The following is a 109,891-nucleotide window of genomic DNA, read 5'->3' as shown; positions in this document are numbered from 1 at the left end:
CAAGTCGTTTAAGGTTAGGGGATATTTTTATTATCTTTTGACTAATGAATCGCGTGACAGTTCGGCAATGCTCTTTGCGCCAGTCAAGGTCATGGCAACCCGCATCTCTTTTTCATACAGTTCGAGCAGGTTTTCTACCCCAGCGCGCCCTTGCGCTGCTAGAGCGTAAATAAACGAGCGGCCGAGCATGGTGCAATCTGCGCCGAGTGCCAACATGCGTACCACGTCTAGACCAGTGCGGATACCTGAATCGACCAGAATTTTCAGGTCGCCTTTGACCGCATCGGCAATCGCGGGTAGCGCTTGCACGGTAGAAAGCACACCATCTAACTGACGGCCCCCGTGGTTAGACACCACAATGCCGTCTGCGCCAAAACGCACCGCATCTTTTGCATCTTCCGTATCCAAAATGCCCTTGATGATCATTGGGCCGTCCCAGAAATCACGGATCCACTCCAAGTCTTTCCATGAAATGGAAGGATCAAAGTTCGCGCCCAGCCAGCCGATGTAGTCTTCCAGTTTGGTCGGTGAGCCACGATATTTGGAGATGTTACCCAAATCGTGCGGCTTACCAAGCAAACCCACATCCCATGCCCAGCTTGGGTGTGTCATGGCTTGCAATACACGGCGCATCGCCGCGTTAGGGCCGCTCATGCCAGAATGCATATCGCGATAACGTGCACCCGGTACCGGCATATCTACGGTGAACACGAGATTTTTCACGCCTGCGGCTTTGGCACGCTCCAACACGTTTTTCATAAAGCCGCGATCTTTTAAAACGTAAAGCTGGAACCAGATTGGACGATGAATCGAAGGCGCCACTTCTTCAATGGGACAGACCGAAACCGTGGAAAGAGTAAAAGGAATGCCTTTCGCTTCCGCCGCTTGCGCGGCTTGCACTTCGCCACGGCGGGCGTACATACCGGTTAAACCCACAGGAGAAAGGGCGATCGGCAGTGCCATTTTTTCGCCAAACAGCTCGGTTTCTAAACTCAGCTCAGACATATCACTCAGTACACGTTGGCGCAGTGCAATGTCGGCCAGATCATCGGTATTGCGTCTGAGCGTGTGTTCTCCATACGAGCCGCCATCGATGTAGTGGAACAAAAAGGGCGGGAGTTTGGCTTTGGCTGCCGCGCGGTAATCGGTCGAAGCGGAAATGATCATAATGCAATCCTATTCTGGGAATGTTTCTTTTTTGCTCAAGCCCATACACGAGGTGCAAGGTGAGTTTGAGCAATGAGAGCGAGACGCTCGCTCTCGGTACTGATTAAAGTTTTAGCGGTTCATTAAAGCATCGGTCATGTTGAAGCCGTAAATCACGGTCATGCCGATGATGCCGGTCAAAACAAGATAGTAGAGGGTTGGCAATACGGTTTTGCGCAGTGTCGCACCTTCACGCCCCAGCAGGCCAACCGTAGCTGATGCTGCGACCACGTTGTGGATGGCAATCATGTTACCGGCGGCGGCCCCCACGGCTTGCAGAGCGATGATCACCACGCTAGAGATGGTCAGCGTTTGTGCCACTTCAAATTGGAATTGGCTGAACATCATGTTGGACACTGTGTTGGAACCAGCAATGAAAGCGCCCAGTGCACCAACGGTTGCACTCAGCATTGGGAAAGCGTCACCCACTAAACCTGCTGCAAAGTTAGCGGTCGTCACCGGCATACTGGCTAAATCTGCGCCGTTAACTCCAGAGTTAATGAAAATCCGCACCATCGGGATGGTAAATACCAGTACAAAGCCTGCGCCAATCAAGGTTTTGGTCGATTCACCAAACGCTTTGCCCATCGGCGCTAAGCTGCGAGCTTGAGTGAGAACCGCAATCAAGGCCACAAACACCAGAATGCCACCAGGTAGATAAAGCGGCTCAATGGCAGTGCTGATGCCGGTTTCACCTAAAATATTGCTAAAGGAAACCTTGATACCCAGTAGCAACGCTTTGAAATCCGCACTCACACGGCTAGCGACGAGAATCACTGCCAGCAACACATAGGGTGCCCACGCTAGAGCAAGGCTCATAGGCTTGGCTTTGACTTCATCCAGATCCATTTTCAGCGAGCCTAACCATTCCGCAGGCCATTCGTTTTCAGGACGAAAATCCCATTGGGTTTTGGGTACCAAGAAGCCTTTTTTCGCCGCTGTTACCACAATTGCAAGGCCAACGAGACCGCCCATGAGTGAGGGAAACTCAGGGCCGAGGAACACGCCGGTCAGCGCGTAAGGAACAGTAAAGGCAAGGCCTGAAAAAATCGCGAAAGGTAGAATGTCCAAACCTTCCGTCCAACTGCGATTTTTACCGAAGAAACGCGTCAACATCATCGCCATCAAAATGGGCATCAGTGTGCCGACTGAGGCATGGATCAGCGCCACACTGGTGGTGATTTGCTGCAGATACACATCCCAGTTTGAACCGTTGGCAATCAGCGCTTCCGTGATGTTGTGGGTGTCCAGACCTTTGTTGACGCCAACAATGATTGGCGTACCAACTGCGCCAAATGAAACGGGCGTCGATTGGATCATCATGCCCATTAACACCGCCGCAAGGGCGGGGAAACCAATCGCAACCAGCAGTGGGGCGGCAATCGCTGCAGGCGTTCCGAAGCCTGAAGCGCCCTCAATAAAGGAGCCAAAACACCAAGCGATGATGATGGCCTGCACGCGGCGATCCGGTGAAATGTTGGTAAAGCCGTTACGAATCGTGGTAATCGCACCTGTGTATTTGAGCGTGTTGAGCAGGAAAATCGCACCAAACACAATCCACAACACAGAGACCGTGATGCCCAAACCTTGCAATACGGAGGCGATCACGCGGTTAGCCGACATATCCCAAAATATCAGGGCAATCGCAACGGTAAGGGCGAAAGCCACAGGCATGGCTTTCTTGGCTGGCCAGTTGAGGCCGACCAGTAAAATAGCGGCCACCACTATGGGTGAAAAGGCCACCAGTGCGAGCAGTGTTTCATTCATGGAGTACTTCCTCGTCCTTGAACTCTCCATCAAGCGGGATGAGCTAACGCGCACAGAATGTAGGGTACGGCTAACCAGTAAGAGTTCGGTTGTTGATTTTTTATAGTTGTGATCGGGTTGTTAAGTTGACGTGAATTTACTGCTTTATTTTTTGTGGATATAGGGAAATAATGAAATTCATTATTTCCAAAAATAACAAAATCAGATGCGTGCCGATGACTTAATTTTGTTTTATCAAGTGATTGAATTGGGGAGTTTCAGTAAGGTTGCAGAGCAAAATGGCCTTACAAATTCGGTGGTTAGCAAAAGATTGGCGCGATTGGAAGAAGAGCTCGGCGTGCAGCTATTGTATCGAACAACGCGTAAATTGACCTTGACTGAGGCGGGTAAGGCGTTACTACACGGTGCCAAAAATGTGAAGCAAGCCACTCAGGAGGCGCTGGATGCAGTCGTGGGATTTGGTGAAAACGTCAGCGGCCACATCAAAATGTCGGTGCCAACCATCTCGGGCGACTTGATTTTGGCCGATGCGGTCGCCGAGTTTTGTAACCTGCATCCGGGGCTGACGGTAGATATGTCGCTGGATAATCGCTTTGTGGATTTGGTGGAAGGCGGCTATGACTTGGTGATCCGCACCGGTTATTTGGAAGATTCGAGCTTGATTGCGCGGCATATTTTGGACTCGCAGTGGGTGGTGTGCGCCTCTCCCGCTTACATTGCCCGTAATGGTAAGCCGCTCAAGCCAGAAGATTTAGCTAGACACAACTGCTTGCAATACGCCTATCAAACCACGGGGGCGACCGATTGGGAATTTAAAGGGGCAAAAGGCAACTACATAGTTAAAGTGTCCGGTACCTTTTCGACCGATAATGCCACCGCACTGCGTAAAGCCGCGCTTGGTGGGCATGGCATTGCTTATGTACCGCGCTGTTTGGTGTATCACGATTTTCGTAATGGCGAATTGGTGGACGTGTTTCCAGAACAAGTCGGTAAAAAGCTTGGTATCTACGCAGTTTATCCATTCACTCGCCAACCGCCCAACAAAGTGCGTTTGTTGATTGAGCATATCCGCGCCCGTTATTTAGCGATATCACATTATTTTTAAAAGATAAAAAACTCACTCATCAAGGCCACTTCCTATGAGGATTATCACTTCTTGGGCATTTCCCGTAAAAAGGCGTGGTAACAAATTGCGCATATTTTCAATCCTAAGTCTATCCTTTTGAATAACGTGTAAACGAATGAAGGATACCTCAAATGCGTCATGGACTAAGCAAATGGCTGTGGATTCCACTTTTGTCATTATCGGCGGCTTTTTCTGTTAAGGCTGACACCTTGCTACTGACTTCGCTAGATTGGCCGCCCTATTCAGGTGATGGGTTGGCTGAAAAAGGTGCCTCGATTGCGGTGGTTAAAGCGGCCGTTGAAGCGATGGGCCATGAGTTGGTGGTTGAGTTTTATCCTTGGTCACGAGCGGTGCATCTGGCGAAAGAGGACTCTAAATACTCGGGTTATTTTCCAGAATATTTTTTTGAAGATAACAGCTTACTCTTCTCCGATTCTATCGGCACCGGTCCATTAGGTTTTGCGGAAAATGTGGCAAACCCAGTTCAATGGTCGGTGCTGGATGATCTTAAGCCTTACACGATTGGTGTAGTACGTGATTACGTTAACACGCCTGAGCTCGATAACATGATTGCACAAGGTCAATTGCTCTCTTCTGCGGTGAACAGTGATGTGCAGAATTTACAAAAAATTGCTAAAGGCCGCGTTCCTTTAGCAGTGATTGATAGCAACGTATTTAATTACCTCAAAAATAATGATCCCAGCCTTACCGCAGATAAAGACAAGCTGCAAATGAACAAGCAGTTGTTGGTGGAGAAAGATCTGCACATCGCATTTCGCAATGATCCCCAAGGCCAGAAATGGCAAGCCATCGTGAATGAAGGCCTGAAAAAAATTGATATCAACCAGATCATGAACAGCTACATGTCGAAGTAGCGGGTGGCTAGCAATGTCAGATGGGAAGGTTTAACGAGAGGGGGGCCTCTCAGTTCCCGCTTTGTTGGTGAAGAGTGTTTTGCTCTTGAGCCTTCTGTATCAACGGAGGTCACATGTTTAGAAGTATAAAATTCGTAGCAATAGTACAAATTGTTTTGGCGGTTTGTGCAGTTTTGCTGGGGTTAACCGTCTTTGAATACAAAAAGGCGCTGAATAATATTACCGACGATCTCAATTTGACTGTGAATAACACGTTATCGCGTTTACAGGTTAATTTACCCAAACCCTTATGGGATTTTGATTTAGAGTCAGTCAAATCCGTTATTAGCGCGGAGTTAAAAACCCCAGAGATTTCTTCAATCAAAATTAGTGATACAGCGGGTAAACCGATTCTTTATTTGATGCCAGGTTCGGAAAAAGATGAGAACGGCCAGCCAATCATCGTGAATGTGGAAAATGACAGTTCGATCTCGTCGCTTCCTTTGGTGAGTGGGCCGCTTGAATTTGTCGAATATGGTAAGAAAAACCCGATCGGCTCAATTGATATCCATTATTCAGATGAGCTCATGCAACAGCAACTCACGGAGTCCATTTCGTTTAACCTATTCAAAGTGCTGATCTTGGCGATTCTGATCCCCTGCATGTTGTTTGTCATTTTGAATTTCGCGGTATTGAAGCCCCTGAATGAGTTAGGAGACAAAACTCAAGCGCTATCCAGTGGTGATGGTGATCTAACCCATCAATTGCCACCTGCCAAATACAAAGAATTTCAATCCGTTACACAAGGTATAAATCAGTTCACTGCAACACTGCGCACCGTAGTGTCTGAAATGAATGAAGCATCGGGTGAACTGGGGCAACAAGCTCAACAAAGTCGTGAAAAAGCAGAAGAGAACGTCGCTCAAATTAACAAGCAAAAACATCAACTTGAAACCATCGCTGCTGCTGCGACAGAGTTGAATCATTCGGTAGTGACGGTTGCCCAAACGGTGAACGATACCGCTCAGCAAGCCCTCACTGCGACCCATTTAACCGACACCGTTGTGAAAGAAATTGGTTCCGCGACTGCCGATATTTCCAACATGTGTAGTGAAATGACCCGCGTTAACCAAGAGATGAATAAACTGCTGGTGGAAGGTGAAAAAATCACCACGGTTTTGAATGTGATTAATGACATTTCGGAACAGACCAATTTATTGGCTCTGAATGCTGCAATTGAAGCGGCACGCGCTGGGGAACAAGGACGAGGGTTTGCGGTAGTCGCTGATGAAGTGAGAAACCTAGCAGTAAAAACCAGTCAATCTACAGAACAAATTAAAGCCAACATTACCAACCTAAATCGCGCAACGAATACGGTCGAAGAAGAGTTGACGCGTATGACAGGGTTACTCGAAAAAACAGCCGAAAAAGTGAGCCATTCACAAGCTTCTATTCGGGATGTTAAGTCGTCTGTCGAAATGATTTCTGAGCGAAGTGATCAGATCCATTTATCGGCGGAGGAACAAAGAACAGCGATCGAAGAAATCAGTCATGCCATCGTGGAGGCTTCGGAAGCTGCAAATAGTGTGTATGAACGGGCTGCCCAAAACGCAGAAGGAACCAAGCGGGTGAGTGCGATCAGTGCGTTAATTGCTGAACATATGGCGAAGTTCAGAACCTAAGTCAATAACAGGAGCGTTTATGATGAAATCCATTGTTACTCTAATCAGTTTAGTGTTGTGTAGTTTTTCCACTTGGGCGCAGACGATCACGGCCGCTCAAGACCCATGGCCGCCTTTTGTGATGGATAATCCACAGCAAAAAGGGCTTTCGGTGGATATTGTCACCGCAGCATTTGCGACACAAGGTTACACGGTGGAATTCACTATAATGCCTTGGTCACGAGCATTGAATGATGTGAAAGAGGGGAAAATTGATATTTTACCGGCGACGTGGTTTACCCAAGAAAGAACCTCATACCTCAATTACTCTGATCACTATCTGATCAACCAAGTGAAGTTTATTAAGAAAGCGGGTGACAGTTTTGAATTTGCAGGTCTTGCCAGTTTGAACGGTAAGAAAGTCGGGATTGTTCGTGGTTATGGCTATGGCGACGAGTTTATGAATGATCCCTCTTTTTTCCGGCCTGAATCGACAGACTTAAAACAAAACCTACAGAAACTGCAAGCGGGTCGTATCGATCTGGCGGTGGAAGATGAGCTAGTCTCGAAATCGATCATTACGGAGTCGGGAATGAACTTGGCCGATTTTGCTTTTACCAACCAAGCCATTTCTGAAAACCCGTTGCATGTGACTTCCGGTAAAGTGAACCCACGTTCGGAAGAGTTAGTGGCGGCCTTCAATAAAGGGTTAGCGGAAATTAAAGCCAACGGTACATTTGATAAATTACTGGCGACTTACGGTATAAAATAAGTGGTAACGCTGCCTGTTTCGGCTAGTGAACAATAAAAAACTCGCTCAACCTGAGCGAGTTTTTGTTGTCGGCGGCCAAACCGAAAAGGCAGCTATGCCATGGTGAAATGAACGGAATACGAGTTAAACCTCATTCACGATAAAATAAGTATAGACCGCATTCGTGAACTTGATATGAATGCTGCTGCATTTTCTTGTTTTTACCAAACCTCAGGCTGTGTACATGCAAAAGAGGGGCATATTGTATTTTGCTGTTCAATTCATGACGGGAGAAAGAGCAAACAGAGCCAGTGAACTGCGCAGCTGGTTGAAGTAGAAATGCGCTTTTTCAACGTGTTGGTATTCCAGTTGCCATTCGGCACTGCGTTGTGCATAACAAAAGGCGTTGAGGTGTAGGAGCAGATGATCGCTGATTTGGCACAACGTGGGATTTACACGCTGCATTAACTCCACTTCTTCAATCGAAAGAAATTGCAGTAACGCATAGGCTTGATTGAGGGCATCAAACGCGCGTTGATACTGGCCGATGTTGTTGAAAATTTCAGACTGCGCAATAGCGGCATCACGCAGACCAGTGATCAAACACGCCATCTGGCATGGTTTCGTCTGCTCATCATGTGCGGCACTGTGAATATGTTGCGGCATGTAGTGTAGAACATCTTCTAACAAGTAATGGGCTTGCGACCAGTGTCCTTGCTTGAGTAACTGTTCAGCCTGCAAAAAACTGTTCCAACACTGCTGTAATTCCATGGTCCATTCTCCCCACCAAGAAAGCGATATTTAAATGCAATTTGTTATCAAATGCAAATAATTGTCATTTTTAATGGGTGTTTTTGACTATTATTTGTACGCTTAGTCTTGAATTGGGAATAACTCACTAAAAATACAATGATTTATCTCTACACTTAGGCTACATATGAAATAAAGAACCTCGAAGGAAGGAGTGGAGCCATGGCGATTCAGCATCTGAGTTTTGAGCAGCTCTACCAAGTCGCGAAACTGGAAAAGCTAGAGTGCAAGTCAACCAAAGAGCTAGCACCTATTGATGAAATCGTAGGGCAAGAGCGGGCGCAAAAGGCGGTCGAGTTTGCGATGTCGATTAAAGAGAAGGGATACAACATTTACGCTATCGGCCGTAATGGGCTAGGTAAGCGAACCATGATTTTGCGCTATCTGAGCCGCCATCAACATGACGGTAATGAGTTATACGACTGGTGCTATGTAGCGAATTTTGAGGATGTTCGTGTCCCCAAAGTGTTGAAACTACCCTGCGGCATTGGGCAAAAATTCCGCCAAGATATCGAAAAGCTGATGACCAAGTTGGTCACGGCCATTCCATTGGCATTCGACAATGAAATCTACTTCAGCCGTGCTGAAAAGCTAAAAAATCAGCTTGCACAAAAGCAAGAAAGTGAACTGGAAAACATTACCCGTACCGCGAAAGAGCGTGGTGTAAGTTTAACCATCACCACGCAAGGAGAATATCAATTTGTCGCGCTCAACGGTGAAGAAATGCACACTGAAGAGACGTTTGATGCCTTATCTAAGCGTGAACAAGATCAGTTCAGCAGCACGATTGATGAGTTGGAAGTGATCCTACGCAACATGGTACGCCACTTAACCGAATGGGAAGAGTCGTACAGCGAGAAAATTAAAAAACTTAATGATGAAGTGACTTTGGATGTGATTGCCCACTTCATTAAGCAGCTAAAGTTAGATTATTCCAAGCATCCAGAAATCAAGGCTTATTTGACCGAGCTGCAAAAAGATATTGTTGAAAATGTCGAGATTTTCCTCGATGAAGGCGGCGATCAAGGTGAGCTCGCTAGTGCCTCGTTAGATAAAAAATTGCCGCGTCGCTACAAAGTGAATGTTTTGGTGAGCCGCAACGCGGATGAATTCCCGATCGTGGTTGAAGAGAGCCCAAACTACCATTCACTGTTTGGGTATATTGAAACGGCGACCTACAAAGGCACCGTGTTTACCGATTTTTCTTTAATTCGCCCCGGTAGCTTACATAAAGCCAATGGCGGAGTGTTGTTGATGGATGCGGTGAAAGTGCTTGAACAACCGTACGTGTGGGATGGTTTGAAGCGCGCATTGCGTTCGCGTCATCTCAGTTTCACGTCGTTGGAAAAAGAAGTCACACTCACCGGCACGGTTTCGCTCGATCCTGAGCCAATCCCGTTGGATGTGAAAATTATCCTGTTTGGTGATTACCGCACTTACGAACTGCTTGCTCACTATGATCCCGAGTTCAGTGAGCTGTTCCGAGTCACCGCTGATTTTGCGGATGAAATGCCCCGAGATGCAGACTCAGAGCTGCATTATGCGCGCTTTATTTCCAGCATCGTGCATGATGCCAATATGCTGCACTGCGACCGTAAAGCGATTGCGCGCATTATCGAACACAGTTCGCGCACCACGGGTGATCAAACCAAGCTTTCTTTGCATTCTGCGCATATTGCTAATTTGTTACGCGAATCTAACTACGTTGCGAAGCAAGCCAATGCAAACTTGATCCGTCAAAGCCATGTCGAAGAGGCATTGCGCAATCAAGAGTTGCGAGTCAACCGCTTGCAACAAAGTATGATGGAAACTTTTGTCAATGGTACTACCTTGATCAAAACCGAGGGAATGGCGATAGGGCAGGTCAATGCGCTGTCTGTGCTAGCAACCAGCGATCACGCATTTGGTATGCCAAATAGGATCACCGCAACCACTTCATATGGTGACGGTGAAATCATCGACATCGAGCGCAGTGTGGATTTGGGTGGCAGTATTCACTCTAAAGGCGTGATGATTTTGTCTGCTTACTTAAGTTCTGTTTTTGGTCGTACCGCGCGAGTACCATTGACCACTACGATTACGTTTGAGCAATCTTACGGTGGTGTCGATGGTGACAGCGCGAGCATGGCTGAATTCTGCGCGATTGTGTCAGCGTTTTCCAAACAGCCGAATCGACAAGATATTGCGATTACAGGGTCAATGAACCAGTTTGGCGAATCTCAACCGATTGGCGGCTTAAATGAGAAGATCGAAGGCTTCTTCGATGTGTGTAGCATTAAAGGACGCAAAGATACGCAAGGGGTGATCATTCCGCGTTCGAATACCCACAACCTGATGCTGCGTGCTGATATTGTGAAAGCCGTAGAAAAAGGCGAATTCCATATCTGGGCGATCGATCATGTTACCGAAGCCATTGAGATTTTCACGGGTAAGCCTGCGGGTATTGCGACTGATGATGGCAGCTATCCTGTCGATACTGTTTTTGGTTTAGCGCAGGCCAAGCTGAATGCTTTGCGCAAGTAAATTGAGTTTCTTGTAAAGTAAGGCCGCCACTGTGCGGCCTTATTCATATTTACTCATAATATTTAATATTTCTTGTTTTTTTGCTGGTTTAGTCAAATTTTTATCTGTAAAGTCGATTTTTTGACATTTTTAATGATTAACTTAATGAAAAATAAAAGTATATAAACTAGACATTTTCTTTTTTGGTATCTAAGATCATTGGCGTTTTTCTTGGGGATAATCCCATGTGCATGGATGCATTCATGATACTGATAGAGGTTATGCATGCCATTTTCACTGAAAAACTTGTCGATTCGAACACAAGTTTTATTACCCGTTTTATTTACTATGGTGGTTTTAGTTATTGCTCTTTGGCTAACTCAAACTAACTTAGTCCGCGAACAACAAGCCATTTCTGATAACACGCATGCGTTAGTGCGTTATAAAGATACTATTGCTCAAGTAGGCGATACCATTTACCCACTACGAATTAGTGCGGTATACGCGATCTATGACGCTGAACGCCGTAATAACTTCGTCACTGAACTGCGTGATGGCTTAAAAGAGGTGAATTCAGCACTAAGCGCGATGGAGCAAGATGCGCAATTTAGTAGCGATGTTCGTGTTGCGAAACAGTGCATTGAAAACTATGTAGCGGAATCACAAAAAATGGTGGCGTTGTTTAATCGCCTAGATCAAGGAATGGCTACAGCAGAAGAAGCGAATGCTTTCATTCAAAACTTCCGTGAAACGGGCAACCGTATGATCAATGCAATTAATGCGTTGTCTCAAAGAGTAAACCATTATGCGACCACATCGATGGAGCAGAGTGCAAAGAGCAATGCGGTAGTGATGCGTAATGCGATGATCACTGTGCTTTCCGTATTAGGTTTGTCTGTGGTGGCTGCATGGTTATTGTCTGGGCAAATTGTTGCTCCGATCAATAGCTTGCAATCGGTGATGCGTAAACTAGCGCATGGTGATCTGTCTGTGAAAGCGGATGATGATGGCGAAAACGAAATTGCTAAACTGAGCAAAGATGTGAACACCACGGTAAAACAACTTCACACTACGGTAGAGCAACTTACCCGTATCAGTGAAGAGGTTGCGTCTGCTTCTACCGAACTTGCTGCGGTCATGACTCAAGCTGAATCTAATGCTCAAATGGAGCTGATGGAGATTGAGCAAGTTGCTTCTGCTGTGAACGAGTTGGCAAGCACCGCAGATAATGTGAGTGACAACGCCTCTTCTGCTGATGCAACTGCGCGTGAAGCAGATGCCCTAGCGAAATCAGGTCTGACGATTTTTACTGAGAGTAACCAAGCCAGCGAACAGATGGCTTTAGCTCTGAATGATGCTGCTCAAGTCGTCCTGCGCTTAAAAGAGCAATCTGAGCAAATCAGCAATGTAATTGAAGTGATCCGTGGGGTTTCTGATCAAACCAACCTATTGGCGCTGAACGCGGCGATCGAAGCGGCGCGAGCGGGTGAATCTGGACGTGGCTTTGCTGTGGTGGCTGATGAAGTCCGTATGTTGGCAGCACGTACTCAGGAGTCAACCAAAGAAATTCAAGCCATTATTGAAGAGCTGCAAGCACAATCGAATACGGCAAATGACAGTATGCAATTGAGCTTGGACATGTTGGCACAAAATAAAGCACTGACCGCGAAAGCGAATGATGCCCTGGTTGGTATTACTGAATCGGTTTCTGATATTAACGATAGCAATGCCCAAGTTGCGACCGCGGCTGAGCAACAATCTCATGTAACACAAGATATCAACCGTAACGTTTCGAACATGTCTACACTGGTACATCAAAACGTAACAGGCATCAGCCAAAGTGCGAGTGCAAGTAATGAACTCTCGCATCTTGCTGAGAAACAAAAAGCTCAATTGGCGTTCTTCAAGCTATAAACATTAAGATTTAGCCGTAAACGTATACGAAAGTGATATAAACTGGCTAAGTGCTTAAAAAGCCACAGAATCATAATGATTTTGTGGCTTTTTTTATAGGTAATTAGGATAGATAACTACCTGTTTATCATGGGGTTAATTCTGTTATCTGATGCTTTCTTCTCTATTCTCTACGTGTTGGAAAATTAAGCTATCTTTCCCTATTTTTTCTCTTTATATTGATGAAATAACAAGCAAAGTGTGACACAAGTCGCCTAAGTGATGTCAGTGGACAAGGAAAGGAAAAGGTATGGAAAAGAATGAAAGTCTGTTTCAGTGGGAAAGAGTAAGGCGTTTTAACTTTCCGGTGTGGACGGTGTTAGTCGGCACTCTTTTTGCGCGCACGAGCTTTTTTATGGCTTGGCCTTTCTTAGTGGTGTTTCTCTATCAGGATTATCACGCGACCGCGACACAAGTGGGCGCTATGCTAGCTACATCGGCATTGGTCGGTTCTTTGACTGGGCTATATTCAGGCTACTTATCAGATAAGTTTGGTCGCAAATGGGTTATGGTCAGTGGTGCTTTAATCGCGACGGTTGCTTATACCGGGATTGGCTTATCAAACCAAATTTGGCAATTCTTCATCATGATTGTATTAACAGGCTTAATGCGACCGATGATTGAAGCACCAGGAAAAGCGGTAATTGGTGATAATCTGCCGAATGAAAAAGACAGAGAACTAGCGCTTAATGTACGTTATTTCTTGCTTAATCTCGGTGGGGCAATTGGTCCATTAATCGGTATTACTCTTGCTTTGGCACACCCTCAAGTGCTGTTTATGGTCACTGGTGTGGCTTATTTTCTGTTTGGTTTGTTTTTACTGGCGACTTTGGAACGTAAAGGTCGTTTTCAGAAACCAGATCGATCACTACTGCCCAATTTTTCTGCCACTTTGCGTGTGATCAGCAAAGACAGCGTGTTCGTCAAAATGATGTTGGCGAACTTCCTGATGATGTTTGTGTATGGGCAGGTGGAGTCGTCTTTACCACAAGTTATTGTTCGTTCAGGTATTGCGGATGCAGCGCAACTGGTGGCGGGGTTAGTTTTGGTCAACACGATGACCATCATCTTATTCCAATTCCCCACCTTGAAACTGTTGGAAAATGTACCGTTGTTTACACGGACCCAGTTGGGTATGGCATTGATGGGCGTTGCTCAAATTGGGTTTATGTTTACACCCGAAGCGTGGCCTTTAGGTTGGTATTTGGCGTGTTTTGTTTTGAGCATGGGGGAAGTGATCGCATTTCCAACGCTGAATGTACAGATAGATCGTCTAGCACCACCTCATTTAAGAGGCTCGTATTTTGGGGCTGCCGCACTGTATTCATTAGGCTTTGCGATTGCTCCTCTGGCCGGAGGCATGATGATTGAATATTTGAATGCTCAATGGCTATACGGATTTTGTTTTGTGTTGTGTTTAGGAATGATAGGGCTGTATTGGTTGGCACAACGGGAACAAGAGCATGGTGCGAAAGAGGTTTTGCCGAGAGCAACAGGGTGCTAGATAAGTGATTATTTCTCGTTGAAATGTTCGGACAACGCAGATCGTCTGATCTGCGTTGCGTTATTGCCTTGATCATTCACGGTGTATTCAAACCCTTCACGAATAAACCGTTGAGTGGGATTGGTCGGTTGGATGCGCTTGAGCTGTGGGGAGTTGAATGTTCCGGCTAGCTCATAAACAAACGTTCCATTTCCGGTTCGAATGGTGATAGCGACACCATCAAATTCGAAAGTCGTGCTGATCAACCGATCATTACGAAACACGCCTTGCTCATTAAAACGCAGCACTTCGGTTTGATAGCTTGGTGCACCAATCTCAATCCAAGACCCAAAAACGTGTTTAGGGTTGACATAGTCTTGGTAGCTCACATACAGCAGCATGGCAAATGCAACGCCTAAGATGGAGAGTGATGACCAGAATACGGATTTAAATACCAGTTCTTTTGACATGTGCTCACTTGGCCGAAAAATTCATGATGACAATGGATGTCTATTTAGGTCATAGGTAGCGAAAATCACACCTTACTGACGATCCTGATGGTTATAGGATAATAAAAAATCATTGAATAAAGCAGCATAATATACGCCAAAAGTCGTAATTTTATGCCAACGCTTAGCTTGTGCTAAGCCACATGTAACCGCAAAAGCCATACGGTAAAAGCGTGATCCTATGTCCAAATATACTTCGTGTTGACTGACGAGACTCTTAGATATTGTGAGTAACGTTGTGCAGCTCCGAAAGGGATTCTCGATCTTTTGTTATTGATTTTAGCTTAGTTCATCCACCGGTGACTCTTGTGCAAACTCAGGCGATGAGTTACAACTCTCGCTTGGATTTTGCAGTTCATACGCTGCAGTAATGAATACAACAGACAGGAAGAAAAAATGATTAAGGAAAATGTGTATTTTGATGGCAAAGTAAAGTCACTGGGGTTTAGCCAACAAGACGGTGAAAGCACCGTTGGTGTTATGGCGGCGGGTGAATACACTTTTGGTACCGGTGCACCAGAACGTATGACCGTCGTGAAAGGGGCATTGACCATTAAACGTGCCGGTGAAGAGAACTGGACAACGTTCACTGCGGGTGAAGCATTTGATGTTGCGGGTAACTCCTCTTTTGATCTGCAGGTGGAAGTTGCAACGGCGTATTTGTGTGAGTTTTTACCTGCCTAATAAAAAAATATCCTCCGGCATAGCCGGAGGTTTTTCATATGCGCCTATAAGGCTTTCTTACAAGCAGCACCCTAACAGGCGCATTACGATCTGACATTTGCATATGACGATTAATTACGGCCCGTAAACGGGCTTCCTGCATATGGGATCGACAATTGCTCTCCCATTTTATCCTGCTCCAACTGATGCTTTATGTAGTTCTGTATCTTGGTCGTATTTTTACCAACCGTATCTACATAATACCCTCGGCACCAAAATTCCCGATTCCGATATTTAAATTTCAAATCTCCGAATCGTTCATAAAGCATTAGGCTACTTTTACCTTTCAAGTACCCCATAAAAGCTGAAACGCTCATTTTCGGCGGAATTTCTAAAAGCATGTGGATATGATCCGAACAGCACTCTGCTTCAAGAATGTTCACATTTTTCCATTCACATAGTTTCCTCAATATTTCTCCCACTGCTCTACGTTTTTCTCCGTAGAACACCTGACGTCGATATTTCGGTGCAAAGACTATGTGGTATTTACAGTTCCAGCGCGTGTGCGCTAAGCTCTTTTCGTCCCCCATTGGGACCCCCTTTCAATTTCTGTTTAACTCTCGCAGTTGCCAGACCGCAAGAGTGTTTTAACAAATTGAAAGGGGCTTTATAACTGACTTATAGCTGAAAGCTTTACGGAACCCCCAGCCTAGCTGGGGGTTTTCTCTATACAAAAAAAGCCACACCGTAAAGGGTGTGGCAAACCATCGATGATCTCTCTTTCCATTTCAAAAGCACACAGCATGATCAAACAAGGTGCTACCTTAGGGGAGTTTAGTTGGCTAAAGTCCCATTGTTAGCGCCTGTTGTTTAGGCAACATTCTGTTCTTTAGAGTTGGAATTGGCAGTGGATTTCACATGGGTTCCCCAAACGAGGGAGCTATATGGCATACGCCCGATCATTTATTCCCATTGAGAGAGACAAAGGGCGTATGCCGAAATCGGATTTCAGTGTTTTCCAACCAACTCAATTGAGTACTGGCTAGTAGTTTTCAAAATGGCCTGCGTTGTAATCGCGAATCGCTTGCTCAATTTCTGCCATACTGTTCATTACAAACGGTCCGTAATGCACGACAGGTTCATTGATCGGTTCACCCATCAATATTAAACATCCGCTAGGTTGTTGAGCCTCGATCGTCAAACGTTCACCAACAGAAAGCATCGCCATGTTTCCCGCGCTGAGAGATTGCTGACCAATAGTGATATTGCCACGGTATACATACAACATCGCGTTAAAGTGCTTGGGAGTATCGAAGCGAATCTGCTGCCCTGCTTCTGCTCTCCAATCGGCAACACTGGTTGCAACTCCCGTATCCGTTAACGGTCCTGTGATAGCTTCTCCATCCACAGTGATAGAACCTGCGATGACACGCAGTAAACCTTGTTGTGGCTGCGAATATTCAACAATGCTCTCTGGTTGAAAATCATGGTATTTAGCCGGTGACATCTTGTCACGAGCAGGTTGATTAATCCAAATTTGAAAACCGTGTAACTGCCCTTCTTGCATAATGGGCATTTCACTATGGATGACACCGCGCCCTGCGGCCATCCATTGTGCGCCACCGGAGCGCAGCTCACCAATGTTGCCCATGTGATCGCGATGTTGGAAGTGGCCTTGCAACATGTACGTCAGCGTTTCAATGCCACGGTGTGGGTGTGGTGGAAATCCACCCACGTAATCAGCACGGCTGTCCGCTTTTAGCTCATCTAGCATCAAAAAAGGTGAAAAGTTTGAGCGTTGAAATCCAGCGATGCGTTGAATTTTCACTCCATCCCCATCGGATGTTGGCTGTGCGGGAACTGTCTGGCGAATTTCGCGGTCTTTAAGCATGAGGCTTCTCCATTGCAGATTGTGCGCCGATGGGAGTCATTGTAGAGAAGTGAGAGCAAGATGATCAGCAGGGGAAATTGAGGCTCATATTCGAGAAATTTGAATGATTGACTTTGATGACGTAAGCCAACGTGTAATAAGCCAGTAAACTTAATCGTAATGGACGCAACTCAAGAGGGAGGAAAAGCGATGGCGATTTTACCCAAACACACGGATCAGTATTCCAATTATGATCCTAGCCAAGATCTTACCAAAGAGCAGTTGCAACGCTTTACGCAGACGGCAAATTACGCGCAACATAAGCGAGAGGAGTTGCAAGAATCACAACCTTCTTTCATTCAGCACGCCAAACGCACGGCATTAAAACCCGTGGTTAAACCCAAACCAGATAAGCCTAACACGGTTCGATATGCAGTATGGATAACGCTCTTCGGCATCGTAGGGTTATGGACTATGTATATGATGGGCTCAAATTAATGGGCTTTTTTCAATGGTGTCACATTCGGGGCATCATTAGGGGTGAGGTTTAAGGTCGTATCGATAGGCGGAGGATAGGCGGCCTCATGGTAGTATCGATATTGATTCTTACCACCATGTTTTGCTGCATACATGGCTTTATCTGCACAACGGGTGAGCTCAGAAAGCGTAATCGCATCTTTAGGGTAGATCGCTACCCCAATACTCACGGTCAGGTGGTTGAGCATCTCGGTTTCGGGATAACGGTCAACAAACAAATAGCAAATGCGTTCAAGAATACTATCGAGGTCGCGTAAGCTACGCACGCCATAAAGCAGTAAGACAAATTCATCACCAGCAAAACGAGCGATCGAATAATCGTGCTGATTGGTGGTGCGGTCTTTATTACGCACATTATTGCGTAATCGGTGGGCAAAATGTTTCAACACTTCATCACCCACATCATGACCATAACTGTCATTAATACGTTTGAAATTGTCGATATCAAGAAACACCAAAGCAGTAATGCTGTTGGTACCATTTTCCTCTTTGAGTTTCTCGGTTGCCCAGTTTTCAAAGCTCCAACGATTCGCTAACCCTGTTAATGGGTCAAGATAAGCTAGCTCTTCAATTCCTTCCTGATACAAGGCGTGAATATAGTTGATCGCGCGAGAAAAAAAGAAAGAGGCGGTATTGCAGATAATGGTCAGTGCGTACAGGCTGATTAAAAAATAGCTGTGTCCAATGTGATTTTCGCCGGTTTTATAATGGAGAAACAGGACGGAAACCGTGATTGCTAAACAAATGGCCGCACTATAAACCACCCCCATTCTAAATGGGTTGATCATGACTAACGTTGTGATAAGAGGGTACAGCCATAAAAGATGCCATAACTCTCCTTGATTATTACTGACAAGAGCAACCGCATAAGTGAGCAGTATTAAAGAAAGAATTAAATCGGCTTGTGTATGGAGTTGACGGTGGCGATTAAGCGAAAGCATATTCAAAAGGGAAGCAATACCGCTTAATAAGAGTAGGGCACAAGATAACGATTGGTGATTAAGGTAGTAATAAAAAGCAAAAACCAGAAAAATAGCGGTAACAACGCCTGAGCTGATCAGAACAATATGCTGCTTACGAGCAAAGCGCATCTCCGTCATCTCTTTTAATTGGTTGCCAACGAAGCTATCCATGCCAAATCCGAACCATTTTGTGAAGTTAGCTAAAGTTTAGATGAAATTAGCTTATTTGAAGGGCAGAAATAACGAAATAGTGTGATTTTATTCATCTTTTTGATATGCAAATGGGATTAAATGCCTAGCGTTAGATGATCTAGATCCAGAAAGATAAATATTCAACTACTACTTTTGGTTGATTTTTTATCTTGTTGAAATTCGTTACTCAACCAATTTCTTAATTTCAGCACGGCTTCAGAACGTAATTTATCGGCATGACAGGCAAAGTAATAACCTTGGTCAGGGTGAATTACGCGCTGCCCAATTTCTTTCAAAATGCCGCTTTCAACTTCCTGTTTGACAAATAATCGGTGAGTAACAAACAAGCCTAACCCACTCAATGTGGCTTGTAAGGCTTGCGCTGAGGCGGCAAAAGAAAGATTGCGTTGCTGCGTGGGGGGCGTTACATGGTTGGCTTGACACCAAATGTCCCAATCTTGCTGACGCCGCGGGTTATTCACAAAAATAGCAGGAAACTGTGTTAATGCGTGTTCTGCGGTAAGTTCGGCCTTGAATGCGTTTTGGTTTATCACCATCACCAATTCATCCTCAGCTAATTTTTCGCAATAGTAACCTTGCCAGTCACGTAATTGACCATGAATCAATGCGACATCAACCCCTTGCTCTTCTAAGGAGAAGGTTCCGGTTAACGTGGAAATGCGGACATCGACTTCTGGAGCGAAAGCTTGAAAGCTGCTCACTCGTGGAATCCACCAATGCAGAGCTAAGGAGTTAATCATATTAAGGGTAATACGATTGCTGTATGTCGGTTTGAGTAGTGATTCCGTCGCTTGTACGATTTGTTCTAGGGCTGGGGCGACCTTTTGATAGTAACGTTTACCGGTACTGTTAAGTATAACTTGACGACCGACACGATGAAAAAGAGCCTGCCCCAGTTGTTGCTCTAAGGCTTTTATCGCTTGGCTAATCGCTGAATGGCTGACACTTAAGGCTTCTGCTGCAAGCGTCATGCTACCTGTTTCCGCCACGGCAACAAAGGAATAAAGGGATTTGAGTGGGATGAGTTTACGCATTATCAAACTTGTAAGTTTAACTAACATGTTTGGTTAATATTACTCGTTATTTTTTATGTCGTCATCTCCTTACACTAGAGACAATGTAAGGAGATTGGTATGCCTAATTATTTATTTCCAGTGTGGTTCATGTTGTTATCGACTTTCAGTTTGTCGTTGACCGGACTATTGAGTAAATACCTCGCACAGATGATGCCGATTGCCGTGCTAGGCTTTTTACGCTTTATTATTCCCGCCTTGTTCTTATTGATGGCGATGCAATTGACTCATTTTCGTTGGCCACAGAAAAACATGTTATTTTCTTTGATGATTCGCGCAGTCTGTATTGCGGGTAGCCAACTCTGCTTCATCTATTCATTACAAGCCCTTTCGCTAGTAGAAAGCGTGGTGCTATTCAGTACTGGTCCGTTGTTCATCCCAATATTTGAAAAACTACTCTGGGGGGGAAAATTGGCTTGGCGAACGGTAGTGAGCGTATGGGTAATATTGGTCGGTGTCATGATGTTGGCCGGAAATACGGGAAGTATTCTCTGGCGCCCAGAGTTGCTTATAGGATTAGGGGCTGGACTATTTAATGCGGGATCTCAACTGAGTTTGTTCCGCGCAGCAAAAAGTGATATGCGTTCAATTGAGATCCACGCTTGGACATTTTTGGTTGCTGCCTTATTACTGAGCCCACTCTTATTGCTGGTTTCTTGGGGCGGGGATTTAGCTTCAATAACCGGAATTGGTTTTGATAAGGAGGGGATGTTCACTCTTGGTGCTTTAATCTTGGCTTCGGTATTGGTCGTGAATACACAGGTTTTCCGTGCCAAAGCCTATCGTTTGGCCAAGTCAGGTTCCCAGCTTGCTCCACTGATTTTTACAAACTTACTGTTTAGTGCGTTATGGCAAATGCTGTTTTTTGATGTGGAATATGGGCTCACTCAGCAACTGGGTTTAGGGTTGATTATTGTGACAACGGTGATTAACGGGATAATTCCTCGCTTCACGGAGCGTAAAGCGAGGTTAAAAACGGTATAGGCGTGCAGGTTTTAGCGTTTCACTAGTCCGTAAGGAAGTTGGGTAAACACCTGTGGTTGTTGGTTGATCATCGGGGCGGGATTCACTGAGCGCCAATCGAGCAGCATGATCGCCAACACATTGCGGTGTTCGCCGAGGGAGAGATCAAAATCACCAGCCGTTGAGGGGATCATGCCTTTTTGTGTATCCACTTGTGCTTGGATAAATTGGCGGGTTTTCAGAACCACCGGATCGTTTTCAAGTCCAGCAAGCAAAAATGAAATACCCACTTCCGCCACAATATCAGGTTTAGCTCGCTGTAAAATCGTATCGAGGTTAGCGCGGAAATAATCATAGATCCATTGATGTTGTTGTTCACTGACGCGATGTTGGTAATATTCTGAATCTGCAAAAATAATGTGCGTCATACCGTACAACTTATTGCCGTATTGCTGATCATCGAGTGTGCTATCTCGCTGATCGGGATATGTGTTTCGAAAAGCTTGAATAAACGGGTCTACCACGTCTTGCTCACCTAATTGACGTAACCAATACACTTGATTGGCTAACTGAGCTGCCCAAGCTTCGATCATTCCAGTGTTGGTTGCATAAGGGGTAAAATCATAACGTCGTAAGACTTGGCGTAATTTGTCATCGTCTTTGTGTTTGAGCCCATACTCGTTAGCGCGAGCCATAGAGCCTAATAAATCGATGCCTAAATACAGGTATTCCGGCATTGTTTGGGTGGCAGAGAAACGGCGTAGAGTCCGTTCATCTTGGCTTTTTTGATAACTGTTGATGCGTTTTTGTGCATACCGCTGAATCTGTTCTGGGCTATGTACTTCTTCGGCAAAGTAATTTAAACGGCTCGCTACACGTGCTAAATCACTGCCAATCGCGGCTGCATATTTGTCGTCGAGGGTTTGTCGGTACATGCGCAGAGCGTAATGCCCCTCTTTGAAGCCGGGTAACGTAAACAGCTGTGCTTCATACGTATGGCGAATCAGATCTGCTGTGTCTTGAAAAGACAGCGAAGCAACAGAACCTAGCTCGGTTCCGTGAGGTTGGTCGGGAAGTGATCGTGTGCTATTTGCGTCTTGATAAGGTGTTAGCGACGCCTGTGTCTGTGCGTAAGTCGTGGTTGTGGTTAGTACCAGAGTGGTAATAAGGGCTGACCACATAACGATCATTTTTTTGTGCATTTTTGCTGTACTCAGTCGATATCGTTCACTTTTTAAACCAATGAACTTTAACGGAGATGTACAGCCGTGGTGTGAGTTTACCGTTAATGCTATGTCAGAAACGCAATCCGATCATAAGCGGATATTGCGAAAAGTGAGATTGATCCTCAGCTGTTTGGTTTGCCGAGTTTTAGGGATTGCGTGTTGCCAACAATGTTGCGTAGTTCCAGCCATGATCAGTAAATCGCCATGACTTAATTCACATTCGATTTTCAGGGCGGGATCCTGTTTATGGCGCAGCAAGAATCGACGACTTTCCCCTAGCGACAGGGAAGCGATTATCGGGTTTGTGCCTAATTCAGGTTCATTATCTTGATGCCACCCCATCGAATCTTGACCATCACGATAAAGATTTGCCAGCACCGAATTAAACCTCGGTTGAGCCGCCTCTTCACACTGCATTTTTAACTGCGTGAGTCGCTCAGGAAAAGGGTGAGCAGACAAAGTCAGCCCTGAATAGCGGTAATCCTCATCACCATACCAAGCGATAAGTCGAGGTTGAAGAACGCTTTTACCGAACAAACGGATACTTTTTTGCTGCCAGTTCAACTCTGTTTTTAATTGTGTCAAAGCCTCGTCTGCTTGTGGTAGTGCCAGAAATTGTGGAAACCACACGAGTTGCCCATCAAGCAGGGTAATATCTCCAGAGGGAAAATCTCGATTTAAAATAAGCGTTTTCATCATGGTTTATATTTACAATTCTGTAATCAATGGGTTTCTTTATTGTACATTTGAGTTAATCTTAGTAGACAGGCTGATCGTGAAATTTAAGATGTCAAATTGCCCTTCTACTGTAGAACAAGGCTTTTGGTTATCCTCCTAAGTTGTTTGGGTTTGCTTGCGAATGAATCGCGTGATTCACTCAGTAACTTATAAACAAAAATCAATAATAAAGCTGAGGGTTGAGGGATGGGGTTAACCTCACACAATAATCGATATATCACGGTTTTTTTCTTGTCATTACTTTTCTTCGGAATTGGCGTGGTTGAATCGCTTAACTTTAATCAACGGCTTATTTTACAAAATGATCTTCGTCAGCACGCTAAAGAAGAGTTATCCGCAGTGCGTTTCCAGTTGGAAGCCGAGGTTCTTGCCGATATTTATGCGGTAAAAAGTTTAACCCCGCTCTTAATGTTAGATCCTGAGCTAAAACTCTACCATTGGGAACAATTGTCTGCGGCGGTAATGAGAAGCAGCGACCATTTAAGAGCGCTAGGTATCGCACCTAATGATGTGGTGGTTTTTAGTTATCCTCTTTCTCAATCTCATGCCGTTCTTGGTTTAGATTACCGAACCGTGCCGTTGCAATGGGCATCGATAAAAAAAGCGCGTGAAATAAAACAAACTTTTGTCTCTGGACCTGTTGACCTTGTTCAAGGCGGGAAAGCACTGGTGATCCGAGAGCCGATATTCTATGACCCACCAACGAATAGTCGCTATTGGGGCGTTCTTAGCGTTGTGATGGACTGGGAGTCCTTGCTCTCTTCAACGAAGCTCCAAAGCTTTGGCGAGAATTTTCAGCTTTCAATCCGCGGTCGAGATAGTTTAGGCAGTGAAGGGGAAGTATTTTGGGGAGATCCACAAGTTTTCCAAGCTGCTTTTGCCAAAGAAACGGTTTATTTCCCTTATGGAAGTTGGCAAATCGCTGTAGCAGAGACACAAGGGCTATTACACCTTTTACCTTGGTATGAACAGCATATCGTACGCTTGATTGGCTATCCGATACTCATGCTTTTACTACTTGGGTTTGGTGTCATCGTGCGGCTATATCATGTGGCAGAAGAGCGTTCTTTACATGATCCTTTAACCCACCTACCCAATCGGCGGTATTTTATTTGTACCATTGATACCTATTTTGAAAATGCGAAACGTTCTGATAGCGAAGGTAATTTTGCCTTATTGAATATTGATATTGACCGTTTTAAAACCATCAATGATTCGTATGGGCATATTGCTGGCGATAAGGTTTTGGTTGCTTGTGCCGAACGCATTAAATCCTGTTTACGTGTTTCCGATTTAGTCGCCCGAATTGGAGGAGATGAGTTTTTGGTTTTAATACCACGAATTCACCGTGAACAAGATGTGTTGAAAGTGTGTGATACGATTTTGACGAATATTTCTGAAACCCCAATCGTGTATGAAAGCCAGCTGATTAACATTCGCGTCAGTATTGGTTATGCCTTGTATGATCGTGCTTTCGCAGATCCTAATGAGATGTTTAAGTTAGCCGATCAGCGCATGTATGCCGCAAAACGTAGACAAAATCCACACCACTGGCTCTAAAAGTGCATTTTGCGAAAACTTGATTTTGCAAAATGCAAAATATTCGCATGTTGTCAGTCTGCTATGAGTGTAGCTGCAATGAAACTGCTCATTATTTGTGCGTTTTTAATGCAAAAGTGTCGAATCAAAAGTTGGCACGTAACCTGCATTAATTAGATTGACCCTTCTAAGCCGAGGGTCACCTAGCCAACTGACGTTGTTAGTGAACACCCTTGTTCACACTTATAGACGGCCAATCACACTTCTTGTGGTTGGCCTTTTTTTTATCCGTCGCATTCACCATAACATTTGGGTTTTCTTGGGCATACGGCTCCTCGTGAGCAGATGAGTCTGGCGTCACCCTCAATGCCACGCTCAACCCAGTTGATATTGAGAATCTTGGCGATGGTGCGTAAATCACGCTTGATCGGCGCTGGTATAGCCGTTGTCCCTCCTTTTTGCACACAACTCATTTTCAACTCCTGAGCTATCGCAAGAGCATCGCCACCTTGGGCATTGATTGCAGGGTTAAGATCGATACCAGCACACAGCACTCGGTTATTCCCCGCAGGATCGATCACATTAATCGATTCACAACAATAAATCCGTGGTTCATCACCGACAGTCAGGATGGAGATCTGTGCTGAACTGCCATCTTGTGGCTGTGAAAGACGCCGAAATACGGCCCAATGTTGGCATGGGTCGTTCACCTTACGCATATTGCCCCAAGGGAGTGGAATTCCATTACCTCGATATACGGCTTTGAGTTTCCCCTCACCATAAGCATCAAAATAATGCCAATGCGGATAAGGAGAAACGACGGTCATTCGCCGCATTGCGACTGAAGGTGATACCCCAGCCTTTTGATGCACGCTGATTTCATAACCATTTCGATCCAGCAACTGCCTAAAAGGCACTTTAGGACAGAGTAGGGCTCCTGCAAAAAAACTGGATTCAAAATCCCGCCATGCTTGCAGAATATCTTGCGAGTTAAGCTCTGAGGATGGGGATGTTTCGACCATTTCATCCCAACCTTGAGTATGTCCGACCGATAGAACACTTTTTAAGCCATCTTTGTTGTGCAACACATTGTGGCCAATGTACACCGCAAGGTCATATTTAAGCCGTGTTGGGTATTCACGCAGTATTTCATTCAAATAAATGCGGCCGGGGGGCTCAAAGAAGGAAGTGACTAACTGCTTTGCGCTAACGCCAAGTTCATCGGTGACATCATGGGGAGTGCGCTTGACCCAGCGCACGTCCAATCCGAGACTTTTAGCAATATCCAGCAAATCCGTGACTGATAAATTAAGGCGTTTTAGTCCCACTTCTTCAGCGGCACGCTCCAGATCTGGGAAGTGATTCTGCAAGCTTTCTTGGTGAGCCCGAATTAAGAGATGGGCAAATTGACGTCCAGTGATCCCAGTTTGCGACAGCATCTCAGGGATGGCAATTTGTAAGATGTCATTAGAAAACAGAAAGCTAGGCTCAAGAGCCATGCCGCTGATCCCGCCTCGATTGCCTTTTTCTGGTGTGATGTCCACTTGTTCAGGTTCATCATCGAGAAACCAAATCGGATCTTTTTGAAACACTTCCGCGATCACTTCCAGCATTTCTACACTCGGTACCCGTTTTCCACGCTCAATCATTGAAAGGTAAGATACGGAAGGGGCGTATTCTGGGCTGACTCGAATGCAACGAGCAGAGAGATCCTCCATCGTTAAGTGGTTTCTTTTCCTTAGATTTCTGACTTTCGTTCCCAGAAAATGGGACTGTCGAACTAAACTTTTAGACACACTCATTTTGTAAAATTCACATTGTAAAATTTTTGTTGTGAAATTGTAGTCAAAAATCCGCTAGTCTACCAAGTAAGCGAAGTCACAAATCTGGCGAAAAGATCGCCAGTGCCTTTGCAGGAAAATCAATTTGCTCTGGACGAGGGAACAACGATGAACATGCTGACGTTTGATAAAACAGAAATCCAACACCAAAACAAACCCTTTATCGCTGAAGCTGTGTTCGCCGTAGAAACGGTCGCTGCCAATCAGCAACGTGAGAAACAAATCAAAGCTAAGCAGCTATTGGATAGACTTTTTCCGCTAGAAAATGGTACGCACCAAGATGTGACCGCATATGTTATCGATTACAATCACTTGTTGGCTTACTTCCAAGATGGTCGACATAGTGGTTTGAAATACCCTAAGCAATTTGTGGCGTTTAATGGTAGCAAAGAGAATCCGAGTCACATTGTGTTTCGTGATGGGCAAGGAAGCCATGTGGAGCTGACATTAGGTTGCCAACGAGGTACAGGGTGCATTGAATTGCGCGAAATTGCCGATATTCAATTAGAGACCTGTACTGTGTTGAATCATAGTGATGAACAGATGCAACCGAGTACGATTATTCGCCATTGGGTTAGTTTGATTAAAGGTGATGAGCAAGGCCGCCCACAGGCACGAATTGAAGAAAAAGAATATACCGCACGCAATGGTGATGAGTATTTCTTGGGTGATTGTTTCGCTCATTAATTGAACCCATAAAACGCAAAAAGCCAAGAGTGCAGGTTGTGCTCTTGGCTTTTTGTATGGGTATGACGCCGTGTATTCTCTGAACAGTTAAAGACTCTATATGGGGGCCGTTAAATCGGCATCACTCGGTTACGTCCTAGGTTCTTCGCGTCATACAGTAGTGCATCTGCTCTTTCGACTAAGGACTCTAAAGAATCGCCATCGACTTTCTCTACAACCCCAAAAGAGGCGGTGATGCTGCCGACAGACTGACCACTTCGTCTATCTTTCACCGTCAGTTTTTCAATTGAACGTCGCACGGACTCTGCAAATTGTCGTGCGATCCGCATCGATTTACGGGGGGCAATCAGTGCAAACTCTTCTCCGCCATAGCGATAAGCGGTCACACCATCACGACACAGACTTTGTAGGCGTTTAGCAATCGCACGAATGATTTGGTCACCAAACAAATGGCCGTAGGTATCGTTGAGGATTTTAAAATGGTCAATATCAAGCATGATCAAACTGACGGGGTGACCTGCATGGATCAACGTAAACATATCGCCATCGAAGGCTCGTCGATTGTAGAGCCCAGATAAACTGTCAAACAAAGCATCTTTTTGAACTTTTGCGAGCTGCTCTTTCAGCAGCGAAATTTCTTGCGTGGCCGCATTCAGTTGATTGTTCAAAAAATTGGTTGAGTGGCGAATATCTTTAGATTCGCTGACCAGCTGACGGATCACCGTCATCACCTCTTCAATCGAAAGATTATCTTGCTCAACTCGTTCTAACTCTTTGAAGCTTTTATCTATGATGTCGGCAAATGAACTAGTGTCGCTGAGAGTGTCTGTCATTGAGCTACTGATTTCGCCTAATAAAACTTCAACATTGGCACGCAATTGATTGATATTTATCTCAGCTTTTGTCGCAATGTATTGCTGATATAAATGCTCACCCGAGGCGGGGGGGCAAAGACCAAAATTGTTCAGTATGCTATCCATCTCAGTGTTGAGTTGTGGATTTGCTTGATCAACATAGGTATACCACAATGCATAATTCGCGGGTGTGGCTGCTACGTGATGCTTCATCATCAACGGAACCGCTTTTTTTAAGTTAGCAGTGGATTTTTTGAAATCTTCAGTCGTCATCACTTCATTCGAATATGCAAGATATCTTCATAAACTTAAGATTAGCGGATTTAAGGCAGAAACGCTGCAAAATTGTTTTGCCTGAACGTTAGGTCACGTTTTTTAAGATATTGATGTGTCGTTAGCCGCTGTAGCTCAATGGTGGTAAGCCTTGAAAGCGGCATGGCATCGAATATTAAGACAGGGAAAAGGGCGATGGATGTTGTGGATAAAGTGCAAAGAGAGTGGGCGAGTGAAAACCCTGAATTAAATACTTTACCGATGTCGGTGATAGATCGCCTACTACGAATTACGAAGCGTGTTGAACGGTTGATGAAGGTTTTTTATCAACAAGCGGGGTTAACGGCCGGAGAGTTTGAAGTATTAATGACTTTGCGTAGAGCGGGAGCCCCTTATTGTTTGACCCCTTCAGATTTGCAAGTCAGTTTATTGTTGAGTTCAGGTGCGATGACCAACCGCCTCAATCGTTTGGAACAAAAAGGCTTACTGACGAGGGGCATGAGCATCTATGACCGGCGTAACGTTGAAGTGAGTCTCACCGAAAAAGGGGTATGCCGTATTGAGGCATTGCTGTTGGAATACGTGGCATTGCAAGAACAGCTATTGTCAGGATTCTCTGCCGAGGAGCAAGAGAGTTTATCAAATCAGCTACGAGTGTGGTTGCGGCATTATGAGAAATCTTGGCAAGATATATGGCCATTCTAATGCCATCGGCAGCGATCTCTAGGTCGTTTCACGTATACGAGATGCTGCCAAAAGTATTGGGTAAGCAGGGCTTTAATGTACTTTTAAACGCTGACTTTCCAGTTTTTTAGCACCACGCAGCATGGCTTCTATCAACTCGGTAGCGTTGAATTTTTCCAGTGCTTCATGTGCACCAACTTGATGGGCACGGTCAACACAGATTTCACTGGAAAGAGAAGTGTGCAAAATACAGTAAGCATGGTTGAGCAGTGAGTCATTTTGAACTTCAAATGCCAACTCATAGCCATCTAATCCTGGCATCTCAATATCGCTAACGAGAATGTCAATCGCGCGATGCTGTTGAGCCATGTCCCGCATCAGATCAATGGCATCACTACCATTTTTGCAAATTTGGTAGGGAATATTGATGCTATCTAAAGCGTCAGAGAGCTGCTTACGCGCAATCGAGGAGTCATCCACCAATAAAATATGCAAGGGTTTTAGGCGCTCTCGCTCAATATCTGTCAGCATGGGCACTTTAGACGATTCATACTGCGGATAAATCTTAGAAAGCAGTAATTCAACGTCGAGCAACTGCACAATCTTATCTTGATAGCGAGTGATGCCAGTGACAAAAACATCATGCCCTGCGGTGGATGGTGAAGATTCGATGTGTCGCCAATCGCACTCGATTATTTTCTCAATCGTACGCACCATAAAGGCCACCACAGTGCGCAGGCAATCGGTGACAATCAGGTAGCATTTTTGATACTCACTCGGTTGTATCGGACGAAAACCAATCGCAGCCGCCATATCGATTACCGGAACCGTCAAATTACGTATCGTGACGGTTCCGATGACATGGTGATGCGAGTAAGGGATTTGAGTCATTGGTTGATAAGTGACAATCTCCCGGACTTTTAGTGTGCCAATAGCGAAAAGTTGCTGCTGGGCACTGAGTGTGAACATCAACATTCCTTGTGATTGGTTCGCTTTACTGACGACTTTAGCCATAATGTTTTCTTTATCTGATCTAACTCTTACTTATACTAACCGAAATTACCGTATCAGCAACGGAATGGCTTGAATTTAGCCGATAATCAGCAGATTTGTTTTGATCTCAGCCATGCGTTTACATTTATTGTTGTTCGGGTACACTACGCGGCTCGATAAAACAGGGGAAAAATATGGCACGTACCGCGGCAGCTTTACATATTCTGGTAAAACATAAAGAGCAAGCAGACGATATTTTAGTTCAATTGAAAAAAGGTGCTAAGTTTCACGTTTTAGCCAAAAAATACTCGCTTTGTCCTTCTGGTAAAAAAGGCGGAGACTTGGGCGAGTTTCGTCAGGGTCAGATGGTTCCTGCGTTTGATAAAGCCTGTTTTCAAGGCGAAGTTTTGACGCCCCAGTTAGTCAAAACCAAATTTGGTTGGCATGTCGTTAAGGTGTTGTACCGCACGTAAATCAAATGGTGCTATCCCCAACGTTTGGGGCTCCTCGAACGGTGTATTGTTTTGACCTTTCCGACATTGAAAATCCGGACTACCCAAGTAGACCGGATTATGAACCGCGCTATTAAGTTATCCCGTTAAAAAACGATCCGTCTATCCGCGGTTTGTGTCATCGCTTCAGGTTTGTCGTACAGATCGTGATGGTTCAGACTTTCGGGAATAAACCAATGCTTTGTCTTGAAAGCGGCTATTAATGGTTATGAGGCAGCTTATCTCTCAATATACAACCAGAGAGATTGGTCAAGCTGTCTGAATATTACCTCATAACTTATTCCAAATATTACCGTTATTATACCCGTCGATTACAGGCTTAAATTAAAGTCAGTAATATAACAAGAGGTTTAAAAATTCGTGAACGCTGAGTCCGCTATTCTATTTATTGAAAATAGGATGCATGGATGAAGATCTGAAAATGGATAACTTGAATAATAAATGAATGCTTGATTTAGGCGAATGCTTCTACAACACAGTCACAGATTAATGGCTCATAATTCAGGAGAAGGTATAAGTAAAAAGAACTAGATTATGCTCTCAAATTAACTTGAAACAAGATCGTCATTGTAAAGACATAGGACTATGTCTTTCATCTTATTGAGGCTAATTAAATCTTCTTTCGAAAGCGACTTGTAACATACCTGGTGCTTATAGAACGGAACAGAAACAGATAAATACGAATTTTGATGCACATATTTTTAACAATTCATTAGGAAACTAATTTTATATATCAATAAGATGTGTGTATTGCTGTCTGATATTCTTAATATTGAGATTTCATCTTAAGCTCATGAATTGCACAGATTAATTTTATGATTGAAACCGGTTCATCGGTTGTCTTAATTTCTGAACATTGACTTCCCTTTTCTTAACGTTAGTTTTAATCATGTTCGCTTGATGTGTTAGGAGGGGTGAAATGAAAGATGGGAACAAACTAAACGTTAGATTGCTTTCTGATGTTTGTATGCAATCCAGATTATTGAAAGAAGCGTTAGAGTCCAAACTTCCCGTGGTGCTGGAAATCACACCATTTTCTGAGTTGTGGCTAGAAGAAAATAAACCAGAAAGCCGTAATATCCAGATGTTGTTGATTGACTATTCCAGAATTTCGGATGATGTTTTGACGGATTACAGCTCGTTTAAACATATCAGTTGTCCAGAGGCGAAAGAGGTGATTATTAATTGTCCTTCGGAGATTGAACACAAACAGCTTTTCAAATGGAACAATCTTGCGGGTGTCTTTTATCTTGATGACGAGATGGATACGCTTATCAAAGGTATGAGTAAAATTTTGCAGGATGAAATGTGGCTCACACGGAAGTTAGCGCAAGAATATATCCTTCATTATCGTGCAGGTAACTCGGTCGTTACTTCGCAAATGTACGCAAAATTGACTAAAAGAGAACAGCAAATCATTAAATTGCTCGGTAGTGGAGCGTCAAATATTGAAATCGCGGACAAGCTTTTTGTAAGTGAAAATACAGTAAAAACGCATCTACATAATGTATTTAAGAAAATTAATGCCAAAAACCGTTTGCAGGCACTGATTTGGGCGAAAAACAACATCGGTATTGAGGAAGTTAATTCTTAATCTGTTTCGCCCTTTCCTATTTACAACGCTGAGAAAAACTATCAAGAAGGCCGCTATGCACGGCCTTCTTTGTTATTGTCTGAGTCTACGCTCTACTCAACAACGACAGCCGTGCCACTGATGGATACCATCAACATGCCATTGGTTTTACCGAAAGTTTCATAGTCTAAATCAATACCGACCACGGCATTGGCTCCTAATGCTGCGGCTTGCTGTTGCAACTCTTCTAGGGCTAGGCTACGGGCTTTTTCTAATTCGCGCTCATACGTTCCGGAGCGGCCACCCACGATATCTCGGATCCCTGCAAATAGGTCTTTAAAAATATTGGCTCCGAGGATGGCTTCACCCGCAATCACTCCGCAGTAACGGACAATGCGTTTACCTTCAACGTTTGGCGTGGTTGTGACAATCATGTTCTTTCCTTTATTCAGCGAGATGCTTGTTGGATTATCAGGCCGCAAAGAAGTTCCCAATCAGGTGTGGAGCCTCTCCATCAGGAATATTGATCTTGGAGATTAATAACTCGAATTGCTGAGTGCGATTAAGCCAGATATAACGCGCATCTTATTGTTCATGTAGTGAGAATCATGGCGTTAGACGCATTAATGGATGCAATTGCAGACCGAGGTTGGTATGTGTGGGACGATTTTTTGAACCCACAAGAAGTGCAAGCACTACGAGAGTGTGTTCCTGAGCATTGGAAACGGGCACGCATTGGAAGAAACGAGGAGACACAACGCGCAACGGAGATTCGCAGTGACAAGATTCAGTGGTTAGATCTTTCAATGGGGCAACCTATCCAAGACTACTTAGAACGGATGGAGCAGATCCGGCGTGAAGTGAATCGCCATTTCTTTTTGGGGCTTTTTGAGTACGAAGCGCACTTCGCGAAATATGAGGCGGGTGACTTCTATCTTAAGCATCTCGATTCTTTCCGAGGCAACGAAAACCGCAAATTAACCACGGTGTTTTACCTCAATGAACAGTGGACGCCCGCCGATGGCGGTGAGCTAAAAATCTATGATTTACAGGACAACTGGATTGAAACGTTAGCTCCGGTAGCGGGGCGTTTGGTGGTGTTTCTTTCTGAACGTTTTCCCCATGAAGTGCTGGAAGCACATGCAGATCGTGTGAGTATCGCGGGTTGGTTTCGTACCAATGGGGTGAGTGGTAATAAACTGGATATTGCTAGTTAACCATACTCGCAAGGCAACAAATTTAGTGTGTTGCCTTGCGTTAAGTTTGCTTACTCAAAAGCGAATCACTGAAAAATGGGGCTGTTCACTTAAGGCTTCCATTGAGCTTAACTGCCCTGTTTCGAGCAACCAAGTCTCTTCTTCTCCTCGTAGCTCAATGCATTCCTGCTTTTGGCTATTGCGTTGTGTGTCAGAGGCTACACCGTAATACACCTCACCACTTTTCATTGTTAGTTTGACTGGCAAATGGAACAAACAGGCCAGTTCAATGTAATCGTATTGACTGCAGCTAACCATGTGTTTACTCGCTTTTATTTAAGTACTTACTTTGCAGTATATACATGCGTTTAACATCTTGGTAACGACCATTGATGAAAAATTCTTCGACTAAGTGGCCTTCTTCCACAAATCCACATGCTTCATACAGATGAACGGCTTTAGGGTTCTCGACTGCAACATGCAAATAGATCTTGTGTAGGTTGAGAATGGTGAATGAGTAATCCAACGCACGATGAATCAATGTACGCGCAAAACCTTTACCTTGATGCTCGGGGGCAATGATGATTTGAAATTCAGCACTGCGGTGGATGTAGTTGATTTCAATCAGCTCGACTAAGCCTATCAAGTTTTTGTTGTCATCTTCGACCACAAAGCGCCGTTCAGCGTTGTCGTGAATGTGTTTGTTGTAGAGCTCTTCAAGCTCATCAAAGGACTCGTAGGGCTCTTCAAACCAATACGACATGATGTTGCGATTGTTATTCAGATTATGGATGAAGCGTAAGTCGCCACGTTCTAATGCTCTGAGCGTTAACTGACTGTTCATGTAATTACCTAACTGATGTTTGAGTCTCTCGACTTTTAGACCATAGAGGAAGAGAGGGTGTATTCACAAGAGGTAAAACATCAATTTATTGCAAAATTAGAGGGTTGAGCGAGCTTGGCAAACTTGAGGTAGGCAGAATGAAAAAGCCCTCTCAACGTGAGAGGGCATGGCAAGCAAAGGTGGAATGGTTATGCGGGAAGTTCAACGCCTTTTTCTTTATGTAGACGGCGGCAAGCACGGCCATCACTGTGGAATAGATGACAGCGATGTGCGGGAATTCCAATAGTGAGCGTGTCGCCGGTTTCGACATCGAGCGTATCGGGTTGGCGGTAGATGACGTCAGAATCCGAGCCTTTCAGGTTCATATACACTTGGGTTTCGTTCCCCAGCTTCTCAACGATCATCACTTTGCCTTCAATTTTGGCATCGCCATGCTCTGCTTCAACCAAATGTTCAGGACGAACACCGAGCGACATACGTTCTCCGCGTGTTACTGTGGTACCGTCAACTGGGATCCAGAATGTGGTGCCATTGGAAAGCTGAACTTGCACGCGATCTTTTTCAACCGCTTCAATGAACACGCTCATAAAGTTCATCTTAGGTGAGCCAATAAATCCGGCTACAAAGCGGTTTTGTGGGTAATGGTACAGTTCAAGTGGTTTGCCGACTTGAGACACGAATCCTGCATCCAACACCACAATTTTGTCCGCCATGGTCATGGCTTCTACTTGGTCATGGGTAACGTAAATCATGGTGCAGCCCAATTTACGTTGTAGTTTGGTAATTTCTGAGCGCATTTGCACGCGCAAAGCGGCATCAAGGTTGGATAGCGGCTCATCCAGCAGGAATACGTTGGGCTGCGAAACCAGAGTTCGGCCAATGGCAACACGCTGGCGTTGACCGCCGGAAAGTGCTTTCGGTTGACGATCGAGCAGGTGGCTCAGTTGCAGAATTTCTGCTGCATGGTCAACGCGTTTTTTAACTTCGCTTTTATCGGCTTTGGAGAGCTTAAGGCCAAACGACATGTTGTCGTACAAATTGAGATGTGGGTAAAGCGCGTAGGATTGGAAAACCATGCCCACTCCGCGTTTGGAAGGTTCCACATCATTCATGCGTTGCTCACCGATGTACAGATCGCCAGACGTAATGTCTTCCAAACCTGCGATACAGCGCAGCAGAGTCGATTTGCCACAACCAGAAGGACCTACGAATACCACGAATTCGCCTTCTTGAATCTCTAGGTCGACGTTCTTGGAAATCAGCACATCACCATAAGCTTTACATACATTTTTTAACGTGACACTCGCCATCTAGCTCGTCCTCGATCAAGATTTTTAATCATTATCGCGGCTCATTATATGAATTATTGTGCACGCAATAACAGTAGGAATTGGATAAGGTGAACCACATCATGTGGTTTCATGGGCAGCGCCGCCTTATTGGGTAAGAAAAGAAAGGGTGAACGCTCCGGCTATGAAGCCATTCACCCAACTGCCGCGAAAAGTAAGTTGTTTCCCCCTACACAAAATCATGTCTCTCCCGTAATGCTTTCACCACAAACATGACTTTATATCGACAACCCACTTGGCGGTGGAACCAGCCACAAACCGTGAACTGGAAAGGCTCTTACCATCCTCTATGGGATGAGGCTAGTTTCTGTGAAAGGAGCAAATGATACATCCTCCTCATCTGTTTTTTTGTAGGGGGAGTAGGTGAGGAGGAGGTGGAGGAGGGGCATTAAGGCGTAGTTAGATCCAGTTCAAATTATTGAGGGCTGATAAGTTGAGTAGGATCACATCAAACCTGTTTTTTGTGATTTAGCTCGCTCACGTCAGCCGATAGAGATCACGAAAATACGCCATAATATCGAGGGCGTAGGGGGCAGGAGGATGAGTAAATTGCGATTTTTACTGATGATAAATGGCGAAATACGGCAAAACCTCTTGGTGAGCCCTACAACACAAAAATAAAAGGATATGAACATGAAAAATGCCCTAAGCACAGTCGCGCTGAGCACTCTGGTGGCTCTTGGTTCGTTTGGTGCCCATGCTGCTATTGAAGAAGGACAACTCACTATTTGGATCAATGGTGATAAAGGCTATAACGGTCTGGCGGAAGTCGGTAAAAAGTTCGAAGCCGACACGGGGGTAAAAGTGACCGTCGCTCACCCTGATGGATTGCAAGATAAATTCCCACAAACTGCTGCAACCGGTGATGGTCCTGATATTGTGTTCTGGGCTCACGACCGTTTTGGTGGTTACGCAGATGCGGGTCTACTGGTTGAGGTCAAACCTTCTGCAAAGGTTAAAGAAGGCATTGTCGATTTCGCATGGGATGCAGTGAAATACAATGGCAAGATCATTGGTTACCCAATTGCAGTGGAATCCCTATCGCTGATTTACAACAAAGATTTAGTACCAAACCCACCAAAAAATTGGGAAGAAGTGGCTGAGCTGGATGCCAAACTGAAAAAACAAGGCAAATCAGCCATCATGTGGAACCTGAAAGAACCTTATTTCACATGGCCTTTGATGGCGGCTGATGGCGGTTACGCGTTCAAATACGGCGTTGATGGCTATGATGTGAAAGATGCTGGCATCAACAACAAAGGCGTAAAAGAAGCGATGAACTTCGTGAAAGGCCTAGTGGATAAAGGCGTGATCTCCCCAGATATGGACTACTCAGTATCTGAAGCTGCCTTTAACCAAGGTAATACCGCGATGACCATCAACGGTCCGTGGTCTTGGGGCAACATCGAGAAATCGGGCATCAACTACGGTGTGACCACTTTGCCTAAATTTAACGGCCAAGCGTCAAAACCTTTCGTTGGCGTTCTGACCGCGGGTATTAGTACGGCTTCTCCAAATAAAGATCTGGCGGTGGAATTCATCGAAAACTATCTGCTGACTAACGATGGTCTGCGTATGGTAAACAACGACAAGCCATTAGGTGCGGTCGCGTTGAACTCTTTCCAACGTGAATTGGATGCAGATGCACGCATCGCGGCCACCATGGATAACGCGATGAATGGCGAAATCATGCCCAACATCCCCCAAATGAGCGCATTCTGGGGTGCTGCGAAAAATACGATTGTTAACATTGTTGATGGCCGTCAAACCGTCGATGCTGCACTGGCAGACGCTGAAAAACAGATGACGAAATAACCCATCGTCACACCTTGGAGGGGGAGATTTTCCCCCTCCGCATTTCTTGGTAACAACACGCTAGCAGGTTCTTTATGCAGTCAGTTCAAGGTACACAGGCTATGTCCGATCCAACTGCGGTACGTCCAGCCGACAAACGTGCGTTTTTAAAATGGGCAGTACTTGGCGCGGTAGGTATCGTGAATGGCTACGCAACCATTCTTATGTATTCTCGTGGGGAGGTAGCGTTTGCATTGCTGACGCTGATCCTTACCACATTAGCGCTGTATATCTTCGGAAGTCGTAAAACATACGCGCACCGTTATATTTATCCCGGTATTGCGGGGATGATTCTGTTTATTCTGTTCCCACTGGCCTACACCGTTGGCCTAGCTTTCACAAACTACAGCGCGAAAAACCAGCTTACTCTTGAGCGCACACAATCGGTGTTGATGGATCAAACCTTCCAAAGTGGTGAGAGTTATGCTTTCCAACTTTATAACACCGAGCAAGGCTACCGTTTGGTGATTGAAAATGGTGAAGAGCGTTTAGCTACTCCTCCTTTCTCTCTCAGCAGCAATATTCCGGCGGATCTTAACCTTGAAGCGATTGGTGGCATTGAGGGGGACATCGAGCCGATTAAGACCATCGTTGGGTATCGCACGCAACTGAGCGGCATCGATCTGCATTTCCCTGATGGTGAAGACATTCGCATGAGTGGCCTACGTAAATTTGCTGCGGTGAAACCCCTCTATACCTTGCAGGATGATGGTGAAACACTCACCAACAACCAATCCGGTCAGACGTTGCGCCCCAATATGGAGATTGGTTTTTATCAACCCATCAATGAGAGCGGCGAATTTGTCGGTGAGCGAGTTTCACCTGGATTTGTGGTGTCAATTGGCACACACAACTTTGAACGAGTATGGAAAGATGATGGCATTAAAGAGCCGTTTATCAACATCTTCATCTGGACGGTGATTTTCTCGGTACTGACGGTGATTTTCACCCTGATGATCGGTCTTGTATTAGCCAGCGTGGTGCAATGGGAAGCATTGAAAGGGCGTGCGATTTATCGTGTGCTGCTGATCTTGCCTTACGCGGTGCCTGCTTTCATTTCGATCTTGATTTTCCGTGGCCTGTTCAACCAGAGCTTCGGTGAGATTAATATGGTGCTCAATGGCTTGTTTGGCTTAAGCCCTGCTTGGTTCTCAGATCCGTTAATGGCCAAAACTATGGTGTTAATTGTGAACACTTGGCTTGGCTTCCCTTACATGATGATCTTGTGTATGGGCTTACTGAAAGCGATTCCTGATGATTTGTACGAAGCGTCGGCGATTGATGGTGCGAATTTTATTAACAACTTCACCAAAATCACCTTGCCGATGATGATCAAACCGCTGACTCCGTTATTGATTGCCAGCTTTGCTTTTAACTTCAACAACTTTGTGATGATTCAGCTTTTAACTCAAGGTGGGCCAAACCGCATCGGTACTTCTGAGCCTGCGGGTTATACCGATCTTCTGGTGAGTTATACCTACCGCATCGCGTTTGAAGGTGGTGGCGGTCAAGACTTTGGTTTGGCGAGTGCGATTGCGACGCTGATCTTCTTGCTAGTGGGCGCGTTAGCGCTGCTCAACCTGCGTTTTACTAAGCTGAGCCAACAATAAGGAGCATTCATATGGCGATGGTACAAGGCAAATCTCTCAAGTATCGCGTGTGGGCAACCCACGCGACACTCTGGGTGTTCCTAGCGTTAATTATTTTCCCACTACTGATGATTGTCGCGATCTCGTTTCGCGAAGGTAACTTCGCAACTGGCAGCTTGATTCCGGATCGTCCTTCATTAGAGCACTGGAAGCTAGCATTGGGTATTGCAGTACAAAATGCTGATGGCACAGTGACACCGCCCCCTTTTCCTGTCATGACATGGCTGTGGAACTCGGTAAAAGTGGCGGGCATTACATCGGTATTGATTGTGGCGCTTTCTACTACTTCGGCTTACGCCTTTGCACGTATGCGTTTTAAAGGCAAAGAAACCATCTTAAAAGCGATGATGATTTTCCAAATGTTCCCTGCAGTTCTGGCCTTGGTCGCGTTGTATGCCTTGTTTGATAAGCTTGGTCAGTACATTCCCTTCTTGGGCTTAAACACGCACGGCGGTTTGATTTTCTCTTACCTCGGCGGGATTGCGCTGCACGTTTGGACTATTAAAGGTTACTTTGAAACTATCGACCGTTCATTAGAAGAAGCCGCAGCGTTGGATGGCGCTACACCATGGCAAGCGTTCAGATTGGTGCTGCTTCCGTTATCTGTGCCTATCCTTGCGGTGGTATTCATTCTGTCATTTATTGGTGTGGTGGGTGAAGTTCCGGTGGCGTCTTTGCTGCTTTCTGATGTAAACTCATACACGCTTGCGGTTGGTATGCAGCAGTATCTTTATCCTCAGAACTATCTGTGGGGGGATTTTGCCGCCGCTGCGGTGCTCTCAGCACTTCCAATCACGATCGTATTTTTACTTGCGCAGCGTTGGCTTGTCGGAGGACTTACCGCTGGCGGTGTGAAAGGATAATAACGATAAGGGCGACGTAAAGTCGCCCATTTTGTCTCTTCTTAACATTAATTGGTTTGGCCGCCGACAAGTTAAGAAGCTTCAATTCTGGCGTTACGCATAGCTGGCTGTTAGCTCTATTCCTTACTAGTTCACGACTAACAGTTTTTGTAACCAAAACCTGAGCTTAGCTCGGGTTTTTTTATGACTAAGGATTAGGATAACCAGTTTTGCGAAACGGTTGCCAGTATAAGCACAACCCTGTTTCTCAACAGTGAAACAAATAGAGGATGCGAGTCAGATCGGATATTGAGTTGTAATGACATCAACCGGTGCAAAAAAATTAGAACTCACGGCTGGAAGGCGCACAATTTAAGTATTGTAACAGCAGATACAAACTCTCTTCATGCATAGCCACTCGTCGGAAAAGATCGGCGAAAGTGGCATCTCCCCCAAAGCAAGCTTGAATGTAGTGATTAATCGCTTCTGGTTGATAGCCTTGAACATACAGCGTTCTTACCCATTGATATTCGACCGCTTTGGGATTGGTGAGGGTCGTTTCGGTGAGGGTGATTTTATCTAGGGTAATCGCCATAACAAAAGCGTTAAATCCATGAGCCAAAGATGGGCATGGATTTAAACAAAGCTTGATGACAGTTCGATGACAAGCGCTCCTACCAAGAGGCCAAAGCGCAGGATATACCTTTAATTTTTCAGATATTTGACGTGCGCTTCCATTTCTTCACCGATCTCAGTGCGCATGTTCATTAATCGGATCGCGGAAGCACGTAATTCCTGATCTTCTTTGGTTTGCGGAACCCATTCAGGCACGAGTGAAGGTTTTCCAGCTTCATCCACTGCTACCATGATCACGATGCAATGAGTGGTGAGATGGTTTTTCAGGAATTTGGGATCGCTAGCCTGTACGTCAATTGCGATGTGCATGGAGGTTTTTCCGGTATAGATCACCTTGGCATTCACTTCGACTAGGTTGCCGACATGAATGGGGGCTACAAAGCGTATACCGCCCGCATAAGCTGTAATGCAGTATTTACCACTCCAAGCTGCGGCACAAGCATAGGCAGCAAGGTCAATCCATTTCATTACCGCACCACCGTGCACTTTGCCCCCAAAATTGACATCCCCTGGTTCTGCCAGAAAACGTAATGTGATCTCTCGTTTGCCACTGCTCATCGGCTTATCCTTCATTTTCGTTTTGAGCCTTTTGCTCAAATAAGTGTAGAGCCAATATCAACAAATCTTTTACACACAGGCAATAATTTGTGCATTTTGTGTATGAAAAAAGGCGCTTTCGCGCCTTTCCTTCGTCTCGATGATCAACCTTCTATCGAGTTACACCACTTGAATGGTGACTTCATGCTCTTTCGCGAATGATTCGATCTCTTTTGGTGGTGTTTGGTCGGTAATGATTAAGTCGACATCGGCGAGTGTACCGAGTTTCACCATCGCGTTACGACCAAATTTACTGTGGTCAACAGCAAGAAACACACTACGGCTATTTTCGATAATCGCACGTTTTACTCGCACTTCATGGTAGTCGAAATCCAGAAGTGAACCGTCGTAATCAATGCCACTAATGCCTAAAATGCCGAAATCCAAACGAAACTGTGAGATAAAATCCAGAGTAGCTTCACCGGTAACTCCACCATCTTTGTTACGCACTTCTCCGCCCGCAAGAATAATACTGAAATCAGGCTTACTCATTAGCATGGTCGCAACGTTTAAGTTGTTGGTGACCACCCGCAGCTGGTGGTGATTGACCATCAATGCGCGTGCTATCGCTTCTGGTGTTGTGCCGATATCAATAAACAGTGTTGCACCATCAGGAATATGTTCCACTAAAGCGGCAGCGACTTTTTCTTTTTCATCTTGATAAGAAACTTGACGAGTATGGTATGAGGAGTTTTCAGAACTGGTGGCAATCGTTGCACCACCGTGGTTGCGGCGCAATTTATTGGCATCGGCAAGTTCGTTGAGATCGCGGCGTATGGTTTGTGGGCTGACATCAAATCGATCCACCAGCTCTTCTGTACTGACAAACCCTTGGGCTTGAACTAATTCAATGATTTCTTGATGGCGCTTAACTGCTTTCACCGGGATATCCTTATGATTTGAACTGTCCTCAGTGTACGGAGTGATTGCCTGATTTCAAATCTTGGTTTGCGTTTTCTTACGTTTTCTTTTCGTTTTTAATCTTTTTTCACAAAAACGAAAAGAAATGCCTCCTAGGTGTGTGAGTTAGTTTGTGGATTGACGATAGATACAGCAGCGGTTGCGCCCACTGCGTTTTGCTTTATAGAGTGCTTGGTCTGAACGTCGATAAATATCCGCAATATCATGATCTTCGTGATGTAAGCTAGAAACGCCCGCGCACAGATAGATATGCTCTTGTTGATCGAAGAAAGGTTGCTCAGCGAAACGTTGGCGGATCTGCTCTGCTAATGCGAAAGCCGTTTCTACATCGGTATTCTCTAGCACTATGATGAATTCCTCGCCGCCCACGCGGCCACAGAAATGGTGCTCTGATATCACGTGATGGAAGAGTCTAGCGAGGAAACACAACACCTCATCACCTTTATCGTGACCAAATTGGTCATTGATCAGTTTGAAGTTATCAATATCGATAGAGATGCAGCTTAAGGGCTGTTTTGAGTTTTTTGCGCGAGTGAAGGCTGAACGAAAATCCGCCCATAATTTACGCCGATTGCACAACTGAGTTAAAGAGTCGGTATTGGCGAGTTGGTAGAGCTGTTCACGCAGCTCTACAATGTCAGTGATATCGGTCGAGACACCGATTAACCCGATAACTTCACCGGTCAGGCGGTGCAAAATGGGGTGTTTTACTGCTCGGTAGACCCGTACTAGCCCATTTGACTTAGCCGTGGCACGTTCTTCATGAATGACGGATGAGCGCGTTTCAAAGACATGCTGATCGGCGGCTAAGATATCGCTGAGTTGGTCATCAAAGAAAAAATCATGGTCAGTTTTGCCAATCAAAGAGGATTCGTCGGTATTGAACAACTCTAAAGTGAGAGGATTTGCGTAGAGATATTCTCCGCGACGATTTTTGACAAAAACATATACGCCCAGCTCATTGAGCACAATCTCGTGCAAGGTGAACTGCTGGTTATCAAAAAGCTCTTCAATACTATTAAGTTCAATCATAGGCTCACCTCTGCATTCCCAACCTCACTCAAGTCATTAGAGGTTAAGGATCGGGGAACCTAGCCAATCTTTACTTTTATAACGTCTTGCGACGTGTTTCTTATTCTTTAAAGATAGCGTGTTGAGCGCTGTTTTGCGCGTGAAAATGCTCGCTTTTATACTTGTGTCACTTTTTCGACGCCGTCATCATTACGGCGCTGAATTTTGAGTTGTGAAAGTGCCACACCACTGATCACCAATAACCCGCCAACCAGATGATAAGGTTGTACTTTCTCGCCCAATAGAGTGGCGGCCAATGAAACTGAAAACACAGGTAACAGATTCATAAACATGGCAGTGGAGTCCGCACCAATCGCGTTAATCGCTTTAACCCACATCCAAGGTGCCAGTAGTGAAGCTGCGATTCCTGCGTAGGCAATTAAAGAGAGTGAACCCTCGGTTGGGAGTAGATGATCACTGGTTAACCAGAGTGGTGTGAGCATCAATACGGCACAAACACCTTGTAAATAAATTAAAGTCCAGTTGCTAAAGGGCATTTCCCAGCGTTTGAGGAGCACGCAGTACAAGGCATAGACTAATGCCGCCATTACCATCAAAGCATCACCTTCGGTAACACTTTGATGTAAGAAAAACAGTGGGTTGCCTTCTCCTAGCATGTAAGCAAGGCCACACAATGAAAGTACACCACCGACAATACTGAGTGCCGAAATAGGTTTGTTGAGTAGCGGTAAACTAATGAAAACACTCATCAAGGGAACAAAAGAGGTGATCAGTGACATATTGGTGGCAGTCGTGGTCAGCCCCGCGTAATAACCGAGAGACTGGTTAAGTACCATTCCGAGTAAAGCCAAAAATGCCAGTTTGCTTAAGTTGTGCTTAACCACTGCCCACTGGCGAATGGCGCTAGGTAAGCAGAAAGGGGTGAGAATCACCATGGCTAATAACCAGCGATAAAAACTCATCGCGCTTGGCTCAATGGTGGCTGCGGCAAGTTTGTTAACAATGGAGTTGCCACCCCAAATCAGCACTGTTAAAAATGGCAAAAGATAAATCATGTGAGCCTCGTCGCAATTTGTTTCTCTGGATATAGTGTGGCAGGTCTTTATAATTACAACTATCTCTAAAAAGACATTGCGAGCGATAGGAAGACAAGATTGAAAAAACGCACTCGTCACCTCCATCCTTCATTATCCATTGAACACCCACCTTCCGAGGTGTTTATGAATTTTGAAGCCTTTTTATCCAATACGGAAACTCGCGAGCACAGCCATGCTTGGGGACAAGTGCAGCTGATATCGGGAGGGATTTTGGAAATGGAAGCGGAGGATACGCGCTTTCTGGCGCCTCCTCACCTAGCCATTTGGGTTCCAGCGGGGATCCGTCATCGAAGCTACAATCGTAAACCCATCGAATATTGCTCGCTGAATATTGCCTCTAATTTGACCTCGGCGTTTCCTGCTAAAACCAGTTTAATTAAGGTAACGTCGATTGTTTCGGCAATTATTGATGATTTTAGAGAACGCAACATCAATGTTGCGCACAGCTGTGAAGATAAGCGATTAGTGCAAGTGTTGCTCGATCAACTGGCGACTCGCGAAACTCAGCACCACTTTCTTCCTTCGACGAATCACAAACATTTAGCGCCGATTTTGGCTTCAGTGGAAGAAAATCCAACCGATAACACGACATTGCAGCAGTGGGCAGAGAAGGTTCATACCACGGAGCGAACGCTAGCGCGCCATTGTCAGGCAGAATTGGGTATGAGCTTTACTGAATGGCGGCTTCGGGTGCGTTATCTTTATTCGATGGAATTGTTACGCCAAGGCCATGCCGTAAAAGAGGTGGCACTAACACTCGGCTATAACCAAGCCAGTCCATTTATTACCATGTTTAAAAAATACTCCGGGCTGACCCCGGAGCAATATAAAAGCCGATTACTCGCCTAGCACCGTCTGCTCATTGACGAGCACATAGTCGAGCGCGCCAACAATGGCCGCGACCTGTGCATCATTGCAGTTTTGTGCGCTCACTTTGGGGCTATCTGGGTAGACCTCGGTAGTGGTGCCGTAAGCACAATCAGTCATGCCGCCACACAAGCCCAGTTCTCTCATTGGATAGAGGATGACGCCATCTGCGACCACGGGTGAGCCAATGATCTCGTTTTTGTCATCTGCAGGGGCGATATGCGTCACGCGGCGTACCGAATTAATCACTGCATGCTGAAAGTCAAGCTGAGGGTTTTCAGTATCTCCGACTGTGTAAAAACCATCCGGAATGGTTCCTGCAAGGTAGTTTTTACCATCGCGTGCCGCTAGGGCGGGACGAAACTCAGATTCATCTGTATCGGTCGTTTCGTGCAGATCTATATGCAGCAAAATAGGCTCGTGCTCCGCAACCATCGCCATCAATAAGGCGGCCTCTTGTGCCGGACTGTTTTGTATAAAAGAACGGTTAGGGTCGATGGCATCTGGATTCCAGCGATTAATGGTTTCGTAACCCCAAGGGCTCACGCAAGGGGCTGCAAGCAGATTGAAGTGAGCTAAATAAGGCTCTGCGGCTGTCGCTAAAAATTGCAGCGCACCGTGCACCCCACTGGTTTCGTAACCATGTACACCGCCTGTGATCAAGACTGTTGGTTTGGTGGCATCCCAGTTGCGACTTTTTACCACATACAACGGGTAGCGAGCGGGATCGAAAGAAAGGGCACCGTAAGTGCTGATCTCAAAGCGATCTTGCAGTGCCAAAATTTTTGGCACGACTTCTTGTTGGTATTCGCGTTGGATATGGCGTTGTGCGAGCCATGCTTGGCGTTCTGTGGCTTGCCAAGGTTGCCCCGGCACACCGATAGGGTAAACAGATGACATTCTAGTTCTCAGTCTTTGATCGAGTTGCAAAAGAGTAAGGCTTTGATAACGCCTGAGCAACAAAATTTTAAAGCTGCAGAATAGCCAATGAAATGAGGAAAAGTAACAGAATGAATATAAGCAAACAGAAATAGTGAATTATTTTTTTGTTTGGTACTTACAAAATTAATTAATGAATACTAAATTCACCGATTTCAGCTCCCATGTCAGAGAGTATTTTTCCTGTCTGATTTATTTCACAGAAATTAAAGTAAATTGGATAATGATTGGAGTTAATTCTTGGCAAAATATGACGCTGTAAAATGTCACTATTTAATTGATGAATATGAGCTGACCAGCGGAGATTATTTTGCAGAAGATGGAATTCGATTTTTATCATGAGTTAAAGTTTCTTGTTGATGAGATTTCTCTCGTAATAGTTGATACCAGTGTCGCTGGCGGGAAGTTCTTCGAGACATATTTTACTCGTTGTGATGAATTAAAAAGAAGTAATGGGGAAAAGTAGTCAGGTATTGCTGAGTGGTTAAAGCGTGGCACACATGGGCACCACGCAGAAGTAGGCTTACAGCGTAACTACGTTAGACGCTTGTGGGCCTTTCTTACCTTGTTCAACCGTGAAACTAACACGTTGACCTTCAGTCAAAGTTTTAAAACCTTCTGACTGGATAGAATTAAAGTGAACAAACACATCGTTGCCACCGTTATCTTGAGTAAGAAAACCAAAACCTTTAGTTTCGTTGAACCATTTTACAGAACCAGTCATTTTATTAGACATAGAGACCTCTAGAGATAATATTTACAATGATTTATTAGGGCTTAAAACAGAAGCTATTATATGGATTATAAAGGAGAAGCTATCACAGAGGTTGAACGAAGGGTATCGAAAAAAGACTGAGGTAAAACTTGAACTAAATTTCATTAATAGCTCATTTGTTTGAGCTGTAGATGAGTATACATGGAAAAAACAAGATGACTAGGATTATTTTATGAACTCGTCAAATATTTTATTTTTTAGCGAGATTGAACAGTGTAAATCACCATGAAGCACGTGGCAGAACAAGGTTGTTTTGTCTACACTCCCAACATGGAAAATGTTGAATGAACGAACCTAATGAGTGTTGCAAAGAATACATTTCCCCTCTCTGAATTAATGATTTCGCTGACTACGGCTCTCGATATGACAGAAGGACAGCCACCAGAACACTGTATTCGGTGTTGTTGGATTGGTATGCATGTCGGGATGCAATTAGAACTCACAGAATCTGACCTTCATGACCTATTTTTCACTCTATTGCTGAAAGATGCCGGTTGTAGCAGTAATGCCGCGCGGATTTGTGAGCTGTATGCCACCGATGATCTGACGTTTAAACGGCGTTATAAAACGGTAGGGACCAGCCTTTCCAGTGTGATCAACTTTATTGTGAAAAACACCGGCTCAGAGCAAAGTTGGACGGAACGTATTTTAACCACAATAGATATTTTGAAAAATGGCAATGATTATGCGCAAGAGCTCATTCAAACCCGTTGTACTCGTGGTGCGGATGTGGCACGAGAGCTGAGATTTAGCGAGGCGGTGGCTCAGGGCATACATTCATTGGATGAACACTGGAATGGTCAAGGGCGACCAGAGCAGTTGAAAGGGGAATCTATTTCACTTTTTTCGCGTATTGCGTTATTGGCACAAGTGTTTGATGTCTTTCAAGTTGAACATGATTTGGAGGAAGCGGTGCAAGAGATCGCCGCACGCAGCGAAGTGTGGTTTGACCCGCACTTGGTCGAGATTATCGAGCAGTTGGTGGATAACCCACGCTTTGTGGCGGGTCTTCAGTCTCCAGACATCAGCTTACGGGTGATGAACCTGCCTCCGGCTCAAGCGCATTTACCTCTGGATGATGAGTATTTGGAATGCATAGTGACGGCATTTGGGAAAATCGTCGATGCGAAAAGTCCATATACCGCTGGGCACAGCGAGAGAGTCGCGGTGTACACAGATTTAATCGCACGGCAACTGACCATCTCTGATACTGATAGAGCTTGGTTACGACGCGCAGCACTGTTGCACGACATTGGTAAGTTAGGGGTAAGTAACGCGATTTTAGATAAACCAGGTAAGTTAAATGATGTGGAATGGCAAGCTGTGCAAGCTCATGCGGCATTCACCGAGCAGATTTTGCAAAAGCTGTCACCTTTCAAAACCCTCGCGCGGATGGCGGGCGCACATCATGAAAAATTGGATGGTACGGGTTACCCTCGGGGTGTTAACGGCGATGAAATCAGTTTGATGACTCGCATAATCACAACAGCCGATATTTTCGATGCCCTCAGTGCTGAGCGTCCCTATCGCGCGGCTATGCCTATTGATAAAGCACTCGCCATTATGGAGGAAAACCTCCATACCGCGATTGATCCAGAATGTTTTGCCGCTTTGAAAAAGGCATTAAATCTGTTGCCCGATGAATATACTCAACTACCACACTCTTCAGATAAGACCTAACAAGGCTTAGATCTCGTTTGGCGTGGGTCATATTCTCATTGCTGAATTTCCTTCAGCCGTTCGTTAATGTTACATTTTGTCACGATTTCAACCATGAATAAGAGAGAAGATGTATGGCAGGCGCAAGCTTATTGACCCTACTCGATGATATTGCGACGGTACTGGATGATGTGGCTGTGATGTCGAAAATGGCCGCAAAAAAGACGGCGGGTGTGCTGGGGGATGACTTAGCGCTCAATGCGCAGCAAGTCTCTGGCGTGGCAGCAGAACGCGAAATTCCGGTGGTGTGGGCGGTCGCCAAAGGTTCGTTTCGCAATAAGCTGATTTTGGTTCCGGCAGCACTCATCATCAGCTCCATCGCTCCTTGGTTGATCATGCCTTTGCTGCTACTCGGTGGTTTATTTCTCTGCTTTGAAGGCGCAGAGAAGATCCTCGAAAAATGGCTGCATCCAGTACCCAAGCAGGATGCCGAACAACGCGCTGCCGCTATGATGACTGAGGGTTTAGAAACCGAAAGCTTGGCGACAGAAAGTGTGGCTGAGTACGAAAAGCGTAAAATTGGTGGTGCGATCCGCACCGATTTTATTCTGTCGGCAGAAATCATTGTGATCGCTCTCGGTACCGTGCAGGGGCAATCCATGCTCACGCAAATTCTGGTGGTTAGCTTGATAGCCGTCATCATGACGATCGGTGTGTATGGTTTAGTGGCGGGTATCGTCAAGTTGGATGATTTGGGTTTTTACCTACAACGCCAATCCAAAGGCCAAGGACTCAAAGCCAGTTTGGGAGGTGTGCTAGTGCGTTTTGCGCCCCAATTGATGAAAGGGCTGACGGTCGTTGGAACTGCGGCGATGTTTTTAGTCGGTGGCGGGATTGTGGTACATAACGTGCCTACGGTGCATCATTCTCTTGAACCGATGCTTAATGCTGTCCATGCATGGCCAGCGGTGGGGGCGCTGATGCCAACCCTGATGAATGGTGTGATTGGCGTGGTAGCTGGCTGCCTGTCAGTGGCGGTGATGGAAGTGTGGCACAAACTTCGCGGTTAATTCTCCCGCCTAGCTGTCGCTCCAAGTCGTTTGGAGAATCTCCGGTTTATTGGCAGCGACAGCGGTGTTGGCTACAACATGAAGTAGGGTATCCGTAAAATTCTCGTTGTTATTTTCGGGAAGGCAAATAAACTAGCGGCTTTTGTTTTTCGGCGGTCGATATTATGCAGTGTGAGTTCTTTATTCAAAAACGGTGTACCTCTTGCCACCAGTGTGCGCAGCCGTATTCACAGCAAGTTGAGAATAAAGATCAGCAGTTGCGTGAGTTGATTGTGCCAGCCACGGATGTGCAGTGGTTACCCCCTGTCACCAGTGCTGATACCGCGTTTCGCAATAAAGCCAAAATGGTGGTGCTCGGTGCGGCTCACGCGCCGATTTTAGGCATTGAAGATGCGCAAGGTCAGCCTTTGTCACTAGTGACTTGCCCGCTTTATCCGCAGCCGATGCAAGAGCTGCTCGCTTATCTGGAAAACTGGATCCGCATCGCGGGTATTCCGCCGTATAACAAGCTGAAGAAAAAAGGTGAACTGAAGTTTATTTTGCTCACCCGCAGTGAAAACAGCGGTCAATATATGTTGCGTTTTGTAGCGCGCAGCCATGCGGTACTTGAGCGAATTGAACGCAATTTGCCGACATTGATCGCGGCTTTCCCGACGATCGAAGTGGTTTCCGTTAATATCCAGCCGGTGCATATGGCGCGTCTAGAAGGCGAAGAGGAAATTTTCCTCACCGAAACGCAAAGCCTGCTTGAACAGTTCAACGATGTGCCTATGGTGATCCGCCCGAAAAGCTTTTTCCAAACCAACCCCAAAGTGGCTGAGCAGCTATACGCGACCGCGCGTGCTTGGGTGCGTGAGATTGCGCCAACGCAAATGTGGGATCTGTTTTGTGGTGTTGGTGGCTTTGCGCTGCATTGCGCCGCGCCAGACACCGCTGTGACGGGCATTGAAATTGAACCAGAAGCGATTGCCAGTGCGCAACGTTCGGCGCAAATGATGGGGATTGATAATCTTAGTTTTGCGGCGCTCGATTCTGCCAAGTTTTCGCAAAGCCAGATGAGTGCGCCAGAGTTAGTGTTGGTCAATCCTCCACGTCGTGGTTTGGGCAGTGAACTGACCACGCAGTTGGAAGCACTCGCGCCAAAACACATTCTTTATTCCAGTTGTAACCCGCATACCATGGTCAAAGATATCGCTGAGCTCGCCAGTTACCAAATGATTCGCGTGCAGTGGTTTGATATGTTCCCGCATACGGATCATGCCGAAGTGCTGACCCTGTTGGTCAGAAAAGAGCACTAGAAATGGAAAAGGAGAAGCGAACCTCTCCTTTTGTGCATCTGAACTGAATTTACTTCACTGTCCATTCGATGTTTTCACCGGCGCGGATTGGCACCACGATATCGCTGCCAAACGGCATGCTTTCCGCGACTGGCCAGGCTTGCTTGGTGAGCGTGACGGTCTCTTGATTGCGAGGTAGGCCGTAGAAATCAGGGCCATTAAAGCTAGCGAACGCTTCCAGATTTTCTAGCTTACCTTCTTTTTCAAACACTTCGGCATACAACTCAAGAGCCGCATGGGCGGTGTAAGAGCCTGCGCAGCCACAAGCGGCTTCTTTGCGGCCTTTGGCGTGCGGGGCAGAGTCCGTGCCGAGGAAGAATTTCTTGCTACCAGAGGTTGCCGCTGCCACTAACGCGTGTTGGTGGGTGGCACGTTTTAGAATCGGTAAGCAGTAGAAATGTGGGCGAATGCCACCAACCAGCATGTGGTTGCGGTTAAACAGCAAATGGTGAGCAGTAATGGTGGCGGCAACGTTAGCACCAGCTTGCTGAACAAAGGTCACTGCCTCAGCGGTGGTGATGTGTTCCAGCACGATCTTGAGCTGCGGGAAATCGGCCACGATCGGCGCTAATACAGTGTCGAGAAACACTTTTTCGCGGTCAAAAATATCGATCTCATGAGTGGTCACTTCACCGTGTACCAGAAGCAACATGCCGACTTCCTGCATCGCTTGCAGAACAGGGTAAATGTTTTTGGCTGAAGTTACGCCTGAATCCGAGTTGGTGGTCGCACCGGCTGGGTAAAGCTTAGCTGCAACGACTTTACCTGACGCTTTGGCTTTGCGAATTTCCTCAGGTGAAGTGTTATCGGTGAGGTAAAGCGCCATCAAAGGTTCAAAGTGCGCTTGTGGCTGAGCGGCCATAATACGCTCACGATAGGCTAAGGCCATCTCGCTGGTGGTTACAGGGGGAACAGTATTCGGCATGATCAGTGCGCGGCCGTTATAACGGCTGATGTCGCGTACAGTATCGGCCAGTACATCGCCATCGCGAAGGTGAACGTGCCAGTCGTCTGGGCGTGTAATCGTCAGTGTTGTCATTGAGTGCTCCCACCATGAATGCATGAAATGATTGGAGCCTAAAGCGTCGCGCAAACGCTTCCGCTTAGGCGACAGGATGATAGTGGAAAGTGTAATCCATTTCACGTGTTATTTGTCTTGGTCTGTTTTGCCCTTGGTATCTGAATAGAAGCCAGAACCCTGATTTGTAACAACGTGTTAGTCTGAAGTGACAATTTGTTCTATGATGTTGCGCAAATAACTCCGTCGTACTCGAAGCTGCAACAGTTTTGGCTAGATTCTTCCATCCCAATCATAGCGTTTGTCTATGCTCACGGGGATGCGCTCTGTGGCCGCTTAGCGGCAAATCCAAGAAATTTGGGTATGACAACAACCAAAGGAAGCACCATGTCGTCTGGACTCTTATCTCAAATCAATGTCTTTCCGGTCAAATCGTTAGGCGGGCTGGCGCTATCGTCCGCTTGGGTAGAAAAGCAAGGCTTAACCTTTGATCGCCGTTTTATGCTGGCACTGTCTGACGGAAGCATGGTGACGGCGCGTAAATTTCCGCAAATGGTGCTGATCAAAACCGCGCTGCGTCATGATGGTGTGCTGTTTTCTGCACAAGGTCATCCCTCGCTTACCATCCGTTATGCAGATTTCAAGTTGCAACCGGTACCCGCGCAAGTTTGGGCGGATAATTTCACCGCGTACACCACCACCGATGAAGCAGACGATTGGTTTAGTACGGTATTGGGGATTCGTGTTGAGCTCTTATACAGCGGCGAGCAATCCAATCGTGTACGTGAAAAAGTGGGTCACAATGTCAGCTTTGCCGATGGCTATCCGTTGTTGGTGATCAGCCAAGCTTCACTTGATGAGCTGAATCGTCGCAGCCCTGAGTTTCATTCGATGGATCAATTTCGTACCAATTTGGTCGTTTCTGGGACAGAGCACTTTGCTGAAGACAGTTGGAAGCGTATCAGGATCGGCGAAGTGGAGTTTGAAGCCGTCAAACCTTGCGAACGCTGCATTTTAACCACGGTTGAAGTGAAGAAAGGAGCATTTAGACCAACCAAAGAGCCGCTGCGTACTCTCTCACAATTTCGTGCTAATGAGCGCGGTGGTGTGTTTTTCGGGCAAAACTTGGTTGCCAAGAATGAAGGAATGATTCGAGCGGGCGATCCGATTGAAGTGTTGGAATACAAAGAGAAAGAGGTTTATGCAGACCAAGGGGTCAGCCACTTCACACTGACGTGTGTTGAGCGCGAAGAGATCGCTCGTGATTTTGTGACCTTCTGGCTAGAACCTACCCAAGGCATCGCTACCCAGTATTTGCCGGGGCAACATCTGCCGATTGAAATGGTGATTGAGGGTGAGCCTGTGCAGCGCTACTACACGCTTTCCTCTAGCCCATCGCGTCCGGGACGTTTGGCGATTTCGGTAAAACGCATTGACGGTGGTCGAGTCTCTAACTGGTTACAAGATCATTTGCAGATTGGTACGACCTTGACCGCGCAGCATCCGGCGGGTCATTTCCATCTGGATACTACAGCTCCACAACCACTACTGCTGCTTTCGGCGGGCAGTGGTGTTACGCCCATGTTGTCTATGCTGCGTTATCTGGCTGACCATAAGCAAGTGGATGATGTGGTGTTTTATCATCAATGCCGCAGTGAGCAAGACATTCCTTGTCGAGCGGAACTGGATGCATTGGCAAAACAACATGCTGGGCTGACGCTCATCTATGCGTTAACCCAACCGTCGCCGCAGTGGCAAGGTGAGCATGGCCGTTTAGCTTTGTCGCACATTAAGCGCATTCCTGATCTTCCCGCTCGCCAAGTATTTGTGTGTGGCCCAGATGGTTTTATGCAGAAAGCCAAGAATTTGCTGCTTAAACAAGGGGTAGCGGAATCGGCTTATCATCAAGAGGCCTTTGGTGCGGTACAAGTTGCACCGCGAGAAAAGAAAGATGTAACACTCAGTTTCAATGGCATTCAAGTCTCTGCGGATAATCAGAAAACCTTGCTTGAGCATGCTGAAGATGCGGGTGTGAAAATACCCAATAGCTGCCGTGCGGGCATTTGTGGTGCGTGTAAAGTGACCGTGAAATCTGGTCTTGTTCAGCAGCCGAACGTCCCTGCTTTAGCGGATCATGAACGCGCAATGGGAATGGCCTTAGCGTGCTGCGCGATGCCAGATACCGATGTAGATGTCGAGTTTTAACCGCTCTTGTTCGACCACATAAAAAAACCTCCCGTTGGGAGGTTTTTGTTTATTGTCTAGGGTTACACTTTGAATTTATTCAAAATCGCATCTTGTTCGCGGATATTTTCGGTTTGGATTTGCATTGACATATTCGCTTCATCCGCCGAGGTGGCGACTTGATCCGACAAATCTTTAATTTTCACTGTGTTGTTGTTGATTTCTTCCGCCACTAGGCTTTGTTCTTCCGCCGCAGAAGCGATTTGAATATTCATATCGCTGATCTGTTGAATGGCATAACGGATTTTTTCCAGAGCGGCATTCGCGCCTTGTGCTTGGTTGACTGCGCTGGTGGCCGTATCTTTACTGTGGCTCATGGCAACCGCAACCGCATTGGCTCCAGATTGCAGTTTCTCAATCATATTGCGAATTTCAGTCGTGGACTGTTGAGTACGCTGTGCCAGAGTACGAACTTCATCGGCAACCACCGCAAAGCCGCGGCCAGATTCACCGGCTCGCGCCGCTTCAATCGCTGCGTTGAGCGCCAGTAAGTTGGTTTGATCCGCGATGTCGTTAATCACTTTCAGCACCGTTTCAATATTGGCTGTCGCGCTTTCGAGCACTTTCACATCGTCCACGGCAGCATCGATGGTGGCCGAAAGGGTATCGATCGCTTTGGTGGTTTTGGTGACCACGTCGGTTCCCGATGCGGCGGCTTCATCGGCTTCTTTTGCCGCAGAAGCGGCGCCTTGCGCATTATTGGCGACATCTGATGAAGTAGTGGCCATTTCATGCATTGCCGTAGCAAGTTGTTCCAACTCATGAAGCTGAGAACGCATCGCTTCTGCCGATTGATGTAAGGTCGTTGATGTGGACTCTGAGCCGCGTAAAATCTCCGCACCAATCGCTTTGGATTGAATCAACTGTTTCTGTAAGTTGCCAGTAAAGGTATTGAAACCCACAGCGAGTTTGGCGAACTCTTCATCGGTATTCGTGCTTAGACGCTGTGTTAGATCCCCTTCGCCAGAAGCGACATTTTGAATGGCATCATTGAGTGCATCCAATGGGCGCATCAGTATGCGGATCACAAACAGTAAGATGAAGACGCTGATAACTAGAGCAATACCGGTAAAGATGAAGGCACTGTTTCTTAATTTCGCCAGGGAAGCGTAGGCAATTTCTTCATCAATCACGACACCCACATACCAATTCTCACCTTCTACCGCGGAGAAGCTGACTGTGTAGGGTTTGCCGTTCATCATCACTTGGTGTGGTACGGTATTGATTTTGGTTTCACCCAAGAACTCGTTCATCGGCTTGCCGTTGAACTCTTTTTTCGGGTGGGCAATGGTGGTGCCATCGGCGGAAATGATAAACACGTACCCTGCATTAAACAGATGAACCTCATTCACCAGCTCAGCCAGTTCCGCCAAACTCACATCATAGAAAATCGCACCCACAAATGTGCCGTTATCTTTGACTGGAGTTGCGATGGAAACCAGAATTTCACCTGAAGCTGAATCGGCATAAGGGGCGGTAATGACCAGTTTTCCTGCATCTTTCGCATCTTTGTACCAAGGGCGAACACGAGGATCCCAGGTTGGGCCAGGGTTCCAACTTGGGTCGTTGTTGATATTGGAACCGTCTTTTTCAAATCCGAGACCCGCCAACAAGAAGGTGTTCTTAATGATAGGTTGGGTTATAACGGTGCGGATACGATCAGGAGACAGATCGCTTTCAATCATACTCGTCGAATAAGAGGCGAGTTTTTTACGCCCCTCGATGACGGAGGCGGTGGTTTTACTTACCCCGTCAACAATCTCATCCACACTTTCTGAAACCATCTTCATGATTTCTCCGCGAACGGTTATGTATTGGCTTCCAGAAAGTAGCGCAATAGTAGCAAGCAGAAGTACAGACGACGCAGCAACAATTTTATGGCTGAATTTCATCGTGATTCCTTTCATAACTATGGGTTATTGTTATTAATAAATTTATAGTTATGTTTCTGCACTTCAGCCAGTGGGAGCTCACACTTTTGTGTTGTGTTTGTGATAATTGTTTGATTTATATTGGAATATATTCTGTGCAATCGCGCACTTATAACGCGCGTCCTAGAATAAGTTGGCAAAGTTGCTGGTATTGTTCTGCGCTATTGGCAAACAGCTGTTCAATAATGCTGTGAGTTTGTGCTCCAGACTGGGAGCGTTTGAGCGCTTCACGCACCAGTAACACCACATGCTGTTCTTTGCTGACAGTCGCATGCGCTTGCGGTTGCCATTCCGCGATGGCTTGGGTGAGTGGCGACATCTTCAGTTTGGGGTCACCAGTGGTCAGCTCAAGCATGAGTAATTGGGTGAGATGAGTAAATGCCGGGTGGTGGCGTTCACAACTTTGTAAGCGATGCAGTAGCGCAAGTGCAAGCTCGGAGCATTTGATCAATCCGGCATTGTGCGGGAAGCGAGTGTTTAAGCGCAGTGAAAAATCAACGCGAGTGATTTGAGTATCAGGAAAAAATGTGAGGCCACACAAGCAGTCGAAAGGAATCCAAAGCGTTTGTCCGCGTTCCACGGCATACTCGTGTTTCCCGAGTCGACAGAGCAATAAACCTTGCTCAACGCGGATCAGGCTGTATTTTAGCGTACGTTTACGTGCCGTTACCTCAAGGTAGGGATAATGGCGCGTTTCAGACTGAATAGCGTAGTTCATAAGATGCCTCGGGAATTTTAAGGGCGCTAAGATTAACGCTTATCGCATCAAAAGCCAATTCCCGTGATTGGGATGACGTAACTCTGGTCTGACCTTAGACATCCTTGCTGATAGCATGGCTAAGTATGCGTAGAATAGGCCAGCTTTTTATCTGATGTACAAACCTATGACCTCAACAACTGATCCTTATATTGATATTCGTCCTTACAATGATGACGAGATTCCGGCTGCACTCTCTCGTCTGATCAATGACCAAGAGTTTATCTCGGCGATTTTACAGCATCGTTTCAAACATCATTCCGCTTGGCTGCGTACCTTAATGGCACCGCTAGTGAAACTGTACCTTAAACGGAAATGGGCGAAGCTAGACAGCGTCGAAGCCATTCAACTTGAGGTGAAAAAATATCTAGACCAAACGCTGGAACAGACCACTCAAGGGGTGAGCTACAGTGGTTTGGAAAAGCTGAGCAAAGATGAGGCTTACCTATTTATTTGTAACCACCGTGACATTGCAATGGATCCTGCTCTAGTTAACTACGGTTTACATATGGCAGGCCACCGCACCGTACGGATTGCGATTGGCGATAACTTGCTGAAAAAACCGTGTGCTACAGAACTGATGCGCTTGAATAAAAGCTTTATTGTGAAACGCTCGGCGAAAGGTCCACGTGAAATGATGAAAGCACTGGGCACGCTCTCGGGTTACATTAAGCATTCACTGGATACTGGGCATTCTATTTGGATCGCACAGAAAGAGGGGCGAGCCAAAGACGGCAACGACCAGACTGATCCTGCGATCTTGAAAATGTTTCACGTGGAAGGACGTCGTCAAAAAATAGAGTTTGCGGATTACATGCGCTCTTTGAAGATTGTGCCTGTATCGATCTCGTATGAAAACGATCCTTGTGACATCGCGAAAGCTTGTGAATTGTATGAGAAAGCGACACAAGGCCGTTATGAAAAAGGTGAATTCGAAGATATCGAAAGCATCATTCAAGGCATTGTGGGTGATAAAGGCCGTATCCATGTCGCGTTTGGTGACGTGATCGCACAGCCTTTCGCAACCCCAGAAGCGTTAGCGCAAGAGATCGACAGGCAGATCCACCAAAACTACGTGTTGTATCCAATCAACCGTTTAGCGGCGGGGCAGAGTGATAAAGACATCAGTGATGAGGTTCGCACTGTGCTAAAAGCAAAATTAGCGCACCTGCCTGAGGGGGCGCATCAATACTTGCTCGATGCGTATGCAAACCCTGTCCGTAATCATATTGCGCCCGAAAAGGCATGATGGTTTGACGATGAACACAAAGAGGAGCCTTTGCTCCTCTTTTTTGTGAGCAATATACCCAACCACTTAACGGGCGACAGCGCCACCCAGTGTGAGTTGGGTAGGCCATTTGCTGATTTGGTTGCCACCTAGGAAAATATTGCCGTTGACCGTCATCGTATTGGGGAACTGAGTAATTTTTGAACCCCCAATATACAAATTCCCTTCAATTACCACCCCATCTGGCAGTTCAGTCAGCGGAGTACGAATCACACTTAAATCCCCTTTCACCGTCAACCGTGGTGGCAAGTTCGTTAGTGGAGTGTCGGTCAAATTAAGGTATCCCCCGACGGTTATTCCCGCAGGCCAAGATTGGATTTTAGTACCAAGTAAATTGGCATAACCTTTGATTTTGGTTCCGCGAGGAATTTTTTCTAACAAACTGTTTGAAGCATCAAGACTGCCATCGATCATGATCCCTTTCGGCAGGGATTTCATGGCAGTTTTGGCGATATTGAGATTGCCTTTGATATGAAAGTTATCAGGCAGAGAAGTGTAAGGTTTGCCACGTAAATCAAGGTTGCCATAGTTATCCAAATGATTGAGCACCATGTATAGGTCAAGGGCAATCGCGTGTGAGTAACCAGCAATCAGTGCAAAAGAGAGCGTGATAATACGGAATATCATTGATGACGGTTCATTCTAGATAACGAGTCTGGCAAGTATAAACAGTATCTTTGAGAGGGGGATACGCTTTATCTAGAATATGATCGATTTCTTGCGCGGGTAAACAAAAGCGGGCATAAAGCCCGCTTCGGATTGTACTGTGCTCTTAGCGAGCTAACGCACGAGTTTTCAGTTCAAAAATCAGCTTTTCAGCACTGACTTCAAATTTAAAACGCGCGTGTAACTCAGTGGCATCGCTCTCTGCTGGTGCAACTTCATATTCCACGTTGGCGCACACTTGTTTTGCTAGGGCAACGTACTCAGCCAGTTTTCCTTCCAGATGTGCTTTATCGGAGCCAAATAAAGAAACTTCAGCGACATCGTCACCTTCACGAATGATAAAGCCGATTTCGCCTGCACAACCACAAGCTTCACATACTTCATTTTCGACACAGGTTTGGTTACTCATACCCTAATCCTCTTACTAATAATGTGGCCATTTTAGTCTTCTCTCCTTGCTTATGCCACAAAAATGGTCTGTGGCACGGTGAGAAATTTAGAGAGGAATATGTGGCCATATTTTTCATCAACAAACACTTTGTTGGTACGTTCAATGGCGGACTTATGTGATCTTCTCCGGTAATTTGGAGTTCCAAGTGTCGGAAAATTGTCAGAATTTCGACCAGTTCATTGTCACGCTCAATAGTTTGTTGGATTATTTGCCAACCAAAATATGATTTAGTGTGATGATCGACTTGGACAAGTGACCTTGTTCAAAAAACTAACAAAGGCTTATGCAAAAGAGTGAATTCACTTATCGAGTGACTAGTATTGAAAGGGCAAGTCAAACGGTGATCGACTCGCTCCCTCTTTGCCTTCGCCACGATCATTTGAAAAATAACTATTGAGTTTCCTTGCTGTAAAAACAGACAAAGAATTGACGTTAGAAAAGAGCCTGACCATGCCTAAGCGTAGTAAAGAAGATACTGAAGTGACGATTCAGACGATTATGGATGCGGTTGTCGACCAGTTGCTTCGACTGGGTTATGACAAGATGTCTTACACCACACTCAGTCAGCAAACCGGAGTTTCACGAACGGGGATCAGCCATCATTTCCCTAAGAAAACCGATTTTGCTTCTGCTCTTGATGGGCGGATTTTTAAGATGTTCATGGAATACCTCGATTTCGAGCATGATATCGGTGCATTTCGTGCCAGTTGGTTAGCCGCTATGGAGAAATCAGAGTTTGTGGCGATTTTGCGCCTCTTATTTCACCATATTGTGACCGCTGAACGTGCTCATGATTTCGCCCATAAAGGGGTGAGCCGCCTGTATAAAATGGCGGAAGAGAAGTTTGGTCAAGAGAGTCAAAAAGAAGTGGAATGGCTGCTTGGTCGTTCTCTGGTTAGCATGGTGAACTGAACCCGTTCACACCAACCCACCGACTTATCTCATATAAATATGAAACCGCTAAGCGTTCTGCTTAGCGGCTCAGTTTAGCTTGATGCGTTACTCGAAACGTCATCAAATTCTGCTTGTCTCGCGTTTCAATACCTTGGTTGGCTATTTGAACGAAAGAGTCTTTAACGGAGATTAGGCCGGATAAACCATCGGGAAATCGCGGGTGGGGTGGGGTGCCACGAGAGCGTGATAGCCATAAACTTGTGCAATACGTTCTGATGTGAGAGCTTGCCAAGGTGCGGCATCACACACAATCTTTCCTTGGTGGAGCAAGATCAGACGATCGGCATATTGCGCTGCAAGATTCAGGTCATGCAATACGACTACCACGGCACAGGCCTCTTCATCGGCTAACTGACGAGCGAGTTGGAGTGTATTGTGCTGGTGTGCCAGATCGAGTGCCGAGGTTGGTTCATCCAGCATCAAAATACGTTGTTCACCGGCTTGGTGAAGTTGAGTTAACACACGTGCCAAATGCAAACGTTGTTTTTCACCGCCAGAAAGTGCCGGGTAGAGACTACTGGCAAGATGCAACACCTCGGTCTTTTGCATGTAATGCCTCGCCACTTTCTCTACTTCCTTACGAGGTAAGTTGAGAGGTATCGCGCCAAGTTCAACGACTTCTTGGGCGGTGAACGGAAAACTCAGCGAGCTTTGTTGAGGCAAGATGCCTAAATGGGTCGCCAGCTTTTCCGCAGGCCAATCCTGAGCTGGAATACCAAAATAATTCAGCGAACCTGCACCTCTCATTTCTCCACAGAGTAGTTTGAGTAAGGTGCTTTTCCCTGCTCCGTTTGGGCCAAGTAATGCCGCGACTTCACCACGGCGTAAAGTGATATCGACATGGTCGAGTACCGAACGTGAACCATAAGCCACACAAAGGTCAGAGCCTTGAATTGCAATTGTGTGCATCAGAAAATGCGACCTTTTTGTTGAAATAACAGATATAAAAAGAAAGGCGCCCCAACCAGTGCGGTGACAATACCAATCGGTAATTCGGCAGGAGCCACCGCCACGCGCGTGACCATGTCGGCGAGAGTTAACATCAGCGCGCCAAGCAGCGTCGATATGGGGATCAAGTTGCGATGATCGGGTCCAACTAACATTCGACCAATATGCGGTACCACTAAGCCTACAAAGCCAATCATTCCTGCTGCACTAACCGCAACCCCGACCCCCATTGCCGACAAGATAATCATCTCGCGCTTGAGTTTTTGTACTGGTACACCCAGATGACGCGCTTCTGCTTCACCAAGGAGTAGGGCGTTGAGTGCCATGGCTCGCCAACGAAAATAACCAAACAAAATGAATAACGTGATGCCACTGAGCACAATGCTGGATGTGCTCGCTCCGGCCATGGACCCCATCGACCAGAGTGTTAAATCACGTAGCATTTGATCACTGGCTAAATAGTTGAGATAGCCAATTCCTGCACCGGCAAGAGCTGAGATTGCCACCCCCGCAAGTAGCATGATGGTCACTGAGGTACCAAATTTCGAGGTGCCAAGACGATAGACTAATACGGTGGTTACTGCGCCTCCGAGAAAGGCGGCGAGAGGTAATACTAAACCATTTAACCAAGGGAACTCGAACGTTAATTCGCTCAATAAAACGATAGCGAGCGCGGCACCGAGTGACGCACCTGAAGAGACACCAATAATTCCAGGTTCCGCTAACGGGTTACGAAATAATCCCTGCATGGCAGTGCCGCAGAGCGCCAGAATAGCGCCGACCAGTAAACACAGCAGTGTTCGCGGTAAACGAATATCGTGAATCACCAAATGAACGGCGCCCGCGAGCTGATCGGAACGAAAAAGTAAGCTTTGAATACTGTCGGTGATGGTGATGTTCATTGGGCCAACGGTAATGGAGTAGAGCCCAGAAAACAGCACCGCCAATAGCAGAAAACTTGTGGTGATGACAATAGAGAATGGTCTTAACACTGGGAGCCTCAAGGGTAAAGCAGGTCTTGAATACGTTTTGCTTCTTGTAAACTTTTCAATCCCAATCCCCCGACGAGGGCATGGCCATCAATCGCTACGATGTTTTTGTTCTTGCCGGCAGGCGTGGCGGCCAACATAGGAACCGCTTTCAATACGGCCTCTGTTCCGCCCAGCTTTTCTAAGCTACGGCCGCTGACCAAGACCATATCCGGTTGCATTTCAATCATCGATTCCATTGAAAGCGGTTTGTAAGAAACGATCATCTCTGCTGGATTTTGAGCGCCAGCCAAGCGAATTATCGTGTCTGGTACGGTATTGCTGCCCGCTACATTCGCTGCCCGTCCTTCGTGCAGTAGTAAAAACAAAACCTTTTTCGCAGTAGTAGGCTGTTTAGCTTGCAAGGCGGTGATCTGTTGCTGCACGGTTTCTTTTAAATGCTGTGTCGTGACATCATCGGTTTTCGTGAGCTGAGCAATGTGATCAATACGGTTCAATAAGCCTTGCGCCGTAGCCTCACTATTAATGATATTCACTTGGATGCCAGCACTACGCAGTTGTTGCAATGCCGTTTCTGGCCCCATCTCATCAGAACCGATCAATTGAGTTGGGTTTAAAGCCAGTAAACCTTCCGCCGCTAGACGACGGTGATAACCGATCGTTGGCAGGCTAAGTGAATCTGGAACTTCGCTAGTCACATCTACGGCGACCAACTGTTTTTCTGCTCCTAGGGCGAGCATCAGCTCAGTGACGGCGCTGCCAGCACTGACGATTCTTTCTTGAGCCACGCTGATACCCGATGTACAGCAGGCCAGCAACACAACGAAGGATTGAGTAAGTTTCATCTTGTTTCCATTAAGAGTGAGGAGTATCCGTCAGCAACTGAGTTGCTGGAATGCCATGTTCTTGTAAAAAGCTCAGCAGTTTGACCAACTGTTGAACTTCTGCACGTTGATCGGCAGCAATCACTATAGGTCGTTGATTGCTTTGTACGGTTTCAAGCAGCGCCAATGAGAAATTGTGCCAATCAAGGTAGGTTTTTCCATCGATCGCCCAATAAGGCTCTGTTGCTAAGATATTGATAGTAATAGACTCTTTATTCACATCGCTCACCACTGGAGAATCCGTCGTAGGCAGGGCGACGTCCAAAGATTCCAAACGTACGGAAGCCGTCAGCAACAAAAACACCATCACGATGAAAATGATGTCGAGCAACGGGGTGAGATCAGGCGTTAGCCCGAAATCAGCAGGTTTGGTGGAAGATTTAATCATTGTTTTCCACCGTTAAAATTTGGGGATAGACCACGGATATCGAAGCATTGGTATGGAGGGTCATGCCTTCTAGCCAAAGGTTGACGTAATTCAATGAGTGTTCCAGTTTGGCCATAGTTCGATCCGCCCACAGATTGAGCAATTGAGCCCCCGCCACGGCTGGTACGGCTATCATCAAACCGGCTGCGGTGGTGTACATTGCAATGCCTAAGCCATCTGCCAAAACATTCGGGGTAATGCTGCCTGTCGTGGCGGCAACGCCTTTAAACATGTCAATCAAGCCAAGAACGGTACCCAACAAGCCGAGCAAAGGGCTGATCACGCCGATCAGCGTCAATAACCGTAGACCAGAATTAAACTGATGGCGCTGTTCTTGTAGCCAGATGCCTGCGGCATCTTCACGCAGGGATTTTTCAAACTGGTGATGAGCCAGAAGCATGGCAACGCCACGATAAAGTACAGGACGTTTCCCCGTGAAATGTTTGGTCAATTCTGCAAGTTGTGTGGGGTTGTTGGGTGAAACGGCGTCCAGCGCTTGGCGAATTGCACCTTTACCTACGGTTAAACTAAGTAGCACTTGGAAAAGGCGCTCAGCCAGTAGCATCACGGTTAATGCTGAACAAATGAAAAGTGGCCACGCCATTAGGCCGAGTTGTTGTTGGAGTTGTTGTAACGATTCCATTAGCCTTCCAATTTGAAACGAACAGGGATATGAACACGATGTGCAACAGGCACACCATCGAGAACGCGTGGAGAAAACTTCCATTGTTTAATCGCTTCGAGAGCGGATTGATCCAAAATTGCGGTGCCTGATGAGGTGAGCAGTTGTTGTTTGATCTGATTACCTTGCTCATCAAGCCAGATTTCATACATCACCGTACCTTCGATCCCCCTCTTTTGTGCAATTCGAGGGTAACGAGGTTGTACTGGCGTGGTCACAAAAGCGGGTTTGTCGACCAAAATAGGCTGACTGCTGACCCCTTGGCTCGCGGTGGTCGGTTTCGCCTGCGTTGGCTCGCTTTTGGGCTCATTCACGGATGTGTCGAGCTTTTCGGTATTGGTTTTGCTCACTGGAGCTTGTTTTGCTTGCGCTGCAGGAACGGGTTTTTTCACCACTTTGGGTTTAGGCGTGGGTTTGGTCTTTTCGATTTTCGGTTTGGCTGGCGCCGGTTTTACCTGCTCTTCAGGTGGCACTGGTTGGCTGGTGACCGGCTCGGCAGGGGCAGAAGGTTTGGGCATCGCGACCAGATTAATCGAAACCGATGGATTTGGATTTCCAGCAGGCATAGCAAACACTTGGGCTTCATCCGTCGTGATAAGCAATACAGCATGAAAAGCGATAGAAAGCCCCCCTGCAATAACATACCTCTTCAGATTCACGTCTTCCTTCCTTACTGATCAATGGTGCCATTTCCATACCGAATGGCAAATTCATACTGTCGTGAGAGCGAAGAGACGAGCGTGCTCTCATCGCCTAGCTCATTGAGTCACTATTATTATCTTATATTCAAATAATATCAATTATCAATTGCATTATCATTAGCATCATTTTATGATTTTGCCTCTATCAGATGGAATGAAGCGCAACCCTTATCACATGGGTGTTAGCGAGAGAAATAGTATGTTGATGTTAGATAGTTTTGATGAATCGATTGTGGGGGCAGATACGTCAGATCCGCTGCGTTTTGCTTTCAAAAATAAGCATTCTGCTCACGCGGGGGGCAGTGTGAGCCCAGTTGCTGCACATGAACAAGCGCAGGTTTGGCAACAAATTACGCAATCGACCAGTCTGCGCCAACATGCTCGTTGCCTATACATCCATGTGCCTTTTTGTCGAGTACGCTGTACTTTCTGTAATTTTTTTCAAAATGCGGCCAGCCGTCAGTTGGTTGATGCGTATTTTGCAGCGCTATTGGTCGAGATTAAGCAAAAAGCGGCGTTGCCATGGACGCAAACAGGCGTTTTTCATGCAGTTTATATTGGCGGAGGAACACCTACGGAGCTGTCTCCACAGCAAATTCGTACGCTAGGTAAGGCGATTCGTGATTCATTCCCACTATCGACCGATTGTGAAATTACCCTAGAAGGCCGCATTCATCGCTTCAGTGATGAAATGTTTGAGCAAGCCCTGGAAGGGGGCTTCAATCGCTTCTCGTTTGGAGTACAGAGTTTTAATACTCAGGTTCGCCGTCGAGCCAAACGCTTGGACGATCGTGAAGTGGTGATGGAACGAATTGCCTCTTTAGCCGCGACACAGCAAGCGCCTATCGTCATTGATCTGCTGTATGGGCTGCCATACCAAACGGCACAAGTGTTTGAACAAGACTTGCAAGATTTCATGCAAACTGGTGCACAAGGTATTGATTTGTATCAGCTTGTCGTTGGCGGTAGCGCGCCGATGCTCAATCTGGTTGAAAAAGGTAAATTACCACCGCCAGCCACCACACCCGATAAAGCCACCTTGTATCAAATCGGGGCGGAGTTTATGGCCAAGCATCATTTGCGCCCTTTGAGCGTCAATCATTGGACGCGTGATAACCGTGAGCGGAGCCTATACAACAGTTTGGCAAAAACGTACGCCGAAGTTTTACCGATAGGTTGCGGAGCGGGGGGGAACCTCGGTGGTTACTCTTTAATGCAACATCGCCAACTTTCTACTTATCTTGAGGCAATGCAAAATGGCCAATCTGTCGTCGCTATGATGGCTCGCCAACACAGCTATGAGCCAGTCTTTGCTGCCTTAAAATCGGGTTTTGATTCTGGTGTGGTGGCCAAATCTCGCTTGCCGTCCTGCAATCAGCGCCCCACGTTTGACTGGCTAAAACCGCTCTTTGTTCGTTGGCAGGCGTTAGGCTTAGTGGAACTCGATCAAGAATATTTAACTCTTACTATGGCAGGCCGTTTTTGGTCAGTGAGTTTGGCGCAAGCTTGCATTCACGTTCTCATTCACTCGTACCAAGATCAACAGCAGCGTATCGCATAACTAGACTGGAAAAATAATGGAATCACTACAAATAAAAGTGGCTCAATTGCTTGAGCAACAACCGACTTTATTACCTGCTGCGATGGCAGAACTACTGGCAGTCACGGAGTTTGACATCATCAACTCATTACCCCAAGAGATGGTGGCGGTGGTTGACGGAGCTCAAGCACAAACGATTTTAGAAAGCCTGCCGGCTTGGGGGCCAGTCACGACTATTATGACGGTTGCAGGTTGTATTTTTGAAGTGAAAGCCCCCTTTCCAAAAGGGAAGTTGGCCCGAGGTTACTACAATTTAATGGGCCGAGAAGGGGAGCTGCATGGTCACCTTAAACTAGAAAACATTAGCCATGTTGCTTTAGTTAGCAAACCGTTTATGGGGCGAGAAAGCCATTACTTTGGTTTTTTCACTGCACAAGGCGAAAATGCGTTCAAGATTTATTTAGGGCGAGATGAAAAGCGTGAACTGCTTCCGGAGCAAGTGGCGCGCTTTAAAGCCATGCAGCAGCAACATCAACAATAATTATTGCCCACTTTATTTGATGGCGCCGTTGGTGAAGCGAGTTTGAGGCTGCCAAGATGCGCCGAATTGTCCACGAGTAAATGGCTATAGGTTAGGCGCGGCTTTCAAACTGTTTTGAGAATAACTCGAATAAAAATATCGTTGAGGAGAAAGTAAATGGATCAGCAAGTTAAACAAGAGCGTCTTCAAGGACGCCTAGAGCCAGAAATTAAAGAGTTTCGTCAAGAGCGTAAAACGCTGCAACTGGCCACTGTGGATGCACAAGGTCGCCCGAATGTTAGTTATGCCCCTTTTGTGCAAAACCAAGAAGGGTATTTTGTGCTGATTTCACAAATTGCTCGTCATGCGCGTAATCTTGAGGTGAATCCACAAGTCTCTATCATGATGATTGAAGATGAATCGGAAGCGAAGCAGCTTTTCGCGCGTAAACGCCTCACTTTCGATGCCGTTGCAAGCATTGTTGCTCGTGATAGCGAATTATGGTGCCAAGTGGTTGCGCAGATGGGCGACCGTTTCGGTGAGATCATTGATGGGTTAAGTCAGCTACAAGATTTCATTCTTTTCCGCTTACAGCCGGAACAAGGTTTGTTCGTGAAAGGTTTCGGTCAAGCTTACCAAGTTTCAGGTGATGATCTGGTTGATTTCATCCATCTACAAGAAGGCCATCGTAAAATCTCTAACGCTTAAACTTCAAAATGGGGTGTAAGTATGCCGGTTTAACCTAAGGCGTATTTGTGGCGTAATTCTAAAGATAAATCATGATTGAGCGGTTGAAAAATCAGCCGCTTAACTTCGGCTGCCAATCCGTCAAATGACGCTGCGCTAAAATCGTTCCCCGCTTTTTGAATAGAAATAATGTGACCATCTGCGCATAAAATTGTCATTTTCAATCCTCTTTCACCCAAGAACTGTTGTCTGATTAGCGCTCAGGATTGGCTTGCTCAATATCCATAGAAAAAAAGCGTAATTCGCCTACAAGTTTGCTGTACATCTTCTAAGCTGAAAGTAACAATAAAAATGTCATTATAAATGACCAAAATGTATTTTTTCCCTAGAAGGAACTTCCATGAAGATTAATACGACCATGAAACTTGTTTTCGCCGCCATAGGAATTGGCATTGCGGTGAGTATGGTGACCGTGTTTCAACTTGATAGCCTTGAGAAAGATGCGGATCGACTCGCGCAAATTCGTTATCAATCCTACCAAGCGGCTGATGAATTGCGTCAAAGCTCAGATGATTTGACTCGTCTTGGGCGTACATATGTGGTCACTGGCGATGACAAATACGAAAAAATGTATATGGATATTCTCGACATTCGTAACGGGAAAAAGCCTCGCCCGGAAAACTATCACACGATTTATTGGGATTTGGTGCTGCAATATGACCAGAAACCCAAGCCAGATGGTAATACGATCGCTCTGCAACAAATGATGAAAGATCTTGGTTTCACCGATAAAGAGTTTGCATTGCTTAAAGAAGCGCAAAATAACTCGGATGCTTTGGTGAATATGGAAGTCAAAGCCATGAATGCGGTAAAAGGCCTGTTTCCAGATGCCAGTGGCAATTACACGGTGAAAGGTGAACCCGATAAAAATATGGCGATTCAATTACTGCACAGTGATGAATACCACCGTGAAAAAGCCAAAATCATGGCACCGATTGACCGTTTTTTTGAAGAACTTGAAAATCGAACCGCGCAGCAATTTAACCAAGCAGCGGAGCAGGTAAAAAATGCGGTACTCGTTGGTAACATCTCTTTGATCCTTGTCGCGATTATTGCAATTGTGGGTTACGCCATCGTCAATCGTAAGATTGTTGCCCCCGTAGATCGCATGGCACTGATTCTACAAAAAGTAGACGACAACTCAGATCTCACTCTGCGTGTTGAAGATAAAAGTGATGATGAGCTTGGTGTGATTGGGCGTACGATCAACAAAGTGTTGACGAGTTACGGCACCACCATTAATAAGATTAACCAAGTGAACCACACCATTTCTTCTATCTCAGACACGATTCGCCGTATTACTGATCAAAACGTGAAAATGGCGAGCCAACAAGATCAAGAGTTGGAGATGGCGGCAACAGCAATGGAAGAGATGACTTCAGCTCTCTCCAGTGTTTCACAAAGTACCAATATGGCGGAAGAATACGCAGGCAGCGCCGAGAAAGAAGCGAACAACAGCAAACAAGTGTTTGAGAAAACCATTCGAGAATTTGCGGACCTAGATGGCGAATTCCAGAAAACATCCGAAATCATTCAACAATTGGCGACCGAATCGAATAACGTGGGCAATGTGTTGGATGTGATTAAAGCGATAGCTGAACAAACTAACCTACTGGCACTCAACGCGGCGATTGAAGCGGCTCGTGCGGGTGAGCAAGGCCGAGGTTTTGCGGTGGTGGCTGATGAAGTACGTTCTTTGGCGCAACGGACACAAGAGTCGACAGGTGAAATCGAAACCATGATTTCAATGCTGCAAGAAAAAGCAGAAATGTCGACCAAAACCATTCGTGTCAGTGCGGATAAAATGCAATCAACCCGAGGAAACATGGGCGTCGCCAATGATTCTCTCGTCGCGATTCAAGGCTCCGCAAAAGAGATCCACAAACTGAATACCTCAATTGCAGCGGCAACGGAAGAGCAGTTGGCGGTCAGTGATGAGATTTCAAGTAACCTCAGTACGATCAAAACATTGTCAGGTGAAATGAATCTTGCCATCAAACAACTTGGCCCAGTGGTGGTGGATTTGCAACATAACGTTGATGATCTCAATAGCGCGATAGCGCATATCCGCACCTAAATCAGCCCTGTAAGCTAGAAATGCCTTCGTATACGAAGGCATTTTTTTTGTGACCATCACAAAAATCAGCGTAAGGAATGATCAATACACGTCAAACGGCTTATAAGTGGGCAACAAACCGTGGTTATTAGTCATCGGATGGCTAGCCGAGCGCGAGGATTTCAGCCGCCGAGTTGGGTCGGTTCGCTTTTTTAACCGATGCCGCTATTCACTGGCAGTGCTTGATGATGGCACTTTCGCTTTAAGGTATATCGGCGATAGCAACCATTTATGTTCTACGCTTAAACAGCCATCAACGATAAGGAGTGCGTGATATGAAAGTGGTGATCGCCCCAGATTCCTTTAAAGAAAGCCTAACCGCAAAACAGGTGTGTGATGCGATTCAGGCGGGTCTTGCACGCGTGTGGAATGACGCCAAGTTTGTTGCAATTCCCGTTGCGGATGGTGGTGAAGGAACAGTGCAATCACTGGTGGATGCCACACAAGGACGCATCGTGGATGTCAACGTGATGGGGCCACAAGGTAAGCGAGTGGACGCTTTCTACGGGATATTGGGAGATAACCAGACTGCGGTGATCGAAATGGCGGCGGCAAGTGGTTTGCATCATGTACCCATCACGCAGCGCGATCCTAAACTAACCACCAGTTTTGGCACAGGCGAACTGATGGTTCACGCGCTGGATCAAGGCATCACTAAACTGATTATTGGATTAGGCGGTAGTGCTACCAATGATGGTGGGGTTGGAATGCTGGCTGCACTCGGTGCGCAATTTACCAATGCTGAGGGGGCGCCGATTCAACTGACTGGCGGAGGTTTACGGGAATTGTCCAACGTTGACTTGAGCCATTTCGATCCTCGTTTGCAGCACTGTGATTTGCTAGTGGCTTGTGATGTAAATAACCCTTTGTGCGGCCCCAAAGGCGCTTCAGCGGTGTTTGGCCCGCAGAAAGGAGCCAGCCCAGAGGATGTTCAATTATTGGATGATGCATTACAACGGTTTGGCTTGCTCTCGGAACAAGTTACGGGTAAAGCGGTGTTAAATAGCGCAGGTGCCGGCGCGGCCGGTGGCATGGGCGCAGCGCTGCTTGCTTATACGCATGCGACGTTACGTCCGGGAATTGAGATTGTTTTGGAAACCGTACAATTTGCCCATCAAGTCTGTGATGCCGATGTAGTGATCACGGGAGAAGGGCGAATCGATAGTCAAACGGTGCAGGGAAAGACTCCAATGGGGGTTGCCAAAGTGGCGAAACGGTTTGGTGTTCCCGTTATTGCGCTATGTGGGTGTACAGGGGATAACTATCAAGCGGCCTATCAATGTGGTATCGATGCCATCTTTGCGGCGGTGCCAAGAGCGATGTCGCTAGAAGAGGCGCTCATTGAGTCTGATGTTAACTTGGTCGATTTGGCGGAAAATGTCGCCAGATTGTGGGTGATCTCCCAATAAATTCGCAGGCAGACAAACGTCGTTTTTTTCTTTTCTGGCTTAAGCCATTCTTTTCTCAGTTTCTTGATCCCATGTTGAACACCTGTTTAGGTGGTTACGTATAACGAAAATAGTGATTTAGAAAGGACTCTCCTATGTCAAAATGGCTTCGCCTACTCCTACTTTGCACTCTGTTAGTTGGGTGTGGTACTAAGTTTGTTTATCATCACCTCGATTGGTTCGCGATTCACTACATCGAAGATTTTGTGGATCTTAATGAACAACAAAAGACGATGATAGAAGAGGTGATGCCAAGTCTTGTTGAATGGCATAAAGCCGAAGCGCTACCGAGCTACGTGAAGCAAGTTGATGAATTATTGGTCCTACCGCTACGTGAGGTGACGGTTGCGCAAATAGCTCAACACCAAGAGCGGGCTCGTGTTTACTATGAACAGTTGGTGAAAAAAGTGCTTCCCAACGTAGCGCAAGTCGCCGTTACGCTCAGTGAAAAACAAATCGACCAGTTCATGGAGTCGGTTTTGAAAAGACACGAAAAATTTGCGAAAAAATACCGTGATATGAATGACTCAGAATTACGTGAATTTTACCAAGAGAAAGTCACTGAGGACTTGGAAGAATGGTTGGGGCCGCTTACTTCAGAGCAAAAAGAGGTAGTCAAGGCGTGGAGTCTTAATATTCAATCCACGATCAGTGATTGGGTAGTGGTGCAGATGACGTTTCGTGAACAAATTCGAGCGTTGTTTGATAAACGTCAGCAACCTGAACAATTTCAGGCTCACCTTGATCAACTACTGTTGAACTCAGAATCGTATTACAGCCCGATATTAAAAGCTAAGCTTGCCTACAACCGTGAATTGGCTCAACGGTATTTGGTGGATATTTTGCGCATTAGCTCACCTAAGCAGGAGCAGCATTTCCGACAGGAATTACAAGACTGGAAAGAAATCGGTTTGGATCTTTTGGCGACAAATTAAGTAAAGGTGTGAACCCTCCGGTTGAAAAGCGCAAATCAAGCGAGTATTGGTTTCTCGTTTTACATGAGATACGCCTAATTGTTTGATATGGAACGAGTTGTCAGTAGCTTGTAGTGTGGGCGCTAGAGAGAGAAACAGCCAATAACCGATTGATTCAGTCTGATTCAATCACGTTGTTGGCTGTTTTTTATGTTGGTCTTACAGCGTTTTTAGCCACTGTTGCCACTCTTGTGGGCGGCCGTAGTAATGGCTTGGACTTAAGGTGTACCACTCGTTATTTTTTTCAATCGCGAGTGAAGGAAAACCACCTAAGCCAAGCTGCTGCATTAAGTTCTGAGTTTGAGCAACTTCGTGTTGCACTTGTGTGGCCGCTTGTAACATAGCGTTTTGCCATGCTTCAGGTGCGATCTCCAGTGCTTGTGCTAACTGCTGCAATACTTCTGCTTGTGTAACATCTAACCCTTGTTGGTAGTGGGCGCGCTGGATTGCTTTGAGCATATCAAAATCCTGCTTACCCGCTAGCCGAGTCGCCATGATGGCTTGAGCGGTTAAGTAAGAGTCAAGCACCAAAGGCTGACTACTGCGCACGCGCTCTAAATACGCCTCACCAAACTGTGCGCCGGTTTCACGCTGAATGCGTTGGTCGGCTTGTAAAATATGCGCTCGGAAGTCTGCTCGGATTTGCGCATTGTTCATCATGCCACCCGGATGCAGAACGAGTTCAGCGGTCGGATGTTGTGCTAAGGCTTCCATCAGTGAGGTGGCGCCGAAGCACCACCCACACATAGGGTCAAAAATGTAGTGAACCCTTACCATTTCATTTCACCAGTATGCACTTTCGCACCAATTTCAAGCGCCATAGGTAGACCTGCATCTGGGTAGATGTTGCTCATCTTTTCAATCAGTTGCGAACTATTTTTGCTAGAGGCTTTCGCTTTAGCAAAATCAGCCAGATACTGTTGTGAAAACGTAATTGCACTGCTATCCATCGCCGTACCTGAAGTCATATGCCCTGGAATGACTACTTTGGGCTTAAGCGCGGCCATCTCGTCGAGTTGTTCAGCCCACGCTTTGCGCTCACTGTCTGTTTGTGCATCGGCCATCCATAGATGAACGTTACCGTACACAGCCACATTCCCCAAGATTGCTGCATTGGCTGGGATCCACAAATAAGGACGATGTTTCAACTCACCTTCGGTACCACGAATTTCGATAGTTTGGCCATCAATTTCCAGTGTTTTGCCTTGATATGCGGTTGGCAGAACCGGTTTCACTGGCGCGTTGGCGCCCATTTTCGGTGCCCAGAAATCCAGCTTACTTTGCAGTTTCTGTTCGATTTTCGCTTTCACACCTGGGGTTGCAATCACTTCTGCTTGCGGGAACATCTGCTTTAACACTTCTGCACCAAAGTAGTAGTCTGGATCCGCTTGCGAAATGAAAATGGTTTTTAAGGTTTTACCTGAATCCAGCACTTTTGCGCCGATGCGCAGCGCATCTGCTTTGGTAAAGCCAGTATCCACCACCATCGCTTCGGTTTCACCATACACCACGGTTGCATTTACATGGAAACTGTTACCATCGGCGTTGTAGACATTTAAAGTCAGTGGGGTCGCAGCCATGGCTTGAGCTGATAAGGTCATGCTAGCAGCAAGTAGTTTAGTCAATGTGTTCATGTAAGACTCCGTTGTTGGGACGTTTGTTTTGTTGCGGTGAGTTTAAGCAAAGCATGGGGTTGGATATATAGCGACTTGGCAACAGGATTGTTTCATTGATTGAACTAATTGATGGGAAGGCTTGAGGATTAGTTTACTTTCTATCTCATCCTTAATTGAAATTGCCGCGGTGTTGACGAGGTTCGTTCACTCCAATCACCTCGTCTATTTATGAGCATAGGAATGAATTCATGTGCCGCCTAGTTACCATATGCTCTTTGTGGATATTGCGGAAAATAGAGATAAAAAAAGCACCCTAAGGTGCTTTTTTCTGGTGGCTTGAATTACAAACCGCCTTGTTCTTGTGCTTCTTTCACCATTTGTTGGCGCTGAGCTTCCATGTCAGATGCAACGTCACTGTCCTTATGTGTTGACTGTTCCAAAGCCTGTGGAACCAAAACATAGTACTTGTTGATTGTCATCATCGATTCTCTTAAAAGCGAAATGTGCAGAAAAAAATAGAGGATGTCGGCAAAACCGACATCCTCCCTGAACGGCGAAATTATAGGCTGATACGAAAGAAGTAGCTAGCCCTAATTTCATCCTTATCAGTATGACGCTTTCCTACTAGGGGTGATTACACGTCGTAAGTGGTAGACGCAGTATTACCGCCTGTACCCGTCCAGTTAGTGTGGAAGAACTCACCACGCGGACGATCGATACGCTCATAAGTGTGCGCACCAAAGTAATCACGCTGCGCTTGCAGCAGGTTCGCTGGTAGGCGAGCCGTGGTGTAACCATCAAGGAAGGTCAGTGCTGAAGTCGTACATGGCATTGGAATGCCCACTTCCAGTGACTTCGCTGCCACTTTACGCCATGCAGCCAGACAGTTGTCCAGAATACCTTTGAAGTACGCATCAGAACCTAAGAACGCCAGTTCTGGGTTCTTTTCAAACGCATCACGGATATTGCCTAGGAACGCAGAGCGGATAATACAACCACCACGCCACATAAGAGCCACGTTACCGTAGTTCAGGTTCCAACCATTCTCGTTTGATGCTTCACGCATCAGCATAAAGCCTTGTGCGTAAGAGATGATTTTTGAAGCTAGCAGAGCTTGACGCAGTGCATCAACCCAAACTTGTTTGTCACCTTCCACTTGCGTTTCAGTTTTGCCAAACAGTTTTTCTGCTTCAACACGTTGATCCTTCAGCGCAGACAGGCAGCGAGAGAACACAGATTCCGTGATCAGAGTCAGTGGGATACCCATGTCCAGTGCGTTGATGCCAGTCCATTTACCTGTGCCTTTTTGGCCAGCAGTATCGAGGATCTTTTCAACCAGTGCTTCACCATCTTCATCTTTGTAGCCAAGGATATCAGCGGTGATCTCAACCAAGTAGCTGTCTAGCTCAGTTTTGTTCCAGTCAGCAAACACGGCTTGCATTTCATCGGCCGACATTCCCAGACCATCTTTCATGAACTGGTACGCTTCAGTGATCAGCTGCATGTCACCGTATTCGATACCGTTGTGAACCATTTTCACGAAGTGACCTGCACCATCGTTGCCAACCCAGTCACAGCAAGGCTCACCAGCGTCAGTTTTTGCCGAAATGCCTTGGAAAATCGGTTTTACCGCTTCCCATGCTTCAGGCGCGCCACCCGGCATGATCGAAGGTCCGAAACGTGCGCCTTCTTCACCACCAGAAACACCCGTACCGATGAAGTGAATGCCTTTTTCACGCAGTGCTTTGACACGGCGGTTAGTATCAGGGAAGTTGGTGTTACCACCATCAATGATGATGTCGCCTTTGTCGAGCAGTGGAACCAGTTGCTCGATGAAGTCATCAACCACTTGACCTGCACGAACCATCAGCATCACTTTACGTGGTGTCGCCAGTTTATCGACCAGCTCTTGCAGCGTATAAGCGCCAACAATGTTAGTGCCTTTGGCTGGGCCTTCTAGGAACTCGTCCACTTTAGCCGCGGTACGGTTGTGTGCCACCACGTTGAAGCCGTGGTCGTTCATGTTGAGGATCAGGTTTTGGCCCATGACTGCAAGGCCGATTACACCGATATCACCTTTCATTTATTGCTCTCCTTCACGCAATCTTTGCTGCGGCGTCTGAATCTAAGTACCACTCGGTCACTCCGGAAGTGGAGTGAATTTTGGCTGCCGGATAAGGCAGTTGCTCGGCTGGAGTGGTGTGAATTTGTTCTACGATCTCGGTTTTACCTGCGCCAAGAACGAGATAACTGATGCGTTTTGCGGCTTGCAGCACTTTCGCGGTTTTTGAAACGCGTAATTGCCCAGATACCGGATGACTTGCCACCACCGAAAGATTGGCGTCTGCATAGTCAGTTTGCCCTGGGAACAGGGATGCAGTATGACCATCGGCACCGACACCGAGTAGAATCCAATCAAACACAGGCGTGCCGTTTTCGGTTGGGATCACATGCGCCATCGCTTGAGCAAAACGTTCTGCTTCAGCTTGTGGCTCGTTTTCACCCAGAATGCGGTGAATGTTCTGCGCTGGCATGTTGATTTTGCTAAACAGCAGTGCATTAGCTTCACCGTAGTTGCTTTCTGCGTCATCCGGTGCCACACAGCGCTCATCACCCCACCAGAAATGCAGGTTTTGCCACTGAATGTCGTTCGCGTAAGGCTGGCTTGCCAAAAGCTTAAACAGCATTTTTGGCGTGCTGCCGCCAGACAGGGAAATGTGTACTGGCTGACCTTGCTGGCTGTACACCAACATATCGTCGGCAAGGCTTTTCACCACGGCATCCGCAGTTGGGAAAATTTTATGGTTGATCATAATTCGCAGTAATCCGTGTTAGTGAGGTTTTTACAAGGGAAGCGCCACTCACGGCCGTCACGGCGCAGCAAGTCATCCGACTCTTTCGGCCCCCAAGTGCCACAGGCGTAGCCATACAGCGATTGCGGATCTTGTTTGAAATCAAGGATCGGCTGCACAAACTTCCAACAAGCTTCTACCGCATCAGTACGGGCAAACAGTGTCGCGTCACCATTGAGCGCATCCAGCAGCAAACGCTCATAAGCGGTCAGCATTTTGATTTGCTCAAGTGAGGCGTAGTGGAAATTCATCGACACTTCTTTGGCTTTGAAACCTGCGCCCGGCTCTTTCAAACCGAAGCTCATCAGAATGCCTTCATCAGGCTGAATACGGATGATCAGCTTGTTCTCTGGCGCATTTTGCCCAAAGACAGGATGCGGTGTGCGCTTAAAGTGAATGACCACTTCGGTGACACGCGTTGGTAAACGTTTACCGCTGCGCACATAGAATGGCACACCATTCCAACGCCAGTTATTGATGAACATCTTCAGCGCAACGTAAGTTTCGGTGCGTGAATCAGTGGCCACGCCCGGCTCATTACGGTAGCTGGGTAAAAACTGTCCACGCACTTCCGATTCGGTGTATTGACCGAGCACCAGATTGTTGCGCAGATCAGATTCAGAAAGTGGTTGTAGGCTTTGCAGTACCTTGTTCACTTCGTTACGAATGGAATCCGCGTTGATCGCCGCAGGCGGTTCCATGCCCACCATCGCCAGCACTTGCAGCAGGTGGTTTTGGAACATGTCGCGTACCGCACCAGAACCATCGTAATAACCGCCGCGCTCTTCCACACCTAGGAATTCTGCGCCTGTGATTTCTACGTAATCAATAAAGTTACGATTCCACAATGGCTCAAACATGCCGTTGGCAAAGCGGAACACCAGCAGGTTTTGCACGGTTTCTTTACCAAGGTAGTGGTCGATACGGTAGATCTGATGCTCTTTGAAGTGGTGGTGGATTTCCACATCCAGATCTTGTGCAGATTGCAGATCGTAACCAAAAGGTTTTTCGATGATCAGACGCTTCCAGCCTTGGCTCTCATCGTTGAGGCCATGTGCCGCAAGGCAAGCTGGGATCACGCCATACAAGCTTGGTGGTGTCGCGAGATAGAACAACGTATTACGCTGCTCAAACTGATAATCGTTAGCCAGTGTATCAAGGCGGGTCGCTAAGTGCTGATAATCAGCCACTTCGGCGGTGTTCAGCGCTTGATAATGCACATGCTGCATAAAGGCTTCGAGAGCGGTTGGTTCGGTTTTTTCCAGCTCTTGCAGAGAGCGCTTTAGCTTCTCGCGGTAGGATTCATCACTGTACTCAGTACGGCTCACACCCAAAATCGCAAACGATTTTGGCAGCTGTTGACTGGCATAGAGGTGATACAACGCAGGAATAAGCTTACGGTACGTCAAATCTCCCGAAGCACCGAAAATTACGATGCTGCTGTTTTCAGGTATTACCATCATCTTTCCTTTAGAAACGAGGTACTCCCTTGATTTTGCAGTGAATCAATATCCATACTCACTGGAAAACCTTTGGGTATTGTTAGCATGCGCCAACCCTAGCAGCGCAATACACAAATCAAAAACCGATCTTGCCTATAGGTTTAATAGGAAAAATCAATCGGCGGGGAGGCACTGGTGCTAGCGAAACTCATCCCCGACTCGGGGGCGTATTGTCTACGACTCTTTGACATACATCAACTATTGATAACGCAATCGATTGAATTGTGACACGTTAAAATGTTAACCATCAGTTTTTAAAAGGAAAAATGAGAAAGGCGTCAATGCGCCTTTCTGCCGTGATGTTCTAGTAATCTTCCCGCAAATACGCCAGCACTTTTTGAATATGCTCTTGAGTATCGACAACGCTATTTTGATACTGCTCCGCCGAAAGAAATTGCTCTGCGTAAGTTTGATGAAGGTTGTGCTGCAAAAACAGCAGATAGAGTTTAGGGTCGATGTGCCCGCTGGTGGCCATATCGGTCATGATGGTAATGCACTCTTGCAAGCTTTTGGCTTTTTTGTAGGGACGATCGCTGGAGGTCAGGGCTTCAAACACATCGGCAATCGCCATAACTCTAGCTGGAATAGAAAGCTGAGAGGCATCCAAGCCTCGGGGGTAGCCTTGGCCATCCATGCGTTCATGATGACCGCCGGCAATTTCCGGTACGCCTTGTAAATGTTTTGGATAGGGGAGGCGTTGCAGCATCAAAATGGTTTGCACAATATGATCATTAATCATAAAGCGATCTTCTGCGGTGAGTGTACCGCGTTTGACTTTCAGGTTATGCAGCTCTCCTCGGTTGTATTGGAGTGCGGGCGGTTTGAGACAAAATTCTTCCTGCCACATCTCTTGCGGGGTTTTGCCTTGTGGCCACTCGAATTGATGTACGAGTTTATCGGCCAGTAAGGGCTCCCATACCGGCAAGGAGGAAGAGGGGGCTGCGCGACATTTCTCAATCCAAGAGATACCAATTTGATCGTCTAATGTCCGCTTCCATTGCCGCTGAGCAATCTGCTCAAGTCGTTCTATATCGGCATCACTCATCCCTTCACTGCCTAAATTGCATTGAGCAACAAAAGCAAATTCTGCATCCAATTGTTGATGTTGAGCTTTCAATGCTTGCTCTGCTTGAATCCGGTCTCCCCCTTGAGCGCAAGTTTGCCAGTAGTCGCGTTCGGCTTGCATTTTTAGAAGCTCAAAACGCATACGAACTTCGTGAATTCGATCATAAATCGTTTCCAGTTTGGTGGCTTTGTCGACCACAAATTCTGGTGTGGTGACTTTACCGCAATCGTGTAGCCAAGCCGCGAGTGTTAACTCCTCCCATTGCTCGGCATTCATCGTAAATTCTGGGAAATAGCGTTTATCTTTGGCAGCGGCTTCGGCTAACAAGCGAGTCAATTCCGGAACGCGTTGGCAATGGCCTCCAGTATAGGGGGATTTGGTATCAATCGCAGATGCTATCAACTCAACAAACGCTTTCAGCATCTCTTTTTGCTGTTGAATCTTATCAATGTTGTCTTTGGCTATTTCGGCAAAACTGAGTAGCTCACGCAGAAAGGCGTGCTTGTCAATTTGAGCTTCTTCTACCGCTCGTTCATAACCTAAACAGACAATACCCACTAACTGGCGATCGCGGTTGAGCAGCGGAAAAAAGTACAAATCAGAGTTGTAAAGCTGGTCGAGATAAGCGCGCAGAATATTGTCTTGTCGATTGAGGTGGATGGTTTCCCCTTTACGCAATTCGGCTAGAAGCCATGGGCTACTATTGAGCAACTGATTGATATCGATCTTAAATGGAATAATCGCATGGTTGGCCGCGACAGAAAAATCATGCCCTTCTTGATCAAGGACATACAGAAGAATCGTTTCTGCTTTCGTGATGACATAACTCTGGTGAGCAATGGTTTTAGCTAATTGAGAGAAATCTTGGTTGTTGGTGGTTTCGCGCAGTAAACGAAGCAAATCGTGCAACGCATGTTCCATCAATTGGATGGATTGGCTTAAGTTGCCCACCTCAGTAATTAACGTTTGCGGGTAGCGTGTCTTTTTGAAGTTGAAACGCGCGATGTTATCGGTGAGTTGAATAAGATTATGCATCGGGCTAGAGAGACGTTTTGCTACCCAAATCACCACAGGGAAGCAAAGCAGCAGCAATACAATGGCACTGGTGATTTGTCGATTTCGTAAAGTGATTAAATCTGCCAACAACTCCTCTTTTGGGGTGGCTTGCGCTAAAAAAAGATTGAGTTGCTGATTGAGTTTGACTGGGGTGAGCGTGGTCACCCAATCTTTACCTTGACTATGGGGTGTGTCGTATTGGGGTTGGCTACTGATGCGATTCATGACCGACGCGAAGGGCGTGTCGCCATTGAGCAATGATTGTTTAATTTGCTCCGGCTTGTTGCGTAAATTGAGCCCAGAATTATGCTCAGCCAATGGGCGTAGCTGTTGATCTAGCAAGATCAATTGTGAGTGGTCGGAAAATCCAAGTTTGCCCAGTTCGTTTGAGAGAGCTTTGAGGGTTAAATCGGCACCTACGACCTGTTTACCATTAAACGAGCGACGAGACAGCGTTAAGCCATAAGTTTGTAGGGTAAAAAACAGATAGGGTTCGGTGAGTCGGACAATGCCATCATTCTCCGCATTCAAATACCAAGGGCGTACTCTTGGATCAAAAAAATGGGCGACTTCTTTGTATTGACCCACCAACTTCATGTCTTGATTGAGAAAATAGATATCATTTGTGCCAGAAGTATTGCTGTAGTTCATCCACAATACCGCATCATCTGGTGCCGCGAAGGTGACGCGATCCGCCCGACTGAGCAGCGGTCGAAACATAAAAAACTGCCCAGTTTCATTAGCAAAATAGAGCGCGTTAAGATTCGCAGATTGTTGAAAGGCGCGAACGATCGATGTTAACCAGCGCAGCTCATGCAGTGGTGGTGTGGTGTTTTCGATAAAAGTGCTGGTGGCGAGAAAATCAAGCGTGGTCAAAATTGGTGCCACATTTTGTGTGAACACGGTTTCGAGTTTTTGGCTATTTTCATGCGCCAAGGTTTTCGCACTACCGGCTAAAAGCTGCTGAGAACTGTGGTAACTGATGGCAATCAACACACTGCCGATAAACAAGATCAGAATAAAAAATAAGCTGCTGATGTGAATAGAAAGAGAATAGCGACGCTTTTTCATAATGTTACCTAAGCCAAATAACATAATTAAGTATTGTCTATCCTCGCTAGGTTGCAAAAAAATCAGCCTATTTAATGTGTTCGCTCTTACTGCGGTAGAGTACCGAACGGGAATCTGTAGAGCGCGATAGTCGTGGTTCAAAGCCGTGATATGAACGATTCAACATAGCAACCCTAAGGGTTGGCTGCTACACTGGCCGACAATGCGTTTGGAAGGACTGTTGAAATGAAATTAGCCGTAGATACTCACACTCACACTTACGCCAGTGGCCATGCTTACAGCACTCTGATTGAAAATGCGCGCGCTGCTAAACAAAATGGTTTGACGCTGTTTTGTACCACTGATCACGCCGAATCTATGCCTGGAGCGCCGCATTACTGGTTTTTCTCCAACCAGCGCATTTTGCCCCGTTTTCTGGAGGGCGTTGGCGTGATCCGCGGTGTAGAGGCCAACATCCTCAATCCGCAAGGTGAGATTGATTTGCACCCAAGCGTTGACCAGAACTTAGATTGGGTGATTGGCAGTTTCCACGAACCAGTATTTCATCCCGCCGATAAAGCAGCGCACACCCAAGCCTTGATTGAAACCATCAAAGGTGGCCGAGTGGATGCGCTAGGGCATCTGGGTAACCCGCATTTTGATTTCGACTTTGAACAGGTGATTGCCTGTGCCAAAGCGCATAATGTGGCGATTGAAATCAACAACAGCACTTTAAAAGGGCATAGTCGAGTGGGCAGTATTGATCGTTGTTACGAGATTGCCCGTGTCGCGAAATCGCTCGATGCCTACATCACCACTGGCAGTGATGCCCATTTTTGTCTGGATATCGGCGGTTTATCGCTAGCCAGTCAATTGATTGATGAAGTGGGCATTAACCCGCAACGCGTTATCACTCATACCGCGCGTCAGTTCCTCGATTTTCTTGAGTTGCGTGGTCGCCAGCCGATTGAAGAGTTTGTCGGTGTACTTTAATTTTGCAACAAAACCAAGCTCACTTTTGTCGGCAGAATGGCGTACAATTCCACTCCCTTCAAAAGTGAGTAGAAAAATGAAAAAAACACTGATTCTAGCGGCAGCATTGCTCGCCACTCCGGTTTTTGCTGCAGGGCAAGATCTTAAATCGATCATGCAAGACATGAAACTGGCGTTTAAACAAGCCGCAGAAGCCCAAACCGTCGAAGCAATGCAAGTTCCTGTGACCACATTGGAAGGCTTAGTTGAGCAAGCGAAACAGAGATCATACCCCGCAGAAAAGGAAGCGACTTATCAAGAAGGTTTCCACAAACTCGATGTAACACTGGGGCAAGTCGAAGCGCATTTGCAAGCCGGTGAGCTTGAAGCCGCGAAAGCGAGCCTAAAAACCGTTGATGATCTGCGTGTTGAATACCATGACAAGCGTAATCCCAGTATCTGGAAACGTCTGTTTGGCTAATCTTCTCTCCCTTCCGGTTTGCGGTTTCACGTAAAACTGGAAGGGAATAATAATGTTTTAGATGTAAGCAATCCTCAGTTTTTGTTAAAACTTGGGTGTAACACACTGTTATGGTTATCACTAACGGTTATAGTAGTGAGTAATCCATAAAGAGTGTTGTTATGAACCCGCAACGTGCTTTTCACCGTTTGATGCTGAAACTCAGCCTGCTTAGCTGGCTGCTGGTTTCGCTCATGCCTGTGCTGAATGCGCATGGTAATGCGGCGGGTGTTTGGGCAACACTCTGTACCATCAATGGTTTTGAACTGGTTAAAATTGAAGATGGCAAACCGCAAACTCAACACAGTAAACCGTGTCCGTTTGCCCATTTCTCCAACTTTCATCACACCGAACTTCCAACCACACGACTTCCAATTCGACAAACGACGGCGCAAGTAGATGGTTACACTTTTTTGGCTCTAAGTGTCCGTTTTGAAAGTGCTGTCCCGCGTGCTCCGCCTTTGGCTTAACTGAATTCATTCCCCAATAACAATAAATCTATTTAGTAAAGTCACACGCTCATATCCCATTTGGTTTCTCGACCGAAGGGATAATTTGCGTTTAAAAAAGGAAGAAATACGTTGAGTACCGTTACTACACCTCAACCGACGGCGGCTGCGCGTCGTAAAACCCTCTATTTTCTCACTTGGCGTTGGCATTTTTATGCGGGCCTGTTTGTGGTGCCTTTTATGTTGATGTTGGCACTGACGGGCTTAGTCATGTTGTTTGATGATGAAATTGAACAAGCTCGCTACGCCGAGGTATTAAACGTTACACCACAAGCGCAGGTTATGCCTGTTTCTCAGCAGCTTGCGGCAGTACAAAAGGCGTATCCAGAAGCGCAAGTTACCCAGTTTATTCCTGCGCCTCAGCCGAATTTAGCTAACCGTTTTTCTGTACTGTTTAGCGATGGTTCAACCCAATTTGTCACGGTTAACCCGTATAGTGCGGTAGTTCTGGGCACCATTGACCGTAGCGAAAGCTGGTATGAATGGGCGAACAGCATTCACGGTACCTTATTGATTGGCGATTGGGGCGACTATTTGATTGAAGTCGCGGCGAGCTTGGGGATGATTTTATTGGTGAGTGGCATCTACTTATGGTTGCCGCTGGATAATGCGCGTAAAGCGGGGTTTCTCAAAATCCGAGTGGGCAGTGGGGCGCGATTGTTCTGGCGTGATCTGCACGCTAACTTAGGCGGCATGCTTTCATTAGTGCTGCTGTTTTTCCTGATTTCCGGTCTTTCTTGGGCGGGCATTTGGGGCGGAAAATTGGTGCAGGCATGGAATACGTTCCCGACTTACTACACTTGGGGAGAAAAGCCACAATCAGTACTGACGCATGCGGACTTAAACCACGGCTCAGAAAAAGAGATGCCTTGGAACTTAGAGCAAACACCAGTACCACAATCGCATCATCATGGGGGTGAGCATGAAATGGTTGCGGTTAATCCTCAATTCGGTATCGATCAAGTGATCGCTCAGGCCAAGGCGCTCGGTTTTACGCAGTACCGCGTTGCTTTTCCGCGTGGGGAAACGGGCGTGTATACCGTTTCTGCTAATACCATGGCGGGTGATATTGTCGATCCACGTGATGATCGCACCGCGCATTTTGACCAATATTCTGGTGCGTTACTCACCGAGGTCACTTGGCAAGATTATTCGCCATTTGCCAAAGCGATGGCGGCGGGGATTTCGCTACATCAAGGCGATCTGAGTGTATGGAACAAAATAGCCAACATACTGTTTTGCCTCGCTTTCATTCTTATCTCTATCACGGGTGTGGTGATGTGGTGGCTGCGCCGCCCAACTGGTCAAGCTCGGTTAGGTGTTCCGCCACGTTTTGAACAAGATGGGATCTGGAAAGCAGGCTTAGTCACGTTACTGGTGATTGGCGTAGCATTCCCACTGGCGGGAGCGACGATTGTGTTGGCTTTGCTGCTTGATGGGTTACTGGTGAGTCGTATTGCTAAGCTGAAAATCGCTTTCAGTTAAGTGCAAAAGTAGGAAAGAAAATAGAGGCCAGATTTTATCTGGCCTTTTTCGCGCACATGAGTACGAGGCAATCTTGTTTAAGCCTGATACAACTCAAGTGGCAACCCATCCGGATCAGCAAAAAAGGTGTAGGCTTTGCCTGTGTATTCATCAATGCGGATCGGCTCCACACTCACGCCTTGTTGCTCTAACTGAGCTTTTATTTCAGCCACATCATCCACCACAAACGCCAAATGGCGCAGCCCTTGTGCTTCAGGAAAACTTGGCCGTTCAGGTGCGTTAGGAAAAGAGAACAATTCGATTTGCGAACCATCGGGCAGAGCTAAATCCAGCTTGTAAGAGTCTCGCGCGGCGCGGTAGTTTTCTGCCACAACGCGCAAGCCTAAAATTTCCGTATAAAACGCTTTTGAGCGTGGGTAATCCGCGCAGATGATCGCAGCATGATGAATGCGTTTTAGCATATGGACTCCTAACCATTGAGCTTGGGACTGAGGTGTTCGAGCACAAAATCAATAAACACTCGCAATCGAGTAGGCATGTATTTGGTCTGCGCGTACTGCATAGCAATCGCGCCGTGATAATTACTCTTAATATTCCACTCTTGTAGCACTTGTACCACCTTGCCGGCCGCCAGCGCATCTTGCACCACAAAATCATGGAAAATGCCGATACCAAGATGATTCTTCACCCCAGTTAAACGTAACTGTGATTGGTTCACCGCATAACGGCCACTCACCGCTACGGTGTGTGTTTCGCGGTCTTTGGCAAACGTCCAGATATGATCTTTTTCGGTTTCCGCGAGGTAGAGGCAATCATGCTCGGCTAAATCGGTGGGGTGAGTCGGCGTGCCGCGCTGCGCCAAATATTCAGGGCTGGCACACAGCACCAAATTGGTTTTACACAGTTCTCGCAGCACGAGGTTTTCATCTGGCTTATCCGTCAGGCGAAAAGCGACATCAATATTGTGTTTGAATAGATCAATGTCACCATCGGCGGCGCGCAGCTTGAGCTGAATGTGCGGATATTGGGCGAGAAATGGCACCACAAACGGCTGCAATACGGAGTTTAAAAACGCCTCTGGCGCAGCAACAGTCAGTGCGCCAGCAGGCTCGGCATGTTCCGAGCTGGAGATTTCAATGGCTTGCTGCGCAGCATTGACCATCAATAAGCTTTGGTCATACACCTTTTGGCCTGCTTGGGTAATGATGAGTTTGCGTGTGGTGCGTTCAAACAGCTTGACCGACAAGGCTTGCTCAAGGCGAGTAATCAGCTTACTGAGCGCAGAAGGTGTTACGCCAAGTTTGCTGGCCGCAGCGGTAAAACTGCCTTCATTGACCACCACAATAAAAGTGGCGAGGTCGGGTAGTAGGGCAATCAATTTGGGAAGTAGCATAAGTGTCGATAAGTCGGCCAACCAGTGGCGTCACTGTCGCAGAATCATCGGCTAAATGCAATTTGGTGAAACTAAAGTGAGGGGTTGTGGGACAAGAACAGTATCCCGCCTAGATCTAGATATAGACGGGATAAGGTAAGCATCGCTTATGCGTTCAGCGCTTGTTCTAAGTCGGCCAGAATGTCATCGATGTGTTCAATGCCGACAGAAAGGCGGATCATCTCCGGTTTCACGCCCGCTTTGAATTGCTCTTTCTCACTCATTTGACGGTGAGTGGTGGACGCAGGGTGGCAAGCGAGTGATTTGGCATCCCCAATATTGACCAAGCGTTTGAAGATTTGCAGCGCATCGTAAAAACGCACGCCTGCTTCATAACCGTCTTTCAAACCAAAGGACAGAATCGCCGAAGGTTTACCGCCCATGTATTTTTGCGCTAGCGCGTAATACGGCGAGTCTTCTAATCCGGCATAGCTTACCCAACTGACTTTTGGATGCTGTTTGAGATACTGCGCAACTTTCAGCGCGTTTTCGGTGTGGCGTTCCATACGCAGTGGCAGCGTTTCCAAACCTTGTAGGATCATGAAGGCATTCATGGGCGAGAGGGCAGAGCCAGTATTGCGCAGCGGCACAGTGCGCGCGCGGCCAATAAAGGCGGCGTCGCCAAAGGCTTCGGTGTACACCACGCCGTGATAAGACGGTTCTGGTTGATTAAATACGGGGAAACGGTCTTTGTGCTGTGCCCATGGGAATTTGCCTGAATCGACAATCACGCCGCCCAATGTGGTGCCGTGTCCGCCACAATATTTGGTTAGTGAGTGGACGACGATATCTGCCCCAAAGTGAATGGGTTTGCACAATGCTGGGCTAGCGACCGTGTTATCGACCATCACGGGCACACCTTTGGCGTGGGCTAAATCCGCGAGGCGTTGTAAATCAATAATGTTACCCGCTGGGTTGCCAATGCTTTCGCAGTACACCGCTTTGGTCTTGTCATCGATAAGCTCAATCAAACTCTCGGGGCGATCGTCCTTGGCGAAGCGCACTTCAATCCCTTGGCTTGGCAGCATATGCGCAAATAGGGTGTAGGTGCCGCCATACAGTTGTGGGGTGGAAACAATATTATCGCCCGTTTGCGCCAACGTCAGAATCGCGTAGTTGATAGCGGCACTGCCTGCACTCACGACCAATGCGCCAATTCCGCCTTCGAGAGCGGCCATGCGCTTTTCCAATACGTCATTGGTTGGGTTCATGATCCGCGTATAAATGTTGCCCGGTACGGCTAAGTTGAATAGGTCTGCGCCGTGTTGTGCGTTATCAAATTCGTAAGCGACCGTTTGGTAAATCGGAGTTGCCACAGATTTAGTAGTAGGGTCGGTAGTGTAACCAAAATGGATAGCCAGTGTTTCGTCTTTCATCGTCTGTCCTTTGACTGGATTGGTAATGAACCATCTTTGAAGTTTCATGCTCATAAATCAAGCGTTCGCGATTCAACACGAGATGCATGACACAACGAATCCTCAATAAGATTGGCTAGAAAAGTGTATCTGTGCCTGAGATTCACGAATGCTTTTCCGTTACCGCAGATAATCGCTTGCGTGAGCTTGGATTACACTAAGGAAAAGGTTTTTACAGTGTAAATATACCCTTGCGACTTGAAGCATTGCCGCTAAGTATCTTAGGTATAAATCCTGTTACCCACAAAACAAAAACAAGAAGGAACACGCAATGTCTTCTGCTTTTTATCAGCAACTCCGTACTCAGCTTGAGGAAGTGAAAGCTGAAGGGCTTTATAAATCCGAACGAGTGATCACCTCGCAGCAACAAGCGGCGGTCGAAATTTCTACGGGTGAAGAAGTTCTGAACTTCTGCGCCAACAACTACCTTGGCTTAGCCAATCACCCTGCGCTGATTGAAGCGGCGAAAGAGGGGATGGACAGCCACGGTTTTGGTATGGCTTCGGTGCGTTTCATTTGTGGTACGCAAGATATCCATAAACAGCTAGAACAGAAGCTCTCTCAATTCTTAGGTAAAGAAGACACCATTCTTTACACTTCGTGCTTTGACGCCAACGCAGGTCTGTTTGAAACCCTGCTTGATAAAGAAGATGCGATCATCTCTGACGCACTAAACCACGCTTCAATCATTGATGGTGTGCGCCTGTGTAAAGCGATGCGTTTTCGCTACTCGAACAACAACATGGCCGAGCTGGAAGAGCAACTTATCGCGGCAGATGCTGCTGGTGCTCGCCACAAGCTCATCGTTACTGATGGCGTGTTCTCAATGGACGGCGTCGTCGCTAACTTGCCTGCAATCTGTGACTTGGCGGATAAATACAACGCCTTAGTGATGGTGGATGATTCTCACGCGGTCGGCTTCATGGGCGCGAATGGTCGCGGTACACACGAATACCACGATGTGATTGACCGCATCGACATCATCACCGGTACGCTGGGCAAAGCCATGGGCGGTGCATCCGGCGGTTATACCTCTGGTAAGAAAGAAGTGATTGATTGGCTGCGTCAACGTTCACGTCCATATCTGTTTTCTAACTCGGTTGCACCTTCGATTGTTGCGGCATCTTTGCGCGTGTTGGATTTGCTACAAGAGAGCGGTGATCTGCGTGAGCGCCTATGGGAAAACGCAGCGCACTTCCGTACTCGTATGGAAGCGGCGGGTTTCACCATGGGCGGCGCTGATCACGCCATCATTCCAATCATGCTAGGCGATGCCAAAGTGGCTGCAGAATTTGCGGAACGCGCACTGGCCAAAGGCATTTACGTTATTGGTTTCTCATTCCCGGTTGTACCAAAGGGACAAGCACGCATTCGTACGCAAATGTCAGCCGCACACAGCCGTGAACAACTGGATAAAGCCATCGACGCCTTCATTGAAGTCGGTCGTGATATGGGACTCATTTAATTATGAAAATCAAAGCACTTTCAAAACTGAAACCAGAGCAGGGCATCTGGATGAACGAAGTGGACATGCCGGAGCTTGGCCACAACGATCTGCTGATCAAAATTAAGAAAACCGCCATTTGTGGTACGGACGTACACATTTATAACTGGGATGAGTGGTCACAAAAAACCATTCCAGTGCCTATGGTAGTCGGCCATGAATATGTGGGTGAAGTGGTTGGCATTGGCCAAGAAGTGCGTGGTTTCCAAATTGGTGATCGCGTTTCTGGTGAAGGCCACATCACTTGTGGTCATTGCCGTAACTGCCGTGGCGGCCGCACGCACCTGTGCCGCAACACCATTGGTGTGGGCGTAAACCGCACCGGTTGTTTCTCTGAATATTTGGTGATCCCCGCCTTTAACGCATTCAAGATCCCGGATGGTATTTCAGATGATCTGGCGTCTATCTTCGACCCGTTTGGTAACGCAGTGCATACCGCGCTTTCTTTCGACTTAGTGGGTGAAGATGTGCTGATCACCGGTGCTGGCCCAATCGGCATTATGGCCGCTGCGGTTGCAAAACACGTAGGTGCACGCCATGTGGTGATCACCGATGTGAACGAATACCGCCTCGATTTAGCTCGTAAAATGGGCGTGACTCGCGCTGTGAACGTTGCTGAGCAAAATCTAGAAGAGGTGATGAAAGAGCTTGGCATGACCGAAGGTTTTGATGTGGGCCTAGAGATGTCTGGCGTACCAAGTGCGTTTAGCGCCATGCTAAAAACCATGAACCACGGTGGCCGTATCGCTCTGTTAGGTATTCCACCATCATCGATGGCGATTGATTGGAACCAAGTGATCTTCAAAGGTCTGGTGATCAAAGGTATCTACGGCCGCGAAATGTTTGAAACTTGGTATAAGATGGCGAGCCTCATTCAATCGGGTCTCGATATCAGCCCAATTATCACTCACCACTTCAAAGTGGATGACTTCCAAAAAGGCTTCGACATCATGCGCAGCGGGGCTTCCGGCAAAGTTATCCTTGATTGGGAATAATTAAATCTTGAATCTGAAGCGCTCCGGTTGGGGCGCTTTTTGTTTGTGGCTAGAAAACATGAAATGGAAGAAATAGCCCAATTTAGCCCCAAAGAGAAAACCTCTCTTTTACGAAAGTCCTAAAAACGCCCCAAGAAACTGTTTTATTCATTTAGTTACTTTTGCCCCATTAAATGTGTTACGCCGTTAAACACGAAATCAGATAATCGGCTCATTTAGACATAGAAAAAGTAATGCTTGTCAAAGGATATGGCTTGAGCCCATTTAAGCAATATGAATCTAGGTAAATTAATTGGCCGCTAATTAACCGATTAGTGACAGCTATCTTGAAAGACACCGTAATGAATAGATGTTTTTAAGGTACTATGTCAAACTATAACGGTTAAGTGTTATATCAATTTTATTTTAAAGAAGACGTTTTATGGCCAGTTCAGAGCAATTAAAAGCATTGTTGCAGTCGCATCTAGAAAAGGATGACGACCGATTTATGTCTATTGCTTTGCAAGTCGCAGCACATGAAGCTCGCAGTGGTCATGGAAAACTTGCGCAGGAGCTGCGAGATCTTGTTACAGTAGCTAAAAAGAAGTCTTCTGCAGATAAAAATGCCCCAATTTCAATTGCAAAAGGAGTTCAGGATGCTAGTGGACTTCTTTTTGCGTCTCAGCCTAAAAACAGGCTTGTTGACTTGATTGCAAAAGACGATTTGAAAGTTCGGCTAGAGCGATTGGTCAGAGAGCAAAAATTCATGACGAAATTAAAAACTCATGGATTGTCTCCTCGTAGAAAAGTGCTATTGGTTGGTCCCCCAGGAACAGGTAAGACGTTTACTGCATCAATCTTGGCTGGAGAATTGGATTATCCTCTGTTTCAAGTAAGGCTTGATGCGTTGATAACTAAGTTTATGGGCGAATCATCAGCTAAGTTAAGGCAAGTTTTTGATGCAATTAGCAATGTTCGAGGTGTATATTTTTTTGATGAGTTCGACGCTCTAGGTTCACAGCGGAACTCTCAGAATGATGTGGGTGAAGCTCGCAGAATATTAAATAGCTTTCTTCAAATGATCGAACAGGATGAGTCTAATAGTTTAATCGTGTGCGCTACCAATCATATTGAAATATTGGATAATGCGTTATTTAGACGATTTGATGATGTTATCCGGTACGAATTGCCAGAAGATGACGAAATCATAACTTTGTTTAAAAACCGACTTAAGCCATATGTATCAAAGAGCTTTCCATGGAAAAAATTGCCCGAGATAGCTAAAGAATTGAGTAGTGCAGAGATCACTCGAGCTGCTGATGAATCAATCAAAGATATGCTGATTAATGGAACGGAGCGAATCACGTTGGCCACTGTTAAAGATGCTATCTTAGATCGAAATAACATGAGAAAAGACCTGTTTTAAATTTTGTATTAATGGATAGGAATAATGGAAGGAAAAAAACATTTATTTGTAGGAAAAAACGGGAAAGCACAGAAATATACCTATCCAAAACAAGTCATAATATCGCCTACCATACCAAAGAGAGACCGAGCTGCTCACGGTTCTAATCTTTCATCTCAGTTAACATTAGCGAAAGTTGCCGAAGAAGCTATTAGTGAAGAAATTGGTAATATTGAGTTAGATAGTCCTGTGGGAGTTCAACTCTCATTTGAAAGTTTCCCTGGTATTGAAATCACATTTGAAAAATTAGCTGATGTTCGAAACGGAATAGAGCTACTGAGCGTAGTTCAAAAGGAAGACATCTATGTGGCAAACGTGTTGGTACCGCTGGGGAAATTTGGAGTTTTAGAGAAAAAAATTTCAGAATACTTAAATTCAAGTCAAGACAATAAATCAGGTCCTAAGCACGCGGTTCTTTTGAACGCAATTTCCACTATTCGTAATACTGTTATAGAAAACCTTTGGACGGATAATCCAGATCTATTTCCTACTTCCAATCAGGAAATTGATTGGTTTGAAATATGGTTACCTGTGGGCGATGATCGGGTTGCCGTAATTAATGATTTTAAAAAGCTTTGTGGTATTCATGAAATAACTGTATCAGATAGTACACTTGAATTTCCGGAAAGGACGGTATTACTCGTTAGGGCATCTTTAAATCAGCTAGCAAGTTCAGCTGCACTTCTAAGTAAGATCTCTGAAATACGCAAATCAAAAACAACAGCTGAATTTTTTGATTCTCTGGATATAGAAGATCAGCGTCAATGGGTTGAGGAACTAGTTGAAAGAGTTGAATACAATTTTGATGATGACAACGTCCCATATATTTCTATATTAGATACTGGTGTAAATGTTGGTCATCCTCTTTTATCTGCCGTTGCTAATCCCAATGATATGTTTGTTGTTGATCCTACTTGGAATAATGCTGATTCTAATGGTCACGGAACTTCAATGGCGGGGCTTTCTATTTGGGGGGATTTGACATCTGCTCTTGAAACGTCTGACCGAATAAATATCAATCACAAATTAGAATCTATTAAGCTTTTACGTTATCCCGGCGACAACAGAGATAAACATCTTGGGCAAGTGACTGCGTCTGGTATTTCGTTATCTGAGATCGAAAATTTTGATAGAAAACGAATTTATACGCTTGCTTTATCAGCAAAAGATTCAAAAGATCGAGGTAAACCATCAGCATGGTCCTCAGAATTAGATGCTCTGGCAGTTGACTATAGCGGAGAGAATTTATATCCACGGTTTTTTGTTGTTTGTGCTGGCAATACTGAAGAAAATTTAATCCAATTAAAAGAATATCCTCAATACAATGAGTTACAAGATATTCATGACCCTGGTCAGTCATGGAATGTTTTGACTGTTGGTGCATTCACTAATAAAACACAGATAACAGATGATGGTGGGGAAAATTATACTCCGCTTGCTCCCAATGGTGGGTTGAGCCCATATAGTACTACCTCTGTGACCTGGATGAACTCAATGCCTATTAAACCAGAGGTTGTTTTTGAAGGTGGAAATATGGGAGTTGATGATTATTCAGCGGCTTCTATGTTAAGTCTGCAGCTTTTGACTACTCATCATGACTTCCGTACACGACTGTTTTCAACATTTAATGCAACTAGTGCAGCAACCGCGTTAGCTGCAAAATTTGCCGCTGAGATAAGTGCATCATATCCTAATCTATGGCCAGAAACGGTAAGAGCATTAATTGTTCATTCAGCGAACTGGACTAAAAGCATGCTCAGTCAATTCTCATATCTAAGGAAAACAGCGCGGCAACAAGCTCATCATTTAGTCAGATGTGTTGGTTATGGTGTTCCCAATCTCAGCAAAGCGTTGTGGAGTGCAAATAACTCGTTAGTAATGATTGTCGAGGATGAGCTACAACCGTTTGAAAGAATTAAAGGGAAAGAACCATCGACTAAAGATATGCATGTTCATGATATCCCTTGGCCGAAAGAACAGCTTTTGGAATTAGGTGATGTTCCAGTAAAAATGACTATCACTCTGTCTTACTTTATTGAACCTAATCCTTCTAGCCGTAACATATCAAGTAAATATCGTTATCCAAGTCATCAACTGCGTTTCGATGTAAAACGTCCTACAGAGTCCAAATCTGAATTTTTGAAACGGTTAAGTCGAGCCGCTAGAGCTGAAGAAGAAGGTTCGTCAACTCCTCCACCAGATCCTAACTGGCTATTAGGTGATTTTCGTAATAAAGGGTCTATTCATAAAGACGTTTGGGAAGGCACTGCGGCTGATTTAGCTGAACGAGGTTTGTTAGCTGTTTATCCTGCAATGGGTTGGTGGCGAACCCGTAAAAAGTTGGAGCGATATAATAAAAAAGCTCGTTATTCATTGATTGTGTCGATTGAAACACCATCAACCGATGTAGATTTATATACTCCGGTGGAAACTGAAATCAGGAATAGGGTTGTTGTTGAAAATGTAGTAACTGTAGAAAATTAGTTAACGCCAAATATGGTCAATAAAATACTGACCATTATTTTCGCCGTTTCCAATACAACTTCTAACCTGAAATTAGTGTAATTAAGCCATGTTTCTAGCTCATTTATGTCCAAAAGTGAGCTACGAATTTTATTTTACCTTTTGTAGCTCTTTCCACACCCTATCAGATTCTTTCTTATTGGACTCTTTCAGCCACTTTCCGTAAACCTTAGCCACCATCGTGATATCTGAGTGTGTAGTGGTACGGTGAATTTGGTCACTTAATTAGAGGTGATATCATCATCTCATAAGTTAATAGGTGACATTTTGACAAAACGTACAAGACGGCTATTTAGTGCCGAATTCAAACTGGAAGCGGCACAATTAGTGCTCGATCAAAACTACTCAGTGACTGAAGCGGCTCAAGCCATGAATGTAGGTAAATCTACGATGGATAAGTGGGTTCGCCAATTAAAACTAGAGCGCCAAGGCAAAGCACCTAAAGCGTCACCAATGACGCCTGAGCAAATTGAAATTCGTGAATTAAAAAAGAAGCTCGCTCGTCTTGAAGAGCATAATGAAATATTAAAAAAAGCCACGGCTCTCTTGATGTCGGACTCACTGAACAATTCTTGATGATCAAGAAACTCAAGCAGAGCCACAGCATAAAAACATTATGCGAAGTCTTCAATGTTCATCGAAGCAGTTATAACTATTGGCTGAAACGGCCAACAGAAATAAAGGCGGAAACCGTAAAACTTCGCAGTTTGATTAGCGAAGCTTATGCGGCAAGCAATGGTTCTGCGGGAGCAAGAACCATTGCCGATATCGTAACAAACCAAGGCGTGAGTCTGAGTCGTTACAGAGCTGCAAAGCTGATGAAAACGCTGGGATTAGTAAGTTGCCAAGTCCCAACACATCGTTACCGTAAAGCCTCACAAGAGCATATTGAAGTCCCGAATCACTTAGATCGTCAGTTACTGTGGCGTTTTCAAATAAAACAAAGTTTATCTCGCCGAGGAAATTGCTGGGATAATGCGCCTATGGAGCGCTTCTTTAGAAGCTTGAAAACGGAATGGGTTCCAACGGTAGGTTATCGTAGCTTTGCAGAGGCTCAACAAGAGATCATCCGCTACATTATTGGATATTATAGCCAGCTCAGGCCCCATCAGTATAACGGTGGCTTGACACTCAATGAGTCAGAACGATTGTATTGGGAAAACTCTAAAACCGTGGCCAATTTTAGTTGACCACTACAGTGATAGCAGCGGGGCTTCCGGCAAAGATATCCTTGATTGGCTGTAACTAAACATCTCTCCACACATCGCTCCGTAAGGGGCATTTTGTTTTTGGATAAACGCGGTTTAGATCTTGCCCAAAAACTGCCGGATTCGGCCTAGTTGAATCTGGGGAACCGAAGTGTATGACCTTATTGTTTGAAAACTTTAGATATCTTTCTTCCAAAAAAAACCATCAATTTCTCATGGATTAGAAATGCCTTGATAGCATCTTGTTGAACATTATCAAAGTAAGGAAGTTCCATGATATTAAAACGAAAGTGCGCTGTCGGCCATGCAGTGCTTTGCTCTGGTTTATTACTCAATCCTATTTCACTCGCTCTGGCTGCGGAGTTTAGCACTGGTGCTGTTGCTCAATCAGAAAGTGAATACTGGAGCACTTATAAACTAGACATTAAAAACACTGGCTCAGAAAGCGCAAACATGCGTGATACTGTGATTGAATTTGTACTACCAGTGGCGATTAACGACATCGGCTGGACGTCAAATCACCTTTCATACCCATCATGGAAGATCACTCATACCGCACAAGCTAACGGTGTATTGAACTCTGTGACACTCAATTTTCCTGTCGGCTCTTGGGTAGACAGTGAGTTGGCTTCCGGTGAATCGGCGGCGTTGACCATTTCTTTCGGTGGAGAACTGAAGGACATTAATGCGTTTGAAGATTCAGTGATTGTTAAAGTGGATGGTGACGTTGTTCCGCCACCAGAGTTTTCACTGGATATTTTGGCTCCAGCACAAAATGCAGTCGTCTCCACGGGAACTCATGTTGAGATCATTACTGCTCTTGAAGGTAAGGGTGCAAGCAAACTTGAGTTCTGGGTTAATAACACTAAGTTGGCAGAGCAACCTGTTGTAGAAGGAACAACCGAGTATCAACAAGCTTGGCTTCCTGAAGAAATTGGGGCTACCTCTATTGCCGTGTTGGCGTTTAATGAGAGTGGCGACAAGCTCACTGAGCAATCGGTTCAAGTGACGGTTGAATCAACATCTGTCGCGCCAAACCCGCCAGTGATTGAGTTTATTTCACCTGAAGCAGGTTCTTCCCATCAAAAAGGCAGCACGATTACCATTTCAGCGAATGTGACTGATGTGGATAATGATTTGGCGACGGTTAAATTCTTTGCCAATGAGGCAGAAATATGCCGTCTTGATGCGAAAAAGACCCAAGATTTGTCGTGTGATTGGACGGCACAAACCGCTGGCACAGCAACGCTCAGTGTAGAAGCACAAGATGAAGAGCAACATGTGTCGCGTAAGAGCTTAACCATTACCGTGACAGACACAAGCACCAGCTGTGGTAACGTAGCTCAATACGAAGATGGCGTACCTTACAAAGTTGGCGATGAGGTCACTAACATCGGTAACATTTACGCATGTACGGTAGCCGGTTGGTGTGGAAACCCAGTTTGGACTCCAGGTACGGGGCATCCGAATTATCCAGATGCATGGAAAGATGCTTGGGATCAAGTTGGGCAATGTGATCCTAACCCCGTTCCCGTTGTGAATGTTCTATCGCCACAAGATGGACAAAAGATTGCCCCCAAACAGGCGTTTGATGTGATTGTTGATGCGACTGATGATACCGAAGTCGCTCGCGTTGACGTTCAATTGAATGGCAAGGTGGTGGCGACATCAAGCACACCTTCAGAGGGCGATACTTATACCATTACCGTTCCCGCTCAGGTTGAAGGTCAATATTCGCTAACGGTCGTCGCTTATGATGATCAAGGTGCGAGCGCCGAAGCTGCACCCATTTCTCTCGCAATAACAGATAAAGATCTGGTTGTTGCACTTTCATCTCCGGTGGATGGTTCAAATTACGTCGAAGGTCGTGCGATTTCGATCAAAGCCGATGCGAAGAGCTACGAAGGCACTATCGCTTCAGTCAGTTTTATCGTTAATGGCAATGAACTGTTTAAAGACACGGAAGCCCCATACGAATATGAATGGTTAGGTGCACAAAAGGGTGCTTACGCTATCACCGCAAAAGCAGTCAATACAGCAAGCCAAGAGCAAACTTCCGCAACCTCTAACATTACGGTTAAGGAAAGTACGGGTGGTGGCTTAGTCAATAATCCAGACCGTTCAATCAGTTACTTAACCTCTTGGGGCTTGAATGATTACGAAGCCTTATTCAACTCAGAAGGTGATGGCTATTTATTGTCATTTGGTAAGTGGGATGCAAGCGGTAACATTACGATCTCTGATGGCATGCTCACCCCACCGACTTACAACCCAGATTGGATGCCAACTCAATACTTAGCATGGTCGACGCTTAAACATGACAACGCAAACGTGACGATGATGGTGGCGTTTGGCGGTCAAACTTACGAAAGCATTTGGTCGGCGATCGGTACATCACAAAGCCGTGAAGCTGTCGCGGCGGGATTGGTTGATCTGGTTCATACCCCGTTCCCTGTCTACAAGAAGAACCTAAAACCTGAAGAGATGGAAGGTGAGTGTCTTGCATCAAAAGCTGATGGCAGCTGTGATTACAGTAAGTATCAGCTAGCGGGTTACGTAAATATTGACGGCTTAGACTTCGACTTTGAGAAAGCCGCTCGAATTACGGAGAAAGAGAACCAAGACTTAACCGCATTGATCAAACTGATCCGCGAAAAAGTTGGGAATACCAAAGTCCTGTCTCTTACCACGTATCACGTAGGTGCTGACCCAGTTGAATGTATGAATGCCAACGTATTTGAAAATTGTTCGTATATTGAAGAATCTGGCCGCTCATCACACCACGGTGAGGTGATTGATTTGTTGAAAGCAACCAAGAACGACTTCGACTTCTTCAATGTGATGACCTACGATGCAGGCCGAAATTTCCTCTATGACGTGGCGATGGCGAACTATGCCCAATATATTGGCGACAAGTCGAAGATTGTGTTAGGCAATACGATCAACAGCCAATGGGCACCGGGTGGAAACTTTGTTGAAACACGCCAAAACAACATAGATCGTGCGAAATGGCAGAAAGATAACGGTTACGGTGGTTTCTTTATGTGGACGCTAGGCTCAAATAACCAAGGTTTGAGTATGGCTGAACAAGTTGACTACTTTAACGACATGATCGGTGTCAGCAAGTAGAGCTCATCTCATCTTGTGAGCATGTGACTGACGGAAGGCGCTACTGCCTTCCGTTATTTTTTGGTTTCTTTCACGTTTTTTAGAATCATAAAACCACAGAGTCGTCTTTATGGGGCATTAGCTATCCAACACAGCTGTGGTGAAAGAAGTCGATGCCTGAGAAAATATGAACCTTATTGAGCTTGGCAAAGTGGAACGAGCCATCGTGCTCATTTTCCCCAAAGCCGTTCGCTTGTTCTAATCCGAGCGTATTTGATACGCTCGGATTGTTATGGCAATTTGGCTCAGGGTTGGATTTTACCGCTAACCTTTATAATCACTGATTTTCGCAATCTGCTCTTGGCTGCGTTGCTTTTTGTATTGTTTAGCATCGGCGGGGATCGGGGTGACTTTTCCGGTTTCTAACCAAGTCCGTAAACGGGTGGCATCACCGACAGGGGAAAGTTTTCCTTTGGTGTCTAACACAACAAAAGCCACTTGGCGTTTGCCCATTTGTGTGCGCATCACCAGACAGTGTCCTGCGGCGTTGGTAAACCCAGTTTTGGTCAGGTCAATTCTCCAATTGTCGTTGTGCACCAATCGGTTAGTGTTGCGAAAATCCAGTGTGTATCTCGGCTTGGCAAAGGTGACGGTTTTCTTGTCTGTAGAGCTTAGTTGACCCAGCATAGGGTATTTTTTACTGGCTTTAAGTAATAGAACAAGGTCACGGGCGCTAGAGACATTTTGTTCTGATAGCCCTGTGGGCTCTACAAAACGAGTATTTTTCATTCCTAATGCTTTGGCTTTAGCATTCATCGCCTTGATGAAGGCTTTATAACCTCCGGGATAATGATGGGCAAGGCTGGCTGCGGCTCGGTTTTCTGATGACATTAAAGCCAGTAATAACATCTCTTTACGGCTGATTTCACTACCGATACGCACTCGGGAATGAACCCCCTTCATTTCTTTGGCTTCTTTGATGGTGATGGGGAGCTTGGCGTCCATGGGGAGTTTGGCGTCTAACGTGACCATCGCAGTCATCAATTTGGTGACAGAAGCGATAGGCTTAACGGCATCTGGGTTACTCGAATAGATCACTTCATTGGTTTTAAGATCAATCACCAGTGCGCTGTTTGCGGCGAGTTCTTGCTTTTTTACGGTTTTCTTTACCGTCGTTTTTGGGGTAGCAGTGGCCGAATCGGCGGAATGCGTTGGTGTAGCAAGCATTAAACTGCTGCATACCAAAAAAACACTACCAAGGAGAGAGAGCATCTTCATGTTGATTTCACTGAGTGGTTGATTAAGTCAAAGGTTCGGTATGTAACAGGGTTGCTGATAAGTATAAGAGGCCAATGTGCAGACAAATAGGAGGCAAATTGAAAATATATTTATGCTCAAATACTGGAAATTCCCTGATCGCAGTATACGATTTCGAGCGCTGAGCTTATGTGAAATACAGGCGTTAGAAAAGATGTCCATCTGATGCAAGTCGCACTTAATGATAAAGTTTCATCATTTAAGTGCGACTTAATGGGCAAAGCCGCTTTTACTCATCATGAGTGTGATGATTTGTTCGCGACTTAATGAGCCAGCGATGTGCTAAGTTCCTCAAATTGAGAGATGTCCCAATCACTTAAACTATCGGTGACTTTACCAACCAAAGGGAGTAATCGCCATGCTTCACGTTCATGAAACGGGTGGTTTGTGATCACTGCATAACCTGCAATACAACAGCGGCCGCCTTTAGAGCGAATAAAATCGGCAATCGTATTCACGGCTTCATCACTGTATGACTCGATCTTATAAAGATTATCCATGTTGTTATCCTCCATTTGGGGAACATGGAATTTATTGCATATTTGATGCCATGATGGCACGCCAAGCCCGCACTAGATGAGTGTTAAGAATGTTTGCAAAAAGTGATGCAAGTTGTAGTAACTGAATTTAACAGGCTGGATTGACTTTAAAGCTTGTATTTATTACGTCACTTTATTACGCCCGTTATTTTTCGAATCGTATAGTTTGCAGTCTGCAGCATGTGCCCATTCATCGATATTTTTAAAATTAGTAGAATATTGAGCTATGCCGGCACTAAATGTTAAATTTATAAATTTATCTTCAAATGTAAAAACATGTTTTTCAACAATTTCCCTACAACGATCTATTATATGTTTAGCAAGTGAAATATTTGTTGATTTCAAAAGAACAATAAATTCTTCACCTCCGACCCTTGCAAAAATATCAATATCTCTAAACTGGGCATTCAATAATTCAGAAAATTGTTTTAATATCGAGTCTCCTGCTAAATGGCCATATTTGTCATTTATTTTTTTGAAGTGATCAATATCAATCATTGCTAGGCAGTTATTATTTATTGAATGTGATGAAAAGTTAAAACTTTTAAATATTTTTTCTGCATTTTTGAAAAAACTATTTCTATTAGGTAATCCAGTAAGAAAATCATGTTCGGCATTAAATCTAAGAGAATTCTCTATAATATTTCGTTCATCTTCTAGTATTCTTGCATGTATTAAAGTTCCTAACGTAGTCGCTAAAGGTTTTAAATAATCAATAATATATTGATTAAATCCATTCTTTCTGTTTGCAATAGCTATCATTCCTGATATCTTATTGTTGCTATGTATAGGGATTCCTAAAAAAGATCTAATTATTGGATGTCCAAATGGGGTGCCTCTACTTGCTGGATGTGATTTAGGGTCATTTGTACAAACGATAACATCTGCTTTTATCACACAACCAAATAAGTTGTCTAAATTACTGAATAATAATCCATTGTTGATTTTTTTTTGACTATCGTACCAATTTATCATTTCATCATTCCAGCTAAGATTAGTTATCGTTGGTACGTACAACCGTATGTCTTCATTGTCCTTTTGAATTATGCCTATAAAACCGAATTCACACTCTGTCAATCTTAGAATAGGCTCTAGTATTTCATCGCAAGCATAAGTTAGATCTTTTTTTAATAGGAAACTATGTTGTGCATTAACTATTATATTTGATAATTCATTTTGAATTTTTAAAGATTTTTCGTTTTCAACACTTTTAGTTATGTCATAAGCATACTTTGTTATTTTATATAATTGACCATCACTGCTGTAAATAGGGTTGTATGCAGCTTGGATCCAAAATATCTTGCCATTATTCCCTATTCTCTCAAATTTATCACTAATAAAACATCCACTTTTTAACTTACTCCAAAATAGGTTGTATTCAGGTGAATTAGAAAACTCTTTAAGGCAAAGCATACTGTGATGTTTTCCTATTAGTTGTGATTTATTATAACCGGATAAATCACAATAATTTTTATTTACTGATGAAATTATACCATCTAAATTAAATTCAATTACACACTGAGATTTGCATATGGCATCAATTCTTGATTTGTTATAAATTGCATCATTTATTGTTTTTGTTACATTTTGAATTAAACTTACAACTCCTATTAAGTCATTGTTTTTATCTTTTATTTTAGTATAAGAAGAGCTTATCCATATTTCATTTCCAAGTTTGTTAACAGTTCTATATTCTACGTTGTTTATTTTCCCATTTATTATTTCATCCCAAGTATTGTGGATGATTTTGCTGCCGTTAATTTTAAAAAATTTAGAATGATATTGGTCTATCATTTCATTTTTTGAGTATCCAAAAATTTGAGTGGCATTTTCATTTAAATTTAAAATTTTTCCATGGATATCAAATTCAATGATACCAAAAAAATTATATAGTGCTTCAATTATAGCCTTTTCACTATAGCATTTATGTGAATGGATGTGACTTTTACTAAGACTATTCATTTAATCCCCCCAAAAAATCACAAAGATAACTTTTTAACAGTCTCTGATACAGAATTTGCATCATGAATAATTTCATCAATAACACCTGCAATATCATTAGCTTGATTCTGTCCTTCAGAAGTATTAACAGAAACTTTATTAACGGTTTTTGTTATTTGTGACGCGATTTCAGAGTTTTTTCGAATTACAGAGATTATTTCATCTGCGGAGGTAGATGTTCGTCCTGCTAATTGCCTTACTTCATCTGCGACTACAGCGAAGCCTCTTCCTTGCTCACCAGCCCTTGCTGCTTCAATCGCGGCATTAAGTGCTAATAAATTTGTTTGATCTGCAATACTACTTATTGTTGATATTATGGACTCTATATCTTTTGATTGACTATTTAGTATGTTTATTTGGTCGCTAACATCAGCTACAGATGTGGTAACATTATTCGTAGCAAGCAATAACTTTGTAATTACATCATGGCCTTTATTTGCACTTTCAACAGTTTGATTTGCTATGCTACAAGCTTTTGCAGCAGCCTCTCTAATTAAGTTTGCTCTTTCTACTCGCTCTGTTATATCACTAGCTATTTTTATTATTTTTACAACCTTTCCTTCATGATTATAAATCGGATTGTAAGTAGCTTCTAACCAAACTTTTTGACCATGAATATTCAGCCTCTTGAAAAGTCCTTGTTTTATTTGTCCAGATGCAAGATCAAACCAAAAATTTGGGTGTTCACGGTAAAAATCAGGTTCACAAAATATTTTGTGATGTTTTGATATTATACTTTCTAAAGTATAACCAAAAACATGTAAGAAATTATTATTTGCTGCTAGAATATTTCCTTCAGGATCGAAGTCAATAACAGCCAAGGACTTATCTAATGCGGTTATTAATGCTTGATTTCTTTCAAGTGTTGATTGTTGTTCGGTAACATCTGATGCTAGTTTGATAATTTTTACTACTTCACCGTCAGTTATGATTGGGAAGTAGTTAGCCTCAAGCCAAATTGCTTGATCTGATCTGATCTGATCTGATCTGATCTGATCTGATCTGATCTGATCTTGATTTCCTTATGAATCTTCCCCTCTGTGGTTTGCCTTGGCGAAGTTCATTCCATAGCTTCTTATAAGCTTGGGTGTTTGTGTCATTTGGAAAGCATAAATATTTGTGATGCTTCCCAGTTATTTCTTCCTTACTGTAGCCAAAAATTTTCAGAAATTCTTCATTTGCATCAAGAATGTGCCCGTCTGGAGAAAATTCAATGTAAGGCACTTGCATAATTATTGCCTTATAAAATGCACTGTTATAAACATCAACATCACTTTTTTCCAATTTGTTTAGATTCCGTTTCAAACACCACATATAACTTTGCTCCTGAAGATCTAAGTCATTAATCAATCTTTATTAGATGTTTATAGTATAAAGCTGATACTTTTGTATGGTGTAATGAGTGTTTTTTTGAACAAGCGCACTCTTAGAGTGCGCTTTTTCATGGAGGGTAACCCAGTTGTTTTATTTCAAGACAGCGGTATTGGCAATGGCACCTAAACTGTCATCAAAAAGGAAATCAGCGGTTTCAGCTTGCATCTCGGTGTGATGATTCAAGTCTGCATATCCCGCATCTTGCGGTGCAACAAAGGTCGAGTGTTTCGCCGTGCTGTTGAACTGAACAAAGCTTTTGGTTGCGTCTGGAGCGGTTTGTCCTGAATTGACAGTGGTTAGGCTCAGTAAAGTTGCGAGTGGTTCGGTACCTGCAAATTGTGGGCTGAGATACACCAATTGGCCACCAGGGTTACTGACGCTATTGGGTACCACGCTATCGCCATCCACTTCTGAGAAGTAAAGTGCGGTTGTGAGTGCACCACTGCTCAGTTTGGTACTGACCACAGAATATGGGTCAATAGTGTCTAGCAGAGTTTGTGCGGCATATGAGAACAGTTGGAAGCCCGAGGTGACCTGAGCCAACTGCTCTTGAGTGGCTAAGTTGGTAAACAAGGTATAGCAAGCAGAATCGTCTAGGCTGGCACATTGAGCATCAGCAAACCCTTTGTATTCCGTGCTAGCACTTAATGCCACATTGTGTTTGATCTGCGGACCAAAGAAATCCGAGCCCAATAACAGGTTAGAAATTTGTCCGCCGGAGTTTTGAATCGCCGCCGCAGAAAAACTGTAGAGCGCATTAGCTGAAGCAGAGCCTAACGTTTTATTGCTCTCGGCCACTGCGGAGGTGCCAACGATGCCACCCAAGGAGTGACCAAGCATACGTACTTTAGAGCCAGTACCCACATTGATACTAGAGAGTGGCGTGCCTGTGAACAGCGGCTGTGAAACGGTTAACGCAGCACGTAGTCCCAATACATCGAGGATGCTTTGGCGCAAGTTATCCCGCGCGACAGCCAAGTAGGTGAGGTTGATGTAAGCGAGCGGATCACTATTGGCTGAGCGTGTGCTGTCTAAACTGCGTTCACCGTGCAGAGGTAAATCAATCGCGATCACGGCAAGCCCTGCTGCGGTGAGGTTTTTAGCAAATGCATAAGCATTTTCTTTCGCCGATGTCACACCGTGTTGATAGATAACAATATCCGTTGGGGTGCTGCCATTGGGTGTAAAGAGTAGGAACGGCACATCTTGCACTGATTTCACTTTGGGTACGGGTGAATAGCGAGTGATGTAGCGTTCAGGATCCAATGCAGTGCCATCGGACTTGGTCAAGGTCAAACCCATCAGCTTGAGCTGTTCACTCGCATCAGTGGCGAGCTTGCTGGTATCAATCCCTGCGGCAAGCAGTTGGCTGCCGATCGCAAATTGCTCATTGCTGTCTGCGAGTGCGGCTTTGATTTTGGCTAAGCTTGGCATTGCAGATTCAAACGGTTGGGTATTCCATTTACTGCCGGTTTCGAGGTAGTAAGGCAGACGTACTGTGCCTTTGGTTACATCAACAGTGTTATCCGTGTATGTACCTATAATGGCTGCTTTTTTATCTGCACCAATATAAGTACTGAAATTGTCATCCGCTGTCAGAGCGGCAGCTAAGTCAACGGGTGTGCCTAATTGCATTGTGTAAGCCGTATCGAGCCCAATGCCAGTTTGTTTCCACACTGCCTCTAATTGGTTACTACCACTGGCAAACGCCGATGCGGTTGCGCCGCGTGTGGCAAACAGCGTATTACTGACGGATTGAGTGGAAAACCAAGTTGAGTAAACGATTTGAGTATCATCTACCCCACTGAGTTGGAAGATTTTCTCTACACCTTGAGTGACTTTTTGCAGTGTTGCAATGTCTCCTTCGGCGTAAATTTTTTTCTTGGATTTTAGAGCCGCGTAGCTAGACGAGGTGCCCACAGGGTCGCCGTTAGCGTCGGTGACCGCGGAGGTGGCCGCCAGAATATACTCCGAGGAGGCATTCAGTGCTTTGGTCGGTACGATCAGAATTTTATCGGAAGCGGCACTGGAGATAGCGGTGTAATCCACCCCATTGGTCAGTAAGGTTTTGATGGTCGGCGATCCGGTCATTGAATCAGTTAACTCATACAAATAGATGCCGGATGAGATCACGCCATCGGCTAATCCTGCGCCTTTAAAATCAAGGAATAGCGGCATGGTGATTGGCCAACCATCCACTTGCCCCATCGCGACCAACGGGTTAGATCCAGAAGTATTGCTTCCTGGCGGAATTTCTAATGTGCCGTCACTGGCATTCATCAAAGCAAAAGAGGGAAGAGGCACGTTAGCATTACTGCCACTTAACGCAAATTTGATGGTGGTATCACGTTGCAATGCTTGCTGAATATAGGATTCATACTCAACCGTGGTGCTGTCACCAGAGCTGGTTGTTTCATCGCCACAGCCGACTAACCAGAGTGCTGAGCAAAGAAGAGAAATCTTAATTATCTGTTTCATGTTCGGCTCCGGAAATCAGTTAAAACGATAGTTAAATTGCAGCGCGCTGATGTAGGCGACCGCCTCAGAATCAAATTTGAGGTTTTCCCCAACTTGGTTGGTTTCGATGAACGAACCTTTACGGCTTTGTACGAGGGCAAAACCGGCATCCATAGTCAGTTGTGGAGTCACGCTATAAGTCACCCCCGCTGAATACCAAAAGCGATCACTGTCGGGAATACTCAACGTTGCCTTACCGGCTTGCTCATCAAAGGCGAAACCGGCACGTAATGTCCAAGTCGCATTGAGGGTGTAAGTTGTACCGACTGACCAGCGGCCGTTGTCTTCGTATTTCTCTATTTTCTGGAAACAAATTCCATCTTTACATTGGCCTGAGGTGGCTGTTAGCTCTTTAAAACTGCTCCAATCGGTTTGTTGGTAGCTGTAATGCACCGCCCATTGGTTATTCAACTGATGAAAACCAGACAATTCCCAAATGGCAGGAAGTTCAATTTTCAGCTGTCCCGGCACCACAGCGCTGGTGGCGATGCCGGAGTCATAACTGGAAAACTCACCATCATCAAAATTAAGTTTAACGCGTGAACGGTAGCCAAAACCGATGCGGTTTTGTTCATCCAATTCGTAAAGTGCGCCAATATTCCAACCGAAACCCACGGTTTCACCGGTCATGCCAATCAAATTGTCGCTAGGGCTTCCACCAAGGAATGGGGCTAGCCCACCTTTATGGCGCGTGAGCTCTGCTTTTGCGGCGACCAGATCCAAACCAAAACCTAGACTGAATTCTTGGTTAACGCGATAGGCAATATTGGGGTTAAGGTTGATGGAAATTAAAGAGGTATCTCCCGCTAAGTCGCCCGCATAAATCTCATTGGGATAGTCTGTTGCCACGCCGTAAGTGGTAAACATGGCAAAGCCCCATGCCCATTGGTCATTAATGGGACTGATGTAATAAGCCGCAGGGACAATTTGCATTGGCGCGACATCTTTCATCGATTGATTGTTTGATAGGTCATCCACGTTGACTTCGGGATCGACGATAGAGAGTGCGCCAGAGAATTGTGCCGTATCGAACAGCATCATGGCCGCTGGGTTGCGTGCCAGCACACTGGCGTTATCGGCGACGGCTGCCTCACCGGAAAAAGCGCGGCCTAAGCCTGATGCAGAGTGTTCGGCTACTTGGAAGCCTGCTGCGCTGGCGTGTCCCGCTAAGAGCACGCCCATACATGCAGCAAGTGAAGATTTGTTCAACATTCTCGACCTCCTGAGGTCTTAGTTATTGTCGTTATTCCATTGACGATCCTGCAAGTCACTTACCCACTTCAATGTGCGTTTGGGCTGAGCAGTACAAAGCGCTTTGGGTGTGAGAAAGATCAAGCATAGTTTGATGTTAATTTTGTGTTAATGCGATGTCAAAGGTAATGGCGGATTTATTTTCAAGAGGGGGCGAAAGATAGAGATTTAATTCAAATAAATCAATGGATTAAATGTATTTTCTGGTTGTACCAGTATAAGTTTGTTGAGTTTACAGTAAGTTACAACGAAAGGGTGATATTGCACACTTTTCTAATCTAAGCCTAGGTTTGATAGAAGGTTTTAACCAGAGGCATCATCAATATGCCTCTGGTTGATGGGGTTAGCGACCGATAAACGCGACGATGACTTTATCGTCACCAAACTGTCGAGTGAACAGGTAAGCGTTGGATTGAGGGAGCTCGCGATGGATTCCGGCGCCAATTGCAGGATGGCGTTGACGAAATTGTCCGAGCGTTTGCCAGTGTTTGAGTAGATCTTGGCGCGCGGTATTCCATTCCCAAGGCATGTCGGAGCGTGTACCTTGGTGGAAATCATCGGCGTAAGGTCCCGCTTCGCGAGCGATTTCATCCCCGTAATAGACTTGGACAGCCCCTGGAGTCAGCAGTAAGGCATTGGCGGCATTGCGCTGCATCTCGAAGGATTTAAAGCGACCGAAGAACAGTTCTGTATCGTGGGAGGACATGTAACTGACCGGATTGAAATCAGGATATTTGGCGAGAGTCTGTGCGTAGTCTCGGTAGACCATGGCCATCTGGCTTAAACACGCCGCACCATTATCCATGCGTTTTTGGATATCAAAGTTAATGAGCGCATCGAAGCCATCATCAAAATAGGGGCTGCGATAGGCACTGTGTCCCCACACTTCTCCCATCATCCAAAATGGTTCACCGCTCTGCTGATGTTCTTTTCGCCATGCGGTTAGGTTTTGGCTAGCTTGCTGCTTTAAGCGTTGCCACACTTCACCTTCTACATGCTTTACGGTATCGATGCGAAAACCGTCGATCCCGAAGCGGCGCACCCAATCGCTTTGCCATTCAATTAAATAATCAGCGACAGTGTAATTGGGTTTACTGACCACACGTGTGCCGGGGTTGTTGAGTAACCACTGTGGTGGCGTGACGGCTTGAGTAGACTCGGTACGAAAATCGGGCAAGCCAGCCAAGTTCATGGTGATGTCGCTGCTGCCCGGTGCTGGGTACCCCGGAAGCCCAGCACGAACCCAATCACCTCCCCACCATTGCTTCCAGTTGTTACTTTGGTAATCAATCGCTTGATGAAAACTGTGCCAGTTTTGGTCTGCGTTGGGTTTCCAATCACTCCAATGTTCGGGCAGCATGGGCGCGTTGACGACTTGGATCGCATCTTGCTGCAGGTCGGCCAATGTGGCGTAACCGGCGTGGTTAATCACGGCATCCATCAAAATTTTGATGCCACGGCGATGTGCTTCGCGCACGAGCGTTTGTAAATCCTCATCTCTCCCGAAATTGGCATCAATCTTGGTGAAATCGCGCGTCCAATAACCGTGATACGCATAAAACGGGAAGGAGCCTTTTTCGCCGCCACCGACAAATCCGTGCACTTGTTCCACAATCGGGGAGAGCCAAATTGCGTCCGTGCCTAAGTTTTTTATGTAATCGAGTTTGGCGATAACTCCTTTCAGATCGCCGCCATGAAACGTGCCGATTTCCTCTTGTCCGTCTTTTTGCCGACCGTAACTGCCATCATTGCTAGGATCGGCGTTGTAAAAGCGATCGACCATCACGAAATAGATATTGGCATTGCGATAAGTAAAGGGTTGAGCTTGGGCTTGTTTGGGTTCAAGCAGCACTAAACCGCCACTGTTTGTGGAAGGGGTCAGACGTACTTTGCCTTGCTCTACTGTGACAACTTGTCCGGTGAAGGCCTCCTTTAGTTGAGTGCCATCGGCAAAGCTGTCAGCCAAATCTAAAGTTACGTCACCGCCTTGGTACACTTCACAACTGACGTTTGGGATCGGGCGGCGAAATTCGGTTTTGGTCGCTTTTGTTGTTTGGCGTACGAAAGTGAGTGTGTTGTTTTGCGCTTGCCATTGGAATGCGTAATCGCCAGTAAAGCGTATGCTCAAAGGCAGTTGAGTCGGGATATTGCAATTTAGAGGCAGCGGCGTATTGAACTTGATCTCTTGCGTGGATGCCGGTGGGCAATCACCACCAATCCCGCTGATTGTTAGGGTGTAATCCCCTTTGGTTAGTGGGATCACCAGCGGCTCATCGGCTTGCAACGGAAAATCACGGCTGTTGGTGGTGGTGGCTACCGTTAAATTTGCGGTTAAATTGGATGCGGCAAGGGCTGGCAGCGCCAACATTGAGAGTAGGGACAAGGTCAAAGGGTTAAGTTTCATTGTCTATCCTTATTGTTATTGCTTCGGCTTGCCTATCGCGTGATGGCGCCGATTTTTGAACCGATAAAGGATAAATCACGCAGTGTCACTCAACATCATTCTCAGCTCTACGCCTTGTTAACTTGCACTGCATCACAACTTGTTACTGACGGGCGTAGAGTGACATCGGATGTCGGCATCACGGCTAAAAATCCAATCTAAGTCACAACTTCACCGTTAGGTATTGATAGGTTTTGCACCGAGCTGTGCTCCTGCTTAGGATGTCGCTTAGTGAAAAACAGGAGAAAGACCATGCAACAACAAGCAACCGTACAGAAAGTTACGATGGCGCAACAAGGGCCAGAACTCTCTGAATTGGTTCAAGGTTACTGGCGGCTGGCAGAGTGGAATATGACGCCTCAACAGCGCTTAACCTTTTTGAAGCAGCATATTGAGCTAGGGATCAGCACCGTCGATCAC

The 109,891-nt window shown here is 45.7% G+C and carries 97 protein-coding genes and 2 pseudogenes (1 of these 99 only partly in view); 44 read left to right on the top strand and 55 right to left on the bottom strand.

The genetic code is table 11. From position 1 onward, the window contains the following. Nucleotides 1-30: 30 nt before the first annotated feature. Together lldD and MKA69_RS18160 are read right to left on the bottom strand one after the other, a co-directional pair. Nucleotides 31-1,167, bottom strand: a complete 1,137-nt coding sequence (gene lldD / locus MKA69_RS18165) for an FMN-dependent L-lactate dehydrogenase LldD (RefSeq protein ID WP_305848631.1) — start codon at nucleotides 1,165-1,167, stop codon at nucleotides 31-33. Between the two features lie 111 nt (nucleotides 1,168-1,278). After that, the gene (locus MKA69_RS18160) at nucleotides 1,279-2,973 is read right to left on the bottom strand and encodes an L-lactate permease (RefSeq protein WP_305848630.1); all 1,695 of its coding nucleotides are present in this window, start codon (nucleotides 2,971-2,973) and stop codon (nucleotides 1,279-1,281) included. Here MKA69_RS18160 and MKA69_RS18155 point away from each other — a divergent pair. The 5 genes from MKA69_RS18155 to MKA69_RS18135 all read left to right on the top strand — a co-directional run bounded on the left by MKA69_RS18155 (nucleotide 2,933) and on the right by MKA69_RS18135 (nucleotide 7,386). Continuing rightward, entirely contained in the window at nucleotides 2,933-3,079 is a 147-nt protein-coding gene (locus MKA69_RS18155; protein WP_009355659.1) for a hypothetical protein, read from the top strand. The two genes, MKA69_RS18160 and MKA69_RS18155, sit on opposite strands and share 41 nt — an antisense overlap. Before the next feature lie 99 nt (nucleotides 3,080-3,178). Beyond that, nucleotides 3,179-4,078, top strand: coding sequence for a LysR family transcriptional regulator (locus tag MKA69_RS18150; RefSeq protein ID WP_001200834.1), 900 nt, complete (start codon nucleotides 3,179-3,181; stop codon nucleotides 4,076-4,078). Between the two features lie 152 nt (nucleotides 4,079-4,230). Next, nucleotides 4,231-4,974, top strand: a complete 744-nt coding sequence (locus tag MKA69_RS18145; RefSeq protein WP_305848629.1) for an ABC transporter substrate-binding protein — start codon at nucleotides 4,231-4,233, stop codon at nucleotides 4,972-4,974. A 113-nt stretch (nucleotides 4,975-5,087) separates the two neighbouring features. After that, nucleotides 5,088-6,635 (top strand): methyl-accepting chemotaxis protein, encoded by a 1,548-nt coding sequence (locus MKA69_RS18300; protein ID WP_095456492.1) that lies wholly within the window; start codon nucleotides 5,088-5,090, stop codon nucleotides 6,633-6,635. A 19-nt stretch (nucleotides 6,636-6,654) separates the two neighbouring features. Continuing rightward, nucleotides 6,655-7,386: a transporter substrate-binding domain-containing protein gene (locus tag MKA69_RS18135; protein ID WP_305848628.1), complete on the top strand. Its 732-nt coding sequence runs from the start codon at nucleotides 6,655-6,657 to the stop codon at nucleotides 7,384-7,386. A gap of 255 nt (nucleotides 7,387-7,641) precedes the next feature. Here the strand turns inward: MKA69_RS18135 and MKA69_RS18130 are convergent, their stop codons facing one another. Then, nucleotides 7,642-8,136 carry a hypothetical protein gene (locus tag MKA69_RS18130; protein ID WP_305848627.1) on the bottom strand — a complete coding sequence of 165 codons (495 nt, stop codon included), beginning with the start codon at nucleotides 8,134-8,136 and terminating at the stop codon, nucleotides 7,642-7,644. Nucleotides 8,137-8,337: 201 nt separating this feature from the next. Here MKA69_RS18130 and MKA69_RS18125 point away from each other — a divergent pair, with 201 nt between their 5' ends. The 3 genes from MKA69_RS18125 (at nucleotide 8,338) to MKA69_RS18115 (ending at nucleotide 14,134) form a co-directional block, all read left to right on the top strand. Beyond that, nucleotides 8,338-10,698: a Lon protease family protein gene (locus tag MKA69_RS18125; RefSeq protein WP_305848626.1), complete on the top strand. Its 2,361-nt coding sequence runs from the start codon at nucleotides 8,338-8,340 to the stop codon at nucleotides 10,696-10,698. A 264-nt stretch (nucleotides 10,699-10,962) separates the two neighbouring features. Continuing rightward, nucleotides 10,963-12,591: a methyl-accepting chemotaxis protein gene (locus tag MKA69_RS18120; protein WP_305848625.1), complete on the top strand. Its 1,629-nt coding sequence runs from the start codon at nucleotides 10,963-10,965 to the stop codon at nucleotides 12,589-12,591. 289 nt (nucleotides 12,592-12,880) lie between these two features. After that, nucleotides 12,881-14,134 carry an MFS transporter gene (locus MKA69_RS18115; protein WP_055030131.1) on the top strand — a complete coding sequence of 418 codons (1,254 nt, stop codon included), beginning with the start codon at nucleotides 12,881-12,883 and terminating at the stop codon, nucleotides 14,132-14,134. 8 nt (nucleotides 14,135-14,142) lie between these two features. On the opposite strand, the gene MKA69_RS18110 is transcribed toward MKA69_RS18115, so the two are convergent. Beyond that, a complete protein-coding gene (locus tag MKA69_RS18110; protein ID WP_000032258.1) occupies nucleotides 14,143-14,583 on the bottom strand; it encodes a DUF2850 domain-containing protein in 441 nt (146 codons plus the stop codon). A 435-nt stretch (nucleotides 14,584-15,018) separates the two neighbouring features. On the opposite strand from MKA69_RS18110, the gene MKA69_RS18105 reads away from it, so the two are divergent. Further along, the gene (locus MKA69_RS18105; RefSeq protein WP_000588944.1) at nucleotides 15,019-15,306 is read left to right on the top strand and encodes a pyrimidine/purine nucleoside phosphorylase; all 288 of its coding nucleotides are present in this window, start codon (nucleotides 15,019-15,021) and stop codon (nucleotides 15,304-15,306) included. Between the two features lie 110 nt (nucleotides 15,307-15,416). On the opposite strand, the gene tnpA is transcribed toward MKA69_RS18105, so the two are convergent. Together tnpA and MKA69_RS18095 are read right to left on the bottom strand one after the other, a co-directional pair. Beyond that, nucleotides 15,417-15,875 (bottom strand): IS200/IS605 family transposase, encoded by a 459-nt coding sequence (gene tnpA, locus MKA69_RS18100; protein ID WP_055027481.1) that lies wholly within the window; start codon nucleotides 15,873-15,875, stop codon nucleotides 15,417-15,419. Between the two features lie 452 nt (nucleotides 15,876-16,327). Then, nucleotides 16,328-17,176 (bottom strand): pirin family protein, encoded by an 849-nt coding sequence (locus tag MKA69_RS18095; RefSeq protein WP_000910381.1) that lies wholly within the window; start codon nucleotides 17,174-17,176, stop codon nucleotides 16,328-16,330. A gap of 189 nt (nucleotides 17,177-17,365) precedes the next feature. Here MKA69_RS18095 and MKA69_RS18090 point away from each other — a divergent pair, with 189 nt between their 5' ends. Continuing rightward, on the top strand, nucleotides 17,366-17,653 hold the full coding sequence (locus tag MKA69_RS18090) for a hypothetical protein (protein WP_000996300.1): 288 nt from the start codon (nucleotides 17,366-17,368) through the stop codon (nucleotides 17,651-17,653). Here the strand turns inward: MKA69_RS18090 and MKA69_RS18085 are convergent. Together MKA69_RS18085 and MKA69_RS18080 are read right to left on the bottom strand one after the other, a co-directional pair. Next, the gene (locus MKA69_RS18085) at nucleotides 17,650-18,825 is read right to left on the bottom strand and encodes a diguanylate cyclase (protein ID WP_305848624.1); all 1,176 of its coding nucleotides are present in this window, start codon (nucleotides 18,823-18,825) and stop codon (nucleotides 17,650-17,652) included. The two genes, MKA69_RS18090 and MKA69_RS18085, sit on opposite strands and share 4 nt — an antisense overlap. A 161-nt stretch (nucleotides 18,826-18,986) precedes the next feature. Beyond that, entirely contained in the window at nucleotides 18,987-19,901 is a 915-nt protein-coding gene (locus MKA69_RS18080; RefSeq protein WP_305848623.1) for a LysR substrate-binding domain-containing protein, read from the bottom strand. 99 nt (nucleotides 19,902-20,000) lie between these two features. Between MKA69_RS18080 and MKA69_RS18075 the strand changes: the two genes are divergently transcribed. Further along, a complete protein-coding gene (locus MKA69_RS18075; RefSeq protein ID WP_305848622.1) occupies nucleotides 20,001-20,924 on the top strand; it encodes a DMT family transporter in 924 nt (307 codons plus the stop codon). Nucleotides 20,925-20,935: 11 nt separating this feature from the next. Here the strand turns inward: MKA69_RS18075 and MKA69_RS18070 are convergent. Continuing rightward, nucleotides 20,936-21,943: pseudogene (locus tag MKA69_RS18070) on the bottom strand (DUF3541 domain-containing protein); the annotation flags it as partial. A 273-nt stretch (nucleotides 21,944-22,216) separates the two neighbouring features. After that, entirely contained in the window at nucleotides 22,217-22,828 is a 612-nt protein-coding gene (locus MKA69_RS18065; RefSeq protein ID WP_305848620.1) for an alpha-ketoglutarate-dependent dioxygenase AlkB, read from the bottom strand. A gap of 225 nt (nucleotides 22,829-23,053) precedes the next feature. On the opposite strand from MKA69_RS18065, the gene MKA69_RS18060 reads away from it, so the two are divergent. After that, nucleotides 23,054-24,427, top strand: coding sequence for a diguanylate cyclase (locus MKA69_RS18060; RefSeq protein ID WP_305848619.1), 1,374 nt, complete (start codon nucleotides 23,054-23,056; stop codon nucleotides 24,425-24,427). A gap of 263 nt (nucleotides 24,428-24,690) precedes the next feature. On the opposite strand, the gene MKA69_RS18055 is transcribed toward MKA69_RS18060, so the two are convergent. Then, nucleotides 24,691-26,124 carry a DUF3612 domain-containing protein gene (locus MKA69_RS18055; protein ID WP_000389859.1) on the bottom strand — a complete coding sequence of 478 codons (1,434 nt, stop codon included), beginning with the start codon at nucleotides 26,122-26,124 and terminating at the stop codon, nucleotides 24,691-24,693. A gap of 231 nt (nucleotides 26,125-26,355) precedes the next feature. Here MKA69_RS18055 and MKA69_RS18050 point away from each other — a divergent pair, with 231 nt between their 5' ends. Beyond that, nucleotides 26,356-26,934 carry a malate synthase gene (locus MKA69_RS18050; RefSeq protein WP_001056764.1) on the top strand — a complete coding sequence of 193 codons (579 nt, stop codon included), beginning with the start codon at nucleotides 26,356-26,358 and terminating at the stop codon, nucleotides 26,932-26,934. Between the two features lie 110 nt (nucleotides 26,935-27,044). Here the strand turns inward: MKA69_RS18050 and MKA69_RS18045 are convergent, their stop codons facing one another. Then, nucleotides 27,045-28,061 (bottom strand): GGDEF domain-containing protein, encoded by a 1,017-nt coding sequence (locus tag MKA69_RS18045; protein ID WP_000206006.1) that lies wholly within the window; start codon nucleotides 28,059-28,061, stop codon nucleotides 27,045-27,047. A gap of 195 nt (nucleotides 28,062-28,256) precedes the next feature. Here MKA69_RS18045 and MKA69_RS18040 point away from each other — a divergent pair, with 195 nt between their 5' ends. Further along, the gene (locus MKA69_RS18040; protein ID WP_000383616.1) at nucleotides 28,257-28,766 is read left to right on the top strand and encodes a MarR family winged helix-turn-helix transcriptional regulator; all 510 of its coding nucleotides are present in this window, start codon (nucleotides 28,257-28,259) and stop codon (nucleotides 28,764-28,766) included. Between the two features lie 72 nt (nucleotides 28,767-28,838). Here the strand turns inward: MKA69_RS18040 and MKA69_RS18035 are convergent, their stop codons facing one another. Continuing rightward, nucleotides 28,839-29,759 carry a chemotaxis protein gene (locus MKA69_RS18035; RefSeq protein ID WP_305848618.1) on the bottom strand — a complete coding sequence of 307 codons (921 nt, stop codon included), beginning with the start codon at nucleotides 29,757-29,759 and terminating at the stop codon, nucleotides 28,839-28,841. A 173-nt stretch (nucleotides 29,760-29,932) separates the two neighbouring features. Between MKA69_RS18035 and ppiC the strand changes: the two genes are divergently transcribed. Both ppiC and vpsT read left to right on the top strand, forming a co-directional pair. Next, nucleotides 29,933-30,211: a peptidylprolyl isomerase PpiC gene (gene ppiC / locus MKA69_RS18030; RefSeq protein ID WP_055064729.1), complete on the top strand. Its 279-nt coding sequence runs from the start codon at nucleotides 29,933-29,935 to the stop codon at nucleotides 30,209-30,211. A 958-nt stretch (nucleotides 30,212-31,169) separates the two neighbouring features. Beyond that, entirely contained in the window at nucleotides 31,170-31,844 is a 675-nt protein-coding gene (vpsT, locus tag MKA69_RS18025) for a LuxR family transcriptional regulator VpsT (RefSeq protein ID WP_000651467.1), read from the top strand. 92 nt (nucleotides 31,845-31,936) lie between these two features. Here vpsT and MKA69_RS18020 read toward each other — a convergent pair whose 3' ends face one another. Next, entirely contained in the window at nucleotides 31,937-32,257 is a 321-nt protein-coding gene (locus tag MKA69_RS18020; protein ID WP_000637498.1) for a heavy metal-binding domain-containing protein, read from the bottom strand. Nucleotides 32,258-32,431: 174 nt separating this feature from the next. Between MKA69_RS18020 and MKA69_RS18015 the strand changes: the two genes are divergently transcribed. Continuing rightward, nucleotides 32,432-33,040, top strand: coding sequence for a 2OG-Fe(II) oxygenase (locus MKA69_RS18015; protein WP_055050326.1), 609 nt, complete (start codon nucleotides 32,432-32,434; stop codon nucleotides 33,038-33,040). 54 nt (nucleotides 33,041-33,094) lie between these two features. Here MKA69_RS18015 and MKA69_RS18010 read toward each other — a convergent pair whose 3' ends face one another. The 3 genes from MKA69_RS18010 to malK form a co-directional block, all read right to left on the bottom strand. Next, complete coding sequence (locus MKA69_RS18010; RefSeq protein WP_305848617.1) at nucleotides 33,095-33,337, bottom strand: Rho-binding antiterminator; 243 nt, start codon at nucleotides 33,335-33,337, stop codon at nucleotides 33,095-33,097. A gap of 4 nt (nucleotides 33,338-33,341) precedes the next feature. Beyond that, nucleotides 33,342-33,863, bottom strand: coding sequence for a spermidine N1-acetyltransferase (gene speG, locus MKA69_RS18005; RefSeq protein WP_001088093.1), 522 nt, complete (start codon nucleotides 33,861-33,863; stop codon nucleotides 33,342-33,344). 188 nt (nucleotides 33,864-34,051) lie between these two features. Then, nucleotides 34,052-35,173: a maltose/maltodextrin ABC transporter ATP-binding protein MalK gene (gene malK / locus MKA69_RS18000; protein ID WP_055030140.1), complete on the bottom strand. Its 1,122-nt coding sequence runs from the start codon at nucleotides 35,171-35,173 to the stop codon at nucleotides 34,052-34,054. 672 nt (nucleotides 35,174-35,845) lie between these two features. Between malK and malE the strand changes: the two genes are divergently transcribed. The 3 genes from malE (at nucleotide 35,846) to malG (ending at nucleotide 39,578) form a co-directional block, all read left to right on the top strand. Continuing rightward, nucleotides 35,846-37,027 carry a maltose/maltodextrin ABC transporter substrate-binding protein MalE gene (gene malE, locus MKA69_RS17995; RefSeq protein ID WP_055032812.1) on the top strand — a complete coding sequence of 394 codons (1,182 nt, stop codon included), beginning with the start codon at nucleotides 35,846-35,848 and terminating at the stop codon, nucleotides 37,025-37,027. A gap of 74 nt (nucleotides 37,028-37,101) precedes the next feature. Then, complete coding sequence (gene malF, locus MKA69_RS17990; protein WP_305848616.1) at nucleotides 37,102-38,676, top strand: maltose ABC transporter permease MalF; 1,575 nt, start codon at nucleotides 37,102-37,104, stop codon at nucleotides 38,674-38,676. Nucleotides 38,677-38,687: 11 nt separating this feature from the next. Next, entirely contained in the window at nucleotides 38,688-39,578 is an 891-nt protein-coding gene (gene malG, locus MKA69_RS17985; protein ID WP_055030143.1) for a maltose ABC transporter permease MalG, read from the top strand. Between the two features lie 322 nt (nucleotides 39,579-39,900). Here malG and MKA69_RS17980 read toward each other — a convergent pair whose 3' ends face one another. From MKA69_RS17980 to MKA69_RS17960, 5 genes are all read right to left on the bottom strand, one after another. Next, nucleotides 39,901-40,152 (bottom strand): hypothetical protein, encoded by a 252-nt coding sequence (locus tag MKA69_RS17980; RefSeq protein WP_055030144.1) that lies wholly within the window; start codon nucleotides 40,150-40,152, stop codon nucleotides 39,901-39,903. Between the two features lie 110 nt (nucleotides 40,153-40,262). Continuing rightward, entirely contained in the window at nucleotides 40,263-40,751 is a 489-nt protein-coding gene (locus tag MKA69_RS17975; RefSeq protein ID WP_000094381.1) for an acyl-CoA thioesterase, read from the bottom strand. A gap of 159 nt (nucleotides 40,752-40,910) precedes the next feature. Further along, entirely contained in the window at nucleotides 40,911-41,672 is a 762-nt protein-coding gene (locus MKA69_RS17970; RefSeq protein WP_000648854.1) for a DeoR/GlpR family transcriptional regulator, read from the bottom strand. 144 nt (nucleotides 41,673-41,816) lie between these two features. After that, nucleotides 41,817-42,743 carry a GGDEF domain-containing protein gene (locus MKA69_RS17965; protein ID WP_000571605.1) on the bottom strand — a complete coding sequence of 309 codons (927 nt, stop codon included), beginning with the start codon at nucleotides 42,741-42,743 and terminating at the stop codon, nucleotides 41,817-41,819. Nucleotides 42,744-42,898: 155 nt separating this feature from the next. After that, a complete protein-coding gene (locus MKA69_RS17960) occupies nucleotides 42,899-43,798 on the bottom strand; it encodes a DMT family transporter (protein ID WP_305848615.1) in 900 nt (299 codons plus the stop codon). Between the two features lie 99 nt (nucleotides 43,799-43,897). On the opposite strand from MKA69_RS17960, the gene MKA69_RS17955 reads away from it, so the two are divergent. Next, complete coding sequence (locus tag MKA69_RS17955; protein WP_000747483.1) at nucleotides 43,898-44,689, top strand: helix-turn-helix domain-containing protein; 792 nt, start codon at nucleotides 43,898-43,900, stop codon at nucleotides 44,687-44,689. Here the strand turns inward: MKA69_RS17955 and MKA69_RS17950 are convergent. Continuing rightward, a complete protein-coding gene (locus MKA69_RS17950) occupies nucleotides 44,678-45,607 on the bottom strand; it encodes a M14 family metallocarboxypeptidase (protein ID WP_305848614.1) in 930 nt (309 codons plus the stop codon). The genes MKA69_RS17955 and MKA69_RS17950 overlap by 12 nt on opposite strands. A gap of 562 nt (nucleotides 45,608-46,169) precedes the next feature. After that, nucleotides 46,170-46,382 (bottom strand): cold-shock protein, encoded by a 213-nt coding sequence (locus tag MKA69_RS17945; protein ID WP_000066499.1) that lies wholly within the window; start codon nucleotides 46,380-46,382, stop codon nucleotides 46,170-46,172. A 336-nt stretch (nucleotides 46,383-46,718) separates the two neighbouring features. Here MKA69_RS17945 and MKA69_RS17940 point away from each other — a divergent pair, with 336 nt between their 5' ends. The 3 genes from MKA69_RS17940 (at nucleotide 46,719) to rlmC (ending at nucleotide 50,448) form a co-directional block, all read left to right on the top strand. After that, nucleotides 46,719-48,101, top strand: a complete 1,383-nt coding sequence (locus MKA69_RS17940) for an HD-GYP domain-containing protein (RefSeq protein ID WP_305848613.1) — start codon at nucleotides 46,719-46,721, stop codon at nucleotides 48,099-48,101. 113 nt (nucleotides 48,102-48,214) lie between these two features. Next, nucleotides 48,215-49,150, top strand: coding sequence for a DUF808 domain-containing protein (locus tag MKA69_RS17935; RefSeq protein WP_305848612.1), 936 nt, complete (start codon nucleotides 48,215-48,217; stop codon nucleotides 49,148-49,150). A 164-nt stretch (nucleotides 49,151-49,314) separates the two neighbouring features. Then, nucleotides 49,315-50,448 (top strand): 23S rRNA (uracil(747)-C(5))-methyltransferase RlmC, encoded by a 1,134-nt coding sequence (gene rlmC, locus MKA69_RS17930; protein ID WP_305848611.1) that lies wholly within the window; start codon nucleotides 49,315-49,317, stop codon nucleotides 50,446-50,448. Between the two features lie 49 nt (nucleotides 50,449-50,497). On the opposite strand, the gene pyrC is transcribed toward rlmC, so the two are convergent. Next, nucleotides 50,498-51,526 carry a dihydroorotase gene (pyrC, locus tag MKA69_RS17925; RefSeq protein ID WP_305848610.1) on the bottom strand — a complete coding sequence of 343 codons (1,029 nt, stop codon included), beginning with the start codon at nucleotides 51,524-51,526 and terminating at the stop codon, nucleotides 50,498-50,500. 366 nt (nucleotides 51,527-51,892) lie between these two features. Between pyrC and MKA69_RS17920 the strand changes: the two genes are divergently transcribed. Next, nucleotides 51,893-53,710, top strand: a complete 1,818-nt coding sequence (locus tag MKA69_RS17920; RefSeq protein ID WP_305848609.1) for a hybrid-cluster NAD(P)-dependent oxidoreductase — start codon at nucleotides 51,893-51,895, stop codon at nucleotides 53,708-53,710. A gap of 62 nt (nucleotides 53,711-53,772) precedes the next feature. On the opposite strand, the gene MKA69_RS17915 is transcribed toward MKA69_RS17920, so the two are convergent. Next, a complete protein-coding gene (locus MKA69_RS17915) occupies nucleotides 53,773-55,641 on the bottom strand; it encodes a methyl-accepting chemotaxis protein (protein ID WP_055035322.1) in 1,869 nt (622 codons plus the stop codon). 148 nt (nucleotides 55,642-55,789) lie between these two features. Next, nucleotides 55,790-56,398 (bottom strand): AraC family transcriptional regulator, encoded by a 609-nt coding sequence (locus MKA69_RS17910; RefSeq protein ID WP_134818180.1) that lies wholly within the window; start codon nucleotides 56,396-56,398, stop codon nucleotides 55,790-55,792. 166 nt (nucleotides 56,399-56,564) lie between these two features. Between MKA69_RS17910 and MKA69_RS17905 the strand changes: the two genes are divergently transcribed. After that, complete coding sequence (locus MKA69_RS17905; protein ID WP_055030157.1) at nucleotides 56,565-57,686, top strand: 1-acyl-sn-glycerol-3-phosphate acyltransferase; 1,122 nt, start codon at nucleotides 56,565-56,567, stop codon at nucleotides 57,684-57,686. 66 nt (nucleotides 57,687-57,752) lie between these two features. On the opposite strand, the gene MKA69_RS17900 is transcribed toward MKA69_RS17905, so the two are convergent. Together MKA69_RS17900 and MKA69_RS17895 are read right to left on the bottom strand one after the other, a co-directional pair. Further along, the gene (locus MKA69_RS17900) at nucleotides 57,753-58,352 is read right to left on the bottom strand and encodes a hypothetical protein (RefSeq protein ID WP_055044030.1); all 600 of its coding nucleotides are present in this window, start codon (nucleotides 58,350-58,352) and stop codon (nucleotides 57,753-57,755) included. A gap of 145 nt (nucleotides 58,353-58,497) precedes the next feature. Continuing rightward, nucleotides 58,498-58,800 carry a YfcZ/YiiS family protein gene (locus MKA69_RS17895; RefSeq protein ID WP_055027347.1) on the bottom strand — a complete coding sequence of 101 codons (303 nt, stop codon included), beginning with the start codon at nucleotides 58,798-58,800 and terminating at the stop codon, nucleotides 58,498-58,500. A gap of 492 nt (nucleotides 58,801-59,292) precedes the next feature. On the opposite strand from MKA69_RS17895, the gene MKA69_RS17890 reads away from it, so the two are divergent. After that, nucleotides 59,293-59,754: a TetR family transcriptional regulator gene (locus MKA69_RS17890; RefSeq protein ID WP_001126284.1), complete on the top strand. Its 462-nt coding sequence runs from the start codon at nucleotides 59,293-59,295 to the stop codon at nucleotides 59,752-59,754. 171 nt (nucleotides 59,755-59,925) lie between these two features. Here MKA69_RS17890 and MKA69_RS17885 read toward each other — a convergent pair whose 3' ends face one another. From MKA69_RS17885 to MKA69_RS17860, 6 genes are all read right to left on the bottom strand, one after another. Continuing rightward, the gene (locus tag MKA69_RS17885) at nucleotides 59,926-60,705 is read right to left on the bottom strand and encodes a heme ABC transporter ATP-binding protein (RefSeq protein ID WP_305848608.1); all 780 of its coding nucleotides are present in this window, start codon (nucleotides 60,703-60,705) and stop codon (nucleotides 59,926-59,928) included. After that, nucleotides 60,705-61,646, bottom strand: a complete 942-nt coding sequence (locus MKA69_RS17880; protein WP_371131886.1) for a FecCD family ABC transporter permease — start codon at nucleotides 61,644-61,646, stop codon at nucleotides 60,705-60,707. Before MKA69_RS17880 ends, MKA69_RS17885 begins: the two co-directional genes overlap by 1 nt. A 98-nt stretch (nucleotides 61,647-61,744) precedes the next feature. Next, on the bottom strand, nucleotides 61,745-62,578 hold the full coding sequence (locus MKA69_RS17875) for a hemin ABC transporter substrate-binding protein (RefSeq protein WP_000779341.1): 834 nt from the start codon (nucleotides 62,576-62,578) through the stop codon (nucleotides 61,745-61,747). Between the two features lie 10 nt (nucleotides 62,579-62,588). Continuing rightward, nucleotides 62,589-63,005, bottom strand: coding sequence for a biopolymer transporter ExbD (locus MKA69_RS17870; protein ID WP_000597694.1), 417 nt, complete (start codon nucleotides 63,003-63,005; stop codon nucleotides 62,589-62,591). Further along, complete coding sequence (locus MKA69_RS17865) at nucleotides 62,998-63,687, bottom strand: MotA/TolQ/ExbB proton channel family protein (RefSeq protein WP_055030160.1); 690 nt, start codon at nucleotides 63,685-63,687, stop codon at nucleotides 62,998-63,000. Before MKA69_RS17865 ends, MKA69_RS17870 begins: the two co-directional genes overlap by 8 nt. Then, a complete protein-coding gene (locus MKA69_RS17860; protein ID WP_001050156.1) occupies nucleotides 63,687-64,385 on the bottom strand; it encodes an energy transducer TonB in 699 nt (232 codons plus the stop codon). The genes MKA69_RS17865 and MKA69_RS17860 overlap by 1 nt, the downstream gene beginning before the upstream one ends. Before the next feature lie 241 nt (nucleotides 64,386-64,626). Between MKA69_RS17860 and hutW the strand changes: the two genes are divergently transcribed. From hutW to hutZ, 3 genes are all read left to right on the top strand, one after another. Continuing rightward, nucleotides 64,627-65,988 (top strand): heme anaerobic degradation radical SAM methyltransferase ChuW/HutW, encoded by a 1,362-nt coding sequence (gene hutW, locus MKA69_RS17855; protein WP_305848607.1) that lies wholly within the window; start codon nucleotides 64,627-64,629, stop codon nucleotides 65,986-65,988. A gap of 16 nt (nucleotides 65,989-66,004) precedes the next feature. After that, on the top strand, nucleotides 66,005-66,508 hold the full coding sequence (gene hutX / locus MKA69_RS17850) for a heme utilization cystosolic carrier protein HutX (RefSeq protein ID WP_305848606.1): 504 nt from the start codon (nucleotides 66,005-66,007) through the stop codon (nucleotides 66,506-66,508). Between the two features lie 156 nt (nucleotides 66,509-66,664). After that, nucleotides 66,665-67,195, top strand: coding sequence for a heme utilization protein HutZ (gene hutZ, locus MKA69_RS17845; RefSeq protein ID WP_055031437.1), 531 nt, complete (start codon nucleotides 66,665-66,667; stop codon nucleotides 67,193-67,195). Between the two features lie 29 nt (nucleotides 67,196-67,224). Here the strand turns inward: hutZ and MKA69_RS17840 are convergent, their stop codons facing one another. Further along, the gene (locus MKA69_RS17840) at nucleotides 67,225-67,392 is read right to left on the bottom strand and encodes a hypothetical protein (RefSeq protein ID WP_009355648.1); all 168 of its coding nucleotides are present in this window, start codon (nucleotides 67,390-67,392) and stop codon (nucleotides 67,225-67,227) included. A 182-nt stretch (nucleotides 67,393-67,574) separates the two neighbouring features. Here MKA69_RS17840 and MKA69_RS17835 point away from each other — a divergent pair, with 182 nt between their 5' ends. The 3 genes from MKA69_RS17835 (at nucleotide 67,575) to MKA69_RS17825 (ending at nucleotide 71,733) form a co-directional block, all read left to right on the top strand. Next, nucleotides 67,575-69,311: a methyl-accepting chemotaxis protein gene (locus tag MKA69_RS17835; RefSeq protein ID WP_305848605.1), complete on the top strand. Its 1,737-nt coding sequence runs from the start codon at nucleotides 67,575-67,577 to the stop codon at nucleotides 69,309-69,311. Nucleotides 69,312-69,625: 314 nt separating this feature from the next. Next, complete coding sequence (locus tag MKA69_RS17830) at nucleotides 69,626-70,759, top strand: glycerate kinase (RefSeq protein WP_305848604.1); 1,134 nt, start codon at nucleotides 69,626-69,628, stop codon at nucleotides 70,757-70,759. A 134-nt stretch (nucleotides 70,760-70,893) separates the two neighbouring features. Further along, nucleotides 70,894-71,733 (top strand): DUF6279 family lipoprotein, encoded by an 840-nt coding sequence (locus MKA69_RS17825; RefSeq protein WP_055035313.1) that lies wholly within the window; start codon nucleotides 70,894-70,896, stop codon nucleotides 71,731-71,733. A 198-nt stretch (nucleotides 71,734-71,931) separates the two neighbouring features. On the opposite strand, the gene MKA69_RS17820 is transcribed toward MKA69_RS17825, so the two are convergent. The 7 genes from MKA69_RS17820 to MKA69_RS17790 all read right to left on the bottom strand — a co-directional run bounded on the left by MKA69_RS17820 (nucleotide 71,932) and on the right by MKA69_RS17790 (nucleotide 80,935). After that, complete coding sequence (locus tag MKA69_RS17820; protein ID WP_095456514.1) at nucleotides 71,932-72,549, bottom strand: DsbA family protein; 618 nt, start codon at nucleotides 72,547-72,549, stop codon at nucleotides 71,932-71,934. Next, nucleotides 72,543-73,406, bottom strand: a complete 864-nt coding sequence (locus MKA69_RS17815) for an MBL fold metallo-hydrolase (protein WP_305848603.1) — start codon at nucleotides 73,404-73,406, stop codon at nucleotides 72,543-72,545. Before MKA69_RS17815 ends, MKA69_RS17820 begins: the two co-directional genes overlap by 7 nt. A gap of 323 nt (nucleotides 73,407-73,729) precedes the next feature. Then, on the bottom strand, nucleotides 73,730-73,870 hold the full coding sequence (locus MKA69_RS17810) for a hypothetical protein (protein ID WP_000988285.1): 141 nt from the start codon (nucleotides 73,868-73,870) through the stop codon (nucleotides 73,730-73,732). Between the two features lie 152 nt (nucleotides 73,871-74,022). Further along, nucleotides 74,023-75,471, bottom strand: a complete 1,449-nt coding sequence (gnd, locus tag MKA69_RS17805; protein ID WP_305848602.1) for a decarboxylating NADP(+)-dependent phosphogluconate dehydrogenase — start codon at nucleotides 75,469-75,471, stop codon at nucleotides 74,023-74,025. A 13-nt stretch (nucleotides 75,472-75,484) separates the two neighbouring features. Then, nucleotides 75,485-76,201: a 6-phosphogluconolactonase gene (gene pgl, locus MKA69_RS17800; protein WP_305848601.1), complete on the bottom strand. Its 717-nt coding sequence runs from the start codon at nucleotides 76,199-76,201 to the stop codon at nucleotides 75,485-75,487. After that, on the bottom strand, nucleotides 76,198-77,700 hold the full coding sequence (gene zwf, locus MKA69_RS17795) for a glucose-6-phosphate dehydrogenase (protein WP_305848653.1): 1,503 nt from the start codon (nucleotides 77,698-77,700) through the stop codon (nucleotides 76,198-76,200). Before zwf ends, pgl begins: the two co-directional genes overlap by 4 nt. Before the next feature lie 346 nt (nucleotides 77,701-78,046). Further along, nucleotides 78,047-80,935, bottom strand: a complete 2,889-nt coding sequence (locus MKA69_RS17790) for an HD domain-containing phosphohydrolase (protein ID WP_305848600.1) — start codon at nucleotides 80,933-80,935, stop codon at nucleotides 78,047-78,049. A gap of 225 nt (nucleotides 80,936-81,160) precedes the next feature. Here MKA69_RS17790 and MKA69_RS17785 point away from each other — a divergent pair, with 225 nt between their 5' ends. The 4 genes from MKA69_RS17785 (at nucleotide 81,161) to MKA69_RS17770 (ending at nucleotide 84,400) form a co-directional block, all read left to right on the top strand. Continuing rightward, on the top strand, nucleotides 81,161-81,907 hold the full coding sequence (locus MKA69_RS17785) for a phosphatase (protein ID WP_305848599.1): 747 nt from the start codon (nucleotides 81,161-81,163) through the stop codon (nucleotides 81,905-81,907). Between the two features lie 76 nt (nucleotides 81,908-81,983). Then, the gene (locus tag MKA69_RS17780) at nucleotides 81,984-82,367 is read left to right on the top strand and encodes a cytochrome b562 (protein WP_305848598.1); all 384 of its coding nucleotides are present in this window, start codon (nucleotides 81,984-81,986) and stop codon (nucleotides 82,365-82,367) included. A gap of 161 nt (nucleotides 82,368-82,528) precedes the next feature. Then, the gene (locus MKA69_RS17775) at nucleotides 82,529-82,876 is read left to right on the top strand and encodes a hypothetical protein (RefSeq protein ID WP_001069519.1); all 348 of its coding nucleotides are present in this window, start codon (nucleotides 82,529-82,531) and stop codon (nucleotides 82,874-82,876) included. A gap of 111 nt (nucleotides 82,877-82,987) precedes the next feature. After that, nucleotides 82,988-84,400 carry a PepSY domain-containing protein gene (locus MKA69_RS17770; RefSeq protein WP_305848597.1) on the top strand — a complete coding sequence of 471 codons (1,413 nt, stop codon included), beginning with the start codon at nucleotides 82,988-82,990 and terminating at the stop codon, nucleotides 84,398-84,400. 77 nt (nucleotides 84,401-84,477) lie between these two features. Here the strand turns inward: MKA69_RS17770 and MKA69_RS17765 are convergent, their stop codons facing one another. From MKA69_RS17765 to MKA69_RS17755, 3 genes are all read right to left on the bottom strand, one after another. Further along, the gene (locus MKA69_RS17765) at nucleotides 84,478-84,861 is read right to left on the bottom strand and encodes a VOC family protein (RefSeq protein WP_055032783.1); all 384 of its coding nucleotides are present in this window, start codon (nucleotides 84,859-84,861) and stop codon (nucleotides 84,478-84,480) included. Between the two features lie 8 nt (nucleotides 84,862-84,869). Next, the gene (locus tag MKA69_RS17760) at nucleotides 84,870-85,793 is read right to left on the bottom strand and encodes a LysR family transcriptional regulator (RefSeq protein WP_055032782.1); all 924 of its coding nucleotides are present in this window, start codon (nucleotides 85,791-85,793) and stop codon (nucleotides 84,870-84,872) included. A 146-nt stretch (nucleotides 85,794-85,939) separates the two neighbouring features. After that, the gene (locus tag MKA69_RS17755) at nucleotides 85,940-87,208 is read right to left on the bottom strand and encodes an O-acetylhomoserine aminocarboxypropyltransferase/cysteine synthase family protein (RefSeq protein ID WP_305848596.1); all 1,269 of its coding nucleotides are present in this window, start codon (nucleotides 87,206-87,208) and stop codon (nucleotides 85,940-85,942) included. A gap of 310 nt (nucleotides 87,209-87,518) precedes the next feature. Here MKA69_RS17755 and MKA69_RS17750 point away from each other — a divergent pair, with 310 nt between their 5' ends. The 4 genes from MKA69_RS17750 to MKA69_RS17735 all read left to right on the top strand — a co-directional run bounded on the left by MKA69_RS17750 (nucleotide 87,519) and on the right by MKA69_RS17735 (nucleotide 93,674). Next, nucleotides 87,519-88,712, top strand: coding sequence for a glycine C-acetyltransferase (locus MKA69_RS17750; RefSeq protein WP_095475648.1), 1,194 nt, complete (start codon nucleotides 87,519-87,521; stop codon nucleotides 88,710-88,712). Nucleotides 88,713-88,714: 2 nt separating this feature from the next. Next, the gene (tdh, locus tag MKA69_RS17745) at nucleotides 88,715-89,746 is read left to right on the top strand and encodes an L-threonine 3-dehydrogenase (RefSeq protein ID WP_055044043.1); all 1,032 of its coding nucleotides are present in this window, start codon (nucleotides 88,715-88,717) and stop codon (nucleotides 89,744-89,746) included. A 421-nt stretch (nucleotides 89,747-90,167) separates the two neighbouring features. Next, nucleotides 90,168-91,151, top strand: coding sequence for an AAA family ATPase (locus MKA69_RS17740; protein WP_305848595.1), 984 nt, complete (start codon nucleotides 90,168-90,170; stop codon nucleotides 91,149-91,151). 24 nt (nucleotides 91,152-91,175) lie between these two features. After that, the gene (locus tag MKA69_RS17735; RefSeq protein WP_305848594.1) at nucleotides 91,176-93,674 is read left to right on the top strand and encodes a S8 family peptidase; all 2,499 of its coding nucleotides are present in this window, start codon (nucleotides 91,176-91,178) and stop codon (nucleotides 93,672-93,674) included. Nucleotides 93,675-93,803: 129 nt separating this feature from the next. Here the strand turns inward: MKA69_RS17735 and MKA69_RS17730 are convergent, their stop codons facing one another. Continuing rightward, a complete protein-coding gene (locus tag MKA69_RS17730) occupies nucleotides 93,804-93,926 on the bottom strand; it encodes an integrase (RefSeq protein WP_305848652.1) in 123 nt (40 codons plus the stop codon). 18 nt (nucleotides 93,927-93,944) lie between these two features. Between MKA69_RS17730 and MKA69_RS17725 the strand changes: the two are divergent. Next, nucleotides 93,945-94,903: pseudogene (locus MKA69_RS17725) on the top strand (IS3 family transposase). A gap of 291 nt (nucleotides 94,904-95,194) precedes the next feature. Then, entirely contained in the window at nucleotides 95,195-98,050 is a 2,856-nt protein-coding gene (locus tag MKA69_RS17720) for an Ig-like domain-containing protein (RefSeq protein WP_305848593.1), read from the top strand. Nucleotides 98,051-98,353: 303 nt separating this feature from the next. Here MKA69_RS17720 and pbpG read toward each other — a convergent pair whose 3' ends face one another. From pbpG to MKA69_RS17680, 8 genes are all read right to left on the bottom strand, one after another. After that, entirely contained in the window at nucleotides 98,354-99,307 is a 954-nt protein-coding gene (pbpG, locus tag MKA69_RS17715; RefSeq protein ID WP_305848592.1) for a D-alanyl-D-alanine endopeptidase, read from the bottom strand. A gap of 302 nt (nucleotides 99,308-99,609) precedes the next feature. Continuing rightward, nucleotides 99,610-99,846 (bottom strand): hypothetical protein, encoded by a 237-nt coding sequence (locus MKA69_RS17710; RefSeq protein ID WP_055032022.1) that lies wholly within the window; start codon nucleotides 99,844-99,846, stop codon nucleotides 99,610-99,612. A 162-nt stretch (nucleotides 99,847-100,008) separates the two neighbouring features. After that, entirely contained in the window at nucleotides 100,009-101,847 is a 1,839-nt protein-coding gene (locus MKA69_RS17705) for a diguanylate cyclase (RefSeq protein ID WP_305848591.1), read from the bottom strand. A 17-nt stretch (nucleotides 101,848-101,864) separates the two neighbouring features. After that, nucleotides 101,865-102,707, bottom strand: a complete 843-nt coding sequence (locus MKA69_RS17700) for a methyl-accepting chemotaxis protein (RefSeq protein WP_304572808.1) — start codon at nucleotides 102,705-102,707, stop codon at nucleotides 101,865-101,867. Nucleotides 102,708-102,834: 127 nt separating this feature from the next. After that, on the bottom strand, nucleotides 102,835-103,116 hold the full coding sequence (locus MKA69_RS17695; RefSeq protein WP_305848651.1) for a PAS domain-containing protein: 282 nt from the start codon (nucleotides 103,114-103,116) through the stop codon (nucleotides 102,835-102,837). Between the two features lie 234 nt (nucleotides 103,117-103,350). After that, the gene (locus MKA69_RS17690) at nucleotides 103,351-105,738 is read right to left on the bottom strand and encodes a VolA/Pla-1 family phospholipase (RefSeq protein WP_305848590.1); all 2,388 of its coding nucleotides are present in this window, start codon (nucleotides 105,736-105,738) and stop codon (nucleotides 103,351-103,353) included. A gap of 15 nt (nucleotides 105,739-105,753) precedes the next feature. Beyond that, nucleotides 105,754-106,989, bottom strand: coding sequence for an outer membrane protein transport protein (locus MKA69_RS17685; RefSeq protein ID WP_305848589.1), 1,236 nt, complete (start codon nucleotides 106,987-106,989; stop codon nucleotides 105,754-105,756). Nucleotides 106,990-107,371: 382 nt separating this feature from the next. Then, nucleotides 107,372-109,432 carry an alpha-amylase gene (locus MKA69_RS17680; protein ID WP_305848588.1) on the bottom strand — a complete coding sequence of 687 codons (2,061 nt, stop codon included), beginning with the start codon at nucleotides 109,430-109,432 and terminating at the stop codon, nucleotides 107,372-107,374. 291 nt (nucleotides 109,433-109,723) lie between these two features. On the opposite strand from MKA69_RS17680, the gene MKA69_RS17675 reads away from it, so the two are divergent. Then, a protein-coding gene (locus MKA69_RS17675; protein WP_305848587.1) for an aldo/keto reductase family oxidoreductase crosses the window boundary here: on the top strand, nucleotides 109,724-109,891 show its 5' end (the start). 756 nt of this gene lie beyond the right edge of the window; 168 of the gene's 924 nt are visible here — the first part of the coding sequence; its start codon is at nucleotides 109,724-109,726; its stop codon lies beyond the right edge, outside the window.

Origin of the sequence: Vibrio sp. AH4, from assembly GCF_030710545.1 — a bacterium.
Classification (GTDB): domain Bacteria; phylum Pseudomonadota; class Gammaproteobacteria; order Enterobacterales; family Vibrionaceae; genus Vibrio; species Vibrio metoecus.
The sequence above is the reverse complement of the archived record's forward strand: the minus strand, read 5'-3'. Positions and strand labels throughout refer to the sequence as shown.

What these genes read in the sequence shown, in the direction of transcription:
- lldD (WP_305848631.1), bottom strand. Translation starts at nt 1,167, where the DNA reads ATGATCATTTCCGCTTCGACCGATTACCGCGCGGCAGCCAAAGCCAAA.
- MKA69_RS18155 (WP_009355659.1), top strand. Translation starts at nt 2,933, where the DNA reads ATGGGTGAAAAGGCCACCAGTGCGAGCAGTGTTTCATTCATGGAGTAC.
- MKA69_RS18160 (WP_305848630.1), bottom strand. Translation starts at nt 2,973, where the DNA reads ATGAATGAAACACTGCTCGCACTGGTGGCCTTTTCACCCATAGTGGTG.
- MKA69_RS18150 (WP_001200834.1), top strand. Translation starts at nt 3,179, where the DNA reads ATGCGTGCCGATGACTTAATTTTGTTTTATCAAGTGATTGAATTGGGG.
- MKA69_RS18145 (WP_305848629.1), top strand. Translation starts at nt 4,231, where the DNA reads ATGCGTCATGGACTAAGCAAATGGCTGTGGATTCCACTTTTGTCATTA.
- MKA69_RS18300 (WP_095456492.1), top strand. Translation starts at nt 5,088, where the DNA reads ATGTTTAGAAGTATAAAATTCGTAGCAATAGTACAAATTGTTTTGGCG.
- MKA69_RS18135 (WP_305848628.1), top strand. Translation starts at nt 6,655, where the DNA reads ATGATGAAATCCATTGTTACTCTAATCAGTTTAGTGTTGTGTAGTTTT.
- MKA69_RS18130 (WP_305848627.1), bottom strand. Translation starts at nt 8,136, where the DNA reads ATGGAATTACAGCAGTGTTGGAACAGTTTTTTGCAGGCTGAACAGTTA.
- MKA69_RS18125 (WP_305848626.1), top strand. Translation starts at nt 8,338, where the DNA reads ATGGCGATTCAGCATCTGAGTTTTGAGCAGCTCTACCAAGTCGCGAAA.
- MKA69_RS18120 (WP_305848625.1), top strand. Translation starts at nt 10,963, where the DNA reads ATGCCATTTTCACTGAAAAACTTGTCGATTCGAACACAAGTTTTATTA.
- MKA69_RS18115 (WP_055030131.1), top strand. Translation starts at nt 12,881, where the DNA reads ATGGAAAAGAATGAAAGTCTGTTTCAGTGGGAAAGAGTAAGGCGTTTT.
- MKA69_RS18110 (WP_000032258.1), bottom strand. Translation starts at nt 14,583, where the DNA reads ATGTCAAAAGAACTGGTATTTAAATCCGTATTCTGGTCATCACTCTCC.
- MKA69_RS18105 (WP_000588944.1), top strand. Translation starts at nt 15,019, where the DNA reads ATGATTAAGGAAAATGTGTATTTTGATGGCAAAGTAAAGTCACTGGGG.
- tnpA (WP_055027481.1), bottom strand. Translation starts at nt 15,875, where the DNA reads ATGGGGGACGAAAAGAGCTTAGCGCACACGCGCTGGAACTGTAAATAC.
- MKA69_RS18095 (WP_000910381.1), bottom strand. Translation starts at nt 17,176, where the DNA reads ATGCTTAAAGACCGCGAAATTCGCCAGACAGTTCCCGCACAGCCAACA.
- MKA69_RS18090 (WP_000996300.1), top strand. Translation starts at nt 17,366, where the DNA reads ATGGCGATTTTACCCAAACACACGGATCAGTATTCCAATTATGATCCT.
- MKA69_RS18085 (WP_305848624.1), bottom strand. Translation starts at nt 18,825, where the DNA reads ATGGATAGCTTCGTTGGCAACCAATTAAAAGAGATGACGGAGATGCGC.
- MKA69_RS18080 (WP_305848623.1), bottom strand. Translation starts at nt 19,901, where the DNA reads ATGCGTAAACTCATCCCACTCAAATCCCTTTATTCCTTTGTTGCCGTG.
- MKA69_RS18075 (WP_305848622.1), top strand. Translation starts at nt 20,001, where the DNA reads ATGCCTAATTATTTATTTCCAGTGTGGTTCATGTTGTTATCGACTTTC.
- MKA69_RS18065 (WP_305848620.1), bottom strand. Translation starts at nt 22,828, where the DNA reads ATGATGAAAACGCTTATTTTAAATCGAGATTTTCCCTCTGGAGATATT.
- MKA69_RS18060 (WP_305848619.1), top strand. Translation starts at nt 23,054, where the DNA reads ATGGGGTTAACCTCACACAATAATCGATATATCACGGTTTTTTTCTTG.
- MKA69_RS18055 (WP_000389859.1), bottom strand. Translation starts at nt 26,124, where the DNA reads ATGGAGGATCTCTCTGCTCGTTGCATTCGAGTCAGCCCAGAATACGCC.
- MKA69_RS18050 (WP_001056764.1), top strand. Translation starts at nt 26,356, where the DNA reads ATGAACATGCTGACGTTTGATAAAACAGAAATCCAACACCAAAACAAA.
- MKA69_RS18045 (WP_000206006.1), bottom strand. Translation starts at nt 28,061, where the DNA reads ATGACGACTGAAGATTTCAAAAAATCCACTGCTAACTTAAAAAAAGCG.
- MKA69_RS18040 (WP_000383616.1), top strand. Translation starts at nt 28,257, where the DNA reads ATGGATGTTGTGGATAAAGTGCAAAGAGAGTGGGCGAGTGAAAACCCT.
- MKA69_RS18035 (WP_305848618.1), bottom strand. Translation starts at nt 29,759, where the DNA reads ATGGCTAAAGTCGTCAGTAAAGCGAACCAATCACAAGGAATGTTGATG.
- ppiC (WP_055064729.1), top strand. Translation starts at nt 29,933, where the DNA reads ATGGCACGTACCGCGGCAGCTTTACATATTCTGGTAAAACATAAAGAG.
- vpsT (WP_000651467.1), top strand. Translation starts at nt 31,170, where the DNA reads ATGAAAGATGGGAACAAACTAAACGTTAGATTGCTTTCTGATGTTTGT.
- MKA69_RS18020 (WP_000637498.1), bottom strand. Translation starts at nt 32,257, where the DNA reads ATGATTGTCACAACCACGCCAAACGTTGAAGGTAAACGCATTGTCCGT.
- MKA69_RS18015 (WP_055050326.1), top strand. Translation starts at nt 32,432, where the DNA reads ATGGCGTTAGACGCATTAATGGATGCAATTGCAGACCGAGGTTGGTAT.
- MKA69_RS18010 (WP_305848617.1), bottom strand. Translation starts at nt 33,337, where the DNA reads ATGGTTAGCTGCAGTCAATACGATTACATTGAACTGGCCTGTTTGTTC.
- speG (WP_001088093.1), bottom strand. Translation starts at nt 33,863, where the DNA reads ATGAACAGTCAGTTAACGCTCAGAGCATTAGAACGTGGCGACTTACGC.
- malK (WP_055030140.1), bottom strand. Translation starts at nt 35,173, where the DNA reads ATGGCGAGTGTCACGTTAAAAAATGTATGTAAAGCTTATGGTGATGTG.
- malE (WP_055032812.1), top strand. Translation starts at nt 35,846, where the DNA reads ATGAAAAATGCCCTAAGCACAGTCGCGCTGAGCACTCTGGTGGCTCTT.
- malF (WP_305848616.1), top strand. Translation starts at nt 37,102, where the DNA reads ATGCAGTCAGTTCAAGGTACACAGGCTATGTCCGATCCAACTGCGGTA.
- malG (WP_055030143.1), top strand. Translation starts at nt 38,688, where the DNA reads ATGGCGATGGTACAAGGCAAATCTCTCAAGTATCGCGTGTGGGCAACC.
- MKA69_RS17980 (WP_055030144.1), bottom strand. Translation starts at nt 40,152, where the DNA reads ATGGCGATTACCCTAGATAAAATCACCCTCACCGAAACGACCCTCACC.
- MKA69_RS17975 (WP_000094381.1), bottom strand. Translation starts at nt 40,751, where the DNA reads ATGAGCAGTGGCAAACGAGAGATCACATTACGTTTTCTGGCAGAACCA.
- MKA69_RS17965 (WP_000571605.1), bottom strand. Translation starts at nt 42,743, where the DNA reads ATGATTGAACTTAATAGTATTGAAGAGCTTTTTGATAACCAGCAGTTC.
- MKA69_RS17960 (WP_305848615.1), bottom strand. Translation starts at nt 43,798, where the DNA reads ATGATTTATCTTTTGCCATTTTTAACAGTGCTGATTTGGGGTGGCAAC.
- MKA69_RS17950 (WP_305848614.1), bottom strand. Translation starts at nt 45,607, where the DNA reads ATGTCATCTGTTTACCCTATCGGTGTGCCGGGGCAACCTTGGCAAGCC.
- MKA69_RS17945 (WP_000066499.1), bottom strand. Translation starts at nt 46,382, where the DNA reads ATGTCTAATAAAATGACTGGTTCTGTAAAATGGTTCAACGAAACTAAA.
- MKA69_RS17940 (WP_305848613.1), top strand. Translation starts at nt 46,719, where the DNA reads ATGAGTGTTGCAAAGAATACATTTCCCCTCTCTGAATTAATGATTTCG.
- MKA69_RS17935 (WP_305848612.1), top strand. Translation starts at nt 48,215, where the DNA reads ATGGCAGGCGCAAGCTTATTGACCCTACTCGATGATATTGCGACGGTA.
- rlmC (WP_305848611.1), top strand. Translation starts at nt 49,315, where the DNA reads ATGCAGTGTGAGTTCTTTATTCAAAAACGGTGTACCTCTTGCCACCAG.
- pyrC (WP_305848610.1), bottom strand. Translation starts at nt 51,526, where the DNA reads ATGACAACACTGACGATTACACGCCCAGACGACTGGCACGTTCACCTT.
- MKA69_RS17920 (WP_305848609.1), top strand. Translation starts at nt 51,893, where the DNA reads ATGTCGTCTGGACTCTTATCTCAAATCAATGTCTTTCCGGTCAAATCG.
- MKA69_RS17915 (WP_055035322.1), bottom strand. Translation starts at nt 55,641, where the DNA reads ATGAAATTCAGCCATAAAATTGTTGCTGCGTCGTCTGTACTTCTGCTT.
- MKA69_RS17910 (WP_134818180.1), bottom strand. Translation starts at nt 56,398, where the DNA reads ATGAACTACGCTATTCAGTCTGAAACGCGCCATTATCCCTACCTTGAG.
- MKA69_RS17905 (WP_055030157.1), top strand. Translation starts at nt 56,565, where the DNA reads ATGACCTCAACAACTGATCCTTATATTGATATTCGTCCTTACAATGAT.
- MKA69_RS17900 (WP_055044030.1), bottom strand. Translation starts at nt 58,352, where the DNA reads ATGATATTCCGTATTATCACGCTCTCTTTTGCACTGATTGCTGGTTAC.
- MKA69_RS17895 (WP_055027347.1), bottom strand. Translation starts at nt 58,800, where the DNA reads ATGAGTAACCAAACCTGTGTCGAAAATGAAGTATGTGAAGCTTGTGGT.
- MKA69_RS17890 (WP_001126284.1), top strand. Translation starts at nt 59,293, where the DNA reads ATGCCTAAGCGTAGTAAAGAAGATACTGAAGTGACGATTCAGACGATT.
- MKA69_RS17885 (WP_305848608.1), bottom strand. Translation starts at nt 60,705, where the DNA reads ATGCACACAATTGCAATTCAAGGCTCTGACCTTTGTGTGGCTTATGGT.
- MKA69_RS17880 (WP_371131886.1), bottom strand. Translation starts at nt 61,646, where the DNA reads ATGAACATCACCATCACCGACAGTATTCAAAGCTTACTTTTTCGTTCC.
- MKA69_RS17875 (WP_000779341.1), bottom strand. Translation starts at nt 62,578, where the DNA reads ATGAAACTTACTCAATCCTTCGTTGTGTTGCTGGCCTGCTGTACATCG.
- MKA69_RS17870 (WP_000597694.1), bottom strand. Translation starts at nt 63,005, where the DNA reads ATGATTAAATCTTCCACCAAACCTGCTGATTTCGGGCTAACGCCTGAT.
- MKA69_RS17865 (WP_055030160.1), bottom strand. Translation starts at nt 63,687, where the DNA reads ATGGAATCGTTACAACAACTCCAACAACAACTCGGCCTAATGGCGTGG.
- hutW (WP_305848607.1), top strand. Translation starts at nt 64,627, where the DNA reads ATGTTGATGTTAGATAGTTTTGATGAATCGATTGTGGGGGCAGATACG.
- hutX (WP_305848606.1), top strand. Translation starts at nt 66,005, where the DNA reads ATGGAATCACTACAAATAAAAGTGGCTCAATTGCTTGAGCAACAACCG.
- hutZ (WP_055031437.1), top strand. Translation starts at nt 66,665, where the DNA reads ATGGATCAGCAAGTTAAACAAGAGCGTCTTCAAGGACGCCTAGAGCCA.
- MKA69_RS17840 (WP_009355648.1), bottom strand. Translation starts at nt 67,392, where the DNA reads ATGACAATTTTATGCGCAGATGGTCACATTATTTCTATTCAAAAAGCG.
- MKA69_RS17835 (WP_305848605.1), top strand. Translation starts at nt 67,575, where the DNA reads ATGAAGATTAATACGACCATGAAACTTGTTTTCGCCGCCATAGGAATT.
- MKA69_RS17830 (WP_305848604.1), top strand. Translation starts at nt 69,626, where the DNA reads ATGAAAGTGGTGATCGCCCCAGATTCCTTTAAAGAAAGCCTAACCGCA.
- MKA69_RS17825 (WP_055035313.1), top strand. Translation starts at nt 70,894, where the DNA reads ATGTCAAAATGGCTTCGCCTACTCCTACTTTGCACTCTGTTAGTTGGG.
- MKA69_RS17820 (WP_095456514.1), bottom strand. Translation starts at nt 72,549, where the DNA reads ATGGTAAGGGTTCACTACATTTTTGACCCTATGTGTGGGTGGTGCTTC.
- MKA69_RS17815 (WP_305848603.1), bottom strand. Translation starts at nt 73,406, where the DNA reads ATGAACACATTGACTAAACTACTTGCTGCTAGCATGACCTTATCAGCT.
- MKA69_RS17810 (WP_000988285.1), bottom strand. Translation starts at nt 73,870, where the DNA reads ATGATGACAATCAACAAGTACTATGTTTTGGTTCCACAGGCTTTGGAA.
- gnd (WP_305848602.1), bottom strand. Translation starts at nt 75,471, where the DNA reads ATGAAAGGTGATATCGGTGTAATCGGCCTTGCAGTCATGGGCCAAAAC.
- pgl (WP_305848601.1), bottom strand. Translation starts at nt 76,201, where the DNA reads ATGATCAACCATAAAATTTTCCCAACTGCGGATGCCGTGGTGAAAAGC.
- zwf (WP_305848653.1), bottom strand. Translation starts at nt 77,700, where the DNA reads ATGGTAATACCTGAAAACAGCAGCATCGTAATTTTCGGTGCTTCGGGA.
- MKA69_RS17790 (WP_305848600.1), bottom strand. Translation starts at nt 80,935, where the DNA reads ATGAAAAAGCGTCGCTATTCTCTTTCTATTCACATCAGCAGCTTATTT.
- MKA69_RS17785 (WP_305848599.1), top strand. Translation starts at nt 81,161, where the DNA reads ATGAAATTAGCCGTAGATACTCACACTCACACTTACGCCAGTGGCCAT.
- MKA69_RS17780 (WP_305848598.1), top strand. Translation starts at nt 81,984, where the DNA reads ATGAAAAAAACACTGATTCTAGCGGCAGCATTGCTCGCCACTCCGGTT.
- MKA69_RS17775 (WP_001069519.1), top strand. Translation starts at nt 82,529, where the DNA reads ATGAACCCGCAACGTGCTTTTCACCGTTTGATGCTGAAACTCAGCCTG.
- MKA69_RS17765 (WP_055032783.1), bottom strand. Translation starts at nt 84,861, where the DNA reads ATGCTAAAACGCATTCATCATGCTGCGATCATCTGCGCGGATTACCCA.
- MKA69_RS17760 (WP_055032782.1), bottom strand. Translation starts at nt 85,793, where the DNA reads ATGCTACTTCCCAAATTGATTGCCCTACTACCCGACCTCGCCACTTTT.
- MKA69_RS17755 (WP_305848596.1), bottom strand. Translation starts at nt 87,208, where the DNA reads ATGAAAGACGAAACACTGGCTATCCATTTTGGTTACACTACCGACCCT.
- MKA69_RS17750 (WP_095475648.1), top strand. Translation starts at nt 87,519, where the DNA reads ATGTCTTCTGCTTTTTATCAGCAACTCCGTACTCAGCTTGAGGAAGTG.
- tdh (WP_055044043.1), top strand. Translation starts at nt 88,715, where the DNA reads ATGAAAATCAAAGCACTTTCAAAACTGAAACCAGAGCAGGGCATCTGG.
- MKA69_RS17740 (WP_305848595.1), top strand. Translation starts at nt 90,168, where the DNA reads ATGGCCAGTTCAGAGCAATTAAAAGCATTGTTGCAGTCGCATCTAGAA.
- MKA69_RS17735 (WP_305848594.1), top strand. Translation starts at nt 91,176, where the DNA reads ATGGAAGGAAAAAAACATTTATTTGTAGGAAAAAACGGGAAAGCACAG.
- MKA69_RS17720 (WP_305848593.1), top strand. Translation starts at nt 95,195, where the DNA reads ATGATATTAAAACGAAAGTGCGCTGTCGGCCATGCAGTGCTTTGCTCT.
- pbpG (WP_305848592.1), bottom strand. Translation starts at nt 99,307, where the DNA reads ATGAAGATGCTCTCTCTCCTTGGTAGTGTTTTTTTGGTATGCAGCAGT.
- MKA69_RS17710 (WP_055032022.1), bottom strand. Translation starts at nt 99,846, where the DNA reads ATGGATAATCTTTATAAGATCGAGTCATACAGTGATGAAGCCGTGAAT.
- MKA69_RS17705 (WP_305848591.1), bottom strand. Translation starts at nt 101,847, where the DNA reads ATGAATAGTCTTAGTAAAAGTCACATCCATTCACATAAATGCTATAGT.
- MKA69_RS17695 (WP_305848651.1), bottom strand. Translation starts at nt 103,116, where the DNA reads ATGCAAGTGCCTTACATTGAATTTTCTCCAGACGGGCACATTCTTGAT.
- MKA69_RS17690 (WP_305848590.1), bottom strand. Translation starts at nt 105,738, where the DNA reads ATGAAACAGATAATTAAGATTTCTCTTCTTTGCTCAGCACTCTGGTTA.
- MKA69_RS17685 (WP_305848589.1), bottom strand. Translation starts at nt 106,989, where the DNA reads ATGTTGAACAAATCTTCACTTGCTGCATGTATGGGCGTGCTCTTAGCG.
- MKA69_RS17680 (WP_305848588.1), bottom strand. Translation starts at nt 109,432, where the DNA reads ATGAAACTTAACCCTTTGACCTTGTCCCTACTCTCAATGTTGGCGCTG.